This window comes from Treponema medium (assembly GCF_017161265.1).
In the GTDB taxonomy this organism is placed as follows: Bacteria; Spirochaetota; Spirochaetia; order Treponematales; family Treponemataceae; genus Treponema; species Treponema medium.
This window is the reverse complement of record NZ_CP031393.1, coordinates 1672470-1787812: the sequence shown is the minus strand read 5'-3', so window position 1 is coordinate 1787812 and position 115343 is coordinate 1672470. Positions and strand designations below refer to the sequence as shown.

Here is a 115343-nt window from a genome sequence, read left to right as displayed (position 1 = left end):
GCATATCAAAAGAAAAGAGAATATTATACTTTTATAAAAGCTCCTATACATTTCCCACCCCATGCGCTCTACGGCCGCAGTATGCAAAGCCGTACTCACATATCATGGGCACCTCTAAAAACTCGGTTAGATTTGCTTCGCATCCTTCGGAATAGAGGCGCCCGACGAGTTTTAATTTAAGTCTTTATATAATAATGACTTAAATTAAAACATCGCAAATTACATCTAAGGAAACCTCTATGTATCGCTAATTCGTTCAGCCGGTGACAAAATTTCGGTAACACGGACACCGAAATTTTCATCGATAACAACAACTTCCCCTTTTGCAATCGGTTTATGATTAACTAATATATCCACCGGTTCACCGGCAAGCTTATCCAATTCGATAATATGCCCTTCACCCATGCTTAAAATTTCTTTAATCATCTTGCGGGTACGTCCGAGTTCGACGGTCATTTCCATGAACACGTCCATAATCAACCCGATATTTCCCTGTTCCGATTCAGTTACTCCGTTTAACAGGGGAGAAAATTGTACGGACTGCACATTCGGATTCATACCGGGCATCACCATTCCGCCTTGAACCGGCGCTCCGCCCTGCATTTGCATTCCCATACCCATCGGTTGCTGCCCCATTTGCGGCATTCCATTCATTCCGTTCATCGGCATATTCATTGCCCCCATTGTGCTTCCTTGCTCAGGAGCAGGCTGTGCCGGAATAGGCTGCACAGGCACTACCTGCGAAGCGCTCTCCGTTTTATTTAATTTATCAGCGATTTGTTCCGCTGTCTTTTTTGCGATAATCTCCCATAAATTGAAAGCTGTATCGTCGATTGTAACCGAATATGTCAAAAGTGCAAAGTCCTGCGAAAGCCGTACCATCGCCTTGGGTACATGATGCGCTTCCGCAGGCATATTGGTAACACCTTTAATATCTTCACCGTCAAATGCGCTGATTTCTTTTCCGACATATTGCGCAATTGTTTCGCTGATAACGGAAAGCGCCATATCATCAATCGTAACACTTTCTTCATTATTTACGAGACTTACCAGCTTTTCCGCAAATTCGGGAGCCAATACAAACAGGTGATCGCCCGTCAGCGCACCGTCAAAATCAATGGTAACGGCAACCGCCATATCCGGCACTTTCTGCAAAAAGGCTTCACGACCACTCAGCTCGATCACGGGATTGGACACGGAGACGGTTTTGCCCGTCATCGAATCCAGATTTGCAGAGAGTGCAGGAACATTCCCATCAAAAAACTTCTGTAAGGCTTCTTGATGTGCCGGTGTAAGCGCTCCGTCTGTAGGCACGCCGGCAGAACCGCCCATACCTGACAACAACGCATCTATTTCGTTCTGAGAAATGGACCCATCACTCATATAATTCCTCCTGATCAGCACTTAGCTCTTCAAATTCATCCTGATTGATATCCTCAATCTTTTCCAATATCTGTACGGCAACCTTATTTCCCACAACGCCGGGCTGGCACCAGAACTTCTTTCTACTACCGACGCTCAGTGTAAACGGATGACCTACTCTCGTATCAGTCAGCCGTACCACATCCCCTGCACGAAGATTAAGCACATCTCGTACCGGCAGCTTTAACGAACCGACTTCGGCAACAACATCCATATCTACCGTAGAAAGTTTCTCTTTCAAAACGCCCATGTACTGAGTTGTCGAACTTCTGCGTACCGACGAGAACCAGAACTGGCTGGAAAGTTTTGAAATAATCGGTTCTATCGTGATGTAGGGAATACAGAAGTTCATCATGCCTTCTTCTTCACCGACCTTTGTTTCAAGCGTAACCAAAACGACCATTTCGGAAGGCGGTACAATCTGTGCGAACTGCGGGTTTGTTTCAATCTGACCCAAGCGGGGGCGTAAGTCGATAACCTGCGTCCATGCTTCGCGCATATTCGCCAAAATACGCACGATAACACCTTCCATAACGGAAGCTTCGATGTCGGTTAATTCCCGCTGTACCATCGTCCCTTGCCCCGTACCGCCGAAAAGACGGTCGATTATAGAGAAGGTAACGGAAGGGTCTATTTCCAAAACGGCATTACCCTTGAGCGGATCCATGTTAATTACAGCCAGCGTGGTCGGCGTAGGGATTGAACGGATAAACTCTTCATACGTCAGCTGATCGACAGAGGCAACGTGTACGTGCGCCATACTCCGCAGCTGAGCAGAAAGAGCGGTGGTAGTCAAACGCGCAAAAGTTTCGTGCATAATGGAAACGGTACGCATCTGCTCCTTAGAGAATTTATCCGGACGCTTAAAATCATAAATCTTGATTTTGCGCGTATCGTTAACCGGTCTAAACTCTTCCGCTTCGGTATCCCCTGAGCTGATTGCAGTGAGAAGCTGGTCTATTTCGTCCTGCGATAATACTTCAGTCATACCAATCCCTATTGTTCTATAATATCATACTGAGTAAAAGCAACCGCTTTTATCTTCGATTTTGATAGTATATTGTCATTGATTTGATTACGGATTTCGATTTTAATCTTCTCTTCCTGTTTCAGTTCCGCAATCGTCTTACTTTGGAAATAACCACGGAGAAAATCCTTCAGCTCAACCAATCGCGCCGTCAGTTCCTGCGAAGTTGTCTTATCGTTTTGCGGATATCCAAGCTCAACGTTAACGACAACGGTACCCGGCACGACATCTTTGGTAAATGTCTTGACAGCACCGATTGCAGAATAATACTGCAGCATTTCACGCGAGTCGCGGTATTCTTCCGCAATGGGGTATTCGGACTGAGATTGTCCCCGCTTTGACATCAGATTAACCGTAATAACGACAACCGTCACGATAAAAATCAAAGCAGCGAGCGCGATGGCAATGTATTTCAGAAGCGTCGGAATAAGCCCCGCTTTTTTAGCTTTTACCGGATTATCGACACCGATGTTTTCATCCATTCCGTGTTCATCAGTCAAATTTGTATGCTCGTCAGCCATTGTGGTTACTCCTCTCTCTTCAAGTAAATCTTTAGGGAAGCACTAAAAATGTGCATCATCCAAAATGATAATATCAACCCGTCTATTATATGCGCGTCCTTCTGCAGTCTCGTTGGAATAGACAGGACGAGTATCTGCATAGCCGGCAATGGAAAACTTATCTTCCTGTACACCGAAGTCAGTCAAATTATGCAATACGTTGATTGCGCGCGCAGCCGACAGCTCCCAGTTGCTTGTCCACTTTCCCGCAAGCGCATCGCTTGAATCGGTATGCCCTTCAATACGGAAACGGCGAGCCGCTAATTCTTTATCGGATAAAAACTGCGCAATTTTCAATAATGTTTCGCGACTTTCTTCGATATTCAGCTCCGCACTGTTTCGTGCAAAAAAGGCATCAGCTGCGAGCGAAATAACAATGCCGCGTTCATCGCTGGTAACGGCGATCTTAGTAGTCTTTATCTCAGGCGTAAAAATCGAGACAGCCTTTTTTAAGGCGGTTCCGAGCAGCTTCCCCTTCTCCATCGACGGCATTGAACTAATGGTATTGCCGAGGTCGGCAAGTTTACCAGCCGACAAAGAGATGGAACCGCCGGTAGGATCGCCGCTGATCGAGGCAGACAACGCTTGCAAGCGGGTTATATCTACTTCGCTCGGCTCATACAACATGACGAAGAAGCAAAGCATCAGCGTAACCATATCGCCGTACGTTGTAAGCCACCCGCTACCGGGAGCGTTCGCTCTTTTCTTTTTCCGTGCCATGAACTAATCCCTTACCAGCTCAGCTTCCAAAACTTTTCGGTCTTTAGGATCAAGATACGTCAGCAACCGCTGTGCAAGGATACGCGGGTGATCGCCCGATTGAATACCGAGTATCCCCTCAATAATCATTTCCTTTGACCGCACTTCCAGATTATTCTGATACGCAAGTTTGGAAGCGATAGGAATAAGCAGCCAGTTTGCCATCATAGAACCGTAAAATGTCGTAACCAGCGCAACTGCCATGTTCGGCCCTAACGAACTCTTATCTTCGATGTTCAACAACATACCGATAAGACCGATAACCGTTCCCAACATTCCGAAGCCGGGCGCCAGTGTTGCCCATGCGTTTACTAATGAAATCCATTTATTGTGCCGCTCTTCCATCTGTGTCAATTCATTTTCCATCGACACACGAATAGCGGCTCCGTCGATACCGTCGATAACATTGCGCAGTCCGGTGCGAAGAAAATCATCTTCAAAATCCTGAATTTCTTCTTCCAGAGCCAAAAGACCGGTACGGCGGCTTTTTTCGGACAAGGCGACGAGTTTTTGTACCATTTCTTTCTCTTTATAGTCGGCAACTTTGAACACCCTGCCCATAACCTTGAAAATACCGATAACGTAAGAAAGCGGATAGGTTAAGAACAAACACATATACGAACCGCCGATCGTGATGAACATCGAAGGAACGTCGATAAGTCCGCCGAGCGAGCTTCCCATAAAAGCGCCGAACATAACGACAGCGATACCGCCGAATATACCTATAAATGATGCTATATCCATAACTTAAGACAGCTCCCTTACATTTCGTTTTTAAAGATACCGATACATCTGCGGTACGCGACAATAGCGTCGATCAGCGCGTCGGGCGTTTCTTTTATCACAAAACTTTTGCCTGACAGCATGTGCAACGTTACATCGGGATTACAGTCTATCGTTTCAATCTGATGAGGATTTATCCAATACTGTGTACCGTTAAGCCGCGTAACCTTTACCATAATGTATCCTTCATATTACCTTATTACCGCTTCAAATTCAATACGGTTTCAAGCATTGTATCGGATGTTTGGATAGTTTTTGCTCCTGCTTGGAACCCGCGCTGCGTAATAATCATATCGGTAAACTGATCGGTTAAATCGACATTACTCATTTCGAGGGTACCGGCAATCAGTTTACCCTTTCCCATAACGCCCGAAGTGGTGATATTTGCAATACCGGAGTTATTCGACTGAATATAGGTATTTTCACCGGCCTTTTCCAAACCGCCTTGGTTTGCAAAGCCCGCCATTGCAAGCTGACCGATCTCATTGCTTACTCCGTTGGAGTACACACCGGTGATAATACCGCTCTGATCAATCTTGAAGTTTTCAAGATAGCCCATTGCGTATCCGTCCTGTTCATAAGCCTTAGTTGTGCTGCGTTCCGCAAACTGTGTAATCGTATTGCGGGAAGTGCCGATCTCGCCTAAATTAATGTCAAAAGTGTGGCGGACGGGAGCGCCGTCTTCTCCGGCTGTTGCACCGGGAACATTATAGGAAACCTGCACGAGCACTTGTCCTGCTTCAGCGGAGGCATTTCCTGCCGTATCGGTAACCGAAGCAAGGTGTCCATAGTTGTCAAAGGTAACGGTGAACGTGTTGCCGGTTCCTTCGGTGGTGCCGACACCCGTGCGCGTTGCCGTTGCTTCCGCATTTTCAGGATCAACATTGACCGTCGCGAGCCACTGGTTTTGAGTGCCCGGGACACGCGAAAAACTTAAATTCAGTTCGTGGGTTTCGCCGAAAGTGTCGTATACTTTGAACTCGGTTGTCCATGTCGATTCCAACACTTGTGCGCGGTTCGCGTTTTCGGGTAATTCCGGAAGCCGCTTGTCGAGGTTACAGGCATAGTTTACTGAGGTAGTTGCACGGGCATCGATCTTCTGTCCAATCGGAATGATGAGGTCTTCCGTCTGTGCGGAGGTGTTGATAAGGCGGGTGCCGTCTACTTCCTGAGCCATCCAGCCCTGTACGCGCATACCGTTTGCAGGGTTCACCATCGTGCCGTCTTTATCGACACCGAAAGCGCCGGCGCGGGTATAAAAGCTCTTTTCACCCGACTTGAGTACGAAGAAACCGTTTCCCTGTACCGCAATGTCAGTATTGATACCGGTTGACTGCAAGGCACCCTGCGTATGAACGGTGTCGATGCTGGCAACCATAACGCCAAGCCCGACTTCTTTCGGGTTCACGCCGCCGACTTCTTCGTTCGGACGGGAAGCGCCGCTCAACTGCTGAGAAATCAAATCCTGAAAATTAACCCGTCCGCGCTTAAAACCAGTCGTGTTTACGTTTGCAATATTGTTACCGATAACATCCATTCTCGTTTGGTGATTCTGCATTCCGGAAACGCCGGAAAATAATGACCGCATCATATCTGTATCTCCTCTCTTCTATTATATAGTTTAGTTATTTGCATAGACGGTTTGTACGTCCGACCATGCATACCATTTGCCGTTAACCTGTACCTGCGGGTTTTCTCCGCGGGTTGCAGCCGTAATGGTTCCCGAAACGGTACCGCTGCTTTGCTCGATATCTACCTGCTTACCGACCACATTGACCGCCGAAGAATCTCCGATCAGTCTATTCAGCATTCCGAAATTCTGGTTCATGTTCGTCAACTGCTCAAGCGACGTGAACTGCGCCATCTGAGCGACAAACTGAGTGTCTTCCAGCGGGCTGGTGGGATCTTGATGAGTCAGCTGCGCTACGAGTAGTTGCAGAAAATCGTCCTTTCCCAGCTCCTGCTTCGGCTTTCGCCCTTCCGGAAAATTCTGTTTATTAATTGTGTCAACTTCCATGTTGAGCCGAGCTTTTTCTTCCGGACTCATTTCAAAAGAAGGCATCGGAATTCCGTTTCCCTGCGCTACTGTACTGATATTCATATCTCTTTATCCCCCATTTTACGCAAATACATTCACCGCTTGATCTTGCCCGAAAGCGTAGACAGTTTCAGTATCGGCATAACGATTGCCCTGCATTACATCAAGCCGGTCATTTTGTGCAAATAATTCATTAAATTGACCGTTCTCGCCATCGAATTGCTGACTGCCGCCTTCGCCCGACCAGCTGACATCGAATTGCGCACTCGCGAATCCACCCTGTTCAAAGGCTTTTGCAAGCTGTTCGATGCTTTCTTTAAACGCTTCGTACGCTTCTTTTGATCCCGTGATAATCTTCCCAACGATTTTTTTACCGCCAGCCAATTCCAAATTGATCCTGACGTTGCCGAGATGCGCGGGCTGCATCTGCAAGCGGATGACGCCTGCGTTGTTATCCTGCAGCACAATCCGCCCTGCCTGCACAAAGTCGGGTGCCATATCCTGTACTTGCTGCGCAACCAACGAGGCAAAACTCGGTGCGCCGCTCTCCTGTGCTGTCTGTGTACCGTTTGCAGCGGTGCCCAAACCTGCTGTCATACTGCGGAAGTCTGCGGCCATATCAACCGACGGCGCATTGGTAACCCGCACGGCGGCGCCCGCTTCGTGTACGGAACCGTCCGCAGTAACCGGAGCGGCATTCACCGTGCGCTCATCTATAATAGTAAACACCGGTTTATGTTGCTTTACCTGCTGCGCTTTTGTGCTTTTTTCGAGAGCACTATCCGCGGCGAACTCATCAGCATTTTTCTTCTGCTTTCCGGACAGTTCTTCCATGCCGGAAGCCGATATACCTACAGCCAAACCGGATTCCGTTTTACCGTTTTTCTGTTTTTTCAACTGGTGCGCCTCTTCGGCAGACAGTAAAGCGGCTCCCTCAGGCACGGCATCCGTCTCCGCTTGAGCCAACATCGAAGTTTGAAGCTGCTTATCCGCGCCGTTTCCAAGCGCATTCTTTACATCGATCCCGTCTTCAAAGGCACGCAAAACGTCCGCGTCTGAAAGCGCTTCAGCGACTTCCCCTTCCCGTGCATCTGCTTCAGCAAGGTGTTGTGCGCGCGGATCACTTTGCTTTCTCGCTTTGCTCTTTAGCCGGGATAATTCGGTTTGCGCCGCAGCATTTTTTTTACGCTCAGTCTGTTCCGACGCTTCTTGAGCCAATGCTGCATTGCCGGATATTTTTTCTTCTCCCGCAGTACGGCCGTCAGCCTCCTCTGCCATCAGCTTTTTTATTATATCGATAAAGGATGAGCCTTTCACATCAGGTTCTTTTGCATTTTTTTTATCCTGATTACTTGACTGTACCGCATCCGTGTAATTGACCGGCTGCATATCGTTTTGGACATCAAGTGCTTGCATGTATTGAACCTCCAATTTGCCTCTATGTATAGATAAATTATAAATAAACTCTCGTCTTTATAATTTTCGGCTTTTTTTTCAGCCTTATTGAGAAAGAAAAGAGATAAAATGGGAAAGATTTTATAGAATAAGCAAAACCGCTACTGGAATTTTTTGCGCTTTTACGCAAAAATATTCAGTAGATGTGGAAAATATCATTTTTAATGAGCTGAAAATCCGCGGATTCAATGTTGATGTCGGGGTTATTACGCAATATGAATCGAACGAGAAAGAAAACGGACTGCGCAAACAGCTTGAAATCGATTTCGTCTGCAACAAGGGTTCAAAACGGTATTATATTCAGTCGGCGTACGCGCTCCCCGACCAAGCAAAAATAGAACAAGAACAGCGTCCGCTCATACGGACGGGCGATTCTTTTAAAAAGATCATCATTACAAAGGATGCACCGGCGCCGTATTACAATGACTCCGGCATTTTGATTATGAATCTCTATGACTTTCTACTGAATGACCGAAGTTTGGAATATTGAAAAGAGCTACACGGGCATTGGCACGGATGGGGCGATAGTAAGCAGCGGTAGAATGAGAGCCGTATATTTCCAAAATATTGATGCGTTTATCAGGAGAAGAAGATGACACAAAAGGAACGACGTATTTTTTTAATCGAATATCTTCTAAGGGAAAATCCCAACTATCACGGTGTACAAATACCGGATGATGAGGATGAACAGAAGATACTGCTTCGCTCTCTGATGAATGTCCGCCCGCCGCAGCATACAAGTAAAGAATTCTTGCGCATACAGGACAACTATTTACAGGAAGCAATCAGGCAGCACGGCATTACCGGCCTTGCCGATTTAAAACCGGTTACCGGACGGGGCAACGGAGATTGGTATGTGTGGCGGGGAGATATTACAACGCTTAAAGTCGATGCGATTGTAAACGCAGCAAACAGCGGTATGACCGGATGTTGGCAGCCCTGCCATGCATGCATCGACAACTGTATTCACACCTTTGCGGGGGTGCAGCTGCGCACCGTGTGTGCCGGCATCATGCAAGAACAAGGACATGAAGAGCCGACCGGAACCGCAAAGATTACGCCTGCGTTCAATTTACCGTGCAAGTATGTGCTGCATACCGTGGGGCCGATTATCAGCGGTCAACTTACCGACCGCGACTGTACGCTGCTTGCAAACAGCTACACCTCCTGCCTGAACCTCGCAGCCGAAAACGGCGTAAAATCTATTGCCTTTTGCTGTATTTCAACCGGTGTGTTCCGCTTCCCTGCTCAAAAAGCAGCGGAGATTGCCGTAGCAACGGTTGAAGATTGGAAAGCAAAAAACAACAGCGCAATGAAAATCGTGTTTAACGTATTCAGCGAAAAGGATGAAGCTCTTTATAACAAATTGATGTCTTGAGACATCCCCGGCTACTATAAATAGCGAAAATTTCTCGGATTGTAATGCATCATTTCTTTCATAATCGCAGCTGCAAGGTTATTATCCGTCTAACATTACGGATGCCGAAGAACATCCGTGAAGGAGATGAATTATGAACTTTTCGGAAAAATCAGAAACTGCTTGTTTCGGTTTTGGAAGAAGTCGGCTGGCGCGGTTACGGTGAAGACTCAATCGCTTAATATTGCAGTTGGTTCACAGAATCTATTATATTCGGCTTTGTATGGGCTTTATGGCACTTCCCGCTGTTTTTTATTCCGGGCACTTACCATTACGGAATACGCGAAATGAATGTTTTGTATATATTCAACTTTTTTATTTCCGTTATTCCGTTCGGTTTTATAACAACATGGGTTTACGTGAAAAATAACCGAAGCATGCTTGCAAGTATTATTTTTCACCTTTTTGTAAACTTCATGCAGGAAAAGATTGCGATGCCCCAAACGACAAAATGCGTCGAAACAATCTGCGTTACCATTGCCGCCGCGATTATCGTTTTTACAAACAAAGATCTCTTCTTTGAAAAACGCCACATAGGCAGAATATTGGAAAGCTGAGTTCAGGAAAAGGGTGGATCGTTGAATTTCTCAACTAAACTTTCAAGTTAATATGCGGCATCTCTAAAAACCCGGTTGGTTTTCAAAGGTTCCCTATAGAATATTTCCAAAGTTTATCATTATTTCCACGGACGGTTTTTATCCCGCCATCCCTTTTCCTGCCAATAATCCGTATCTGCCCGATTCCGGATTTTATTTTGTAAGAGGCGTATGATATTGAACATCAGTTTTGTTTTTATTCCGGGCTTCGCTTTACCATACTTATCGGTAATTTTTTTTGCAAGAGAGCTTAATGCTTTATCTATGGATTTTTTATTTTTTTCACTTACATCTTGCCATTTTACAGCCTGAACAGCTTTGCCGTATGTGTAAATTTCAGCAACTCCCCAAAAAAACAAACTGTCTGCCATATCTTTATTTGCAGATTTCATACCCCCACCCGCGGCAGTGGAAATACACACACCCTGCTTCGAAAACATTGTTTCCTCCGGCCGGTGTACCATCCAACGATATCCGTAATGATCTAAAAATGCTTTCATAGAACCCGTTGGGTGCATTACATATACGGGACTTGCAAGAATAATCAAATCGGCTTTGTCTATCGTCTCGGTAATAGGGTTAAGTCTGTCGAAATGCGGACATTGTTTTTCCGATTCTAAAAAACACTTTGTACAACCGGTACAAAACTCACCGAAATCTTTCGGCAAAAAAAACTCTTTTATGTTTCCCCCGACTTTCAATGCCAGATTGCTCGCAATATGATATGTTGATCCCTTATGATTTTGTCCGTGTATAATCACTGTTTCCATCGTCTAAAAATCATCTCCTCGGATTTCGATTTTGCCGTTTATTTCATTGACGATGATATGATGATTCTCATCTTCAATAATTGTGTTCCATGTATTTTCCATGCGGCTTGAATTTTCCGGAATATTTTTTTCGTGCAAAAACAGAGATAGATTCAATAATTCATATAAATCTTCTTTAACCGCTTCTCTTACCATAATCACAACTCCCCGGCGATTTTCAGCTGCCCTATTATACCACAAGTATTGAGCACTATCTATGTTTAAAAGATTGATTCGGTAGATCCTTGTTTGAAGAGCTTTGTTGCTGTAAGAGATGAGCAAAAAAAGATATTAAAAGGGTTAGCGATGGGTTATCCTACGGCAGTCATTACTTTACCGATAAAGTAAATTCCCCAGATTACTCCGCCTATAATCAACAGCCTTACCAGAGACAGAAAAGCGATGGACAATGACTTTCTTTTTATATTTGTATCTCTTTGAAAACTCAAAGCAATAACAGCAAACTTCAATAAAATGCTGATGATTGCTATGGCTAGCCCGTACCGGAAAACAAGACCTACCATAAAAAAGCCGATCTCCACACTTCCAAGTCCCAGTGAAAAACCGATAACAAAGCACGCACAAAGAATGATGTCTAAGGCTATGGAGCCCCACAGTGTATATTTAATGAGCTTTTCGCTTTTATCCATACAAAGTTCCATACGTTTGATGTTACCCTACTTAATCCAAATGAATTCCCTTGGTTTCTAAATTCTTGAGACACTCACGATAATAGCAGTCATCATGTTCAGTATATATAGGTTTGTGTACTTCAATGACCGCTAAATTGTTATATGCCGGACATCTCCTGCCGCGATAGACTTTGTCCAACCACTCAGGACTAACCCTGTAGCCACGCCGATTCCTCTCTGCCATAATGAGTTGGTGATAACAATAAAGGAGATAGGGTGAATAACGAAAAACATAATTGACAGTTGCATGCTGCCTGCCCCAGCCGTTTCAGCTCAAGGCACAACACTTTCTATGTTGTCCCAACAGCTGTTGACGCGGAAGTTTGCTAATCATATCTTGATGCCACAGTCTCATATAACTCTCTCAATATATAACTTAGAGCAAGGCGTTTATGTGCTGCCCAAAGTTTTTGATACTCTTGTAATCGATTGGATTCTCTCATAACGTGCAGCAAACTGTCAATCGTTAGATAATAACGTACACTTGTAATGATGCTGCGCAGTGTATACGCCGTATATTTTCAAAAGTCGCTAAATTGCCAGAGAGGAAAAATCCTGCTATACTTACCCCATGAGCTTTCCAAGAAAATTGCCGATCGGCGTACAGAGTTTTAAAGATTTACGGGAAAAAGGTTTTCTCTATGTGGATAAAACAGAATACCTTTTTCGCCTAGTAAATAGCAGTAAGGTCTATTTCCTCAGCCGTCCACGGCGGTTTGGCAAGAGTTTGTTTCTTTCGACTTTGGCGGCGTACTTCCTCGGACAAAAAGAGCTGTTCAAAGGTCTCTATCTTGAAAAGGCTGAAGAAGAACAAGCAGTATCGGAAAACAGAGCCGCATGGCAGGAATATCCGGTACTATATCTTGATTTTAATACAAAAAATTATACGGATGAGCAGGCGCTTGTAGATATTTTAAACCTCCATCTGGACGAATGGGAAGCCCATTATTCTATACCAAAAACAGCCGCAGCGCCGGAAGATCGGTTTAGATTGCTTACTGCAGCTCTTTTTAAGCAGACCGGTAAGCAAGTAGTCATTCTTGTTGACGAATACGATAAACCGCTCCTGCAAACGATGGTCGTAAATGAAGCCTTGAACGAGCAATACCGAAACGAACTCAAAGCTTTTTACTCCGTCATTAAAACCTGCGATGAATATATCCGCTTTGCCTTTTTAACCGGTGTTACCAAATTCAGCAAGATCAGCATTTTCAGCGATTTGAATAATCTCCGGGATATATCACTGGAAAAACACTATGCGGGCATTTGCGGAATGTCTCAAAAAGAACTGGAAACAAATTTTCAACCTGAAATACAAGTGCTTGCCGATAGTCAAGACTTAACCTATCAGGAAACATTGACCGCCTTACAGCAATGGTATGATGGATACTGTTTTGCACCTGCAGGGGAAGGCATGTATAATCCCTTTAGCTTATTAAATGCGTTTGCAAAGGAAAGATTTGGAAGTTACTGGTTTGAAACGGGAACCCCGACGTTTTTAGTCAATTACCTCAAAGAAGCCCACTACTTTATCCCTGACTTGGATGGACAGGTTGTACTCACTGAATCGGAGTTGCAAACATACCGAGCCATTGCACAAGAGCCGTTCCCCATTTTGTTCCAGTCGGGCTATTTAACCATTAAAGAATACATTAAAGAAGCACGGCTCTATCGATTGGGCTTTCCCAATGATGAAGTCCGGTACGGTTTCTTGGAGAATCTGCTGCCAGCTTATGCTGCGGTACCGTTTGGTGAGACGGGAAAATCAGTATGGCAGTTTGTGGAAGATGTCCGCAAGGGGAATGTAAACGGCTTTATGGAACGGATGCAGTCGCTTATTGCCGGTATCTCGTATGACAACTTTAGCAGTAAAGAGCTGAAATTGCGGGAGCAAAACTACCAGACAGCGGTATACCTTATTTTTAAACTGATGGGGCAGTTTGTACAAACGGAAGTACATTGTTCGACAGGACGCAGTGACTGTGTAGTATGCACTGCGGATACAGTATATCTATTTGAGTTTAAGCTAAGCGGTAACGGCAGTGCGGAAGATGCACTTGCACAAATACAAAAGCAAAACTACGCTGCAAAATATAAGATGGATGGGAAGAAGATTGTGCTCATCGGTGCAGGATTTGAGGAAGCAACGCGGACGATTAAGGATTGGAAAGTAGAACAGCTATGATAGATAAATCCTGCACCGATCCGCCATGGAGGGCGGGGGTTCTACGCAGTAATGAGTTTCAGTATTAGCTAAAACCCTGTTAAAGATGTACAAGGATGTACATCTTTAACAGGGTTTTAGCGAAGAAACAAGGACGATTAAGGATTGGAACACCGAAATGCTTGAAAAATAAATTACATCAATGCGCCGCTCTCCTACAGAAGTCTGAATGACAGTTGCAGAAGAATAGGGCATCTCTAAAAAGTCGGTTAGATTTGCTTCGCATCCTTCGGAATAGAGATGCCTGACGAGTTTTAATTTAAGTCTTTATAATAATAATGACTTTCTGAACCGCCACGGATGGCGGTAGTTCTATACAGTAGCGATGTTTAGGCTTTGCCGAAACTCGCCGATGAAAAATGTACACGGAAGTACATTTTTCATCACAACATCGCAAATAAATCTAAGGGAAAACCGGTGAGCAAAGCTCACCTCTAAAAACGGAAGTTTTTAGAGGTTCCCTGATGCGTTTATCAGGAGAGGAAAATGACACACAAGGAACTTGGTATGTGTGGAGAGGAGATATTACAACGCTTAAAGTCGATGCGATTGTAAACGCAGCAAACAGCGGTATGACCGGATGTTGGCAGCCCTGCCATGCATGCATCGACAACTGTATTCACACCTTTGCGGGGGTGCAGCTGCGCGCCGTGTGTGCCGGAATCATGCAAAAACAAGGACGCGAAGAGCCGACCGGAACCGCAAAGATTACGCCTGCGTTCAATTTACCGTGCAAGTATGTGCTGCATACCGTGGGGCCGATTATCAGCGGTCGACTTACCGACCGCGACTGCACGCTGCTTGCAAACTGCTACACGGCCTGCCTGAACCTCGCAGCGGAAAACGGCGTAGAATCTATTGCCTTTTGCTGTATTTCAACCGGAGTGTTCCGCTTTCCTGCTCAAAAAGCAGCGGAGCTTGCCGTCGCAACGGTTGAAGACTGGAAAGCAAAAAACAACAGCGCAATGAAAATCGTGTTTAATGTATTCAGCGAAAAAGATGAAGCGATTTATAACAAATTGATGTCTTGAGACATCTCCTGCTACTATAAGTAGCGAAAATTTCTCGGATTGTACAGTAAAAATGCTACATCAGCTATACATGAATTTTATCTGCAAAATTCTGCTTATTCATCAGAACAGTATTACGCATACTGTTTGTCGAATACTGTTGTCCGTAATGCGTACAATAACGATTAGTTCCAGCCTTTACTTTTTCAGTCGATTATAGTATGATAGCTCGATTTTCATAAAGAACGGGAACTTCTATCATTATCATCGTTTTATAGAATACCCCCTTAATTCATAGGATACCGCTAAAAATCACCCTTTTATCGGTTCCCTTCATTTTATTCTCTAAGGATAGTGCATGACAACGCCTTCATATTCAGCAGAAAATATTACAGTTTTAAAGGGGCTGGACGCCGTCCGCAAGCGCCCCGGAATGTATATCGGCTCTACCGGTCCCGACGGGCTACATCATTTGGTATACGAAGTTGTCGATAACTGTATCGACGAAGCGATGGCAGGCTATTGCGATACCATCTTGGTCGTATTGGAAAAAAACGATACCGTTCGAGTGGAAGATAACGGACGCGGTATCCCTGTAGACATTCACCCCGACGAGGGCGTGAGTGCGCTGGAGTTGGTTTTGACACGGCTCCATGCAGGCGGTAAATTCGACAAGGGTTCATATAAAGTGTCCGGTGGTTTGCACGGTGTCGGTGTTTCTGTTGTCAATGCGCTTTCCACCGGTATGGAAGCAATCGTTTGCAGGGACGGCTTTGAGTATGTGCAGAAATTTGCCGCCGGCGAGCCGCTCGGTCCGGTTACCAAACGGGGAGAAACGCAAAAGCGCGGCACTACCATCCGCTGGACTGCCGACCCGACTATTTTTACCGAAACGACCACTTATAACTTTGACGTACTGGCAGTCCGGTTACGCGAACTCGCCTTTTTGAACAACACCATTAGCATCATACTGCGCGACGAGCGGCTTTCCACCCCAAAAGAAGTTACTTTTGCCTTTGACGGCGGGCTTTCTCACTTTGTACGTTACCTGAACGAAAATAAACAAGTGCTGCCCAAGGAAGCGATCTATTTTGAAGGCGAAAAAAACGACGTCATTGTTGAACTTGCAATGCAGTACAACGACGGCTATAAAGAAAACATCCTTTCCTTTGTCAACGATATTAACACACGTGAGGGCGGTACCCACCTCGAAGGTTTTAAAACGGCGCTTACCCGCGTGATGAACGAATTCTTGAAAAAAAACGCCAAGCTTTCTAAAAAGATGGAAAAAGAAGAAAAGCTGATGGGAGAAGACGTACGCGCCGGTTTAACGGCGGTACTGTCGGTCAAAGTTCCCGAACCTCAGTTTGAAGGACAAACAAAGACTAAGCTCGGCAACAGCGAGGTACGCAGCATCGTTGACACCTTTATCAACGAAAAACTCACCCTCTTTTTTGAACAAAATCCGACTGTAATCGATAAAATCCTCGAAAAAGCAGTCGGTGAAGCAACGGCTCGTATCGCAGCGCGCAAGGCGAAAGAAGCGACCCGCCGGAAAAGCGGTCTTGACAGCTTCGGGCTGCCGGGAAAACTCGCAGACTGTTCTTCCAAAGACCCTGAAAAATGCGAGGTCTACATTGTAGAAGGTGATTCTGCAGGCGGTTCCGCAAAGAAGGGGCGCGATAGCAAAACGCAGGCAATTTTACCGCTGTGGGGAAAGATGCTGAACGTCGAAAAGACCCGGCTTGATAAGGTACTCAGCAATGAGAAACTCCAGCCGATTATTGCAACGCTCGGTACCGGCATCGGTGAAGACTTTAACCTTGATAAAATCCGCTACCACAAGATTATCATTATGGCGGATGCCGACGTGGACGGTTCCCATATCCGCACGCTCTTACTCACCTTCTTTTTCCGCTATATGCCGGAACTGATTGAGCACGGCTATGTGTATCTCGCAATGCCGCCGCTCTATAAAATTTCCTACAATAAGAAAGAATGGTATGTATACGATGATAGCGAACGGGACAGCATTTTGAATGAAATCGGACGCAACGTCAGCCCCGCGGTACAGCGGTACAAGGGTTTGGGTGAAATGGACGGCACGCAGCTCTGGGAGACCACGATGGATCCCGCCCGCCGTAAGATGATGCGGGTAACCTTGCCCGATGCGGTAGAGGCAGATCGGATTTTCAGCACGCTGATGGGCGAAGAAGTAGAACCGCGCCGCAAGTTTATCGAAGAAAATGCGGTGTACGCAAATCTCGATGTGTAATGGAGCATAAAACGTGGAAGAGATAAAAACGCCGGAAGGCGGGGTGTTAATCCCCATTCCGATTGAAACTGAAGTAAAACGTGCATATATAGACTATTCGATGTCGGTTATTGTGAGCCGTGCTCTGCCTGATGTGCGGGATGGCTTGAAGCCGGTACACCGCAGAATCCTCTATTCAATGGAAGAGAAGAGTTTGCGCTATTCGGGGCCGACGCGCAAATGCGCTAAGATTGTCGGTGATGTGCTGGGAAGCTACCATCCGCACGGCGATGCCTCCGTCTATGATGCGCTTGTTCGCTTGGGGCAGGATTTTTCCCTTCGGTACCCGGTAATCCATCCGCAAGGAAACTTCGGTACCATCGGAGGCGACCCGCCTGCAGCCTACCGTTATACGGAAGCAAAGATGGCGCGGCTTGCGGAGTCGATGGTAGAGGATATCAAAAAAGACACCGTTGATTTTATTCCGAACTTTGACGATTCTACGCAGGAGCCGACCGTTCTGCCGGGCAAATTTCCGTTCCTATTGGCGAATGGTTCAAGCGGTATCGCCGTCGGTATGGCAACCAATATGCCGCCGCACAACCTACGCGAAATTGCTCAAGCGGTGTCCGCCTATATCGACAATCCTGACATTACCATTGATGAGCTTGCCAAGTACATCAAAGGGCCGGATTTTCCGACCGGCGGTATTATCTTTGGTAAAAAGGGCATCCGGCAGGCGTTTAAAACCGGGCGCGGGAAGATTTTAGTCCGCGGCAGGTTCAATATTGAAGTTGACAAAAAAGGCAAGGAAACAATTATCTTTACCGAAGTGCCCTATCAAGTAAACACCACGGCGCTCGTTGCGAAGATCGGCGAACTTGCCCGTGAAAAAGTGATAGAAGGGATTGCGGCAGTCAACGATGAAACCTCAGACCGCGCCGGCTTACGGCTGGTTATCGAGTTGAAGCGGGGAGCAATCGCAAAGGTGGTGCTGAACCAGCTCTTTTCCAAGACAGCGCTGCAGTCATCATTCGGCGTTATCAACCTTGCGTTGGTGGATGGGCGTCCGCAAACGCTGACGCTCAAGCAGCTGGTCGGCTACTTTGTTGCACACCGGCAGGAGGTTGTTACCCGCCGCGTCCGCTTCGACCTGAAAAAAGCTGAAGAGCGTGCCCATATTTTACGCGCTCTTATCGTCGCCATCGACAACATCGATGAGGTGATTAAGATTATCCGCGGCTCCCGTGATACGGCAAGCGCCAAGAATGCGCTGATGGAGCGGTTCTCGTTTGACGACATACAGGCGCAGGCAATCGTTGATATGCAGCTCAAGCGCCTCACCAGCCTCGAAATTGAAGACCTCCGCAAGGAATTGCAGGAGCTTGAACTGCTGATTGAACACCTGAAAGACCTCTTGGCGCATCCTGAAAAGATACTTGCGCTGATTAAGCAGGAAACCGATGAGCTTGCAGAGAAATTCGGCGACGACCGCCGTACCGATATTGTCAGCGATGAGGTAGAAGAGATTAACATCGAAGACCTCATCAAAAAAGAGCAGATGGTAGTGCTGGTTTCCAACCTCGGCTACATCAAGCGGGTTCCCGTAACTGCTTACAAGCGGCAGAACCGCGGCGGCAAGGGTTCCAACTCGGCAGCGCTGGTAGAAGACGACTTTATCGACCAGATTTTCACTGCTTCTACACACGACTACATTATGTTTATCACCAATGAGGGGAAGGCGTACTGGGTTAAGGTACACGAAATCCCCGAAGCAAGCCGTACAAGCCGCGGTTCCCATATCAAGTCGCTGCTCGCCGTATCTTCCGACGAGGAAATTACCACGATTGTATCCTTAAAAGAGTTTAGTAGCGACACGTACCTGTTGATGGCGACTGCGGGCGGTATTGTGAAGAAGGTGCAGACCGATAGCTTCCAGAATGCCAAAACGCGCGGCATTATCGCCATTAAGCTGGATGAAGGGGACAAGCTCGTAAGCGCGATCCTTACCACCGGTAAAGATGAGCTGATGCTGGTAACCCGACACGGACAGGCGCTCCGCGTTTCCGAAACCGAAATACGCGACCAAGGACGCGCTTCGCATGGTGTTATTGGTATTCGGCTGTCCGGCGGGGATGAGCTGACCGGCGCGCTTCGGATTAACGGCGGAAAGCTCCTCGTGATGAGCGAGAACGGCTACGGCAAGCGGGTGGACTTTTCCGAGTTTTCTCCGCATGGGCGCGGTACCGGCGGGCAAAAGGTGTACACCATTACCGAAAAAACCGGAGAGGTGGTCGGATTGCTTGCCGTCGCTGACGATGACGAAATTGTCTGCATCACCGGACAGGGAAAGACCATCCGCGTGCAGGTTTCTTCTATTAATGTGATGGGACGCGCCGCGCAGGGTGTTAAAATCCTCGATATCGAAAGCCCCGACCAGCTCATTGGGTTGGATGTGGTTGCACGCGAGGACGAAGAAGACATTGCGCCGCCCGCTTCGGAAACAACCTTCAACGGGGAGCTTGACCTCGACGGCGGGGATGCGGAGTAGACAGAGCTTAGACGTAGTACAAACCACCCGTAAAACAGGTGATTTGTACTGAGTCTATAAAAACAGGGACTTAAGCCAAGACTTAAGTTCTACGCTTCCACTAACGTTCAAGCCTGTTGCAGTTTGGACACGCCGCTCCCCCTTGAAGGAGCTTTTGTATTACGTGCGCCTTGATAATAGCCCTTGACCTAACGTAATCTTGCGCATACACTCTTATAGAAATGAAAGCTTTTTAAATTCTCCGCGGCGATATGCAACAGCCGTGTCCGCACTTCGCGGGTTTGCCATGCGATATGCGGCGTTATAAAGCAGTTGGGACAGCTATACAGCGGATGGTTTGCAGAGGGCGGTTCAACGCTTAGAACATCGGCTGCATAGCCGCCGATGGCGCCTTTTTTCAACGCTGTGGCAACCGCCTCATCATCGATAAGCTGCCCCCGTCCGGTATTGATAATAAACACACCCGCTTTACTTTTGAAAGCGCGGCAGCATCCATCATTTTTTCGCTTGTACTGTTCAGCGGCGCATTCAAGCTGATAACATCGGATTTGGCAAGCAAGGTTTCAATGTCAACCTGCTTCGCCGCAGCGAGCTGCGGTATCGTTTTGGGCGAACGGTTGACATAAAGCACCCGCATCCCCATCACAAGCGCAATTTCCGCAACCTTTTGCCCGATGTGTCCAAACCCGATAATACCAAGCGTTTTCCCCGTCAGCTTAAAAATTTATCATTGCCCGTTCCAATCTATACTCGGTATTCTTAAAATATATTGTTAATTATTGAAGAAAAACGCTTTTTCTTCAATCTTACTTATGAGAGGGTTGTCTCTAAAAAAATTTACAATCTCAGATGTAAACCTTGACTTATCTTTTTGATTTATATATAGTGATGCCTCTAAAATTAAAATCGTAAACGGTAAACATTATGAAATACTGTAAAAAATGTATGATAGCAGCAATGTTCTGCTGCGGTGTAAGTCTGTACGCGCAAGAAACCAAAAAAGCGCCGGTTATCGTCATTACCGGAAACAAAATTGAACAGGTAGCCGAAGAATCGGTCGAAAAAGTAACGGTTGTTTCCGAAGAAAAAATAGCCGAAATGGGTGCAAAAAATGCAGCGGAAGTGCTGCAAAATATTCCCGGTGTTACCATAACGGAACATCCGATGGAAGGGGTATCCATGCAGGGTTTCAGCGGAGCCTACGTCAAAGTGCTGATCGACGGTGTGGCTGTCGGCGGAGATGTCGGCGGCGCCTCCCCCATCGCACTTATTCCGGCTTCGGACATCGATCATATCGAAATCGTAAAAGGCGCTTCGTCCGCACTCTACGGTTCTGATGCGATGGGCGGCGTTATCAATATCATCACAAAAAAGAATCGGACAAATTGGTCGGTTACTACTAAACAAGAAATAGATATCCACAAACACTATTACGGTATGGCGGGCTTCTCCTTCAAACATAAGGCGTTCGGTTTACAGGGAATAGGATCATTCGACAATATGCCCGGCATGATAACCCGCAATGCCGATCCGCTCGGACGGCAAATAGATACCTTTATTTTCCCGAAAACACGCATGGGATTCGGGAGACTTACAGCCGACATTTATACCACGTACGGACCGGTAAAGCTGTACGGAGTATATACAAATCATAACCGTTACATGAATCAGTCGGAAGATATTGCAAACCGATTTATCAGCGAAAAGGGAGAAGCCGGTATAAAAAGCTCGCTGACATTCGGAGAAACGGCACAGGTCAATATTTTTTCAAGCTACAAATACTTCAAACATATCTTTGATGAAATATATACGGCATCGGGAAGTCCAAACCGACGGAATTCAGTATTCCATGAACTTGAAAACGAGATTAACGCTAACTTTGATTTTTCCATCGCACATTCATTACTCGCAGGTATAAACGCAAAATGGGCGATGATGCAAGGCAGAGAGTTTCCGAAGCCCAAACATTCAGTGTTGTTAGGGCTGTTCACCCAATACACATGGAATATGCAGGGAGAAGACGTACTGCGGCTTATTAGCGGATTACGTTTTGATATTGCCCCACCTTTACAAAAAGGAGAAGGCACATTAGCCCAGTTTACCCCTAAATTCACCTTGCGATACGACCCGCTGGATTCCCTCACGATTCGCTTTTCTTATGGAATGGGCTTTAAAGTTCCGACCTTGCAGCAAAAATATTGGCTGTTTTTCCATTCCGCACCGGCGAACTTTGTGTTATTAGGCAATCCGGCGCTCAAACCGGAATACTCTCACGGTTTTAATGCATCCATCGAATATAAACCGGTGAAAGGCCTGACATTCGGTATAAGCGGTTACTTTAACTATGTAAATAACCTGATATTCGCAGTTGAAACCGATAAACGGACAGGCACATTTCCCGATGCGAACGGCGTTCTCCATAGGGTTACCGGTATCCGCCAATATCAGAATATCGACCGTGTAATGACAACCGGCGGCGATTTTTCCGTACAATATCAATGGAAATGGATAGAGACCACGCTGACATACACCATTGCCGGTATGTACAATTACGATCTCCAAAATAAGCGGTATTACCACGGCGCCTATTATGTACCTCATCAGATTAAACTCAACATCACCGGTATTATTCCGGTTTGGTTAACACGAATAACGCTGGGTATTAACTGGGATGCGCCGCAAAACATCCGTCGAGGATATGATATCAGAGCCGCCGATAAACTGAAATTGACGGACGAAAATTACATTGCAAGCCCGGACAAGCTGCTGCTCAATCTGCATATCAGCCAAAAGTTCTGGAACGATCGAATTGAAGTGTATGCCGGCATAAAAAACCTACTGAACAATATCAGCTTTATGAGAGGTACCGACGGACGTACAATGAAAGACTTCTACGGTTTGCAAGAAGGAATTGTAGGGTATTTCGGCGTCGGTATTAAATACGATGCGACTCCCGTTAAAAAAGAGCAAAAACCGCAGGAACCTGCACAGGATGCAGTATTTCCGACAATGCCGACCGAGAGGAACATACCGATGCCGACTGAAGGAACAATGATACCTGGAGTACAGCAATAAACAGCTCATTTTACACCTATTTTAATTTGAGAGGGATAATCATGAAACGATATAACGCAATAATACCGGCAGCGCTGCTGTTGTTCGGTTTAATAAACGGATGCACGCCGATACTGGTAAAAACGCAGAACACTATAAAGAAAGATTCCTATACCTTTACCTCGACACCGCTTCCCGTCGAACCGAAAACACCGTTTCCGACGGCAAATGTCGATTACGATAATCACGATAATCACAACCGGATGATTTTTTTCGATTTTAATACCGGCATACAGAAAACAGTAGACAGCGATGCATGGGATATCGCCATTGTTGTAGGAGATACACCCGATAACATCCCAACCGGTTCAACGGCTTCGGCACCCAAAGCAATATATGCGGTAACAAATTCCGGGGATTACGGTGAACATGCCCGTTTGCTTCCCTTTAAAGCAGGCAAAACATCTGCCGATTATGCGGGGCAGCTCTTGAATAAAATTCAGCAGGCATCGTTTAAGTACGGAGAGCAGGAACTTTCTCCCTTCCAAAACGACCCCGATACGGATGCACCGGTTGCAAACCCGTTTTATGAGGCATTAACAAACGACAAGCATTATTTGCTGAAAACCGGTAAAACCGACGATACGGCAAAAGTATATGAAATTTGGTTTGACGCAATAACACCGGCAGTCGGGGCAGCCTTTACGTTGCACGTCAAACCTGCAACCCTTTCGGCGGCGGCCCCGGGTGCAGCACAACCGAAAACCATAGCAGGATTCGGCGCCGAGTATACGCTAACCGGAAACATAAACGGCGATTACAGCTTTAACTACATTAAGCTTGGTACCGATTCGGCAAAAATACTTGATACGGAACATGACAATATTCCGAAAAAAAACGAATGGCAGCTCCTCTTTGTACGTACCAATGTATATGCCAAAGAGATGGGACAGATGCTCAATAATGACGGCATCGTCAGCACGTCATCCATTCTTACCAACTCGCCTGCCGGAGTAGAAACGGCGGCGCTATACGGATGGGATTTTCCCGAAGTAACGGCAGTTCCGAAACAGGTGCATTTTATAAGACAGGTCGATGGAGTCGGCAAGGGATTTGCCAATTCTCTAAACGATGATCCCGAAAAACGGAGAAAAGCGTGGTACTACGGGTTAAACATGCCGCCGACCTTTTATTTATCGCGCATAACCTACGTTTTTAAATGGGAAGTACCTTCCAATATGCATTATGTTAAATTCCGTCCGGGAACCTTCTACGGACCGAACGGTGAAAAATTTTATGTAACATTCCGTTATGCTTATACAACGGCCCCATAACGAGACCGCTGCAAGAAACCATCACATCTTCTCAGATACATATATATGGAGAAATTATGAAAAAATTGCATCATTATCCTTTTTTTAAGTGCGCGGCAACATTATGCTGTATCGGCGTACTTATCAGCTTGTTTACGGCTTGCCCAAACGGACAAACACCCAAAAAAGGTGTCGCCGTTACCGTCAACGTATTGGATTCGGTAAGCGGGGTTCCCATTACGGAATCGAGCGTACTGACGGTATATACGGTGGGCACAAGCCGTTCACTGTACGATCAAGTAAGGATTGTCAACGGCAGCGCACTGCTCTATCTCCCTAAAAACCAACGCTATGATTTTAACTTGAGCGGAACGGAAAATGGGCGTGCAGCTTCGGTTATTGAAAACTACTGGATTAGAACTGCCGATATGCAGACCGTTACGATGATTCAACGCATGATTCAAAAGGGAGCGCAAGCTGAGGCACCGTCAATTCAATCCGTTACATTAAACGGCCAACCTTTCGAAGACGGTAGTGTTTGGTCAAGTGCGGTCGGTCAAACAATGAAGCTTGAAATCGTATTTACATCTCGCTCACGCGCTATCCAAGCGATTCCGGATAACGGCAACTTCGGATGTGCGGTCGGGATTGGGACATCTCCTTCTTCTCACAATAACATCGCTACGGTTTCGCCTGTCTGTAAACGCGATATCGACGGGAGCTGGAAGTGCACGGCAAACTTCTCTTTCGATAAAATTTCTTTTCCGAATGAATTCAACAATTTTGTTATTACTGCCTACGATGTTGCCGGGAACCGTGTAGAACGGCATATCAATTCCATTGAATTTCAGGAACGCCGCCCGGGCTTAAAAACCATAGAAGGGGCTTCGATTAGAGGCTTTAGAGTTGAAATGCATCGCTATCCTCATTCGTTAAAGTTGTTCAATAATCCGGGACAATCAGGAACACGCCCGTTCGGTGTTACGGCCCACAATGGAGAGAGTACTACCTCCGAAGTACTGCTGTGGTTCCAAATCAAAGATCTCGCATCGCAGGATTTACCAATCCGCGGCTTTTACATATACCGGCGTATACAGGGGCAAGCCGAATGGACGCTTGTAGGCCGTCAACAATATGCAGCTGATTATACCGGAGAACAGGACTATCGGTATCCCTCATATATAGGTTTTCACCTCGGCTATGATACCGATCCCTCGCTTGAAGAAGGTGTAACGTATGAATATAAAGTCAGACCCTTTATCGACGGCAGTCATTATCTTGATTCACCTACCGCAACGGCACGCCTTTTACCGGCATCTACCATAGAGTTGATAAATCCTGCGGACAACGGTGTGGTAAAAAAATCGGAACTGGACAATCTCAGTTTCTCCTTTAAGATAACCAACCCCGCTCTCTGGGATAACCGACTGGCGGATGCTTTTTCATTTGGCTTGCTTATTACCGAAAAAGCATCGACTGAAAATGTTGTGTTTGCAGGAAAAGTAAGCGTAGCCCTAAAAGCGACAGCCGGAAATAGGTTAAAATTGCAATATGCCGTTTCGGGAAATCCGAAAGAATACTCCTTTAAAGAATTACAGGAACGGGGATTCATTTCCGGAAGCGCTGTGGAAGACGATTTTATTTCGTACCGCAACGGCATTGTAACGATTCATCCCCGCTACCTTAAAACGGCAGCATTCAATCATCCCCTGTTCAAAGATGCAAAGTTTACAACCGGCTGTACGTATGGCTGGGATATTCTCGATTGGGGCGAAGATGCCAAAAATATTTCGGATAATGAACCGGCAGCATTCACAGCAGTGTGGCTGAGTAAAGATGCGGATGGGAATGAAATTCCTTACCCCACTGAACCGCTCAGTTCCAGCGAAAGTTTTGTCAGCCATCTTCGGTATCCGGGAAGTTTGAACGGACAATGTTATTTTAAAGTAATAGAAGAATAAAGAGTGATGAGGTTTATAATGAAACACCAAAGATACCGTTTTGATATATTGTTTTTTTCAGCAGCAGTATTTGTCATATTGACTGCGGGATGTTCGATGGGCTTTGTCGGTACGGCACCCGAATCCGACAGAATCGGCGGTGCACAAAGCGGCACCATGAATGCCAATACCGCGTTTAATTCTGAATGGATTATCAACCAGCAGGAACGACATAACGCGGATGAGCGGGTTCATGAAGGATATTCGATTGTTAAAACCACGGCCTCGTTTAATCAGGACGGTTTTACCGCCTTAAACGGCAGCGTTGTCGGCGTCCAAGATTTACACGACGGATACTTATACTTTTTAATAAAAACCGAATCCGACGCTGCGCAGTTCCGTACCGCAGTGCGCGCCATGGATGGCGTACTCTATGCGCAACCCGACTATCACTACGATGCTCCCGCACTCGTCGCAGATGATACAGCGCGTCCTCCGTACCGGAATCTCGGCACAACCGGCAGAGGATATTTCGGCACACAGGACGGCAATCTTACGGAAGACCCAAAAGCGGATCTTGCTGACTGGGGTCTCACCGTAACCGGCGCCCTCGAAGCATTTAAACGCTATGATGCACACGATGCGGTTCATCCGGTACTTGCAGCCATTATCGACACCGGTGTAAACAGCTTACACGAAGATTTCTATGATAAGACAAATCACTCTATCATCCTTTATGCAAAATCTTCGTTACACAGGGGAAGTTCTGTACAATACTCGCCCCCCCAGCCGGTACCGCTCCACGAAAACTGGGATAATCACGGTCACGGTACCCATTGTTCGGGAACAATTGCAGCTGTCGGAAATAATGGCAAAGGAATTTGCGGCGTTGCCCATGCGCACACCAAACTTATCACATACCGCGGCCTGGATGCATCGGGTGGCGATAGCTATGCAACATATTCATGCCTCAGCGACCTGGCCCAAATCATCACCGAACTTCGCAAAGAGCCCGGTGCACGCGATTCCGCCGTTTTTGCCGGATTGCCGTCAAACGTTATCTCTTATCCTAAACTGACACAAAAAACAGTTCCCGTTAATCTATCACTCGGCGGCTATGCCGTACACCCCTACGAGGTGGAGATGATGAATAAAGCGTTGGCCGCCGGTATCTTACCGGTTATTGCAATGGGCAATGACGGGAAAACGCTCGCCGCATATCCCGCAGCGCTGCAGGGAATTTTAGCCGTAGGAGCAACCGCAATGGATGACACGCGGGCAGCTTTCAGTAACGGAGGAACATGGATGAGCGTGTGCGCTCCCGGTGAAAGTATTTACAGCTGCGGGAACGGCGGCTCAAACTGGTCCAATTATCATTCATCCGATGTAAAAACAAGCTATCGGTGGATGAGCGGAACGTCGATGGCAACACCGTTCGTAACGGGGGTAATCACCTATCTTTTATCGATTAATCCCGACCTTAGCCCGTACCAAATTAAGGCGCTGCTTGAAAATACCGCCGATAAAATAGATCGACGTTCACCCTATGGGCAATACGATTCACGCGGCTTTTCTAAATGGTACGGCTATGGACGGGTAAATGTCTTAAATGCAGCAAATGCCCTCAAAACAGGCGCCATCCCCGCTGAAGGAAGCGTATACAGCGAAAAGGCAGTAAAAATAACCGTAAAAAAAGCAGGCATATCCCAAACAAAAAAGCAAGTATGGCTATATGAAAAAGAGAGTGGTATTTGTGCGGCGGTCGGACTTACCGATGAGCATAACGGCGCCGTTAGTTTTTACGGCTTACGGACAGGGTTTGCGTATGAAATCGGTATCAACGATGCCGGCACATACAAAACCTACCCTGTTACCGCTACAAACGATACCGATATCGAATATATTTTTCCATTGTAAAAAATAGTGAGCCTCTAAAACTTCACTGTCGCCGACAGGACGCAAGCGGTTCCAACAGCTTTGAGATTTGCAAACAGCAAATCTCAAAGCTAAACAAAGAGATAGATAGTATCCGCACGAATAAAAGTAAAAAGTTACTGATGACGATTCAGAATGTTGCAAGAAGAAAACTTCGAATAATTGAAGCTGCAAAAGTTGTAGAAGATTTAAGGATCCCTCGGAGAAATTCTTAAAGAAGATTTTTTAGATGCGATGAATATTTCTGCACGTCGCATGGCAAAAGAAATCAATGTTCCTGAAACAAGAATCTCCGAAATAATTCACGGAAAGCGTTCAATTACTGCGGATACCGCTATCAGATTTTCAAAATTCTTTGGAACGACGGCAGAATTCTGGTTCAATCTTCAGAATCTGTATGATTTAGAAGAAGAAAACAATAATCACTCTCTAGAATTTGAAACAATAAAAATGTACGCATATACATAAATTATCTAACATCCGCTTAACCTGCCATTGTCGCATCATCAAAAGTGTACTTCAGTATGGAAGCTGCTGCCTGCACTTCGCCGAAAAAGAAAAACCCCAGCCGATGGAAGTCATCAGCTGGGGTTTCCCCGCTTTTACACAGGGTTGGTTGGAAGAGATAACAACTGATTAGTTAAATTCCCGCGCTATGATAGGCAGTATATCTCTGTCGTTAAAACCTACTACCTTTATGTTATTACCGTTAAAGAAGGTATCATCTCCAAAATCATCTTTCCCCTTATATATGCAATTCTGCTTATCAAAGTCCGCAGGAATACCGGTACCCTTTATTTTCTTTATAGAATCCTTAAATCCTTGTTTGTTACTGAAAATCGATTCTACTTCATCTTTTTTAAGGTAGCGATGGTTAGAATCCGGTTGATTTCGATATGTATTACTGATTGATGTACCTAACTCAACATCACCATAACCAGTATTATCAAAATACCGTACACCGATATATTTTGTATCTTCTACTTTAATAATTACATAATAATTTTCCCACTGGGTTGGAGCCGAAAATGCACTTGCTTTATATTTCTTACCATCCTTATCGACAATATCACCGAAGGCGTAGGTTTCGCTCGGCGGTGTCGGCGTTTTGACGGTAACAGTAAAGGTAGCGCTCTTTTTCTTGTAGGTAACGGTTATCGTTTTGATACCTTCCGCCGAAGAGTCAAAGCCGCTTATTGAGTACTCGTCTTTAGTAATCAACCTTTGGGGAGCTTCCGTATATTTTACATAAACACTCAGACCGGCCGCATCAAACTTTTCACCGACTGCATACTCTTTTTTACTCGGCCCATCTTTAATTTCCAACTCTTTTACGATCTTCCATGTTGCTTCATATCCCGCATTTTCTTCGGGGAATTTTTGAGGCAAAAGAGGTGTCCATGCATCAAAATCGGCATCATCTTTTTCCGGTTTGCCGACCTCAGCTTCTTGTATTTTCTCACCGTATTTTCCAGTTAAGATTTTTGTTGGCTCAGAGCCGATCTTACCGCCTTTCGCATCGAATGTAAGCGTAACAGTTTTTCTGACGTAATAAATCTTTACAACAGTTGAACCGTCCGCCTCTATCGTCTCCTGCGTAACCGTAGGGGTTTCATAGCCCTTGTACTTCGCATCCGTTCTTGCATTTGCCGCTGTCAGCTCACCGATTTTACCGGTTTTGTTTGTATCCTCATCTTGAAGAGCATAGTTGTCTGGTGTATGTGTATCTGCCGGGCGCACTTTTCCGGTGCCGGAATCGACTTTCTGTGTCCAGTGTTCAACTTTGTAGGTCGCCTGTTTCGGAGGCGGATCTTGCCAGATTGCTTTATGCACTGTGTCTTCCGTAAATGAGGTCGGCACCGGCGGCTCCCATTTTACGAACTCCTTTCCCTCTTTTGTCGGTTTAGCGGGGGGGAGCAGACCCGCTTCATACCTGCCGGAAATATCTGAAATGGAATTTCCGCCGTCCGTGTTAAACTTTGCGGTAAAGATATTTCTGTCATAATAAATATCTACAATGGTTAAACCGTCAGCCTTTATTTTTTGCTGAACAATCTTTCCATCCACGTGACGTACCTTGCTGAGGTGGAAATTCTGATAGGTTTTTGCTTGCGCTTGTGTGTCTTCATCCACGATGCCGGAAAGCGATTCTTCTACCTTATCTGTATAGGTATCGCCTATGATCGGCTGTTTCCAATGTCTGACGGTATAGTTTGCCGATTCCAAAGAATTCCACTGTGCGGTGTAGGTAACGTCCTCTTCAGGGAATGTTGCGGGCGGATCAACTCTTACTTCTGTGCGGGATTTCCAGCTGCTGAATTTCATACCGGCTTTTTCCGGTTTGGTGATAGTCTCTGTTACCGTTTCACCGTATTTACCCTGTACCTTTTTATTATCAGCGCTTGATCCGAACTTTCCACCGTTCGGATCAAAGGTAAGCGTAATCGTCTTCCGTGCATAATAAATATTGACCACGGTGGAACCGTCGGCTTTTATGTTCTCTTGCTTTATCTTTCCGGCAGGATGCTTTGCCGTATCCAACTCAAAACCTTTCTTTTCCTGTGCAACAGCCTTTGTTCCACTGCCAACCAAACCTTTCAGTCCAGTCTGAGGTGCGGTATCGTAACCGGTTCCGTCAACCTTTTCCCAATTATGGTTGACCGTATAGGTTTTCTCGATTGCACCGCCTGTACCACTACCGGGTCGCACATTCTGGTTACAAGAAAAAAAGAGCGACATTGCGAGTAATGCGCTTCCCGCTAAAAGGCATGTACGCCAAACATTTCTGCGCAGTCCTATCCGCTGCAGACTTCTTAGACATTTAGTCATCTCTAACCATCCTAAACATACATTTCGCTTGTTAAAAGCAATATGTAAATAAAAGCTAACAACTTATAACGCAAAATCGGCTGTTTTATAGCCGACTTTGCGTTATATTTTTACTTAACCGATTATTGAGCCTGCTTTAAGGTAAGCTCGCAAGAATTTTGTACTCCTGCTTGTACAAGAAGTTTTTCTACTCCATAATACAAGAGTACATCTCTACCGAGTATCTTCTCGTGTATGTATACCTCTACCCTGCATTCATGTCCGACCGGTATACCGCATAGCGGTATATTTGTCGGAAAACTCATGCCACGAACAGGAAGTTCATTGCTCGCAAATACCACATCCTCGCCTTTTCCATACAATGCTTGATCGAGCGCGACAATACTCATCGATGCATTTGCCGGTATGGTAAAACTCGATTTGATTGTTGCAATAACCGTAGCGGTAGGGGTTGAATTTCCGGTTATAGTAACCGGTACACGCGTCAGAGCAGCAGCAGTACCTTGAATAGTAAAAGCACCTGCCTTTATATCACGAAGACCGTTAGGAAGATCACTCAATGCAGCTTTAGGTAAGACGGCTTTAAACGTAGTAGAGCCGGTTATCACGGCCTTTACCCACTTACCGCCTTTCTCTTGTTGAATAGGCAATCCGGAAGAACCTACCCATATTTCAGAAACGACATCTGAAGGATTAGTAAATGAACCGGTTACGGTTAAACCTTCCGAGGGCAAAGCACTCAAATCGATTATTTGATCCTTTACAATGTTGTCAATTGTTATCGTTGTGACAGGGGTCGTTTTAATTGTAATGGTATACTCTTTTCTATCGCCGTTTTGTGCCACAACCGGGATTGTTACTTTATCGAACGGCGGATAAAAAGCGTTCGTATATTCTCCCTGCCAACCGTCGATAGAGGCTTTTTTACTTTCCGGTGTCGCCGTTACTCTGATTTCTGTAATACCGTGCGACAAAGTGAGCGTATAATCCGTCTTCGCAGGTGAAAATGCTTCGTTTAACGGAATTGCATAAAATTTATAACCGTTTCCGTAATACTGAACTTTAAGATCGGTAAGCGAATTTTTCGCTTCGGCGTTCGTATCTACTTTTTTTATCCACAACGTATAGACATTCGGAGAGTATTCGTCAACTACCAATACATCTGACAGAAGGATTATCTGCACGCGGACATACCCCGGTGACGTCGGCATCTCCTTTGTTAAATCGACCGTTGCCGAACCATTAAATACCTTTTCGGTATCTTTGTTAATTTTAATTTTCATCTTGGTTGTCAGAGGGAATTCCGGTACTGCAGTTATCGTTGTACTGGCAAGATTTTTTGACACCGTTGCATCAAGGTTTTTGGTTCCAAACACTCCGGATTTTTTATACTCGTTAAACGGAGCCGTATAAAAGTCACTTAAGCCGGTGCCCGTAAATGTTTTCAGTACAAAACTGCCTTCAGGCCGGATTGCTTTGATGGTATATTGCTTCGTGCTCACCGCATCCGCAGCGGTAACGGTAATAACAAAGAGGTTCTCCCCACCCTTGAGCGGCGTAAATTTCGTGTTTTCGCCGGACTTTAGGATAAGAGGAGCACTGTCGTTTGCAGTAACCGTCATAACAGCGTTTGCATCATCGGGTGTTGCCTGAATATAAAACTGGTCGCAGCTCGCATTCATTTTACACGTATAGGTATATGTTGCTTTAGCAAAGGTTGCGGGAGCTTCTATCCAAGGTTTACTAATTCCGGACAATCCGCTTTCCAGTACCAATGTTTTAAGCGCAGCATTTGAAGAAGCGCCTGTACCGGCTTTTTTTACAGTTATAGTATATTCATAAGCATTGGTAGGGCTCTCCGTTTGCTTTGTTTTTATCTTTATTATATTACTGCCTTCCTGCAACGCCTGTACTTCTCCGCCATCAACCGTTGCGGTAATACCGGTATCTACTGTAGGTACAACCTTTATTTTGCTGACGCTTGCCGGAACCCCAATCGTATATGCGGAATTATATGCCTGAAAGAGAGGGGAAAGTGCAAAACTTTGACTTTCATCGTCTGCGTTTGTTACGGTAAGCCCTTTCAGTACGGGAACTTGTGGTGTAAGGGAAGGATCGCTATAAGTAATAGTTACCGTCGTCTTTTCTTCTACACCGTTATGAATAACCGCCACCGTCAGCTTTTTTACTTTTTCACCCGATCCGAAATTCACTTCCTTCTTATTTGTTTTAACACCATCAATAGTTACGGGACCGGCGGATTCGGATGTTTCAACCTCGACTTTAGCTTTGGTTGTTCCAACGTTGGCAAGATAACCGGAAGTAGCCGAAAAAGTTACCGGTACGGATTTATTGGCATCATCGGTAACGATAACCTTTTTTATTGCACCCGCATTATACCGAATCTTTACCGTATGGGTTCGAGTCTTACCGTTATAGGCAATAACGATCGTGCTCGTTTTGCTATCCTCATTGGCGGCGAATGTGAAATCTTTTGTTCTTGTTTTGGCACCGTCTATCGAGACTTCCGCACCAAAAGGTTGAGCGTTTACCGTCAATCTGGCCTTATCGGTCTTTACCGTTGTGCTATGCACAGTATCATTTTGGATAAGCTCACATGGATTACCGTCACCATCCGTTACGGTAAACCGTGCAGTTATGATGGTTTCCGTATCGTTGCCGGAAGTTCCGACATTTGTCTTACAACCGGCTATAATAATACTGAGAAAAAGAAAAATTGTACAAAAATATTTTTGTAAATGTTTCATATACACTCCTTGCTCCGTCCCGTTATCCGGAACAAAACAATATAAAAGTTTGATTCCGCCGTACGGCGAAACTATCGTCAAAAACCGTCAAAAGTCGGTTATTGCTTTAGCCCGTTTTTCATCGAAGAAGACATTGTCTTATGTTGATCGGCCGGCATAGTTGGAAAGCGTTCATGCATTGCCGCTGTATCATACACGACACTGAAACTGATATACACCGTACCGCCTTTTTTATAGATAAAGCCATTAATAGAAGTGTTTGAACGAACTTCCCATTCCTCAGTATCATTTTTAGCATAAAACATCATTATTCCTTTTTTACCCGTAAACGAAAACGACTTTCCGTCAGCCGCAGGCGTAAGAATAAGCCCCGTATCGGGCAAGTTCTTATCTTTTTCAAATTTGTAACCGATATCCACCGGCATACCTTCGTATACCATCTTGGGAGATCTAAAGAACAAATTGCCCGAAACTTTTTTATTAATTGTAATATTTTCGAGATACGGTCCGTATTGTTTTCCGTCCATTGTTACCAAAGTAGAACCTTGGTAGTTACCAAGAACATCAGCTTCTGAAATAAGCTCCCGTTCCGCTGCAGGCGGCAGCTTTCCTTCATCGGGTACAAACAGATCAGCACCATTCAGATTGGTTCCATTCGGATTGTTTCCCGTTCCACATGCCGAAAGGCACACCACAAGCGCCAAAAGACCGGCCAAAGCAAGAACTGCTCCTGTACCTGCCTTACTTTGAAAGCGCCCAAAAAACCGGAATTTTTGTTTCATAATTCCACTCCTTCATTTTTAAAAGACAAGCGTTACGCTTGATAATTTCGTTAAATATAAGCGGCGTAACATTTTACGCGGCTTACAAGTAAGTATTAGGTAACTTTTTATGCAAGTGTATTCCATAATACTTAAAAGTCCACTCCCCTATCCTTCCAGCCGGTACTCTAACGTAACCGTCAGCTCAATTTGTTCCGGCGCGGAATCTCCCAAAGGAAAGGGAGCCGCAGCACGGACACTTGCCAACGCGGCCTCATTTAAAAATTTATACGGGCACGGGCTGATAATATCCGCCTTAACAAGCTGCCCCGACCCTAACACGAGAACGCTCAATGTAACGCTCCCTTCCTGATTATGTTTCCGGGCAGCTTTAGGGTATATCTTTTTTGCCGCTATCCGCTGCAAGATAATAGTCTTGGCATCCGTGACAGAACTACCATTCCCACCGGCTATACCGGCAGAAGTTTCGTCCTCTTGTGCCCCCTGTATTTCCGCACCCGAATCGACAACAGCCGAGTCGGGCGTCACAACCTGTTCAGACTGGTCAGCTTGGATATTTTGCGGCTCCGGTATTGTTTCGGATACCGGAGTTTCTTTCCGTTTCACCGTCTTTTGCACACGCTGTTTTTGAGATACGGGTGCTGCGGGAGCAGGCAGCGGAGGACTTTGCATCACAAATTGGGTTTGTCCCGGTGCCGGTACGTCAAACGAAATATGCAAAAATACTGCGGCTATGATAACAAAATGCAAGACAGCGGCTGCCATAAAAACCGCAACGGAGACGATACCGTTAGTTTTGCGGATAATCATGTTTTACCGCCGCATTCCGTATGCCGCTCTTATTCAGCACATCCATTACCGCAACAAATTGTTTAAAAGTTAAGTCTTTATCGCAAGATAAAAACGCTGCGGCATTAGGATTTTCAGCCGTCCGCCTTTTTAAAAACACTTCCAATTCAGCCAGATCATAACGCTGCATCCCGATATACACATCGCCGTCTTTATTCACAATAATTTCAATATTTTTTTCGCGTACCGGCGCACCCGATTCAGCTTCCGGCAGTGCAACTTTCATTACCGGTTTTTCAAAAGTAGAACCGATCATAAAAAAGATAAGCAGAATAAAGACGACATCTATTAATGATGTAATATTAATTTCAGCCTTTCGCCGCTCCGGTTTAAACCGTTTCATTGCAGTGCTCCGTATCTCCGGCCGGCACATCGGAAGATTGCTGCGCCGTATGAAGTCCGTTCAATACGGAGATCAGTTGTTCCATATCGCGGACTCTCCGCATACTTACCCAATCAAATAATTCATACACAGCAAATGAAAAGATTGCAGTTACCAGTCCGGTTGCAGTCGTAATCATCGCTTCCCAAATACCGCCTGATAAAACCGTAATATCTACGCTGCCTCCTAAAGCGGCAATCTTCTGAAACGCTGCCATCAAACCGGTAACGGTTCCCAACAATCCGAGCAGCGGCGCAACGGCAGCGATACGGGAAAGCAAAATAAACCCGCGCTCTTGTACAGCTATAATGCCCTGTACGGTTCGTTCAAAAGCTTCTGCAAGCGCTCCGGATTGGGTGGAACGATATTCAAAAAAGACCTGCCCCACACTTTCAATACATGAGTTATGCAATCCTTTCTTTTGAAATGCAGCTTGAGTAATTACCTGCTTATGCAAAAAAGCCGCTTCGCATTCTTTTAATATGCTATAAAAAAGTTTACGCTTATATTGTGTGCTTATATAATAGACCAGCCGCTCAGCTGCTGTTGCGAGTACAACAAGATATAACAGCAAAATCACATAATTTACGGCTTTGCCCTTCTGCATTAAATCGATAAAATAGTATAGTCCGTCCATAATTGCCCCATCCCGAATGTAACCTAGGGATTACTTATTTAACGGACGCAATACTACTGAAAAACATTCATAGTGTCAATAATTTTTTCTGGAATTTTTCCCAACAGAAGGGCAGACACATCAGAACAGCCACAGACGATAGCGGTTCCATGCAGTAAACAAAGAGACTATGAGTTTTAGAATAGACTTTCCGTAAGCTTTTTGAAAATAATGTTACTGGATACAAGGCGCTATTTTCAAAAGGACTTTGATACCCTGTCTGACTGATAGCAAGCCCTTGACCTAACGTAATCTAGCGCATACACTCTATTAGATGAACAAGAAAACGGTTGCTGCCTATTGTGCCGCTTTTGTGTACGAAATAATAAAAGTTTTTTATATCGCTGTCTTTTCTGTCGGCTATCCCCAAGGGATGACTTTCTTTAAGTATAGCGCACTTGCGGCGCTCTGTATGCCGGTACTTTTGTGGCTGATGCTCGCGTTAAATGAAAAAGACTTTCACTGGGCGCTTTATGCGGCTGCATTGTTCAAATTAACCGCTGTTTGCGCGGAATTCCTCTATATTTTTCAACAGGGATTTGCTATAATAGGGATTGTCTTTAACTCGGCACAGAGCAGCGGCAGTCTCAATTTTTCAAAGGAAGTACTTTTTTTCTTCCCAGCTGATACGGTGCTGTTGTTTTATTCATTTATAAAAGGGAGTGTGTATTATGCAAATAATACCGATTGCTAGCGGAAAGGGAGGGGTCGGAAAAAGTCTTCTTTCCGCGAATCTTGCAATTGCACTCGGACAAGCAGGAAAAAACGTTCTGGTTGCCGATCTGGATTTAGGCGCATCAAATCTTCACTTAGTCCTTGGACAGCAATCGAATGCGCACGGAATCGGTACTTTTCTGTCGGGAAATTCGTCATTTGAAAATATTATTGTAAATACGGGGTATCCGAATGTTCGTTTTGTTCCGGGCGACTCCGAAATTCCCGGCTTCGCAGCCTTAAAAGCCTCCGATAAAAACAGCCTAATCAAAAATATGCTTAAAATGGATGCAGACTACCTGATTCTTGATCTCGGTGCAGGAACGCACCTCGGTATTCTGGATTTCTTTTTACTTTCCCCTCAGGGCATTGTCGTTACTGCGCCGTCGGTTACCGCAATACTGAACGCATATCTTTTCCTAAAAAATGTCGTATTCCGTATGCTCTACGGAGCCTTTAAGCGAAACAGCCCCGGTTTTAAATACCTTGAGAAGCTCAAGTCGGATTCCGCATCTATGCAGCGAATGTATATTCCCCGCATCATCACCGAGCTGGAAAAAGTCGATCCTAAAAACACCGAACTTTTTTTATCCAATCTGCGGAAATTTAAGCCCCGGCTTATTATGAATATGCTCGATGACCCGAAAGATGCCGACAAAGCCTTAAAGATCCGCCGTTCATGTCAGGAATACCTCAATATCAATCTTGAACACCTCGGCGTTATTTACCGAGATACAATACAGGATACGGCGCTTGCATCGCGTTTACCCGTCATCCTATACAAACCACATGCGATGATTTCTCAGGCAATCTACCGCATTGCCGACAAAATTCTACAGTCCGAAACCGAAACCTTTCAAAATGCGGCAGATTACGCCGAATATACCGATGAAACGTTTCAGTCTGCCGAATTAGAGGCTGAAACCGACTTCCGCTCAAAAATGGGTTATATCGAAGATCTTATCGGCAGTGATGCATTATCAATGAGTGATATTGCCGAAATGCTCAAGAGTCAGCAATATGAGATTTCCGTTTTAAAGAAAGAAAATGCTTTGTTAAAGCGGAAAATAAAAACAGCCCTTGAACAAGGGTATCGTATATAAGCGGTATGATATGAAGTGGACGATAAAACAAAACGAAAGAAATAAAAAGTGGTATTTTTCCGTCAGCGACGTAGACAATAAAGAGGATTGCGTGTTCCCTAGCTATGAAGAAATAGTAGAACAGGCTAAAAAAGTAGGGGTATCTACCGAAAACCTCATCAACGCGCAACAGTTTGAACGTTACTTCGATAAAATATTGTATGGAACGACATTACCGCTTCCTCTCGAAATCGAACTTGATTCATCCTTTGATACACGGCTTATTATCGATCCGAATAAAACCAAGGCGACACTCTATATACGGAAAGCAAAAAACGAACCGCACAGTATCGATAAAAAACTGATTACGACAATGCTGAATAACAGCCAAATTGCAAACATCGATTTTAAAACGCTAGACGAAAAAATAAATGCTTTTGTCGAAGCATCCGACCGTGAAATTGAACTTGTCATCGCAGAAGGCACACTCCCCGGACGAGGAAAAGATCGATCTCTTATTTCGCATATTACAAAGTTGGACGAGGCAGAAGATCTCCTGTTCCGTAAAAAACTGCTCCATGCGGTAGGAACAGCCCGTGAGCAACCGCAGATGATATACGACAAAGACTTTCCGCTATCCGAAGCGCAAGCTCTTTCCATCGTCGCAAAACACGATCTGCTGTACGAATTTTCAAAATCGGAACTCGGAACAAGCGGAGCGGATATTTATGGAAATACTATTCCGGGCTTACCGGGCAATGACCCCTTTGTACTTGATTTACGAAATATCACGCAAACCAACGACGAACTAAAAGCCGGTTGTAACGGTATTCTTTTATCGGCGGAAAGTTCCGACGGGCTCAAGCTGCGTATTATCCCGTATAAAGATGCCACGGTCAAAGCTGTTATCAGTGCCGACAACATGGAAGCATCGCTCATCCTCGAATCGGGAAGAGGAGCCGGTGCACGCCTTTCACTTTCCCGCTTAAAAAAAGCCTTGGACGAGGTAAACCTACCGCCTGATCGATATACCGACAAAATACTGAGGGACGCTATTTACGAAGCACGGCTTTCCTCTGCGCCGGTTGAATTTACCGTCAGCAGAGGCATACAGCCGGTCGCCCCGCATTCGTACCAATTTGACTGGAAGGTACATTTCGGGCATTCCAACAGTGTTTCGGTAAAACGGGGAGAAACCCTGTTGGAAACATTCTTTCAGGAAACCGGCGAGAAAGGATCCGACGTATTCGGTACTACTATAGAAATCGATAAGGCCGTACCATTAAATCTGCCTCAAACCGATAACACGATCCGTGTTATCAAGCAAGGAAAAAAAGTTTCATTCGTAGCGGCTGTACACGGAGAATTGATACGCACCGGTGAAAGGCTCAAGATACTGAATTCAAAAATTATCGACACTGATGTGAATAAAGAAACCGGCGACATTATCTTTGCGGGTGATGTGATTATCAATGGGGACATAGATGCAGACCGCAGCGTAAAGGCAGGCGGCAGCTTAACCGTCAACGGAGATGCAGGTGTATCGCTGGTGTATACCAAAGAATCGCTTTTAATGAACGGCGGCATACGCGGAGAAAGCCGCGGTACGGTGTGGGCAAAGAACACGATGGCACTCCATTTTGCCGAAACCGCACGGTTGTTCGCAGGCGGTAATATCTATATCAATGAATACAGTTTCCGCTGCGTTGTTAAAACAAACGGTCAACTCATTATGAACGGAGAACCGGGTAGTTTTATCGGGGGAAACGCCCATGCTGCACACGGTATCAATGTGCGCAATTTAGGTGATTACAAAACCGTCCGCACGATTATTTCTTTCGGGCAAGACTACCTCATAAAAGATAAAATCGAGGTATACGAAAAACAGACGCAGGAAAACCTGCTGGAGCTTGCTCGCATAGAAGCGGAGTTAAGCGATACGGAAACCCCTGCTGACCGTATCCAAGAACTGCGAGAACAAAAAGTCATATTGCTTAAATCAAATACGTCTCTGGGTATAAAGATTTTTAAGTTGAAAGAGAATTTTGAATCGCACATTCCCTCGGAGGTGAAGGTAACCGGCACCGTGTACCCCGGCGTTATTTTAGAAAGTCATGGTAGATATTACGAAGTACGAGAACCGGCTTCTCATGTCATATTCACCTTCGATTCAAAACAGGGCAGAATAGTCTGTAATCAAATTGAAGATAAAATCGACTTTACGGCGGAATAAGAGGTGTTTTTATGATTTGTGCTATTCAATATCCGTCGTGGATAAAACCGGAGATTATTCCGGGCTTCCCCCTTTTACGCTGGTACGGGTTTATGTACCTCGTTGCCTTTGCGATAGCTTTCGTGCTGTTTAAGGTACAGGTTAAAAAAGGTGAGTTACAACGATATACAAAAAGCGAAAAGCCTATCACGAATGAAGATATCATCGACTTTTTTACATGGTCTCTGTTCGGGCTGATGCTCGGCGCCCGCATTTTTGCAACGCTGGTATATGAACCGACATGGCTTTATTGGCAAAAACCGTGGTTGATCTTTTGGCCGTTTTCCGAAGCGCGGCAATGGACGGGCTTACAGGGAATGTCGTATCACGGGGGGTTTATCGGATGCTTCTTGGGCGCCTTTCTGTGGACAAAACGGCATAAACAGGACTTCTTCGCTTGGGCGGATACCGCAGCAGCAGGCATACCGCTCGGCTACACATTCGGAAGGCTCGGAAACTTTTTCAACGGCGAACTCTATGGGCGCATCACAACAAGTCCCATCGGCATGATCTTTCCGTCGGTTCCCCTGCACGATTGCTTTCCGGTCAAAGAAGCGTGGGTACAAGAGTTTGCAGCAAAAGCAGGAGTCGCCATACAGGAAGGAGCGCAGTATATCAACCTTCCCCGCCATCCGAGCCAGCTGTACGAGGCGCTTTTTGAAGGAGTGCTCCTCTGGATTGCGGTATGGCTGGTGCGCAATAAAAAACCGTTTAACGGCTTTTTATTTTGCTTCTATACCATTGGTTACGGGGTTGTCCGTTTTTTTATCGAATACTTTCGGCAGCCCGATTATGAACTGGGCTTCCGGATTGCAGCGGACGAGGCAAATATCTATCTTTTTAGCTCGTTCAAAAATATTTCTACCGGACAAATCTTTTGCTTTATGATGATTGCAGGCGGTCTTATCGGTATCGGTCTTTTAGCTCGATATAATCGGAAGAAAAATCATGGATAAGCCTTTGTTGCCTACAAAAAAACAAAATGAGAATTTCACCTTTTCGCTCCTTTCTCCCGGAACACGGGTAGGATATGCGGTGATGCTGCTGTGTATCAGTGCAGCCTCTGTTCTGATGTATAATGAACGGCATCAGCTGCCGATTTTGGGAATTATACTGGGATGTTTTTCGCTGTTTGTGCTATGCTATATAGATCGGTGGAGTTTTAACTGTACGGAACAGACGGTAGAGTATCGGGTCGGTCTTATTTTTTTTATTTTGCGTACGCAACACCTTTTTTCCGATATCGAAAAGGCCGAAACGGAGCGCTTTACCAAAGGGATTTTTAAAACACCGTTCATAAAATGCGTGCTGTGTTTACGTACCGGAGAAAAGAAAACAGTCGCCATTTTTCCGGCACGTAATACAGCGCTTGAACGGCAGTGGGAAACTCTCACAGCATTTTTTGCCGGTTAAAGTATACCGATTCATAATTCACAATTTATAATTAAAAATTAATTATAAATTGATTTAAGGGAGAAGATATGCGCTGTCCGTATTGCGGAAGTGTTGACGACAAAGTGGTAGAGTCCCGAACGCTCGGGCAAGGCGATTGTATCAGGCGGAGACGAGAGTGCCTCAGTTGCGGATACCGCTTTACCAGCTATGAGCGGATAGAAGAAAAACCGCTGATGGTGGTTAAACGAAACGGCCGGAGAGAGCCATTCGACCGCGCAAAATTGGAACGCGGCATCGAACGTTCACTGGAAAAGCGCCCCGTTTCGATGAACGAAATTGAAAACATCGTCAGCGATATTGAAGATGCGGCGGTTATGAATAGTAAGAGCGCTAAAGAAATCAAGAGTACGGAACTGGGCGAAATGGTACTTGCTCGTTTATACACTGTAGATAAAGTAGCGTATATTCGGTTTGCATCGGTATATAAGAAATTCAATGACCTTGATGAGTTTATCAACGAAGTGAAAAAAATACATGTCAAATACGGGGAGGAAGAAGATGGATCAAGCGGTATTTCCTGAATGGACAGCCTTTTTAGGAGACACAACGATAGAAACAAAACCGGTATTGCGGTCGGTAGTAAAACGGTCGGGCGATATTGAAGTTTTTAATCGGAATAAAATAAAGATAGCGATTCAAAAAGCAATCGAGGCTGTTACCGGTTCTGCGGATGAAGAAAAAGCCGATTCGCTGACGGCTGCGGTGGAAGAGAAACTGACAGAGTTGATGGCTTCGCGCCATGCACATTCTATTCCTGCAATCGAGGAAATTCAGGATATTATCGAAAATGTCTTAATCGAACGAAATGAGGCAGGTATTGCAAAAGCTTTCATCCTCTACCGTGCAAAACGGGAGGCTGTCCGCGATGCGGAACGGTTGATGATCGATATCGACAAAACGATGAACGGCTACTTGAGTAAAAGCGATTGGCGAGTGAACGAGAATGCCAATGTCAATTTTTCGCTCGGCGGTCTCATTTTGCATAACTCCGGCACGATAACGGCGAACTACTGGCTTAAAAATATCTACACACCGGCAATCGCCGAAGCGCATCAGACAGCCGCTTTCCATATCCATGATCTTTCGATGTTTTCGGGCTATTGTGCAGGCTGGTCGCTTCGGCAGCTCATCCAAGAGGGCTTAGGCGGCGTTCCCGACAAGATTACCTCGAAGCCTGCGCGCCATCTTTCCACCTTGATTCAGCAAATCGTGAACTTTCTCGGCATTATGCAAAATGAATGGGCGGGGGCGCAAGCATTCAGCTCTTTCGACACCTACCTCGCGCCCTTTGTTAAAGCCGATAATATGGACGAAAAGAGTGTAAAGCAATGTCTGCAAAGCTTTATCTACGGGGTTAACACACCGAGCCGTTGGGGAAGCCAAGCGCCGTTTACCAATATCACACTCGACTGGACATGCCCCAAAGACCTTGCCGATAAAAAGGCGGTGGTCGGCGGAAAGGAAACCGATTTTACCTACGGCGATTGCCAAGCGGAAATGGATATGATCAATAAGCTCTTTATCGAGCTGATGCTTGAAGGCGATGCGGCAGGCCGCGGCTTTCAGTATCCCATTCCGACCTACAACATTACCGAAGATTTTAAATGGGACAGCCCGAACGCCGCCCTCCTTTTCGAGATGACGGCAAAGTACGGAACGCCGTATTTTCAGAATTTTATCAATTCGGATCTTAACCCGAGCGATGTCCGCTCCATGTGCTGCCGCCTACAGTTGGATAAGCGCGAACTGCGGAAACGGGGCGGCGGTCTTTTCGGCTCCGACGAATTTACCGGCTCCATCGGCGTGGTTACCATCAATATGCCGCAAATCGGCTACCTTGCGCGCACGGAAAAAGAATACTTTGACCGCCTCGACTATCTGATGGAGCTTGCCAAAACAAGCTTGCAGATTAAGCGCAAGGTGATTCAGCGGCTTTTAGAGGGAGGGCTTTTCCCGTATACGCGCCGGTATCTCAAGCACTTAAACAACCATTTTTCTACTATCGGGATTTGCGGCATGAACGAATCGTGCCTTAACTTCCTCGGGGAAACTATCGTGGGCGAAACCGGCAAGGCCTTTGCCGAAAAGGTACTAACGCACATGCGCAAGCGGCTTGCGGATTTTCAGGAACAGACGGGCGATCTCTTTAACCTTGAAGCCACCCCCGCCGAAAGCACTTCATACCGGCTTGCGCGGCATGACAAACAGCAGTTCCCCGACATTATCACCTCCGGAGAGCGCGATCCCTACTATACCAATTCAAGCCAGCTGCCGGTTTCGTATACTGCCGATGTGTTTGAGGCGCTGGATCATCAGGAAGCCCTGCAGCGTAAATACACCGGCGGTACGGTATTCCATATCTTCTTAGGCGAATCGATTAAGGAGTGGCAAGCATGCCGTGATTTGGTTAAAGCAGTCGCATCTCATTACCGCATACCGTATTTTTCCATATCACCGACTTTCTCCATCTGCCCGAAGCACGGGTACATCGACGGAGAGCATTTTGAATGCCCCTTGTGTAAGCGCGAAAAAGAAGCTGAATTGGAAGCCCGCCTACGTGAACTGGAAGCGGAGAGGGAAGCCTTGGGCTACTAACCATCAGGGCAATCGCATCAGACTATTTTTAACAGCCCCGCAGGATAAGCGAGGTCGTTCAAGCAGAATTTCGCCGCGTTGCGTCTCAAATGCTTGCCCAACCTCACTTATTCTGCGATTTTTATTTATCTATCTGATGCGATTGCCCTTCTCTTGAAATGTTTATATTTTTAGAAATCGATTTCTTTGCCGTAATAGGCTGCAAGATAAATCTTCTTAATATCGGCGGGAGAGGTTTTGCGCGGATTGGTTAGCGTACACGCATCGTTAAAGGCTCTTTCGCTCATCAAATCCAATACCTTGAGGAATTTATCTTCCGCAATAACGGTGTTCTTACCTTCCTGAATGGTGCGGGTAATACCCACTTTCCGGTTCAAAGCAGAAACAGCCTTTGCAATATCGTCGATACCCAAAGCACCTTCCAGCTTGCTGTACCGATCGGTTTCTTTTCTATTGTAGTTGATAATATACGGCAGCATAATTGCGTTTGCTTCACCATGTGTCAGATGGAACTCACCGCCGATCTTATGCGCCATCGAATGTACGATACCGAGAGAGCAGTTGCTGAATGCAATACCGGCAACAGTAGATGCCGTGTGCATTTTTCCGCGCGCTTCCATATCGTTTCCGTTTGCAACTGCCCGCTCCAGATACTCGAATACCAGCCGGATTGCTTCAAGCGCATAAGGATCAGTGTAATCGTCATGGGCGGTAGACACGTAAGCTTCGATCGCATGGGTCATAACGTCCATACCGGTTTGAGCCGTTACCAGCGGCGGCATCTTTGCAGGGATTCTATCATCAACAATCGCAATATCAGGGATAATATCAGGGCTTACGAGCGGATACTTGATATTTTTTTCCGTGTCAGTAATAACGGAGAAGGCGGTAATTTCGGAGGCGGTTCCCGATGTAGAAGGAACACCGACCAGCTTTGCTTTTGTCCGCAGCTTGGGAAATTTGAAGGCGGCTAAATCATCAAAGTTATAACCGGGGTATTCGTAGTACACCCACATGATTTTTGCAGCATCCATTGCAGAACCGCCGCCTAATGCGATAATCCAGTCGGGATTAAAAGCTGCCATCTTTGCGCCGCCTTCTTTACAGGTTTTAACGGAAGGATCGGGTTCTACGCCGTCGATAACCAGCACTTGCATACCGGCTTTTTCCAGATAGCCCTTTGCTTCATCGATAAACCCGAACCTTTTCATCGAGCTTCCGCCGGTAACAATAGCAGCTTTCTTTCCTTCTAAAGTAGAAAGGAATTCCAAGGCACCCACACCGTGTATAATCTTCGGGGGGATACTGAATGTTGCATACTTCATACTTATACTCCTTCATAATACAAAGAACTATTCACTACCTGTTGTATGACAGCTAACAGGATACTTAATCGTCCTTTTATTATTAGTATAAATATAACGATATTTTATTATTTAGTAAAGAGGGAAAACGATAAAAAAACACCGATCAGCCCCAACAGAGAGACTAACCGGTGTTAGCTGAACGGTGTACTAAACTGCTTCTTTTAGAGGGTTTTCTGCTATATATTACAGCTCTATAGAAGGATTCGATTGCGTCAAAATTTCGGTTGTAGCAGCAGCACCGAGGTACTTTTGAGCATACTCTCCGATAAGCGCCAATGCAGCTTTTAAGTCTTCCAAGCGAGCCGGATCAAGATTTTCCATAATAATAAACGCATTTTTTGTGTTTTCCGTAATCATTGTACGCTGTCCATCGCGCCAATTAAAACAGCGGCAGATGGCGCCTTTGTTATCGCGGTAGCACAACTCCCCTTCCAGTGTTTGGCTATGTTCTTCATCGCCGAGCGCAAAAAAATCATCGCCGCCCTTTGTAACACCGAGAATCAAATCGCCGTCAAAGGCATCGCTGTCTTCCGCACCGCACGGTAAGCCGAATTGCAATGATGCGGCATTGTAAATATCTACCAGCGGATTGATATACGAAACGGGATTCTGTTTTTCCACCCGTTTCAGCAACGCTTCGATACTGCATCGGACGCCCTTCTTTGTCTTAAACTTACGATACGCATCCCGCCAAATAGCGATAACAGGGTTTTCGCTGAACACATTTTTTACCAAAAATTTTTCCGCATCGGCGTTACTCCGCGAAAGTAATACCTTTATATCACGAACACTTTCGCCGCTATTATCTATCCCTTTTAACAACACCACACCGAGCTGCGCTTGAGGAAAAAGCTCCCAAAAAGAGGCATCCGCCAAAAATTTACTCATAATATATCTTTACTCCTTCATAATATAATCAATGATTATGACAATGTAAAATAGTATCGCTACTATAAAAGTATACTATTCTTTTGTAAAGAGGCGGAAAATTTTGTCGAAAAATTTAACTATGGAAACAATTATATTAGGACTTGGCTCCAATCGCGGAGATTCAAAAGCAATCCTTGCAGATGCAATTAAACGGCTTGCGTTATTCTTGAGCGAAATCCGTATCTCATCTGTCTATATCACAAAACCGCAGGATTACCTCAATCAGGATGATTTTTACAACATGGTTGTATCGGGAAACTATGCTGGCAGCCCCGCATCACTGCTTAAAACGCTCCAGCACATTGAAGCGGATTACGGCAGAAACCGTGAAGCCGAGATTCCCAAAGGCCCCCGCACACTCGATATCGATATCCTCTTTTTCGGAAACGAAATTGTTACGCTCAACAATCCTCCGCTTATCATCCCGCATCCGGCAGTATACCGGCGAGCCTTCGCACTCATCCCCTTGTTGGAACTGTATCCCGACTATCTCGACCCTGTTACTCAACAACCACTCGCCGCCGCACTCGCTGCCCTACCCGATCAAGGCGTACAAAAAAGCCGCTGATGTGTGGCAGCGGCTCAGCATATTCAGCATATAATATATATTGACGTGCTTACAACTTTTATGCTAACTTTCGCCCATCCTGTTGCAAAGTGCTTACATTACACACTATGTCGCAGTTCTTCACACCTATTCTGGGCAGCAGAGAATACTGTTGAAAGATATCTTTGCCGGCTTTTATGAATAATTATTTAATAGGGAACCACCCTCAGTAAGGAGTCACCATGGATCAAAATCACATTTTCGCTCATTCAGCAGCCAAACGTACATACCGGTTGCCGCAAATGAAGCATATTTTCTTCTCTGTGCTTATGCTGACAGTAAGCGCAGTGATGTTTTTGAGCTGTAGAGGTCACGGTGGTAGCAACGTCATTACCATCAAAGTAGAAGGGGATCAATATATCACCATCAAAAAACCGGAAACAAAATCATTAACAGTTGCAAGAGGCAGCAAATGGGCTGCAATAAAGGGCAAAATTGAAATAAGCTGTTATGATGATTATGACCTAAGCGGCTGGAAGCTCAACAATGCGAGCGGAACTGCCGTAACGGACGAAACGGTATTTAACAATGATAGTGTTGTTTTTGCAGTGTCGGCAAAAAAACCGGGAAAAAAATATTACGTGCATCATTTACTGCAAAATGTCAACGATGATAACTACACGCACAACACACAAGATGATCAAACACTGCGCGGAGATGTCGGCACAGATACAAAAGCTGCTGCAAATTCCTATCCGGGTTTTACTGCACAGTCCTTTGATCAGAAGAAAATTGCGGCTGACAATACAACCGTTGTAGAGATTAAGTATGACCGGAATAATATCACACTTACCTTCGAGTTGGATGAAGGCAGTTTTGTACCGCCCCTTCCATCGGGAAATACCGTGACGGGACGCTTTGGGAAAGATATTCCTATAACTGCCCCGGTGAAAACAGACTATATATTTGCAGGATGGCAACCTACGCTGGGGACAACCTTTCCTCCAGAAGATGGAACCTACACTGCACAATGGACAAAACCGAAGCTTACCATACAAGGAGACGAGCGCATAAAGGCAGATACCTTGGGCACTATCGAAGTAAATGGGAATGCAACATGGGCAGACGTGGAAGCACAAGCAACAACAAAGGCTATCTTAAAAGATGACTGGCCGGCAGCAGACTATGAAATCTACGAATGGCGGCTCAACGATAGAAATGGTGAAAAACTGGATGTAACATATACCTTTACCAAAGATACAACAGTCTATGCCGTTACCAATTATAAGAGCTTTAACATTGCAGCTGACGGTAAAACACTTGATGCATATCCGCATGGAAAAGCCCCAAAAGGCTCAATTATTATTCCTGAAAATATTACTGTAATCGATTCGAATGCTTTTGCAGGAGCTGCAGAGCTCTCAAATGTCATTTTACCGGAGAAGCTGGAAGAGATCCGTGAAAATGCTTTTAGCGGCTGTACAGAACTCAAAGCCATAGACATTCCTGCAAAAGTTACTAAGATTGATAAAACGGCGTTTACAGAGTGCCCTAAACTGGCTACATTCACGGTACATGCTGACAATACCATCTATCATGCCGAAGGAAATATCATCTACAGCAAGGATAAGAAAAAACTGGTGTGGGCAGCCCCCGCGCTAAAAGAGGCGAATATTCTTGATTCCGTTATCGAAATAGAGGATTACGCCTTTCGAGGATATTCAAACTTGGAAGCAGTAAAGCTTCCTCGTGGTCTCAAAACAATTGGTGAGGAAGCTTTTCTAGGCTGTACTGCAAGTGTGATCACAATTGTAGGTAATGAGCTTACTACAATAGGCAACAATGCTTTTGGTCATAAAGATCATAGCGAAACTTGTTGCAAAAAGATAAGGATACCGCAAGGAGCTGAGTTCGATAATATCGTAACAAAGGTCAAAGCTGTCAATTACCCCGAAGGGCGGATTGAACGGTATTAATTTATTCGTGCGGAGGGTTTAATACCCGCCGTCCTCTACCGCCACGGATGGCATCGTTCAGGAATGAACGTCCGTGTTCATTCCTGAACATTGAGTTTTTCATTAGAAAAACTCAATACTGTTTAGAACCACTGACATCCTGTCAGAGTAGCAATGGTGTGATAGAGCCACACCATTGCAGTCAAAACTATACACGGATGTATAGTTTTGGCGTAGATGCGCCGTATATTTTGTTTCCGTAAGCCTTTTGAAAATAGGGGTACCGGATACAAGGCACGAACAAAAATAAAGCGGAGACGTACTTGTTGTACGTTGAGCATTTATTTTTGTGCAGCAACGCCGTAGACGGTATGCATATTTTCAAAAGTCCCGTTCTTCGATATAATAAACCCCATGATAACTGGCGAAGATGAAAAGCACGAAGAACAGAACAACGAGGCGCTAACTGCGTTTAAAGTCAATGATTTTGAAGGGCCGCTCGACCTTTTGCTCTTTTTAATTAAGAAAAATGAGATCAATATCTACGATATCCCCATCGGGGACATAACCGAACAGTACCTTGAATATCTCGATTACGCGGTAAGCCTCAATCTGGACAGCTTAACCGAGTTTTATGAACTCGCGGCGCACCTTGTCTACATTAAAAGCAAGATGCTCCTTCCCGTCGAGGTTGATCTGGACGATGAGGATATCGAAGACCCGCGTATGGAATTGGTCAATAAGCTGATTGAGTATCAAAAATTTAAAAAACTGTCGGTTTTAATGGAAGAAAAAGAAAGCGAAGCCGAATGGTTTTTTGAACGCAAGAAAATACAGCACGCGCTTCCCTTTACCGAAGAGAACCTGTGGGAGCGGGTTGATACGTGGGAGCTTTTACGGACGTTTTCCAAACTGATGTCCAATTATAACTCGGAACAAATTCTTGACCTGTACGAAGAGGTGTCCGTAAATGAAAAGCTGACGCTGATGAACGAATTTTTGGAAGAAAAGGGTGAATGCCTTTTTACCGATTTGATTGTACGGAAGGGAAATCTGCTGGATGTTATTTGCGCTTTCATGGCGCTGCTTGAGGCGGTCAAATTCAGAATGGCAAGTATCTGGCAAAACAGGATGTTCGGCGATATAAAAATACGCCCGTGGGAAGCTGCCCGCAATGATGATGGAGTATAAAATGGAAAAAGAAACAGCCCTCGTAGAGGCAATCCTCTATTTGGAAGGAGAGCCGCTTGACGACGCTGCAATCAGTAAAATTGCCGGCTTATCGGTCGATGTCGTAAAAGAATGCATTAAGAATTTGAAAGATTCATATTCGGAAGGTTCGAGCGGCATCGAAATTACGCAGATGATGGGCGGCTGGATTATCACGCCCAAAAAAGAGTTTTGGGATGCGCTGAAAGACCGCTACGGTAAAAAGAACGAGAACCGGCTTTCGCGCGCTGCAATGGAAACATTATCGATTATCGCCTATTCTCAGCCGATAACCCGTGCCGAAATCGAGGCAATCCGCGGAGTTTCCGCCGACACGATGATTAGGCTTTTGGTAGAAAAAGAGCTGATTAAAGAAGTAGGGAAAAAAGACATTCCCGGAAAGCCGGTGCAATTCGGCACGACCAAGGAATTTTTAAAAATATTCGGTTTAAACAGCATTGCGGACTTACCAAAGATGGATGAGACGGAACAGGAGCGGTTCGAACTTGCGCGGTAACAATCATTTTTCCAGATCGCCCCGAGCTTTCGACAGCAAACGGATAAAATCTTTCGATAATGGCACCCATAATGAAGGTAACGAAAACAACGGCAAGCGAACCGAATATTTCAACAACGGTACAGCTCCCGAAGATAACGGAAAAAGTGACAAGCAGGAGATGCGGCTGCAAGTGTACCTTGCCCATGCGGGGGTTGCGTCGCGACGTGCCTGCGAAAAGATTATCGCGGAGGGGCGCGTTTCTGTAAACGAAACGCTTGTTACCGACATGGGCAGCAAGGTACGCGCCGGAGATACGGTACTCCTTGACGGAAAGCCGGTGCATCCCGAAGCGCGCAAATGCTACGTACTTTTGAACAAACCGGCGGGCTTTGTCTGCACGCTCTCCGACGAGAAAGGACGCCCCACTGCCGCAGATCTTTTAAAAGAGACCTACAGCGAGCGGCTCTACAACATCGGCAGGCTCGATATGTTTTCAAGCGGGGCAATCCTCTTTACCAACGACGGGGATTTTGCCGCAAAGATAGAACACCCGTCGGCGCAAATCGAAAAGGAATATGTCATCGAAACCACGCAGGACTTTCCGCCGGAGCTGCTCACCCGCTTTAAACGCGGTATCCGCGTTGACGGCATTTTTTACAAATGCCGTTCAGCCGCTGCCGTAAACCGCCGTAAGCTGCGGATTGTACTTGTCGAAGGGAAAAATAGAGAAATCCGCCGTGTGCTGGATTCCTTTAACTGCACGATAAAGCGGCTGGTGCGGGTTCGCATCGGGAACCTCGAGCTGGGCACCCTGAAAGCAGGAGAATTTCGCGACCTTACCGCAAAAGAGCGGCAGGCGATGCTAGACCTCGCAGCGGAGAGCAAAAACGAGAAGCGGAAGTACACAGAATAATAGACAGCGCTGAGTTTTTTATTCAATCGTATACTCGATAAAGCCTTCTGCTTTCCGTTTGATGATTTCTCCGATTCCGGCACGTACGGTTCTGATATTTTTATACTGTATGTCTTCCATCCCCTGCCCCGCTAAGGCATTATGGCACAGGGCTATATCGCAACCGCAGTCCGTAAAATCATTTTCAAGATGCTTAAAATATTGCACAACGTCTCCGGCAAACACGATTTCAATTTCCGCCGTATCGCCTGTTTCTTTACAATAATTTCGATAATTGAATAGTTTATTTTGCAATTTAGCGATCAACTGAATCTTTTCTATTCTGAATAAAACTTTATAGTGCATAGTGCCAAAACTATACCCTGCGCTTATGCACCTGTCAAGAAAGGTCTACACTACGACATGGAAATCAATTTTTGCATCTGAGCATTAAAATGCTAAAAACCGTGTCATTTTTCAAAAACTGATTTCCGTAATTTTCGTGTAAAAATTGTCAGCGGTTATCAGGGCACCTCTAAAAACTCGGTTAGATTTTTAGAGGTGCCCGTCGAGTTTTTAATAAGTCTATAAATATAAATGACTTATTAAAAACATCGCAAATTAAATCTAAGGAAAACCTCTAAAAACCGAAGTTTTTAGAGGTTCCCATCAAATATATTGGAGTTTAAAAAATCTAAAATCATCGCCCTCTTGACACTTGCAAAAAAATAACTGACAATGGGTTGGTATTCTAGTAAAATACCAACTTTGAACAAAGGAAGGGGGTCGTTACCATGCGGCACAAATTATTGATACTATCACTGGCTTTAGGACTGCTTACCGCTCCGTTTATCTGCGCGCAAAATAAAGACGCTGCAAAGAAAAACGATAAGAACAGTGAATCCGACAGTATGATTACCGTTGAGCAGGCATACCTCAATTCAATTGAAGGCGTTATGATTAAGGAAATGGTTGCCGCTGAAGGGCGCGATTCGAAACGTGTTGCCTTACAGTACATTGAAGATGCCTTAAATCAAGGACGTCAATCGGAAGAAATTCAGGTGGCTTTAAGTACGTTAGCAACCGAAGGTCTTTCAACCGTTGTGAGAGAAGATGGCAGGGTAGTAAATAATTATCCGGATATAAGACGCCGCGCATGCGAGTTGCTCGGGCAAATGGGAACTGATAAAGCCAAGGATTCATTGGTTACCGTCATGTACACCGACAACGAACCCTCCGTTATCACAGCCGCAGTAAAATCGCTCGGCGAAATCGGAAAAAATGATAATGATGAAGTATTCAATATGATTAACTGGATTGCCCGCAAATTCGATACGGTTAATCCGACCAGTTCTCTCGCGCTTGAAATCCTGAATACCTTCGAAAAGATGTCCGGATCAATTATAAACAAAAAGGATATGTTTGAAACGGTAATGCGCATTGCAAATAACTATAACTACGTAACGCCGGTACGAACCAGAGCCTACGAAGTAATGCGCAGCATTTCAAGTTCTAGCTCCAATACGGATCAAAAGAACAAGTAACTCCTATTGGGCTGTTTATTTGTGTGGAGGTTTTAATACCCGCCGTCCTCGGCAACACTCTGCGTCGTAACAAAGGGTATTAAAACCGGCTGCAACCTATAGTAACTTGCTATAAAAAAAGCGTTGTAAAATATTTACAACGCTTTTTTTATGAGAACCTCAGAACCTCAGGAAAACCTCTAAAACTTGCAAGCCTATCGGCTTGTTTCTGTAAGGAAATGATTTATCATATCCGCTAACGCGGATCGTGAATCAGTTTTTAGAGGTTTACCTACTATATTATTTAGCTTCAATAAAATCTATTTCTATTCCATTGGGATCGACCGCTGTTAATATCTTTTTACCATCCTTTACCGTTCGCGGCTGCATAATAATACGGACATCTTTAGAACGAAGATATTTTTCTGTCTCTCCAATCTGGTTCACACTGAAAGTCAACGAAATAGAGTTTTCCTTTTTTACCTTTGAACGATCGTTATGGATTAACTCCAACCGACCGTTCGACTTAGGATCGTACAAAAAGGCGATCTGCTTACCCGGGGCAGCAGACATCATAGACTCAAAGGTGAGTCCGAGAACCTTCTCATAAAACTGCAATGATTTTTCCATGTTGTCGGTTCTAATAACCACGCTATTCATCTGCATCTTTTACTCCTTGGCAAATAGCGGTATTCCCGCATCTGCAATACTTACAGTATACCCGACAATAGACAATTTTGCAAAAGGGAAGATCTTTATTCTTGGAAAAGATTAGAGGCGGCCTCATTTGTTTTCATACCCCGTTCTCTCTGCATTATTAAGGATTCAACGTAACACGCAGCTTTACCGGGTTATGGTCGGCATACCGGAAAGATTCATCGAGCGTCTCTACCGATATAACAGAAATATTCGGAGAAACGATAAAGCCGTCAATAACATAGTACGGCCATTTTTTGCGGATATTTTCGTCGGTAAGCGCAGACGTATACGGCGCTTTGTTAAGGCGGCAGGAAGGAACCCTGTCATCGACGGCAAAGTGCCAACCTTCAGGAAGTAAGCCTGCATCCATTATACCGGGCGCCCAAAAATTATCATAGAGGGGATAATGAGACCGTGAGCCCGGGAAAGTTTGGTTAAAATCACCACCTGCTATAACATAATTGCCCGCTTCATATTCAGCACGAATAAAATCGGCTACAGCCTTTGTCTGAGCAATCTTGCCTTCTCCTTCATCATAAGCTTCCAGATGCAGCACGGCAGTTACCAACTCTCTACCCGATACGAGCGGGAAGCGGGTTATCAGCATACAGCGCTTTAAATTAACCGTCCTGACCGGCCACTTGAACGGTACCGGCAACGCAAAACGATAGGCATCCGTAAAAGGATACCGCGTAAAAAGACCAACTCCGCTCGCTACTTTCCCAATTGTGGGAATCGGATACGGTACATACGACGCCTTAAAATTATAGGTATAGGTAAGCGCGGTTCCAAGCGCCTCGGCAAGCGCTGCCGTTTGATCGATGTAATAGGAACGCTTTGACGACTTATCCATTTCTTGAATAAAGTAAAAATCGGAAGGATACCGTTTCAGCGTCTCGATAACTCCTGCAAGGTTTTCTTCCACCTCTTTTTTGTCTGAAGGGCGTACCATAGTGCCGCCATCCATAAAGAAATCCTGCCCAGCTCCAAGTCCGCAATATCCGATATTCCAACTGATAATATCGATCGGCTTTCCAAGCGCAACAGTTTCTTCTGTAAGAGCAGTTTCTCCTATAACCTCGGCAGATTCTTGAGCTTCAGGACGATACTCTGTTATTGTAATAACTATTAAAAGAATTCCAAACGATAGAGCGGCAACAACGGCAATTCCACCGATCACCTTTAATGCCAAAAGAATATTTCGTACCAAAAACGTCTTCATCCAGACCATCCTTTACATGAAGCTGCCGGTTTTTATAAATATCGATTAGCCGGCTAACTTCCATTATTTTTTTTCTTAACAGTGATTATCAACTTTGATATCCATTCTGTCAACATTGTTTTATCGGGGTAAACGCATCAGGCCGTTTTTTTAGTAACCCCGCGGAAAATATTTTTAATGCGGTTACCCTGATACAAGATGAGATTCCGTGCCGGCTATACGATGAATCTTTTTGATCACCCTATCCCATCAGCATAATCGAAAGTGGCGAACCTTGATTTGGAAGTACCGAAACGGCAGCATCACGCCGAACCATGATACAGTCCTCAGCCTTTACCTGCAAGGATGGCTCTCCGGCAGTTTTAAGTATGTCGTTTCCCGCAATTTCAAGTGTACCGCTTCCGGCGATGATAAAGAGGCTGCACCATCCCGTTTTTGCAGCAGGGGTATCAAATGCCGAAAACGAAATAGTCCCCGCAACGGAAAAATCTTTTTTTTCAAGCCTGAAATACGGACACACTGATTTTCCGCTAAAAGGATGTTCCGGCGTCAGTGTAGACTTAGGCAGATACCGCAATACATCAAGTCCCTTTTGTATATGCACCTCACGGGGTCGCCCCCAGTCATAGAGCCGGTAGGTTATATCGCTTGACTGCTGCACCTCTAAAAGCCGCAAGCCGCCCTGTATCGCATGGACGGTTCCGGCAGGGATAAAGATAAAGTCCCCCTTCGAGACGGGAACGGAGCGGAGACAGCATTCGAGCGTATTATTTCGAATAGCCGTTTCCAGCTCGTTGCGGGAGTAATCCTTCTGCAATCCGTAAATAATCTTTGCGTTGGGTACCGCATCGAGTACATACCAGCATTCGGTTTTACCGGCGCTGTGTTCATGAAGGCGCGCATAGTCATCGTCGGGATGCACCTGCACCGAAAGCGTTTCGTTCGCCTGAATGATTTTAATCAAAAGCGGATATGAAGCGCCGGCGATAGCGTCAAGCGGTGTTCCGCCAATCTGCGGCGTTGTATCATCTACGAGAGACTGCCCCGCCGGATGAACGGAAACAATCCACCGCTCATATCCCCAGACCTTTTCGGAAACAAAAGGCTGTGTTTTAAACATCGTTATACGCTGCTGCATATCATACCTCTCAACTGCATATCGTACATGGGAATTTCTAAAAACTATGCCTGAGGTTTTAGAGGTTCCCACCTCACAATAAACTGACCGGATCGACATCCGTTTCGATATATACACCCACAGCCGCTTTGTATTCGGTGATAAACCGGTACACGGCTTTTTGCATCGGTGCGAGCGTTTCGGCGCGCAACAGCAACTGCATCCGGTGATTCCCCCCCACGAGCGAAAGCATACAGTCGGACGGGCCGAGTATTTCTATGCCTTCCGCACCATCCGGCGGAAACAGCTGGGGTAAAAGCTCCCGTGCGCCGAAAGCGGCTTCTTCCGCTTTGTGTTGATCTTTACTGCGGAACACCAGCCGGATAAGGCGGGCAAAGGGCGGAAATTCCAATGCCTGACGCTGCTTTAGTTCCTGTGTATAAAAACCTTCCACATCATTGTGCTGCGCACAGACAATTGCAGGATGATAGGGATTATAGGTTTGAATGATAACTTCCCCGTCCGGAACATACCGCCCCGCCCTGCCCGCTACCTGCATGATGAGCGAAAAGGTGCGCTCGGCGGCTCTAAAATCGGGCATCTGCAAGCCGGTGTCGGCAAGCGCAATTCCGACCAGCCGCACACCGGGAAAGTTTAAGCCTTTGGCAATCATCTGCGTGCCGAGCAAAATATCGACGGCGCCGTCCCGAAAGTTATTTAAGATGTGAACTGCCTGCTTGTTTTTTTGCAGCACATCGGTATCGATACGCTGAACGGTGCAATCGGGAAAGGTTTTCCGCACCTGTTCTTCAATATATTCCGTGCCGATGCTCGTATAGCCCGCCTCGATGGAACCGCATTCGGGGCAGGCACTCGGCGGCTTTGCCGTCCATCCGCAGTAGTGGCACTTCATCAACCCCTCGCTTTTATGAAAGGTGAGCGGCACCGAACAGTTTTTACACAAGAGCTCGTGTCCGCAGTTTTTACACTTAAAGAAATGAGAGAAGCCGCGGCGGTTCAAAAAGAGAATGGTCTGTTTCCCTTGGGTTTTAGTACGGCGCATTTCATCGATCAGCGCAGTGCTTAACGCTCCGGCCGTATGCAACAGCGATTCGATACGGATATGCGGTAGCGCCCCGCCTGAAAGCCGCTCGCTCAACCGCAGAGTACGGATTGCGCCGGTTTTCATCAAATGCCAAGCCTCTACCGACGGCGTTGCCGAACCCATCACCAGCGGACAGCCGTGTTTTTTGCAGAGGTACATCGCAACCTGCCGCGCGTGGTAGCGGGGCGCAAAGCCCGACTTATACGAACCGTCGTGTTCCTCGTCGATGATGATGAGTCCTAAATCGCGGACGGGAGCGAATATAGCACTGCGTACTCCGACGACAATCCGCGCCTCGCCCCGCGCAATACGCCGCCATTCCGCAAGCCGCTTGCTGCCGGTCAGCCCTGAATGGAGCACCGCGCAGCGGTCGCCGAAACGCTTTTTGACGGTTTCCGCAACCTGATGGCTCAGCGTGATTTCGGGAACCAGATAGATAACCGATTTTCCGGCAACAAGCGCACGCGAGGCGGCCTGCAAAAAGACCTCGGTTTTACCGGAACCGGTGATGCCGTACACATAGAAGAACTCGCCGCCGGTGCAGCCGGAAATCGCTTCTACGGCAGAACGTTGTTCTTCCGAAAGCGTAAGCGCCGAAGCGGAAAAATCGGTTCCGGCGAATTCGATTCCGTCGGTATTCAGCTCTCCCGCTTCTCGTTTGCCGGAGGGCAGCATTGCGGAAAGCGCAATCCCCTCGGCGCAGATATAAAAGCGGGACATCCAACGGGCGAGCGCCGCCTGTTCATCGGTGAAAAGCGGTTCCGCATCGATGATGCGGTCGATCGGCTTTATGTCGGCTTCCGCAAAAGGACAGCTCTTAGGCAGCGTTTCATATTCCGCAACGATAAAGCCGATGAGCTTGCGCGAGCCGAATCGAACCGCCGCCCGTCTGCCGGCTAAGGATTCTTCCCCGTCTGCAGCACCAGCGGCACAATCCATCGGAATGGAAGTACCCGTACTCTCTACCGCCGCTGCTTTAGCCGAACGTTTCGGTACTGCGACGGCATTCCGGTAAAAAAACGATTGATATAAAGGAAGTTTAAAGACAAGCTCAAGCCACTGCGCCATAGATTAGCCCTGCGCCTGAAGTTCGTGCAGACGGGCGCGGAACCGCTTGAGGTCTTCCCATGCGGGGCGTTTGAGGCTTTCGTCCCGAAGCAGCGCACTCGGATGATAGGTCGGCATCAGCGGTATCCCCTGATAGTCGAAAAAACGCCCCCGCAGTTTTCCGATACCGTCGGAGGTTTGCAGCAAATGTTGCGCAGCAATGCGTCCCATCACCAGAATCATCTTAGGGCGGAGCAGCCGTATTTGCGCGTCCAAAAATGCGGCGCAGCAGCTCCGTTCCTCCGGCGCGGGGTCGCGGTTCTGAGGCGGGCGGCATTTAACCACATTGGTGATATAGCAGTTGGTCTTGCGCGAAAGCTGAATAGCCTCCAGCATCTTGTCGAGGAGCTGCCCCGCCCTGCCGACAAAGGGTCTGCCCTGCCGGTCTTCGTCCGCGCCCGGCCCCTCGCCGATTACCATCACCTCAACGGAGTTGGTCAAGCGGGAAAGCTCTTCGGGGCCTTCTCCCGCCACCGGATGAGTACGGGTTTGTCCCAACACACAGGCGGAACACTGCGCAACCGCAGCGTAAATCTCCTGCATTGACCGAAACAGCGCTCCGCCGCTACCGCCTACCGCCTCCGTATACATTCCGCCGGAAGCAGAGCCGGCAATCGGAGCCGCAAGGCTACCATCAGCTGCAAAACCGCTGTTTCCGACAAGACCGGTAAATGCCGCTTTGCCGATACCGCTTTGTTCATTGCCGGTACCTGCCGGATACGCCGCAGCAGAAGCGGTACTTGCGGCAAAGTCATCATTTACCGCAGAGCCGGTCGCCGCAGCGCTCGTTGTCACAGCTGCAGCTGTTGAATCTCCAACAAATGCAAACGATTCGGGATACGGCGCATCGCTGCGGTACCCTTCAATATATTCAGATGCGGTTCTAAAAAACCGATATAATATTTCACACGCTTCCGTTTCCATACTCACCATGGCAACCGCATTATCAATATTTTAAGCGGTTGCCTTCCTTTTGTTGTGCGAAATTTCGTAGGTATAAGGTGAGCGTCTAAAATGACGTCGCTCACCTTAACCGTCAAGTTTTCTTTCGAAAACTTGCATATTGACTTGTGCGCTTACCGCGCACCAATGCAACAGTTTCTAAAATTCATATTTCGTTCAACTGTTGCATTTTCGAGAAACAAAATTTCGCACAGTTTATTTTAGAAGAAGAGCAAGCGTATCAGCAGAATACATCAAATGCCGCAAAATAAGAGAGGTTGGGCGACCATTTGAGCCGTGCAGCGGCGAAATTCTGGTTGAACAACCTTTTTTATTTTGCGGGGGACACAAGAATAGTCTGATACGCTTGCTCGGATACTATACACGGAATTGCAAGAAAATGCAAAGAAAAACCGTACAGAAGCGGAGAGAAAATTTAGTTCTGCTTAAGCTTTAACGCCTTACTTTGATAAATAAGTTTCCATTTTTTCGGAGCACTTATTTTATCCGTTATCGTAAATTTATTTTTATAGTCTGATAGACTATCGGTAAACCCGTCTCCGCCTTTGACTACTACTCGATTCTCCTGATAACCTCCCGAACTGTTTAACGTAATACGTGCAATCTTTTCCGCAGCGGTTAGTGCACCGGTCAGCGTGATAAAGGCAGTATTCGTCAAATATATGTCATTCTTGCTTGGTTTACCGGGTCCGCCGCTTGGTTCAACCGTAATAACCGTAGAACCCGACATATTGAAGACCGAATCGGCGGTTGCGATCTGTATAGCCCCTCCGCTCATTGTTGCCTCATTGCCGGTAACGGTAGTATCTTTAAGCGTAAGCACTTTAGAGCTATAAATACCGCCGCCTTCACTTCCGGCTTTATTATTCTCTAGCTTAACACTATCCATCGTACAAGTCCCCGCATTAACCATTCCCCCACCGTGGTGCGGTACTTCGTTTTTTTCAATCTTTGCATTTTTAATGGTTACCTTGCCAAAATTGTAGAGCCCCCCGCCGTAGTCAGCCGTATTCCCGGAGATGATAACATGTTTCGTTTCAGTCCCTTCAATCGTTAATATACCAGCCGCAGTGCCGGATGAAGCTCTATTCACAAAAATACCGCCGCCGTTACCGTCGTCTGCTCCCATCTGCATAGCAGTGTTACCGCTGATTTTTGTACCTGCTTTTAAGATACATTTAGCCTCCGAATTGACGAATATACCACCACCCTGTACCGCATAGTTCCCTTTGCTTGTATCGTCGTCGCCGATGGTACATTCTGTTATAGTAATTTCAGTGCCTTCGCTATAGATAGCTCCACCCCCGCCGTTCGCAATTACACCGCTCGCTGAATTCTTTGTAAAAGAACCTCCCGTTATGGTAAGCATTCCCGCTTTAACGTGTAGACCTCCTCCTCTCAGTGCACTACAGTTATTAACAGTTACATTTTCCAACTTACATTGGACGCTATTATTGTTATAGAGATTGATACCTCCCCCGTTAGCTTCTGCTTCACAGTTTTCAATAGGCGTATCTTTTATGCTCACCGTTTCTTTCGGCGCTTGAATATCAATACCGCCGGACGACTGGCTGCCCTTTCCTTTGCACTTTTCTATTCTACAGTTTTCGAGTATTAAATCTTTGCCTTTATTAAAGTAAATACCTGCTGCATTATCTTCAGTCTTACAGTCCTTAATCGTTACATTCTTCATTTTAAGGGAACCATTCTCCGCAACATAGACGGCATATTTTTCGGTCTTGGTTAAGATTACGTTTTCAAGCGTTAGGGTCTTACCATCATTCACCTCAAAAATACCGGTACTCTTAACATTGGATTGACTATTATCAGCTCCCTTACCATTTGCATTCAAAGTATACTTATTGCCCTCGGTTGATTTTATAGTGATATCTTTTGTTACCTTTATTATAGATTCCTTGCCAACTGCATCAGATATGTCATACATAAGCTCATTTGCTATTTCGATAACGGCGCCGTCGGAAGCGTCTTGAACTGCGGTTCGTAAGGCTTCCCACGTGTTTACTACCTGACTCTGACCGCCAACTGCCTCAAGCGCGCCGGAAGCATTTATCTTCCATTGTTCGGCATAAAATCCCACAAGCGTAAATTTGCCTATATTGTCGGGAGTGAGAGTGCCGGCAAGTACTTTTCTTCCTGCAGAAAAAGACGGCATCGATACCCCGGCTGCCGTTGGAGAGGCTGCGAGATTTTCATCGACGGTTATATAAGCCGTTTCTACCGATAAGTGAATATTATTTACGGCTTTTACTTGTGCAGAATCTTTAAGAGTTATACCTCCCGTTATCACTACAGCCATAGCATCGGGATTACCGTCCGCTGTTTTATTGTCCTTGATAACGGTATTTCCTTCTAAAACGAGCGTCCCGGCAGCCATAACGTTTGCAGCAGCAGCGCTTCCGCCTACAAGAAAACTATTATTTTCGACAATGGAATCCGTAAGGGTACACATTCCCGCTACTATCAAAGCGCCGCCGTTTACAGCCTTGCACTCTGTGATAATGCAGTTCGTTAGTTGACACGTACCGCCGCTTAATACCTGTATTCCTCCGCCTATTCCGGTCGTGATACTTCCGCTCATCTTACCGTTTTTTAGCGTAAGATCCTTCAGCGTTAACTGTCCTTCTGAGGCAACCTTGAAGAATCTCCCTTTTTCGTTTGCATCTATGATGTATCGAGGCGGAGCGCTGATTATAGCTTTGCGTTGTACGGTAAGAGTTTTATTTATTTCAATTTCGCTCGATTCTTCGGTACAGTTAAGCTCATTTCCAATATTAATAACAGCGCCGTCATCGGCATGCTTTACAACATTTTTCAGTTCCTTATATGTTGTAAGTGCATCTTTAACTTGGACATGCAGTACCGTTTTAATACTGTCATCGGCGCCTTTTTTTGCCCAAACGGTGAGCTTATGAGCACTTCCATCGGCAGGAAGACTTATTTCAGTTTTCTCAGTCTCACTTTCCGCATCAATCCGATAGTATGCTGTTGTACCGCTGGAACCGGTAATCGAAAGCTTTGCCTGACCGCTCTCTTTATAGATAATCAGCGGGGTTGCATTCGTATACTGCCCCGCATCAGGTACAAGGTCGTCCGTACCGCTGTCTCCGTAAGATTTTTCTTCTGCGGAGATACCTTCCTTTATATGCATACCCGGCTTGGGAATCTCTTGCCACTGCGCAGTGTATGTCGCATTTGCTGCAGGGAATACGAGCGGTGAAGGCAATGGAGGATTCCAGCCGTTAAAGGTATAACCATCTTTGGTAGGATTAGTAGGCACGGTAAACGTTGCGCCGAATTTACCTTCTCTCGGAACATCATCCGTAGTACTGCCGATATTTCCGCCCGCGAGCTTAAAGGTTACGGTAATGCGCTTCCTCTTATATTTGACTTCAACGACCGTACTGCCGTCCCCGGTAATCGTTTTCTGTTCAATGGGGAGCGGCTCAAAACCGGCATAGGCATTCGCCGTAGCCGTTGTGAGTGTCCCTGCAGTACCGTTCAATGTTTGAGTAGCACTGGAAGCGGTAGGATAATTATCATCATCAATATTTTGCTGATAGTGCTGTACCGTATACGATACGCCCCCCACCGGATCCCATTTTGCATAGAGGGTAATGTCGGATGTTACCGTACCGGAAGCGAAATCCCATGCAGTTGTACACGCTTCGTCTATGCACCAATTTCGGAAAGTATACCCTGACGGTGCAGTCGGTGCGGCAGGTTCAGGCGAAATTTTAGAACCATAGAGTATCTTTTGGGAAGGTACCTCGCTTCCGCCTTTAGAATCGAAGGTTACCGTGTGTTCCTTTAAGACTTTATAGTACACTGTTGTAGAAGCGCTCGGTTTAAATCCTACTCCGGCTGTATGATAGGTTAATACATAGTGTTTTTCGCCTACTCCGTCTAATGGCATATCTACGATAACGGGAGATGTTCCCGTCTGCTCAGGTGTAGGCACGTGTCCTACCTCTGTCAATGTATAATGGATAGTTATGTCTTCATCCGGAACGCTAAGCTTAATTTGAGCTTCCGGCGCTAAAGCGGCAGCTTTTACGACAATCGCCTGATTCTGCGCAGTTCCGTCCCCCGAAAGAGAATCTATCTTTGTTCCCGTAATGACAGCAGCCTGCGCCTGTTGTGGGGCATTTAACTGAGTCCTTGCCGTAACCGATTTTGAATACAGTCCTTTTGCGTCCTTTAATCTAATCGTATAGTCTTTTTTTGCACTGCCGGGCATTACTTTAACATCGGTTTTAAAATACAGCGTCCAATCGGAAGGAATATTTTCCGCATCAGGGGGTGCTAATTTTTTTACTTTACCTTTATCGATAAAATAGCTGCCATTTTGTGCTTTCAGCTGTTTCTGTACGTTATCAACCGAAAGGCTATACGGTATCCCAGCTATTTCAATGCCGACAATATCCTCATGCAAAAGTCCATTGCTGCACCGTTCTTTCATATCGCCATCCGACAGTTGCAAGCACAGAACATAATAAGAAGTTTCGGAAGATGAAGCGGTTTTTGTCTGTGCAATAACACATTTATCAATAGCCGGAGGCGGGGTATTTACCGTAAGTCCAAACGGGACGGTTTGTTTAAATGCTCTACCGTCTGTGGTATACAGAGTAATAGCCGGAGTTATCGCTTCGCTTCCCCATTCATACTTTTGTAAAAAGGCAGGGTTATAGGTAAGCGTCAGCTTGGTATTTGAAATTTTTTTGAACTCATAATCATTGCCGGATTGCGGTGCGGCAGCTCTTTTATCGGATGTATTTTGAGTTTGCGGAAAGGTAATAATATCGGCAGGAGCATCGGAATCTCCCGGCATTCTAAAATGAAAGTTTTTAGGATTGCGCAGGGTAAACGTAACCGTTACGGCTGCCTTAGAGGGAACGCATTGCATACCTTCAGCATCGGTTTGAGTTACCGTATCAAACGCATAACCTGCGATAGATGCCTCGGTTGACCAATAGCTTAAATCATCATCGATATCTGCTGTATAGTTCTTACAGGCAATGAAAAAACAAAAAGCTAAAACTGAGAGAATAACCGTCTGTACAATTTTTTTCATTTAAAACTCCGGCAGAATCGAAAGCTTCTGCAAAAGCAGTATTTTTCTATTTTAACTCATATTACTCAAAAAAGAAAGCACAAAATTGTCAGTGTCAAAAGCCTCATCCTTCGTTATTCTGAGATTTTTACCTACTCTACCTGATGTATTTGTTTCTCAAAATTTACTGCCTGCCAAGCCGAGCAAGAATACACGCACCGACGACCGGTTCAAAACGGCGGCGGATAATCCGCACCTGCGGCAAAGCATCGCAGATATATGCGGCGGTCAGTTTTGCAAAAAAGGCTTGATGTTCCAAAATGCCGCCGGAGAATACCAATTCCGCCTCTGCTCCGTCGAAGAGGGCGCCGTATACGCTGCGGGCAAGAAGCGACAGGTCTTGAGCGGCAGTTTCCAGAATACGTGCTGCAACTGCATCCGATTGCTGTGCTGCCTGAAATACGCAGGGCGAAAAAGAGGCTACCCGCGATTTATTAAAATTTGTGTATAAAAAGGGAAACAATTCCCGTATGGTGTTAACGCCGTAATGTTCAAACAGCATTGGCGCCAATATGGTGCTCACTCCGCGCCGTTCCAAAGCAGCAGCAGCCGCTTTAATCCCGTCTAATCCTATCTTAAAACCGGAACCTTCATCTCCAATCAAATGGCCAAGCCCACCGGCGCGGGCGGTTTTACCGTTCTTATCCAATCCGGCGGCAATGGAGCCGGTACCGCTCACCACGATAATGCCTTCCGCCATTCCGGTACCGCCTGCGAGCGCTGCCAATGCATCGTTGCAGAGGTATAAAGGACAGCGGATTCCCTCGCCGGTAAAAAAACGGCGGAAATCTTCGGTCTCTTGTTCCGTGCTCATACCGGCGGAGGCAAAGCAGCCTGCAGCGCAGTTTTGCACATCGATGCCGCTTTCAGTTTTCAATTTTTGAATCAACTCGCGAAGATTATCGCAGGCTGCGTCAAACCCTACCGCATACCGGTTGGTAGAACCGCCCTTTACCTGTGCAATCAGCCGATCGGTTTCATCACAGATACCGAGCCGAGACTGTGTTCCCCCTCCGTCGATCCCAAAAAATAATTGCTTCATCATTTACCGCCGTTTATACACATCGAGCGCATTGTTGATATTGCCGTTCCCCTGCTTAAGAAGCGCTTCCGCTTCCTCTTTCGATATCTCAAGCGAGGCCATAATCACCGCTATCCGTATCTTCCGTCCGGAATCCTCAAATATCCGTGCGGCACGCGCTTCCCCGCATCCGGTAATCTCGTTAATCAGCCGCTTCGACCGTTCTACCAGCTTCGCGTTCACCGGCATCAAATCGATCATAAAGTTATTATATACCTTTCCCAACCTAATCATCGCGGTGGTGGTAATCATATTCAGTGCGAGCTTTTGCGCAGTGCCCGACTTCATCCGAGTTGAGCCGGTAACGATTTCCGGCCCGACCGGCAGATAAATGGGATAATCGGCAAGCTCGAAGGTGCGTGAATCTTTATTGCAGCTTATTGCACCGGTCGGGCTGCCGAGCGAACGGGCATACCGGAGCGCCCCCAGCACATAAGGGGCGGAACCGGAGGCGGTAATACCGACCAACATATCGGATGCCGAAAACCCCGCGCCGCGCAGCTGATCGATACCGTGGTTTTCATCATCCTCGGCGCCTTCGATGGAACGGCGGAGCGCGGCATCGCCGCCTGCGATAAAGCCCTGCACCATATCGGGGGACACGCCGTAGGTGGGCGGACATTCTGAGGCGTCCAACACCCCCAAACGGCCGGAAGTTCCCGCACCAAGGTAAAACAGCCGTCCGCCTTTTTGAAACACCTCAACCGCGCAATCGACCAGCCGCGTCAACTGAGGAATCGCCTGCGAAACCGCCTCGGGAACTTTTTTATCTTCGTTATTGATAATCGTCAAAATTTCTGCCGTACTTTTCGTATCGATTTGATATGAAGCAGGATTGCGCTGCTCCGTTACGGGAATTTCTTTCATTATAATCTACTCCTCTTTCCATTAATTATTGGAACATTCTGATAAATTCTTAAAATGGGTCGCGAGCTAATGCAACATCAAGGATAACATCGATATCGATAAAAACTTTTTTTATCATACATATTTGTCCTGTAATGCTTCGCTGAGCATATCGCTGTATGATTTTCCATTGTCATGAAACATCCCTGAAATACTATCGGTTATCGATGATTTTAGTGTAGAAAAAGAAGTGCCTATGTCATGATAGCTTACGATATTTTTAAGATACTTTTCTACAATTCGAGAAACGCTCCGATTCTTTTTTTGCGCATATTCCTTTGCTTGTTCTATTACAGATTGCTCTATAGTTAATGTAAGTTTTGCCAACATATACCGCCTCACACGTGTAATCATAACGCCTAAACACGTGTAAGTCCATATAAAAACTTCGTATATCTATAGAGCATCTCTAAAAATTCGATAAGATTTGCTTCGCATCCTTCGGAATAGAGGTATCCCTTTGTACTAAAATATCACATTGGATTTTTCACTTGGATTTTTTACGTTGACATTTCCCGTATCTACAGAATATAATACGCGCAGAGTATCTAAATGACTTTTGATATGAAAACTATGACATTAGATGATTTGATTATGAATCCTCTTACAGAAGAAGATAAAAAAATAATACATTCAGCAAAGCCTGTAATTACAGAAGACTGTCCTGAACTGTCAGAAGCACAGTTGAAGAACTTCAAGCCATGGTATGAAGTTCTTCGAAAAGCAGTTTTAGGATAAGAAAAAGTAAGATGGCTCTTGTTTATACCGAAGTTTTTGCACAATCATTTATGCGTCCGGTTTCACTGTGCGCAATTATTCCGGCGGAAGAAAGCGTGCCCGATGCTTCAGGGCAAAGACCGCAGGTGCAGGAAACCAAGCCGCTCAAAACGCTCTATCTGCTGCACGGACTATACGGCTGCCATACGGACTGGCTCACGCTTACAAACATACGTCGCTACGCAACGGAAAAACATATTGCCGTCATCATGCCGGCGGCGGAAAATGCTTTTTATATCGATGGTAAACTTCCCGGGCAGCAGTACGGCGCCTTTGTCGGGGACGAGCTGATACGGCTGACACGGAGGTTGTTTCACCTTTCAGCAGATCGGGACGATACCGTTATCGCGGGGCTTTCGATGGGAGGCGCCGGAGCAATACGGGCAGCGTGTTTATATCCGCAAAACTTTGGAGCCGCAGCGGGCATTTCCTCCGCCTTTTTGACGAGGGAGCAGCTTTCGCCTGAACATCCCGTCTTTACCCCTGAATGGGCGGAGGGCATATTTGGCAGCATAGAGAATATGGAAAGCGAATATAAAAATGCGGTACTCACAATGAAAAAGTCCGCGCAGGAAAAGGCATATCCGCAGCTCTCCCTCGAATGCGGTACCTCGGACAGCTTAATCGGTGTCAACCGCGGCTTTCACCGTTTTTTACAGGAACACGGCATTGAGCATTACTATGAAGAAAGTACCGGAGGGCATGAATGGCCGCTGTGGGACAGCGGAATTAAAAAGGTTATTAACCGTTTTTTTTAAATCGGTTAACATAGGAAACCCTCTAAAAAGCCAATCGAGTTTTTAGAGATACCTAAAGAAAGGAGGCAAATGATGAAAAACAAAGTCATTGCAGCATTGGTAGCATGTTTTCTCTTGATGTCGTTTGCATGTTCAAATGAAAACAGCAACAAATCCGGCGAAAAAGTTACGCTGGAATTTTGGACATGGCGTACCGAGGATGTCGAATTCTACGAAAAGGTAATTCAAGCCTTTGAAAAAAAGCACCCGAACATCACGGTAAAGCAAACCGCCATTAAAAACACCGAGTATAACACGATCGTAAGTGCATCGCTGCAAGGCGGCGGCGGGCCGGATGTCTTTATGGGCAGGGCTTACGGTGGCTTGCAGACACTTGCAGACAGTGAGTATCTCCTTGAACTCGACAGCCTTATCCCCAATTTAAAGGATTATTCCGAACCGGCAAAGCAGGGGGCACGGAGCATTAAAGACGGTAAAATATACGGCTTGCCCGCGTTAAGCCAAGCGATCTTCTGTTACTACAACAAAGATATATACAAAAAGCTCGGTTTAAAAGTTCCCGAAACATGGGACGAATTCATTTCCAATCTTGAAGTATGTAAGAAGAACGGAATTACCCCGCTTGCAAACGGTTCTAAGGACGGATGGACGGTAGAAACGCTTTTAGGTGGAGTCGGCCCCAACTTTTACGGAGCCAACGACTTTTTCAATGCAGTCGTCGCCGGTAACACTACCTTCGAAGACCCGCGCTTTGTGGATGCGGTCAAAAAAATCGGCGCATTACGCCCTTATATGCCGGAACTGTTCACCGGTGTCGGCTATACTGACATTCAAGGCGCTTTTATGAACGAAATGGCCGCACACATGATCGGCGGTTCGTATGAAGCAGGAACTTTTAAGGCAAACAATCCCTCCCTCCAATTCGACGCATTCCCCGTACCGGGCACAACGGCAGGCGAACAGTACGTTACTTTCTATGCCGATATGAACTGGGCAGTCAATGCAAAAACAGCGCATAAAGAAGCGGCGCTCGCCTTCTTGCAGTTCCTCGGTTCCCCGGAAGTAGGTAATATGCTGATTTCAGAACTCAAGATGATCAGCTCCACCCCCGGTGTGGATACCTCGTTAGATCCGTTCGTCGGAAAGGTCATCACAATGATGAAGAATAGCACCAGCTATATTTTCCTCGTTCCGTTCCGCTATGAACAACCGACCGGTTCAGCGCTGTGGCAGGCTGCAGGACAGGGATACTTGGCAGGTACGTTAACTGCAGAACAAGCATGTAAGCAAGTACAAACAGGTATCGCTACCTATTATAAGCCCTTCCAAAAATAAAAAGGGATAAAGGGATAGCCGCTCAGAGCAATCGCATCAGACACAATAGATAAGAATCGCAGAATAATTGGAGGTTGGGCATACCATTTGAATCGCAAAGCGATTCAACTCTGGTTGAACAGCCTCCAATTATTCTGCGGGGCTATTGAAGAGTAGTCTGATGTGATTGCTCCGGATAGAAAGTATGATAACATCAAAAACAAGTAAATTTTTATGGATTGCGTTTTTCGTAACGCCGGCGCTGCTGATTGTCAGCGTTTTTATTTTGCTGCCGCTTTTTATGAGCCTATTTAACAGTTTTTTTGACTGGAATCAGCTGCTCCGTGGCGCATTTACCGGATTGGGTAATTTTAAAAAGTTGTTTTTTACCTTTCCGTATAATGAACGCTTTTGGAATGCATTAAAGCACAACGGCATCTGGTTTTGCTGCACGATGCTCATTCAAAACAGCCTCGGACTGCTGTTCGGATATGCATTAAGCAGAAAGATTGCAGGGCATGGCTTTTTTAAACGGGTATTCTTTATACCGGTGCTTTTTTCCATTGTAGCGGTCGGTTTCTTGTGGGGTATGTATTTAAAGAGTGATGGGTTGGTCAATAGTTTTTTGAATCTCCTCGACCTCTCGTCCCTCCGACGGGCATGGCTCGGTGACGAAAGCACCGCAACATTCGCCATCATCGCGACCAATATTTGGCGCTGGGTAGGCTTCCCTTCGCTCGTATTCCTTGCAGCCATCGACTCAATCGATCAAAGCTGTATTGAAGCCGCATACATAGACGGCGTAAGCGAGACGGGCTTATTTTGGAAAATCATATTCCCGCTCATCATTCCATCCATAACGGTTATCACGGTACTAACCGTCATCGGTAGTTTAAATGTTTTTGAACAGATATACACCATGACCGACCTCGGCGGCGGGCCGAACTACAGCACCGACACCATCGGCACGCTTTTTTACCGCACAGCCTTCGGTTCGGTAGATACGGGTAACCCCGAAATCGGCATCGGCAGTACCATCGCCGTTATCATCTATATTATGACTTTTTGTATTTCACTCGTATCCGTCGCAATCGGAAAAGCAAAGGAGACACAGGTATGAACATAAATTTGCGCATTAAAACTGCCTCTCCGGTAAAGAGCCTTGCAATCGGCGCTATTTTAATACTGATGATTGGCTATGTTATTTTGATTGCGTATCCGCTTTTTAATATGGTCATATCCTCGCTAAAACCCACACGGGAAATTCTCCAACACCCATTCGCCTTACCAGCCAATCCCGATTTTTCTTCGTACAAACGGGTTTGGATTGATATGGGGTTCAGCACCTTCTTTCTCAACAGTATCATCGTAACGGTATCCTCTATGGCATTAGTACTGCTATTCGGATCGATGGCATCTTATGCTATCAGCCGCTATGTGTTCAAAGGGAATACCTTGCTGTATATGATCTTTTTAAGCGGTATTATGTTGCCGCTGAAAGCCGCTATTATCCCGCTTTTTATGATTATCAGAAAACTTGGGCTTATGGATAACTTCTTGTCGGTTATCTTAATTTTTACTGCAATGGGTATTCCTTCAACAATATTTATCCTGTCAGGTTTTTTTAAGGCTATTCCGGCAGACCTCGAATATGCCGCACGGATCGACGGATGCAATGATTTTAGTATTTACAGCAAAATTATGATGCCGGTGATTGCGCCCGGAATTGCGTTGGTAACCATCTACAATGCAGTTCCTATTTGGAACGACTTCTTTTTTCCACTCGTCTTTTTACATAATAGAAGTCTGAAAACCCTGCCGGTCGGTCTCAGTACCTTTTTCGGGCAGCACAGTACCAACTGGACGCTCCTCTTTACCGGATTAACCGTAGCCATCCTCCCGATGCTGATTCTCTATTTATTTATGAGTAAGTATTTTATCAAGGGAATGACCGCCGGTGCAATAAAGTAGTAGGTGTAGGAGGTTGATATGAAAGTCGGAATTAAAGGAGATACTTGCTTTACCGTTACAAAAGAAATGTTGGCAAGTCAAGACGGTGACGATACCCTTGAGGTGTTTTCGACGCCGAACATGGTTTTAAAAATTGAACGGACTGCAGCACTCAGTGTACTTCCGTTCTTAGAAGAAGGATATACGATGGTCGGCGTAAAAGTTGACATTCAACATACCGCGGCAACCCTTGAAGGGATGAAAGTGTATGTCCATACCGAACTGATAGACATCAGTGAGAATGGAAAATTCTTAACTTTTAAAGCGGAAGTATCAAACGATAGGGGAATTATCGGCAGCGGTACCCATGTGCGGGCAATCGTCAATAAAAAACGTTTTATGGAAAAACTCCGAGCTTGCTGCACATAATGATATTCACTCTTTTTACAATATCTCCGCTGCGGTTGACATCGATCAGGGTAAACGCATCAGGTCGTTTTTTAACACCCCCGTGGAAAAATTGAGACTATTCGACCAGAACTGCCAAGGATGGCAGTAGTTCCATACAGCAGCGATGTTTTGTGCACGCACAAAACTCGCCTTCAACTGTTGTACACGGATGTACAACAGTTGAAGATGGTTCAAATGGTCTCACAGTCTCAATTTTTCCACGGTTTTTACCTACTCACCTGATGCGTTTACCCGTCTGCTGGACAAATGTGCGAAATTTTATTTCCTTAAAATGCAACAGTTGAACAAAATATGAATTTTGGAAACTGTTGCATTCGTGCGCGAAAAGCGCACACATCAATACGCAAGTTTTCGAAAGAAAACTTGACGGTTAAGGTGAGCGGCGCCATTGTAGACGCTCACCTTATACCTATGAAATTTCGCACAGAAGGAAGGCAACCTCTGAAAATATTTTATAATGCGGTTGCCCTGTGACATCGATGCAAAGACCTTGCATTAAGAGGATGTTTTCCGTACAATGCGGGATAAAAAGATATGCTAAAAAGTACTGTCAAACATAATCGTCGGCGTAGTTTTTAGCTCAAGTTTTTATAGGAGTTATTATGAAACGTCTTATACCCCTGTGTTTATTGATTGCAACGCTCGGTATTGTCCTTTTGAGCGGTGCCTGTGCCTCTACGTCAAAAAAGCAAGATCCCGACTTCCTCGGCAATTATCCGGTGCAGTCGTTAGGTGTACTGCATCTTAACATAGTAAAACGTTATTCCAACGATTTACTGCCGCGCGATATCAGCTTTGTTTTTGAACCGTCAACCAACACTGTTAAGTTTCATCATAAGATGATGGGCGATAACATTTGGATTTCCTTAAAAAAGAAAGAGCGCGCACTTCTACGGGATGCTATTGAACAATACCTCACGGCCTTTGCCAATAAAACACTGACTCCAGAAGGCGCGAAGAAAAAAGGAGCATTTGGAAAGACTGATGTTTTAATGACATGGGGATTGTTCGGCGGAGCACATGAAACGCACCCTACTTTGCGGTTCGATTATCAGTTTATTACTCCGCAACGACCGTATTTCATTCTTGCCAATGCGACAACGCAAGCGAGCGACGGTGCTAACTGCCCTGCGGTGCGAATTGCAATTTCACCCGCACAATGTCAGGATGTCTTAAAAGCATTGGACGAAAAAGCGCTTTTACAACTTGTAGAAGAATTAAAAGCCGCCTATGACAAATACGATGAATTTGATTCAAATACATCGGCCGTTAAAAACATAGAAAACGCCCCCGAAGGAAGCGATACACCTGTAAAACAGGAAGATGTTTCTTTTGATGAGTTTTAAAAGCCCTCATTAACTGATGGACATCCTTATCCACCAGTTAATGAGACCAAGTTTGCAAAAGCAAAGTTGGTTTTATAGGAGGAATTATGTGCAATAAAAGGTTATTCGGTTTGGCTGCAGCGGGTATGCTGATAATCGCAATCGGTATTTCCGGCTGCGCGGGAATGCCCCGAAATTCTCGGCCGTTGGTATTTCAGACGGACTTCGGATTAAAGGACGGCGCAGTTTCCGCAATGAAGGGTGTCGCTTTTACGCAATCATCTGCGATTCCGCTGTATGATCTTACCCACGAAATACCGGCTTACAGTATCTGGGATGCAGCGTATCGGCTCTTTCAGACAGTAGAATACTGGCCGGCAGGTACGGTTTTTGTATCGGTAGTTGATCCCGGTGTCGGTACCGACCGCGATTCGGTTGTCTTAAAGACTAAGACAGGTCACTATATTGTTACCCCTGACAATGGAACACTTACACTGGTTGCAGATCGGTTGGGAATTGCTGAAGTTCGTTTAATCGATGAAGCGGTAAACCGCCGAAAAAACTCAGAAAAGAGCTACACCTTCCACGGTCGCGATGTATATGCCTTTACCGGCGCACGGCTCGCAGGAGGAATTATCAGTTTTGAACAGGTAGGAGCCACAAAAAAAGAGATTGTCCGTATTTCTTACGAAAAGCCTCGTTTTGATAACGGTTCACTGTTAGGCACTATCCCTGCCCTCGATGTGCAGTATGGAAATGTGTGGACAAATATCAGCCGTGAAACAGCGGATGCATTAAAATTAGCCGTCAATGATGTCGTACAGGTAACGGTATTCAATAACGGAAAACAAGTATACACCGGCTCTATGCCGTATGTGAACAGTTTCGGTGATGTTCCCGATGGAAAGCCGCTGCTGTATTACAATAGCCTCGATTGCTTATCGATGGCATTAAATATGGATAATTTCGCAGCCGTGCATAAAATCGAATACGGCGGCGAATGGACAGTGAAGATCACCAAAATTACAAAATAACATCCTTTTGAAAATATAGGGGCTGTCCAAAAACTTGAAAGCCTACCGGCTTTTTCTGTAAAGAAATAATTTATCGTATCCGCTTACGCGGATCGCGAATCAGTTTTTGGACAGTTTCCTTAGATTTAGATGCCAAACCCCTGTCATCAGATAAGACCTGACCGGCCGCCGTAAACAGCGGTACTGCCACACGTATACTATTTATGCTCTTATTTTACTCTAATCCATACAAAGCCAACGCATCGGTAAATCCCTGATCCCATCGGGACGCTAAATTGCAGAAAAATGATAACCGTATTATAATAGCCGAAAAGGTATACGTATATGCATCAAAAAAACAAAACCGACACACGGTATCTTGCTGTTTTTAAGTCTCTATTCCGAATCTATGCGATGATGGTATTCGGTATCAGTCGGTGGCAAGATTTTATCCGGGGAAAAAACAACCGTACTCACCGCGGAAGCCGAAACAAACAAGAGCAAGCGGTAAAAAATATTCCGGAAGCAGCCGCCGAAAATAACTCAAGCAAAGAAACTTCCGGCAGCGCTTCCGAAAATGTGGAAGAAACTATGTCTATCGTTAAAACCGGACTTTTTATTCTTTTTTTGATATACATCGTCGGCTGCTTTATCGCATTATTCAGGATGATCACGATAAATCTCTACAAGAGCTTACAGCCCTTAGGGATGCAACACCTCCTCTTTGAAATCGAAATCACGGCGCTGTTTGCCTTTCTTTTTATTTCTAATTTTTTACTGACGCTTTCTACATACTATATCGGAAGTATCGAACAAACGCTACGCGCAATGCCTATTCCGCCCCGTATTTTTTTCGGCGCAAAATTTTTTGCGCATTGTTTACCGGCTCTGATTATTTCGGTGAGTTTTTTCGGAGTTACCGCCTCTGTATACGGACATTATGAGCACTCACCTGCTTCATTCTATATAATAGCATTAACCGGCGCCGTTTTCTTTCCGCTGCCGATTATCGGACTGTGCTATCTAATCAATATCAGTGTTATGAGGATAACGAAGATTTTTAAACAGCGCCGATTTGTAATGCTAATTACCGGAATACTCGGCATCGTGATGGCGCTTGGAATCAATTATTTTGTACAATCGGTCAATATGCTGCACGAAAGTTCTGACTTAGCCGGAACTCTTACAGGTTACCGGCCGGGAATTGCCGCCGTTACGCGCTGTCTCTTACCGATGCGTTTTTTTGCGGCGGCTCTTTCAGCGAATTCTTTTTCTACAGCGATAGGTTCTTTTCTATTGTTTATCACAATCTGCATTGCCGTAGCCGCAGCAATAATCGGTCTGCTTTCAGCGGTGTATGAAAAAACACAGGATGGATTTGACGAACAGACCTTCAAGCGGCTTACGGCATCAGAAACGAAAACCTTAATCCACAGCGGGTTTAAGCGACGTTCAGCCTTTAGTACATTGCTGCTACGAGAAATCCATATAATGAACCGCGAGCCGGCGTATCTTTTAAACGGTCCATTCGCTATGATACTGCTGCCGCTCATCTACGGCATTATGTACCTCACCGGCTCACTTCACCTACCGGCAGGAACGGAAGACTTTATGCAAAGCAGTGCGGGACTTGTAATTGCAGGAGTATGCGGCACTTTTCTCGGCTCGACAACCGGCATCGCGGCAACAGCCGTTTCCCGTGATGCAAAAAACCTCAACCTGATAAAAAGCCTTCCCCTTTCGATAAAGCAATATATGCAGGCTAAGCTCGCACATGCAATGCTCTTTGCCGGTATCGGCTCCCTTATCGGTGTAGGCGGCATTGCGCTTCTTTTTTCGCTAACGCCATTGACCGCTATCGCTGCGTTTATAATCGCGCTCTCGCTCGCTCTTTTCTGCAACCTGCTTGCACTGATGCTGGATACCGCCCATCCCAAGCTCCACTGGGATACGCCCGCAGCGGCAGTCAAACATAATCTGAACAATATCATCATACTGTTTTCAGACCTACTGCTTTTAGGTATCATCGTAACAGTGGCATCGCTGATGTCTATACCACAAGAATATTATCTGTTGTGTTTTGCCGGTATCCCGCTACTTGCAAGCGGCATTACCGCACATTTCTTTTGGCCGTATGCAGAGCGGAAAATTAACAGGCTCGAAATCTAGATTAAGAAAAATCTAAAAATGAAAGCGTGGAAAAAGCATACGGAAAAGGCTTGCATGTTCTTTTTTATGTAAATCTTCTTTATGATGAGAAAAGACAAAAATATGCTCTTCCGAACCTGCTAAGAGGAGAATATCATCTGCGGCAAAACGATAGTCCGGTTCAATAAATTCAAAACTTTCACAATCTTGCTTTCGTACCGCAACAACATTAAGACCGAGTTCTTTTCGTAAATTTGCTTCAAGGAGCGTCATGCCGATATATTTTTCATTAATGCTTACTTCCGCCAATGCGAGATCCGCTGAAATTGGCATAAAATTCAACAGCAAAGTTGAGGCGAGCATCGGCATAACCCGCTTTGCCGCTTCACGATCGGGAAAAATCACCTTGGTTGCCCCAACCATAGACAGCAGATTCTCATGTTGGTCGGTTTCGGCCTTTACGACAATTTCTTTAATACCGAGCTGCTTTAAATATTTGGTTACCATCAGCGAAAGCTCAATCCTTCCGCCTAAATCAACAATAGCAGTACCGATTCTTTGGGGGATATTTTTACGGAGACTCTCTTCATCGGTAATATTTACGATATAGCCTTTAACAGCCTTGCCTTCATACTTTTTAATAAGATTAGGATCCCTATCAATAATAATAACTTCATCGGTAAAATGGAGCAGTTCTTCCAACATACGGACACCGAACGCACCTAAACCAATAATTGCGAATTTATTCATACTGCCTCCTCTCTACCGATAAATATTCAATTCCTATAGGTACATCATTCAACGCGGTGTTCCTTTTGTGAAGCTTAAAAGAGTTTTTCCGATCGCATAACATAAATACTAAAGCCGATAAAAAGCAGTAAAAGGATGATCCCAATAATCTTCATAAAATGACTGCCTCTTTGCCCAAGGAAGTAGACAAGCCAGAATAAAGCCGAAATATTACAAACCGCTGCAATAGCATCAAAAAGAGCGAACTTATAAAACGGAAAATTGACAAAGCCGGATGTCATTGCAATAACATTGCGTACACCGAAAGGGATAAAACGTCCGAATAAAAAAGTTAAAAAACCGTGCCGTTGAAGGGCACGGGAAATACGGGTGACACTGTTTTCGCTTATCAATTTCGAAAAGAATTTGCTGGAAATCCTGCCTCGTCCCAAAAGCCATCCCCAAAAATAAACAAGGTAATCGCTGATTATCGCTCCAAAATAAAGAGAAGCATAAAAGGCTGGAATGGATGCCTTCTCTTGTTTACAGAGTAAAGCCGCAGTAATAACAATGATATCTTCCGAAATCGGAAGGTTAAATCCTCCGAGGAACAAGCTGATAAAAATAACCAACGGAAAATAAGAAATATACTGTCCTATCCACGCAGCAATTGCTTGAAACATTGAAACAATGTATCATACCTCCGACAATTTTTCAAGTTCGGCAAGCCAGACGGCAGCATTCATGTCACTTGGCATTTGCCACATCCCTCGCGGAGAAAAACTGCCGAACCCTACCTGCACACCGTCGGGAGCACAGGAACGTTTAAACTGCTGCGAGAAAAGCCGCCGGTAGAAAATACGCATACAGCCGAGTATCTGTTGACGGTTATACCGCTGTTCCGTAGAAAAACAATGTTCAGCAAGCAGAAGAATTTTTGCAGGGCTAAAATCCGTGTGTAAAATATAATATAAAAAGAAGTCATGCAGTTCATAAGGACCGAGTATGTCCTCGGTTTTTTGCGTAATGATCTGTTTTTGTGCAGGCAGCAATTCAGGGCTAATCGGTGTATCGAGGATATCCTGTACGACAGCGCGGAATTCAGTATGCATATTCATATCCGGTAAAAAGGCAGAGGGATACGCTGCAACATAGCGAATGCAATGACGCAGCATTGTTTTGGGAATACCGGCATTGACGTTATACATCGACATGTGATCACCGTTATACGTTTCCCAACCGAGCGCCGATTCGGAAAGATCTCCCGTACCGACAAGCAACGCGCCAAGCTGATTTGCTTTATCCATCAAAATTTGAGTACGTTCACGCGCCTGCGCGTTTTCGTAGACGGTATTACAGAGATCCGCAGGATGACCAATATCTGCAAAATGCTGCAGCATTGCCTTTTCTATAGGAATGGTAAGAACGGTACAGCCAAGCAATTCCGCAAGTTTAAGTGCATTGGACTTTGTTCTATCCGTTGTTCCGAAGCCGGGCATCGTAATTGCCGTAACCGAATCGGCTTTCTGACGGAGCATTCGCGAAGCGAGAACCGCAATAAAAAGCGCCAATGTGGAATCCAAGCCACCCGAAATTCCGAGTATGGTTTTTGTACATCCCGTATGGTACATGCGCTTAGCAAGCCCACGCGCCTGAAGTTCCGTTACCTGCGAGAAAAAACTCTCCCATGCCGGCTCGTTATTTTGCACTGCAAGCGGGATGAAGGGATTGGGATTGCGCGGCCGGACAAGCAGCACCCCTCGGGAAGGAATGGTAGGAATGACAATACGGCGGCAAGCCGATGGACTACGCCCGAAGCTGGAAGGTGCCTCGCAATCCATATCTGCAAGGGTAATAGCGGCTTCATCTTCATAGCCGGAAAAATTGAAATCGCCTGTTTTATTAAAAGCAGATAATTCAAAGCCATTTGCTGCTGCCAACAGCTCGCCGTTTTCATAAATGCCCCGCTCGCCTGCACAGGCAGTGTCGGTCGTAGACTCTCCCCAACCGGCGTTGACAAACAAAACCGTATTTCTTTCCTGTTTTGACCGAGCAGCAGCGCTGCGGCAGAGTTCCGTAAATGACCCCGCAAACGAAGCCTGTGCAAGCGGCTCAATGCATAGCGCCGATCCGGTTACCGTGAGGGGGATGCCCACTGTCAGAGAATCGTTTTTATTTCCAGTCTGACTTTGATTTTGTACATTTTTCGAGCTGCCGATTACAAACGAAAACCTGCTTTTTTCCACTTCAAACAGCAAATCGGAACCGAACGGAACAGCGGTATTTTGCAAGCCGGTAAGAATTACCGAGGATTCTTTTCCGTCATATACGGAAAAAACGCGGGAATGTGCGGTTTCAGCCAGCGGTACAATACCGTAAATAGTTCCCCTGCTGAAGACGGCAACAGCACTGTAGATGCTACCTGAAAAAAAGAACGGGAAACCAACCACACCGATAATAGGCTCCATGGAAGTTTGCCGGACGATATACTCAAGTCGATCTTCTGCAGCATTCAATAATGACCGCTGCCCAAAAAGAGTACCGCAGCTGGCGGATGTTAAAGCTAATGCAGGGAATACGGCAATATCGGCTCCCATTTCGGCGCTTTTCCGCAATGCTCCAATAATCCGTTCAGCATTGCCGGCACAATCCCCAACTACACAAGGAGGAACTACCGCAGCAACTCGATAAAATCCGTAGTCGTGTATATTCATCTTTCACCTCCCCGTTTTTTCAGTGCCGATACGGCAGTTCTTTTCGTTTAAAAGGTTTGGGAAAGCCTGTAAGTTGCTTCCTTTGCATACGTAAAAGAAGGGCAGCTCTCCGCCAATTTGTGATAGAGATCATTTGCTTGTACGACAAATCCCTGTCGGTACAACAAATCCGCAAACTGCAAAAAGACATTCCAAATTTGCTTGGTTTCCGTCCATTGCAGAATTTCATTATTTGTGCCGATTCTCTGCAATAGATCGGAAAAATTACTGTATGTATACATAAAATCAGCTTTTTTCAAAGTATTGCTTAAATACGTAACGGCGATATCGGCGCCGAGCAGCGCAGTTCTAAATGCACGGTCGTATTTTTCGGCACGAAGATAAATATCGGTCAATTCAATATAGGCACGAAGCGCTATATCATTATGATGCCGATATAATGAAAAAAACTTTTCAACCGTCTGTTCGTTTTTAATCGTATGGATCATCGCCCTCAATGTTGCACTTTCAACATTGGTAGTTCCATATACCGGATCTTCCGTTAAAATGAGGAGAAGGTATTTTTCCTGATCGTCATACTGCTTTAATAAGCCGGAAATTTGTGCAAGCGAATAAATAATTTCAAACCGCATATCAGGAATGTATAAAAATTCTCTCGCTTCCCATGCAGATTGATAAAACCTGCGGGATTGTGTAAGTTCTCCTTCCAGCTCATAAACCTTCCCGATTAGATAATCGCATTCGGGATAAACATCGCTCTTTTTTAACCACGCAAGTACTGCAGAAATCGACCTATCAAAATAAGCAGGAGGATGCGTAAGAAAAATTCTATCAAGGATTGCACATGCTTCATAATCTTGCCGCTTTTCCAACACGCGGTATACATCCGAGATAAGATCACCGGCAGCTCGTACCTGATGCGGTTTAAGCGCGGCAAAAAGATAATCATATTGAGCCGTTACCTGTGTTTTGTGCATTTCTCGCGCTTGTCTGAATAAAAGGAGCGCTTTGCCGAACTCCCGCCCTTCATACGCAACCTTTCCTTGCTCAAGCAGATGCCAAGGGTATTCCAATGATTCGGGCGATACTTTTTGTGCATACAAAAATACACTGATAAGAATTGTAAAACATGCTATTGCTAACTTTTTCATAAACTCCTCAGCTCCTTTTCAAAGGCCGCATCGACAACCGTATTTTTTTCCGTTTCAGTCAAGCCTTGTATATCAATACGCTGAACGATAACGCCCCGCTTAAACAACAGAATAACATTTTCAGCACCGGTAATACCGATATCGGCAAACTTTCCCTCACCCGGGCCGTTGACAACACATCCCATCACGGCAACGGTCAAATCTTTCTTTTCGGCAAAAAGCCGATGCTGCCACCGTGCGACAAAGCCGTGAACATCAAAACCGTTACGACCGCAACGGGGACACGACACGAGCCTAATACCGCCTTTCCGTTTGCCACATTCCGTCAAAATTTCCCGTGCTGCAATAACCTCGTTTTCCATAGTATCGGAAAGGCTCACCCGCACGGTAGCGCCGATATTCCGCTCAAGCAGCTTCGAAAATGCGAGGGCGCTTTTGACAATGCCGGAAACCAAAGGACCTGCCTCCGTAACGCCTAAATGAAGCGGCGCGGCGGACTTGGCAGCAAACAGTTCATTGGCAATGACCGTTTCTTTTACCGAAGACGCTTTCATCGACACAAGATACTGCGTAAAGCCATATCTATCGAAAAGCGCCGCTTCCCGCTGTGCCCCGGAAACCAATGCGGCTGCTCTCGCCTCCTCCGCGTTGCGCCCCTCACGGATTTCCTGCTCCATACGGTTCCGTATATCGGCAGGGAGAGAGCCGCTGTTGACACCGATGCGGAGCGCTGTCCCGGTATCCTGAGCTTTTTTAATAACCGCATTTACCCGCTCTTCCGTTCCGATATTTCCCGGATTGATGCGTATCTTTGCAGCGCAACCATCCATACAGCGCAATGCAAGCCGATAGTCAAAGTGAATATCGGCAACAAGCGGCATCGGCGTCATTCCGGTAAGCTTCACAAACACCTCGGCGCTTTCGGAATCCGGTACGGCAAACCGGAGAATATCACAACCGAGCTGCTCCAGTGCGGCTATCTGCCGTACCGTCTCCTGTAATGTATCCTCACGCAACGGCTGTTTCCACATAGTCTGGATAGCGATGGGGCTATCACCGCCGAGCACAATACTCCGAACGCCGCCCTTTCCGCCTATCCGTACTTTTTCCGCCGTATACATATCTTCTCCAATCAGCGTTTGTTTTCCGGCACTTGACTTTGATGAATACCGGAAGCTTTTAAAAAAAGGATACCGCCCCGTTGCTGAATTTTTCCTAATACTTCTATCGGGCGCTCCGAATCTATCCTGACCGAAAAATTACAAAAGACAGGAACAACACCTTCCAACTGAATGCGCTCGCTATACCCCACCAAAAGATCAAAGCTTGTATTGTCCCCATCGGATTGTATATTTGTTGCACGCCCCGACCAAATTGTCCAGCAATCAAGATAGAGTGGAATATCGGCTCGCACATCGCTGTAGGCGGGGATATCCCGAACGGTATCGAAGCCCGGTGTTGCAAAATAGTCCATCAACAATCGCGCCTTTTGTTTAATCGAATGAGCGGCATTTGAAGACAAAATCCGATTCACTTCAATTTGCGCAAGGTTATCCCGTGAAGCTTGAAAATATTTCTGCGCATTCCGATATGCCGCAAGTACCTCTTTTTCTGAAAGCGTATACCGATAGGTTCCGCTTGTATCAATCGGTCGCGCTTTTTCGTCCGACAACAATGTGAATGCCGAAAGGTCTGCCCTATTATTATTCCGTGTCCGTATCGATAGAGGGACTTTCGCCAATACCGTTAGTGCAATCACCACGACACACACAGCGCCTACAAGACAGGTAAACAAAGTGATTCTTTTTTTAATATAGGACTGCACTCCCGGACGGGGATAAAACTTTTTTATTTCGCCCGATTGAACGGCGTCCCCTATTGCTTCCGGTGTGTTATGTGTCCGGATAAACTCCAATCCGCTGCGTGCCAATACATGATTAGGATTATACTCAATCGCTTCCAGATAATAGTCGATCGCACGTGCAGTATCACCACGCCGTAAAAAGAGTACAGCCTGCGCACACAGTAAATCGGGATCGGTCATTTTAATACGCCGTGCACAGGTCAAATAATCAACGGCGCCGCCGATATCTCCGGCATGTAAACAAGCAAGTCCTAAATACAGATAAAAAGGAAACGATTTGTTAAATGAAGCATTATACACGACATCTTTCGCATCACCCGACACGACGTATTGCGTAACATGGGGTTCCAATAAATTGATAACCTGTTGATAATTCCCCTTTGCAAATTGTTTTTTTGCTTGTTCAAGAATCGATGACGGCATTATTGTTCCTGCATGGCCTCTATTGCGTTATCTACTTCTATACGTAATTTTGCAATTTCTTCCATAGATAAGGAGTCGGAAGATTTTTCAAGTTCTGCAATCCTATCCAACAACTCCTGTACATACCGGTAATCTTTTTTGGATTCTTCCGATTTTACCGGTGTATCCCGTTCGGTAGCTTGAACGGCAGCAGGCGAATTTGCCGGAGCCGTACGGTAGATCGTTGTAACGGTTGGTTTGCTCACAGGAGCTGCCACCGGTTGAGCAATCTCCCCCGATGTCTGTTGGGTATACGCCGAATATGCCGTTACAGTATCGGCCGCATTCCGGTAATCATAAAAACCGATACAATTGGTAACACTGAACGTTTCTTTATTGAGCATCTTTTTTTCAGACCATACGTATAAAAGCCCCGGATCGGAGAATGCATACTTACGGAATGATCTGCCGCTTACGTAAGAAGGGAGCCACTTCTTTGTTACCAGCCGCTCCCAATTTGCAATATACACAGACGTCGGTACCGTCATATATTCATTCCGTAAGAAGAAAAGACAGGCATATCCTCTATCCGCAGAAAAGATAACGGAATCTTTTTCCAATACCGGTTGCAGCAGCAGTTCCGCTCCGATTTCGCTCCGTAAGTCCGTATATAGCGGAACAAGATTTTTTTCACCAAGCGAAGTATCAAATAGAGCCTTTAAACCGATATCAGCAATGTCTCCCGAAATATTTTGAATTTCAGTTACAACCTTTAAGAGTTTCCCCGTTGACCGCTGTTTTGAAGGTACAAATGAAAACGTTTGCGTCGCCAAAAAATCCATACTGATCTGGAACATAACCGTTATCTCGTTTTTTGACTGGCTAATGATAATTTTCTTTCCGCTTTTATTATTGAGATGGAATATTTCCCCATTAAAGAGCACTGAATAAATATTCACGGAAGATTGAGCGCGATCATCATACAGCGGCTCATACGCACGTGCATCTTCAGCCTTTGAGTGATATAAACAGAAATTACCCGTGTTAGGGTAAATAACCAGCTTTAACGGATCACTGATCATTTCAACTGTATTTTCCGCTGCAAATAATCCGCTCAGCAACCATGCCGAAAGGCATAATAGAATCATCTTTTTATTGGGTATCCACATTATTTTACTCCTTTTATGCGCTGTTCATAGAGTTTTTCCAAGGTTTTGGTACGAGCTTTCAATTCCGCCAGTTCCTGACGGCGTTTTTCAAGCTGTTGCCGCTCGACCTCTCTTTGTTCTTGCTGTCGCTGCTGTTCCCGCATACGTTGATTTTCTTGTTCTTCGACAATTAGGGAAAGCGTTGCAGAAATTTCATTGATTTTTTCCTCCAACGCCGTCAGACGACCGGCAAAGTATTCGGTCTGCTTTTCTTCTTCCTCTAACGGAGCAGTTTCCTCAACAGCTGCAGCTTCGGTGTTGTCGGTTGATGCAACCGCTGTCTCGGTTGTATCGGGTTTGCCGGCATCCGCGGTAGTATCGGTAGTATCTTCAGCAACCGTTATAACAGCTTCATCCGCAACAGGGGTATCTTCGATACTACCGTCCGTGCTGTCTGATACAATCGTAGCCCCTGCTTCATCGGATTTCGGCTCCGGTTCGATAGATTCGGGTATTTCTTCGACCTGCGCCGATGCGGCATGCGCTTCGTTCGCCATACGCAACAGCTCCTCCCGTACCGACTGCTGATCGATAAGTACAATCTTATACCGTGCCTCGTTTACCTTTCCCGACTGCGGATAATTTACAATGACTTTGTTAAAAATTTTGCGAGCTGCGGTGTGGTCACCTGTTGCGTAAAGATTTTCACCTATCCAATAATAAGCGGACGGAATTTTGGGATGATCAGGATACTTTTCAATAAACCGGTAGAGGATATCCGATGATGCTTCATAGTCACCGGATAAATGTAAAAGCCGTCCTTTTTGATAACTCACCTCGGCTGCTCGTTCATCTTCGGAAGATCTTTCCAAAAACACATCGGCATACTCCAATGCACGTTCATAATTTTGTGCAGAAGCTTCGGACATCACCAACCAGTAGAGCGCCTCTGTACGGTCATTCGGTTCTGCCGTAGTAAGAACCCATTCAAACGATTCCACTGCAGCAGTCCAATCGCCGCGGCTGTATGCATCAAGCCCGACCAGCAAATCATCGTTGTCGGCAAAGATGCTGCATAGAGCAAAGCACACAAGATAAGCAAATACTAATTTTTTTTTCATTTCTTTATATCTCCGGAAAAAAAAGATGATCCCGAAACAACAACATCGGCACCTGCATTGCATACAGCCGGAAGCGTTTCCGCACAAACGCCGCCGTCAACCGAAATCAAATAATGATAACCGTATTTTTCACGGTATTCACATAGTTTCTCAATCTTTCCGAGGCAATGAGGAATCATCGTTTGTCCGCCAAAGCCCGGATTAACCGTCATCACCAACACAAGATCGACAAAGGGTAACACCTCATCCAAAAGATGTACAGGGGTTGACGGTACGATACTGATGCCGGGTTTCATACCCGCGGCACGGATTTCCGTAATAAGCCGATGTGCATGCACTGCCGCTTCAATATGAAACGTAAAATAATCAGCCCCAGCCGCTGCAAAATCTTTTACGAAATCTTGAGGACGAGCAACCATTAAATGCACATCAAAAGGAAGGGCGCTCTTACTTCGCAAGCTGCGTACAACGGGAGCGCCGAATGTTAAATTCGGTACAAAGGCTCCGTCCATCACATCAAGATGCACCCATTGCCCTCCGTTTGCTTCAATAAATTGTAATTCTTCAGCAAGCCGTGAAAAGTCTGCACTCAATAAAGACGGCGCTAATATAAACGATGCCCCCATCGTCTTAAAACCTCCCATAAAAAGTCAAGAAGAAAGTATCAACTTTCGATTGACTTTTTACGCACGTTCGTAACAACATAAGAACGTGCATATAATATACAAGTTTGCGCTTAAGCAAACTTGAGTAAATAACAGCCTGAGCTATTTGTACGGCTGTTATTTACTCTCCTCATTCCACAAAAAAATCCAATATACCGATTACAATATCGGATTTTTTTTTCAAAAGTTTGAACCGACCCTCAGTATTAAGAAAAAAGCGAACCGCGGAATGCTCTCATCTTTATGATACCGGCAATCGAAATTTTTTCTTTGTCTTGCATATCATCTTCCTGAATCACCAATACCGCATCGTGTTCCGTTTTTTCAATTGCAATAGGAATACCCATAATTATCCGCCGTCCGGAAACTCCATCGATTGACACCTCCAAACGGCTATTGTCGGCAATCGCAGTTTCTGCAAGGTGGATCTTGCCTAAAAAATCAAGCCCCGAAACCTCTCGAACATCGTTATCTGCCGGCGCTCCATATAACTGCTCTTTAGTGATGATAAGCTTTTTTGCAATTTTTTCTTTCAGGCTTTGTTTATTATACTGATCGATCGGCATCGTATCTACAACAGCTTGCAGTTCCCGAATATGTTCATAATAGCCTTTTTCCTGTTTACATTGAGTTGTATGCCGTTTTTTTACTTTTGCATCAAAGCCGTCAAACGCAGAAGCTTGGCGTTCAATAGAGGCAAATCCGGCAGCAGTATACCGTCCTGCATTGCCTGTAGCGTAAAAAGTTACATCCAAACCGGCAGACTTGATCATCGTACGCACTGAATCCAAATCCATCTGTTTTATCAGATAAACACCGTCGGCTAATTCCTTATAGATGATATCTTGCAGCCCTGCATTTTGCTTAAAAAGCTTCCGTTTATCCTCAGCAACAGCTATGACAAATCCGTAGTATAAACCGACAGCGGTACACTGCAAATACCATTCGGAAATACTTACCTTTATATTTTGAGGAAGTGTTCCTCCGGAGGCTTCATCAAGCAAGGAGATCAACGCTTTATCGGTGCTACACCGCTCAAAACAGCGTAAACAAGCTGTTCGTGTGATGGTAAACCTGCCGGTTGTCAAAATAGATACCGGCTCCATGCAGCTCAGTACCGGAAATATCCGCCCAAGAGCGGTAAAGGGCAGCATAGTTATCTCAAATGAAGGAGCGGCAATCAACGGCTGCTCTAACGATTCTTGATTAAAGGAAGCTGTATTCAACTGCCAATAGTCTCCAACCGGCAGTAAAAACTTGAGCGCTTTGAGCGTATCGATCATACGCAGTTCATCCTCACTCATCATATCAGGGAAAATCGAGGCCTCTCCGTTTGTTTCGACATATAAACGCATGTATAAAAAATCGAAAAAACGCTTCAACGCAATATCGTCATACAGCCCACGAGGATCAAGCGAGGTTAAAAAATCCGAAAAAAACTGTGCCCGTTTTTGCATACTATCACGGCGTGCATGACCGTACACTGCGGCGACAATATACATTTTTCGGTCAAACGGCTTTTGCTTAAAAAACTCCTCCCATCGTCCTTGCTGCGGAATAAGGCTTGCCGATTCCCCTATCAGCAAACCGAGATTTTGCAAACTGGTACAGAGCGTTTTAAAAGCGCCGATATCCGTTGCGGTATCCTGAAAAACCGCTTTAAGCTGCTTTTCGGCTCTTACTTTAAAAGCGCCGTTCATTTTCAGCACATCGGTTTCTTTGAGGAAAAAGGTGTAAAGTCCTGCCAATACGATATCATCGCAAAGCGTTACCTCACTCTGAGGTTCCTTTTCCTGCTGCGGTAAAAAAAGCGAGTGCGAATCTAATAAAGGTTCAACGGCTTTATACAAAAACGGATTAATGCTGTAGTTGTTGATTACTCTATCATAATCATCGGTATAACTGTCCCGATAGAGAATAAGCCGCTCTTCCAGATTGGTCAGCCGAGTTTGTAATGCGGTTTCCGAAGATAAAAATATTAGCAATGCACCTCGGTTGGTCACCGGCAGCGTATGAACGGCTGTTAAAATCAACAGATCGAGGCGATCCAAGCTTTCTAGCATCGTCCGCTGTGTCTCGGCCTTTGACAAAAATCCGCCAAGGCTCTCTACAAGACGTTGCTTATTAAAAGGCGTTTTAATTTCTCCGAGATACAGACGCATTAAGAGAAAAAACGTCCGTTCAGGAAGCTGCAGCATCGCCTCTTTCCAATCTTGATAGCCGTTTATCTTCATTATACTAACAATACTACGTACCGCATTATCGGGCGATGATTGAGCTTTTCAGCTCAATAAGTTTTTTTTCGCCGTACAAGGCATCCACCAAGGCAAAAGCAAATTCTTCAGCGGCTCCGGCTCCACAGGCAGTAATAAATTGACCGTCTCGGATGACACGCGCTCCTTTTATGGGCTGTGTCGGTAAATCTTCTCCCATACCCGGATAGCAGGTAAATTGTTTCCCGTCAAGCAAGCCCCATCCGCCAAGCGCCAACGCCGGAGCCGCGCAAATCGCCGCAACTAATCCGCCGTGTTTTGTCGTCTCGGTTATAAAAGAGCGAAGCACGGCATTTTCACTGAGTGTCCGGCTGTTTGGAAGTCCTCCCGGCAGGATTGCCAGTGCTGTATCTGCCGCCAACTGCTCTACAGCTTTTTTCGCATCGCCCCCCTCTCCGATAAGCTCGGACAAGGTAATGTCGCTGGTAACGGACAGTCCACGCGACGATCGAATGACCTTAGCACCGACTCCGACTAATGTCAAATCGGCTCCGCAGCGGCGTAAATAATCGAGCGGCGTAACCGCTTCAACTTCTTCAAATCCGTCCGCGATGAATAAAAAGATTTTTTTCATTGTACCTCCGAAATTCCGTGCAGAAAGAAAAGAACCGCTCGAAATATTTCCGGTGCGGTTGACCTACTGTATCTCCTCTCGTGCTAGCGTTTTTTTCGTTCGGTTTCGGATTGACATTCGATGCACATCAATGCGTAAGGGATAGCCCGCAGCCGGTCTTCCGGTATTTTTTTTGCGCACTTTATGCACTTGCCATACTTTCCCTGCTCGATACGAGCAAGAGCGGATTCAATTAACTGCATCCGTTTGGCGTCTTTTTCATTCATGCTCTCCAGCATCTTCCGGTCGGTATCTTCCGAAGCAATGTCGCCAAAATCCTTAGGATCAACCGATTCAATAATCTGTTTAAAACTTTCATGGTTTGCTACAAATGTTTTAATAATTTCGGCACGGCGCTCATGCAAAGATTGCTTCATCTCTTGATAAAACTCTTTTTCCATCTATTTTTAAAACTCCTCTCTTTTTTATACCTATTCCCATTAGCGTATTTACTCACGTAAAAATCTAACCGAAAGGATTGCGGTTACTCAAGTAAAAATCTAACCGTAGCACTCTATGTCCAAGGTTGAGCCATAGAGATAAGTTTACTTTGCAAGCTTTGCGTTGTTTCAAGCAGCTGTTGTAAATCCAAGTTGTTCTTCCTGCGGCACAGCTCAGCTTTTACCGCCTCGCTTACATCAGAGCTTTCCATCAGCCTGCAAATACGGAGTCTTTGCCGTATCATATTTTTTTATGACCTTTGCGTCTATCCGTTTTTTTGAAATAATTTTCATCGAAGGAAAAAAGAAATTGACGAGCTTATTATACTGCTGATAAAGGTCAGCCATAACCGCTCGCGCAGCTTCTCCCTCAAAGCGATAGTAACCGACAATGTGCCTTACGACACTATCATTTTTCTGTTCAACAAAACAATTATCATTCTTTTTATACGATCGGCTCCGAGTGAAGATAATCTCATTACTTTTACACCATTGCAACAGCTGTGTATTTTTGAACTCACTTCCGTTGTCGCTATCAATACCTTTCATCTGAAACGGGAGCTTCTCTTTCACATCTTCTATTGCTTCTTTTACCCAACGATGAGCTTTGTTTAAAAGGGCTCTATTTTCCGTCCAGCCTGAATGAACATCGGTAAGGGTAAGCGTGCAAATATACTGTCCTTGGGTACTTATGCCGCAGTTGGCAACGGTGTCAACCTCAAAAAAACCCGGCTTCCGTTCATCCCAATCGAAAAAGGTACGGATGGGGATGAGCTTATTAAGATTCTTTACAGGTCGTGTTGTTGAAATACCGCGGATGGAATGTTTTGGGATTTCCGGTTTAAGAATCCTGCCGACTGTCGCGCTTGATATGCGGGCGAGTTTTGCTTTCAGTTTTTCATCATAGCTGAACTTTTGAGCAAAGTAATCGATATTATCCCGAATGAACGGCACGAGCCGTTTTGCACACAGATACATCGAAAAAATCCACAGCCGGATGACTTCTTGTTGTACGTCTTGACCGTAGTATTTTTCATAGTTCCGCTTTTTACGTGTCTTTGTAATAACCTGTACGCTCTGTCTTGCGACATTGTTAAAGTGCGTGAGTTTTACGTATGCACTGTTTTTCAGAACGTGAATGGCATACTTTCGATTGTAACCGGTTGTTGCGATGAACTCATCGAGGATTTTCGTCTTTTGTTTCTTTGCTGCCGTACAATACCGTTTTGCCGTTTCTTCGCTCAATTTCTTTTTTGTTTTCATGTCTAACCCCATTGTGCCCTTCCTTTGGGCTTCTATTTTGGGTTAGATTTTTACGTGATGCACCGCTTCTTTTTCGGTTAGATTTAACGTGATTCAATGCGATTAGTTGACAAACTAATGAATAGATTCTACAATTATAAGCGTTATTTCAGTAAAAAAGCAACAGGAAATCTCTAAAAACTTTAGTTTTTAGAGAGAGCTGTCCAAAAATTAAAATTTTTGGACAGCTCTCTTGATTTTAGATGCTTAGGGAAGTGCTGATTGAAGCGAGGAGCGCATTTAATCAGCACCTCCCCTTGTTTCTCATAAGTCTTTAATTGCCTATAATATATAGGCTTATTACGAAACAAGAAATTTTAATGTTAACACTGATTAATTCGCATTCGAATTAATCAGTGTTTCCTTAGACTCTTTTTGGAGGAATTGTGGCTAAAGAAGAAGCAATTGAAGTTGAAGGAATTGTCAAAGAATCCCTTCCCAACACGATGTTTCGTGTTGAATTAAAAAACGGTCATGTCATTTTGGCGCATTTATCGGGAAAAATGCGCAAACATTTTATCCGCATTGTCCCCGGCGATAGCGTAAAGGTTGCGCTCTCTCCCTACGACCTAAACAGAGGAAGAATTATTTTCCGCGAACGCTAACGGCTGCTTTTAAAAAACGACACGAATGCTATTTTCAGGTTTTTAACGCCTTTCACAAGCAACGGCACACCGACAAAAAGACTTAAAAAACCAAAAGCATATATAACACGGAAACTGAGCAATCCGAGCCACAGATATAAGATACCGGCGAGTAAAGCTCCCAATCCTCTACGATGTGAAACAGGCTCGTTTTCCTGCTCCGGCGAATGGTAGAACGTCCAGTGATACGAGTGGCCGAACATCGGATCATCATCGTCTTCTGCAAACGGGTTATAGGTAAAAGGATTCTGCCGTGCATACTGTTGTGTATAGGCTCCGTATTGCTGCGATGCGGTACCGCCGAGGTCATAATCGGCGCGTTTCTTGGAATCCGACAATACGGAATACGCTTCGTTTATCTTTTTGAACATTTCTTCAGCAGCTGCATTTCCCTGATTTTTATCGGGATGATATTGCAGCGCCTTTGCACGATATGCTTTCTTTATTTCTTCATCGGAAGCAGTTTTAGAAACTCCCAGAACCTCATAATAATCCATACGCCTAGCCTATCGTCGTGCCTTTAAAGGGGCAGTCATTTAAAATATTATCAAGATTATTCAAATCGGTACCGCCGGCACAGATTACCTGTATTCCCGCTTTTTGAGCACGCAGACTTGCAACCGGATCGAAAGGCACGTTTTTGCCGGGAACCCATTCCGTACCGACCAACCGAATAAATTGCTCCCATGAAATCGTATCAATCGGTTTTGCATCAGGATTTTTCTTAGGATCGTCAGTGTATACTTTTTCGATATTTGAAAGATTGATTACCTGCTTTGCGGAAAAACGCTCTGCCAGCAAAACCGCATCGTTATCGGTAGAAAAGCCCGGCTTCCAACCGGCAGCTATCAATATCTGCCCTGAAAAAAGCTCCACTGCCGTAGGGTCGTACACAACGGGATTAGGACACATATCCGAAAAAATAGCTTTTAAAAGCTGTGCATTAAGCCGCGTCGCCATAATACCGATCCAATCGGCCTCATCATTGGACGGCGTATTATCCGTAATATTTTTATATGCTTGTTGATACATTCGAGCAGGACCGCCGCCGCCGACAACTAAAATCAGCTTTCTATCTGCCGATACACTAAGCCATCTGCGTATATGGGAGGAAAAATCCCGTAAAAAAACTTCATTAGGCTGTTGAGGCACTACGATTGAGCCGCCCACCGATAAAACACGTACCATAAAGCTCCTCCCATAAAAAGTCAGGAAGAAAGTATCAACTTTCGATTGACTTTTTACGCACGTTCGTAACAACATAAGAACGTGCATATAATATACAAGTTTGCGCTTAAGCAAACTCAGGTTAAATAACAGCCTGAGCTATTTGTACGGCTGTTATTTTACGCTCCTCATCCGTATTAGAAGTTTTACTTTATTATTGTAAAACAATTAAATAGCGATGTCAGTTACTGTCAATTTACAGACTACTTTCATTTTATAATGTAATAATTAATTTAAAAAAATGCAATTCTTTTTAGTAAACACCTGTGATCTTTGGAATACGCCAGAGTGCGCTGTAGCCGCTGATATTCGGCGTTGCTTCTTCCCAAATAGACCGAAAGGCATAACTTCGAACCTTTTCCGTCGTTTTACCGTTCGGCAGCATAGGCGCTTGAGTTTGATACCCTCGCGAAAACGCAATATGATAGGCATCCAAATTACCGAAATACCATCTTCCCTTATCGGCAACGCCGGTATCAAAGGGAATGCCGGAAGCAAGTGCCGGATCAACAGGAACCCAGCCGAAACCGTTTATATAGAACTCCGCCCACCAATGCAGTACCGCTTTTTGTTCCGTGTCAACCAATAGTCCGGCAGCCGGTACAGCCGGTACACCGGCAGCGCGAGCAAGCGTACAAAACAGCAGCGCAAGATCATACGCACTGCCGTTTTTCTCTTCCAAAGCGGTAAGAATAGATCGGCCTGCATCTGCGATACTGCTTTCCCGTGCTTTTATCTCAGAAGTTAAAAAGGTGTAGATACGCCGTGCTTTATTATAGGGGTTCGTTTCAGACCCAACAATCTGCCGACACATCTTTTTAATGACGGCATGATCGGCAGGGAGAAATTCATCGGCTTCGGTATATGCGGCATATAAAAGCGGATTATTTTGTCCCGTTTTCCTGAGAGAAGCGACGTTGACATTCGTTTCAACTCTACTGCGGGATACGCTGTATTCTTGCCGGATCTGTATTTTACTGCCGGATTCAACATTATGAAAACGGTAAATACTCGCACCCTGATATGACGGTACAAACGGCTCCGGTTGAACGGAATTAATGGTAACGGTGCGCTGTGTTTCCGTTTTTTGCGGCAACGGTATCTGCAAAAAGAACGTATTCGGTATCTCTGCAAGAAAATCGGAAATTTCCACTTCGGAAACAAGACGATATGTCCTTGTATCCGTATAGGTTTTAGTACCGTATTTGTTTTTTAACCGGAACGGCACAGGATTACTTATTCCCGCTTCGGTAATAATCACGACATTTCCCGTATCTGCGGCATCAGGTACCCGTATCCGCAATTCACGATCGCTCCAAAATTCGTAATCGAAGTCCGATTCGCTGCATTCAGCGCCAGTCAACACCGCTTCTTTTGCAGTATTTTGCGCATAAACGGCATTCTGCGTTCCTGTAAATAGGACAACCGAATCATTCCGCGCGTGACCAAAGTTTTTACCGTGAATGGAAATCAGATCTCCCACATTGCCGGAATCGGCTTCCAAAGAATCGATAAACGGAAGATTTTCGTCTGCGGTACGTTTTGAGCTAACCGGAAAAACTGTCTGATTTACCAGCATAACAGCATTTCCTTGCTTATTCTTAGTCACCACGTACAGCATATCTTCATAAAGCGTATCGGGCGCTTCAAAAACGATCTTCGTATCCGTCCATTCAATACACCGGTCGGATTTAATTTTGTTATTGCCGATCATCAGCCACGAATGGATTGAAGGCTGTCCAAAATTCTTACCAGCTACGGTAACTCGTTCACCCGGTACGGTAACTTGAGGAGACACAGCGATAATAACATTGGAACGAATGGTAGATCGAGAAAAGAAAATAATACCGGCTATTATACCACCGATAACAAATGAAAAAACAAGAAAGCGAAAAAAGGGATACTTTCTTATGAGATAAAAAAGTTTCATCGATTGCTGATTCTTATATTGGGATCGGCAATGATATAGAGCGGTTGATGCTCCAATGAAAGCGGAAACGACGAAGAAGAAATTTTAAGATCGACTGTAGATTCAACCGGCTGAAATAAATTTTCATCTTTTGAATATAAGCGAGTAAATTCACCGACCGTAAAGAACTTAGCATTGGTATTCACCGATTTGGTCGATACGGCATAATTTTGAGTGCCGTTTGTTTGCGTAATACCGTAATCTATTTCGGTAATAGGCTTTTGTTTTTCAAGTGAAACAGGAATAATCGGGGTGAAAGAAGATTGCGCAGCGGCAACCGAATTAATAGTATATTCTACCCTAAAGAACAGTACTAGCGGCAGCAAGACAAAAATTAAAACAGCAGCTGCTGCTGCAGGAACAGGAATACGAATAGAAGAAGAAAACCAACGCTCACCTGAGTTTAATCCCCATCGTCGCTCTTGGGCTTGCAGTTTATTCTGTAATACGGCATTTCGCTTTTCAAGCAATTTAGCAAAAGAAGCACCCGCATCAAACTCCGCTCCGGCCGTAGGTTTTTGCATATAATGGTGTACCAGCTCATATTGACCGTATATTTTTTTACAAGCAACGCATTGCTGTAAATGCTGTTCTATTGTTCCCTTCCAAGGAAAAGGAATTTCACCGTCGATATAAGCAGACAAAAGATCTTTATTAGGGCATGTAGACATTATCTTCTCCTATAACTTTTGCTAAATATTCCCGTGCACGGAAAATACGGACTTTCACATTTCCTTCGCTAATACCAAGGATACGTCCAATCTCCTTATAATTCAACTCGGTATATTCGCGAAGCTGTAATACAATCCGCAGCTTTTCAGGCAACTGCTCCAATGCATGCTGTACATCTTGAATTGTTTCATCTTTCAAGAGCGCAGTTTCACCGGAGTCCATTTTGCGCTGATCTTCTTTAAAGGCACGCGTATATACTTTCCGCTCCAACACTCTCCGCTTTGCATAGTTAAGCGCTGCATTTTTTACCACTCTAATGAGCCAATACTTTGCATCGTTTAACGACGGAAACTTCATTTCTTTTTCTGTCATCTTAATCAATGCATCATGGCACAGATCCTCGGCAGCATCCTCTTCTCGTACAATATTATAAGCAACCTTGTACAGTGCAGGAACCGCCGCATCATAAATGGTTTTAAAATCCTTATCGGAAAGCGCATCTAACGGCGCTAATTCATCAAACAACTTAGTCTCCCCAAAGGTTACATCTTGCGCCACAGCGTTCCGTTTGCCGTATCTTCCAAAGCAATTCCGCGGTCTTTCAGCACGTTACGGATTTCATCCGCCCGTTTAAAGTCCTTATTCTTTTTCGCTTCCGTCCGTTCAGCGACCAAGCGTTCGATTTCTTCTGCATTATCGACTGATTCGGCGCCGGTATGAAGCGCTTCTGCTTCTTCTATCAAATGTAATGCAAGTACCGTATCGAAAATACGAATTAACATAATGGCTTCACTTGCTTCAAGCTCTTTATCTTTAACAGCCAGCTGCAGCACGGAAAGTGCGCGAGGGGTTGAAATATCTTCTTCAAGCGCATGCACAAAATCAGTAAAATAGCCGCGTGCTTTTTCGGTATGGAGCAACGAAATCGATTGTTCGGCTGTCAGACCGTCGGCAGGAAAATCGGGAAGCGTTTTTGCTTCAGTCAGCAGATTGGCAATCCGCTGTTCAAGGTTTTTACGCGCATTCTTTGCCGTTTCCATCGCTTCCCACGAAAAGGTAAGCTGACTGCGGTAATGCCCTCCCAGCAACAGGAAGCGGTAATCGAGCGGCGCATAGCCTGCCTCAATCACCTTATCTAAGGTGATAAAATCGCCGGTAGACTTGGACATCTTCCCCTTGTTCATCACCAAAAATTCATTATGGAGCCAATATTTTACCCATTTTTTGCCGGTTGCCCCCTCCGACTGGGCTATCTCGTTCGTATGGTGAATACGAATGTGGTCGATGCCACCCGTATGGATATCAAACTGCTCGCCTAGATACTTCATACTCATTGCGGAACACTCGATATGCCAGCCCGGATATCCCCTGCCCCACGGTGAATCCCATACTAAGGCTTGATTTTCAAACTTGCTCTTGGTAAACCAGAGTACGAAATCATGCGGATTCCGCTTATTTTCATCCACTTCGATGCGCGCACCTGCTTTGAGATCTTCGAGATTAATCGAAGCAAGCTCTCCATATTTGGGAAAGGTCATAATATCGTAATAGAGGTTGCCCCCTGCCGAGTACGTGTGACCATTCGCTTCGATCCGTTTGATCAGCTCTATCATATCGGACACGTGGTCGGTTGCCTTACATACGACATCGGGACGACGGATGTTCAGCCGTTCGGTATCCTTAAAGAACGCTTGGGTATAGAAATCGGCAATTTCCAACACGCTCTGCCCGCGTTCCTTCGCCGTCTTAACCATCTTATCTTCGCCGTCATCGGCATCGCCCGAAAGGTGCCCGATATCGGTTATGTTCATCACATGGGTTACCGGATACCCTAAAAAACGCAGCAGACGCGACAGCGTATCTTGGAATACATAGGCTCGTAAGTTACCGATGTGCGCATAGTTATATACGGTTGGCCCGCAGCCGTAGAAGCCTACTTTTTTCGGATCGACGGGTACAAAATCTTCCACTTTATGTCCTAATGTGTTATATATGCGTAAACTCATAAAAATCTCCCTATAATAAACGATTGCCGCTTTTATAAATGCCGCTGATAGTATATAGTGTTTTAGTATGTTTAATCTAGGAGAAAAAGAGAAAAAAAACAGCTTCTCTGTTAAATTTCGTGATATAATACAAAAAAATGTAAAAATAAGCTCATTTACGAGTTTCAAAATCGGTGGAAATGCCGATATATATATTGCGCCTTCATCGTTAGAAGAATTGAAGGCGGCGCTGGCGTTCATTCAAGAGGAACACATACCGGCAATACTGTTGGGCGGAGGCAGCAACCTGTTAATTCCGGATAAAGGAATACGGGGAGCCGTTATCCATACCAACAGATTAAATAAAATCCTGCTGGTAGAATCTACGGGAAAACTGTTTGTTCAAGCGGAAGCTGGAGCGCTGATGCAGGATTTAACGGAATTCTGCGCGGAGCATGGTCTTACGGGACTGGAAGATTTCGCGGGACTTCCCGGAACGGTGGGAGGCGCAGTTTTTATGAATGCCCGCTGTTACGAAAAATCGATTTCCGATGTGTTGGTTTCCGTATCGGCGTTGTATTTTTCTGAAAAAGGCTGCACAGTGCAGGAATATAACTGCCGTAAAGGAGATTGGAGCTATAAACAATCGCCGTTCCAACCATCGAATAAACGATATGCAGCGATTGATGGTAACCGGTCGGTAATTGTTTCCGCAACGTTTGGAGTTGAACAAGGAGATGCAATCCTTATCCGTAAAATAATGGAGAGCCATATTGCGGATAGGACAGCGAAGGGGCATTTTAAACTCCCTTCGGCGGGCAGCGTCTTTAAAAATAATCATGCATTCGGAAAACCATCCGGCCAGCTGATAGATGAAGCCGGCTTACGTGGTCTGCGAATAGGAGACGCTCAAGTGGCACCATGGCATGGAAATTTTATTGTGAATACCGGTTCTGCAACCGCACGGGAGGTTACGGAATTGATTGCGGTAATTCAAAAACGGGTGAAAGATAAAACCGGTTTTGAACTTGAACCGGAAATCATTTTTGTCGAATAAAGGGGCTTACGCATATTGCGACAGCCTGATATTATAATAAACCTGTTCGGAAACTTCCGTTTCGGAACAGGTTACCTTGAAATGCGATGTTCTAAATCGTGCTATTTGTACGATTTAGAACTCGTCGGTCTGTTCGACAACGAAGTTATCGAACAGGCCTAATGACAAGCAGAAAAATAAGAGGGTAATAAAGTGCTTCAACTATCTTTTGTAAATTTTAAACGTGGGTCTTATATCCTCATTGAAGGGAAAGCCGATACCGATCGTTTTTATATTATCCAAAGCGGTCAAGTACAAATTGCAAAACAAAAAGAAGTTGTAGCGGAAGAAGAGGGAAATCTCCTTGGTCCGGGCGACTTTTTAGGGGTTATTGCCTGTATGGCTCATCACAGTCAGATCGAAACGGCTGTTGCGGTTTCCGATGTAGTACTCATTGCCGTACACTATGCGCAATTTCCCGAACTGATCGAAAAAAACACCCCTATTGCAATGAAGATTATCTATGCTTTCAGTAAAAAGATGCGGTATTTGGACGAGGCTCTTACCCGAATTACATTGAAGAAAAACATTGAGACCGATATTTCACATCTTTTTACCATCGGCGAATATTACCTGCGTATGTCGAAGTTTGAGCTTGCATTGTATGCCTATTACCATTACCTGAAAGAAAAGCCGAATGGACAATATGCCGAAACGGCACGCAAGCGCTTTATGGCGATAAAATCCACCGGTGTAAAAGCACCGATTGAGATGCTCGAACCGGACACTAAGCAGATGGTTCGGGTATATAACCGCGAATCAATGGTCTTCTGCGAATGCCAATCGGGAACCGAATTATATATCATCCAAAAAGGCCGTGTAAAAATTTCCAAAATTGTAGATAATAGTGAAGTATTGCTTGCTGTCCTCAGAGAAGGAGATATGTTCGGAGAAATGGCGCTGCTTGAGAATAAGCCGCGTTCAGCGACAGCCATTACTGCTGCCGAAGAGTGTCAGCTTTTAGCGGTAAACCGGCAAAACTTTAACCAAATGGTTGCAACTCAACCCCAACTGATAGCCCGCTTGACCACTACCCTCGCCGACCGTATTTGGGCAATGTACAAGCAGCTTGCAAACACGCTTATCCCTGTTCCGCTTGAAAAGATGTACGATATGCTGAGCATTCAACTTGAAAAAATGCGGATACAGCCCGGCGCAGGCAAGCAGCACACTTTCTTGTTCGGTCCTGCGGAGCTTGCAAAGATGTGCAGTATTCCTAAGGAACAGGTTGCACAAGCGATTGCGGAGTTTTTAATGACGCCGATTGTACGCAGTACCGACGACAGCATCATCATCACCGACACACTTGAGCTGTCGAAGCAAACTGCATACTTTAAAAAGATGCAAGAAATTGAACAAGCCCGCCAGCAGGCTCGGGCTAACGAACCCACCTACCGTGGAAAACCTGTCCGCTAATATGCAAGGACACCATGAGGGGATAAGATGAAATATCTTTTATATACGGCTTTTCTGTTTTTTGCGGCCGCTGTACTACCTTTAGCAGCAGAATCTTCTACATCGCCGACAGCGACACAATCCGACCAGACAGCTCAAACGCTCGCCAGAAATCAGGTAAAGCAGCCTATGGGAAAAAGCGAAAAACAAGAGAAAACCGCGTTACCGGCCGAATACCGCAGTATCCGGCTTGGCATGGACATCGATGCGGTAAAAGAGGCACTTAAACAAGATGCCGTGTTCGGGTACCGTGGCGAACGGGATGTTTCATTGCTGCCGACAGAAAATAGAAGCCTTATCGAATCGGCAGGTTCTTATTTTATCAGTAGGTCATGGTTTCAGTTTTACAAGGATAATCTCTATACGATGATCTTTAAACTGAATACCGATACAGTCGATTACTATTCGGTCTATTCCAAGTTCTGTGAAAAATACGGTGAACCGGCCTCCATCAATCCGCAGCGAGCTGTGTGGGAAGATGAACATACCCGAGTTGTCATTGAGCGGCCGCTTATCGTAAAATATATCGATCTGACGGTATTTAATGAATTGATTTCTCAAAGCACTACAGAGAAAGCCGCTGCCGAAACAAACCGACAAAACTTTATCGACGGATTTTAACCACAGGAAAACTTACCATGCGTTTTTCTTCCATACGAAACGGATTTAAATACCCGACAACAGTCTTATGTTTTCTCATCTTTACAGCGGCTGCCGTATCTTGCAGCAATACGGAAAGGTCGAAAGCCCCCCCTATAACCATCTTTATCGAATCGAAAAACACAAAAACTGCGATTCCCATTGACGTGGAAACTGCAGTAACCGCCCAAGAGCAGCAGCGCGGCTTTATGCACCGAAAAGAGATACCGGACGGTACCGGTATGATTTTTGTTTTTAAACGAGATGAAAAATTGCGATTTTGGATGAAGGATACTCCGCACCCGCTTTCCATTGCCTTTATCGATTCTACAGGTCGTATCCGAGAAATCTATGATATGCAGCCGTTCAGCTTGGACATTACCGCCAGCACCTATTCAGTGCGCTATGCCCTCGAAGTGGCGCAAGGTTACTTTGAACGAGCAGGTATTAGGGCCGGAGATATGCTTAGTACGGAAAGTCTCGAACGCCTAAAAGCGGCAGTACAGTAATAACGACTTATCATTCAGGCTAAAAACAAACCCGCCCCCAATGCACACATCATCCGTCAGAATTTTTTCATAAAAACAAGAAGGTACACGTTGAACAGCTAAACTATCGCTTCGTCCCTAACTACCATTCGTCGCGGCGGACGTATTAACGAGCAAGTTTGCCTCTCGGCAAAGCATCGCTCATTGCTTAAAATTCTTAAGCGTCCTAAAAATACTATTTAGAACGCTTCATCTATGTATCATTATTAGGCAAACTCCCTTCCATAACGATTGATAGCGGAAGCCATATTGCTTAAAGAAACTTGTTCCATTACCCCGCCCATTTCATACGCAACACGGGGCATACCGTATACAATAGCAGAAGCTTCATCTTGCCCGATAGTACGAGACCCTTCCTGATACAACCGTGTAAGACTTGCTGCCCCGTCTTTGCCCATACCTGTCATAATAATTCCCAGCGCACGATTTTGGAACTGTTCTGCTACAGAAGCAAATAATACATCCGCACTCGGACGATGACCACTCTGAGGAGGCGCATCGGAAATATGGGCAATAACTCCAAGCGGTTTTTTCTCAACTAAAAGGTGTTTCCCTCCCTGTGCAATAAGAATACGTCCCGGCTTTACAAGATCTCCTTCCTGAGCTTCTTTCACTTCCAATGGGCATATCTTATTGAGACTATTCGCAAATTCATAAGTAAATCCCGGGGGCATGTGCTGTACAACGACAATCGGCTGCGGAAGATTCGGATCTAATTCTGCAAACACTTCGCGCAAGGCATTCGGGCCACCAGTAGAAATCCCGATTGCAATAATTTCAAGTTTTCCCGGCTGACGAACTTGCATCGGTTTTTCAGCTTTTTCCGGAGGTGTTGCAAAGGCTGAGGTACCACTTGCAACCGTATGAGCTTGAGGAGCTGTCTGCGGATGGGACGTATGAATATAATGCGGTGCAGGAGCGACTGGAGGTGTTTTAATACCAATAGAGGCTTGCTTCTTCAGTTGATACTGTCTACCGTAGGCTTGTAAAAATTCCACAAGCTGACTGGCGACCGTAGCTAAGTTTGCCGATTCGGATCCGGAAGGCTTAGTAACAAAATCACTAGCGCCGAGTTCCAGACAATCCATTGTAATACGAGCACCCTCTTTTGCAATACTGGACAGAATGATTACCGGAATATCAATCTTAAGTCTTTTTCGCTCATGCAAAAATTCTATTCCATTCATTTCCGGCATTTCGAGATCAAGCACAATAATATCAGGCTGAACGCGCTCTAACTTTTGTAAGGCGAATCGTCCATTCATCGCTTTATCAGCAACAGTCAATCCGGGTGTTCCATCGATTATTTTTCCAATCAAACTTCGCATCAAGGCCGAGTCATCTACTATTAAAACTTTTATATCTTCCATATTAAAACAACCTCCTGCATTTTTCGCAGATATATTAAAAATTCATATATTCTTTTCTGTACATAACTATAAAAAAACGCTACTTAACATTTTTTTGGTACAAACACGCCCATTCAGTTTTAAGAAACTCAAACTTCGTATCCATACCGAATAAAGATTCTGAATGTCCAATAAAAAGAAATGAGTGAGGAGCCATCGCATCCCAGAAACGATTAATAACAGCCTGTTGAGCCGGTTCATCAAAATAGATAATTACATTACGACAAAAAAGGATATCGACGTTATTCCTATTGGCATCATGTTTTAAATTATGATAATCAAACCTAACCATTTTCATAATCTCAGGATTTATTTGATAGCCATTTCCTTGTTTAGTTAAATACTGAGCCAGATAATCATCAGGAATCCCGACTACACGGTTTTCCGGATAAAAGCCTTGTTTTCCAACAACCAACGACTTAAAAGACAGATCTGAAGCAAGGATATCAGCTGTAAAACCCGGCGGCAAATGTCGCTTCATAACCATCGCAATCGTATACGGTTCTTCACCCGTAGAGCACCCCGCACTCCAAATATGAATTTGCTTTTGCCCTGCGGCTTGTTTTATCTTGACCATTTCAGGAATAACATAATGAACTAAAGCATCGAAATGAGGTTGATTTCTGAAAAAACGGGTTAGATTGGTGGTAACCGAATCTAACATAATTTTCAGTTCTTCTTTATTTGAAGTCAGAATTTTATAGTACGCATCAAGATCGTCCATTTTGTTCTCGCGTAAACGATCTTTCAAACGGCTTTCCAAAATGGATCGGTTTGTTACAGAAAAAGTGATACCGCTTTCATTGTATATTAAGTCCTTAAAGAGTTCAAAGTTGCGGTCACTTAGAAATTCTGCCATATATTTTCCTCCTTATAGAGTATAAGTCGCTCTGTTTTTTTGTCAAGCAAACTGTTTTCTATTCTGTACTATCAATCTGCTTCAATCTTATCCGCTTCCGACAGAATACTTGCTACTTCTTGCAATAATTTCTTTACACCTTCTACTCGCTTTCTAAACTCTGCATTATCATTTCCTTGGATAAGCAGCCAATTTAAAAGCGGTGCATATACGCTATTTTTATTACCATCAATAAAACCGTTCAGTAAAGCAATCAATATTTTGAATGCATTCTGAGAAGAAGTAATAATTTGCTTAGCTTCGGTTTCGATATTTTTCATTAATGCTTCAAGACTATTCTTACTCTTTAAACTTGCTACAGTTTTCTCTTTTAATTGGATAAAGGCTGCTCCGATTTCCCCCTCAGGAGATAATCGTGTTTCAAAAGTGCTAATACAACTTTGCTGCTTTTCCAATGCAGTAAAGGCATTCGTATATTCTGCAAGATTCTCACGACGATAAAAATTTCCCTCCATCAACAACGTTTTTAACACCGGTTGCACAAAAGATGGATATAATCTTGAAAAAAAAGACGAAAGGAAGCTAAATGAAAATTCACGCTTAAATCGAAGCACAAGCCATGAATCTTCCCATGGACGGTACATCAAAGGTTCAAGCCGATCAGTTTTCAACAAATCCAGCATCTGACGGCTTAATTGAGCGCGTCTTTGCTCTGAAGCCCACAACTGCCACCGTTCACTAAATCGTTTTTTCCATGCTACTTTAAAGAGTTGAAACCAATCTTCACCGCCTTCAAGACGTTGCGGTTCCCAATGTATCGATTTTAACGTATAACGGGCTAAGTCCAAAATTGGAATTTTCACAGAAAATTCTTTAATTGCTTCCAAAGCATGAGAAGCCTGTGAGATAAAGTCAACCGATTCTTCATCCATATTAACCGTTTTATCATTCAACTTATCTTGTTTTGATAACAAAAACAAAGCTTGAAGTACAACATCAGGGATTGGTTTTGTTGTACTGAGTACCGATGCAAGCATACTAATCTCTGCAGAAAGCAGATAAACGGAACAGGAGGGGTCAGCTGCCGGATTTACGGTAAAACGTAAAACAGCTTTATCAATCGGCAATTCACAAAAATATCGCATCCATTCAATTGCATTAGCCGCCTGGTACATTCCAGCCTTATAATCCGTCGTCATCAGAGAAAATGATTCATCAATTTTCTTCAAAAGTTCAGCTCGGAGATTGGCGTTTGCCTGAGAACTTGGAACACAACTAAAAGGATCCGTGTTATACATTAATTTTAAATACACATCCGGAGCAACGAAAGAACTTACCAATAAGTAAAAATTTCCTTTGTCAGTATCATAAGCCGATAAAAGAGACGTAAAAAACAATTGCGTTTTTCGTAATTCTCGCAACAATTCATAAAAATCTTTTGTAAAGACATTTCCTTTTATATTGATGTATTGCTTATACTCATAATGCAAATCCTTTCCAAGACGCCGAATCAATTCCTCTTCATATACCGTTTCAATGGGTAATGATTTAAAAAAAGATTTGAGACGCAGCCATAAACGAATAAAAAAAGGTTCATCATTTATCCGAATACTTTTCTGTAATTCAGTATTACTCAGCAACGGCTCTTTTTTAGAATCCGTCTGTATATCTTCAGACATCTTCATATTCTCAGCAATACGCGCGAGCATTGTCTGCGCTTCTTCCGTGGAAAGAGAATCAACTAACTTATCAAATGTAGAAACTTGAGGATTCATAAGGAAAATTATATACAAAACAGATAAAAAAAACTATAGGCTAATTCTAAAATTTTTTAGGGTTAAGCAAAACAACGACAGCTACCGTAAGGATGTCCGAAAAGCAGGTTACTTTTTAAACATCCCTACGAGTTTAAAATTAAACTTTAATACAATAGCTTTGAAATAAACTTTAGGGCAAACTGATACGAAGGTATAACTTCGGCAACCAAATAAGGCTGCCTCGTTAACCGCGAGTTTGCCCTACGGCAAACGTCGAGATTGACATGTGCGCGTTCCGCGCACGAATGCACCACCTTCCAAAGTTGACACTTTGTTCAGATGCTGCATTTTAAGGAACCTTTGGACGATTTTTATATAACCGGCGATGCAGGATAAATAAAAAGCCCGGCAGCTACCTACTTTCCCACTCTAGATGAGCAGTATCATCGGCGTAATGAGAGCTTGACTTCCGTGTTCGGGATGGGAACGGGTATGACCTCTCCACTATGGCAACCGGGCAATAAAAGACGAAACAAAAAAGAAACGAAATTTATTAAATAAAGGGAAGCGCTTAATTGTTGTAAGCGACAGGAAAGAAAGAGCAAGGGGAAAAAGTAAAGAAGAGAAGATAATATGGTCAAGCCTCACGACTTATTAGTATTGCTCGGCTATAACACATTACTGTGCTTAGACCTGCAACCTATCAACCTTGTAGTGTGCAAGGAGTCTTTAGCGGGGTTAAACCCCGAGGGATATGTAATCTTGAGGCGGGCTTCCCGCTTAGATGCCTTCAGCGGTTATCCCTTCCGAACGATAGCTACCCAGCACTTACCCTTGGCAGGATAACTGGTACACCAGAGGTTCGTCCACTTCGGTCCTCTCGTACTAAAAGCAGCTCCTCTCACATATCCAACGCCCATAGCAGATAGGGACCGAACTGTCTCGCGACGTTCTGAACCCAGCTCACGTACCGCTTTAATTGGCGAACAGCCAAACCCTTGGGACCTACTTCAGCCCCAGGATGCGATGAGCCGACATCGAGGTGCCAAACTTTCCCGTCGATGTGAACTCTTGGGGAAAATCAGCCTGTTATCCCCGGAGTACCTTTTATCCGTTAAGTGACGGCGCTTCCACTCGCGACCGCCAGATCACTAAGACCTACTTTCGTATCTGCTTGAGCTGTCACTCTTGCAGTTAAGCCTCCTTGTGCCTTTACACTCACTGCGTCGATTTCCAACCGACGTGAGGAGACCTTCGCGCACCTCCGTTACATTTTAGGAGGCGACCGCCCCAGTCAAACCGCCTGCCTACCACTGTTCCCATTCCGGCTTCACGGAACAGGTTAGAAACCTAATTCATCAAGGGTGGTATTTCACCTTTCAACTCCACTCACCCTAACGAGCAAGCTTCATAGTTTCCCACCTATTCTACACATGATAAACCAAGTCCCAATAGTAAGTTACGGTGAAGGTTCACGGGGTCTTTCCGTCTAACTATGGGTAACCGGCTTCTTTACCGGTATATAAATTTCACCGAGCCTCGCGTTGAGACAGTGCCCAGATACGTTACACCATTCGTGCGGGTCGGAACTTACCCGACAAGGAATTTCGCTACCTTAGGACCGTTATAGTTACGGCCGCCGTTTACCGGGGCTTCAATTGACAGCTTCGCATTACTGCTCACCGCTCCTCTTAACCTTCCGGCACCGGGCAGGTGTCACCACCTATACGTCTCATTACTGATTCGCAGATGGCTGTGTTTTTGATAAACAGTCGCCTGGGCCTGCTTTATGCTACCTCCACTCATTACTAAACAGAGGTCACACTTCTCCCTAAGTTACGTGTGCTTTTTGCCGAGTTCCTTAACGCGAGTTCTCTCGAGCGCCTTAGATTTCTCATCCTACCTACCTGTGTCGGTTTACGGTACGGTCTTTTATAACCTTAACCTTAGACAGTATTTCCCGGCACCATGACTACTCCCGCTTCGCTTCTCTCATCGATCCACTCGCTGTCGCTTCTCACCTTGGATAGCGGATTTGCCTACTATCCTTCATAACGGCTTGAATACTTCGACCGGAACAACCGTTCTCCGGCCGGGGTTCGCCTCATGCGTCCTGCCATCGAAATTATAAAAGGTATCGGAATATGAACCGATTTCCCATCGACTACGGCTTTCGCCCTCGCCTTAGGGGCCGACTAACCCTGGGCAGATGACCTTTACCCAGGAAACCTGAGGTTTTCGGCGGAAAGGAATCTCACCTTTCTTTTCGTGTACTTATACCTGCATTCTCTCTTCCATCCCCTCCAGTGCCCCTGACAGGTACACCTTCATCAGTCCATGGAATGCTCCCCTACCGCCTTACACTTAAATCGTGTAAGACCCGTAGCTTCGGTATACTGCTTAGCCCCGTTACATTATCTGCGCATGTATACTCGACCAGTGAGCTATTACGCACTCTTTTAAGGAATGGCTGCTTCTAAGCCAACCTCCTGGCTGTCTTTGTATCCACACTTCATTTCACACTCAAGCAGTATTTCGGGACCTTAGCTGACGGTCTGGGCTGTTTCCCTTTTGACTACGAACCTTGTCGCACGCAGTCTCACTCCTATACGTTGATTACCGGCATTCAGAGTTTGATTGGGTTTGGTAGGCGGTGAAGCCCCCTAGTCCATCCAGTGCTTTACCTCCGGTAATTTTGTATAAGGCTGTCCCTAAAGGCATTTCGGGGAGAACCAGCTATTTCCAGGTTTGTTTAGCCTTTCACTCCTAGTCACAAGTCATCCAAACCTTTTTTAACAGATTGTAGTTCGGTCCTCCACAGCGTTTTACCGCTGCTTCAACCTGCTCATGACTAGATCACTCTGGCTTCGGGTCTACGACATGCAACTTTACTTTCGCCCATTTCAGACTCGGTTTCCCTCCGGCTCCGGAACTCCTATTCCTTAACCTCGCTGCATACCGTAACTCGCAGGCTCATTCTACAAAAGGCACGCTACCACCCATAAAAGGGCTGTAACATCTTGTCGGTTTATGGTTTCAGGTTCTATTTCACTCCCCTCACCGGGGTTCTTTTCATCTTTCCCTCACGGTACTTGTCCGCTATCGGTAGCCAACTCGTATTTAGCCTTGGATCGTGGTCGACCCGGATTCCGACAGGATTTCTCGTGTCCCGCCGTACTCAGGTACTGCACCGGCAAGATGACTGTATTTCGTATACGGGGATTTCACCCTCTCTGTCAGGCTTTCCCAAAACCTTTCTACTATACATTCATTTTATCACTTGCTGTACGTAAGCCCGTGCAGCCCTACAACCCCCGTTTAACGGGTTTGGGCTCTTCCAATTTCGCTCGCCACTACTTTCGGAATCTCTTTTGATGTCTTTTCCTTGAGTTACTTAGATGGTTCAGTTCACTCAGTATCGCTTTACCTCTCTATTTTATTCAAGAGCGTAATGATAGAATCACTTCTACCGGGTTACCCCATTCGGCTATCTCCGGATCACAGGATATGTGCTCCTCCCCGAAGCTTTTCGCAGCTTATCACGGCCTTCTTCGCCGGTTGGCTCCAAGACATCCACCATAAACCTATTCTTCGCTTGACCATATTATGTTCTCTTCTTAAAACAATTACCTATTCGGCAACCGTTAAGAATTCTTCTTTTCACCTTATTTTTCTACTCTCCAGTTAATTACTTCTCCAATAAAGTAATCTACCTTCAAGCATTCTTTCTTTCCCTTCCCTAGCTTTTCAAAGATCTCTTCGTAAAATCATTTTTAATGATATTACTATCAGCTGTTTGCTCAGCTGTAAAATGGGCCTGATTAGAGTTGAACTAATGACCCCTTCCTTATCAGAGAAGTGCTCTAACCAACTGAGCTACAGGCCCGTATAAAAAAGAGAGGGAAAGAAGAGGAGATAAGCGGAAGCTTTGTGTACAACAAACAAAGCATTTAGTATTTACCTTTCTCTGAGAAAGGAGGTGATCCAGCCGCACCTTCCGGTACGGCTACCTTGTTACGACTTCACCCTCCTTACCAAGCGTACCTTCGGCACCGTCCTCCTTTGCAGGTTAGACAAGCGACTTCGGGTACCCCCAACTCGGATGGTGTGACGGGCGGTGTGTACAAGGCCCGGGAACGTATTCACCGCGCCGTGCTGATGCGCGATTACTAGCGATTCCAACTTCATGAAGTCGAGTTTCAGACTTCAATCCGAACTACGATTGCTTTTTTGCGGTTTGCTCCACCTTACGGTCTCGCTTCGCTTTGTAGCAACCATTGTAGCACGTGTGTAGCCCTGGACATAAGGGCCATGATGACTTGACGTCATCCCCACCTTCCTCCGATTTGTCATCGGCAGTTCCGCCAGAGTCCTCAAGCTTTACCTGTTAGTAACTGGCAGTAGGGGTTGCGCTCGTTGCGGGACTTAACCCAACACCTCACGGCACGAGCTGACGACAGCCATGCAGCACCTGTCTAGCAGGGTATTGCTACCCGGCCTTATCTCTAAGACCTTCTACTAGATGTCAAACCCAGGTAAGGTTCCTCGCGTACCATCGAATTAAACCACATGCTCCACCGCTTGTGCGGGCCCCCGTCAATTCCTTTGAGTTTCACCCTTGCGGGCATACTCCCCAGGCGGTACACTTATCGCGTTTGCTTTGGCACTGAAGCTCTTGCCCCAACACCTAGTGTACATCGTTTACGGTGTGGACTACCAGGGTATCTAATCCTGTTCGATCCCCACACTTTCGCATCTCAGCGTCAATTATCGGCCAGAAACCCGCCTTCGCCACCGGTGTTCTTCCAAATATCTACAGATTCCACCCCTACACTTGGAATTCCAGTTTCCCTTCCGTAATTCAAGTTACACAGTACCCAATGCTATTCTAGGGTTAAGCCCCAGGATTTCACATCAGGCTTACATAACCGCCTACATGCCCTTTACGCCCAATAATTCCGAACAACGCTCGCCCCTTACGTGTTACCGCGGCTGCTGGCACGTAATTAGCCGGGGCTTATTCGTCGATTACCGTCATCAGATGAGCATTCCCTCTCACCCTTATTCTTCATCAACAAAAGGATTTTACAACTTTTCAGCCTTCTTCATCCACGCGGCGTCGCTCCGTCAGACTTCCGTCCATTGCGGAATATTCTTAGCTGCTGCCTCCCGTAGGAGTTTGGGCCGTATCTCAGTCCCAATGTGTCCGATCACCCTCTCAGGCCGGATACCCATCGTCGCCTTGGTGGGCCTTTACCTCACCAACTAGCTAATGGGACGCAAGCTCATCCTCAAGCGAAGCCGTAGCTTCCTTTCCTCAATACCCCTTATGAAGCACTGAGTGTATTCGGTATTACCTGCTATTTCTAGCAGCTATCCCCATCTTAAGGGTAGATTACCCACGTGTTCCTCACCAGTCCGCCACTCTAGGAGAGAAGCAAGCTCCTCTCTTGCCGTTCGACTTGCATGCTTAAGACGCGCCGCCAGCGTTCGTTCTGAGCCAGGATCAAACTCTCCATTATTTTATTTCAAACACCCCGAAGGGTGTCTGATATCAATAATTTTGAAAGCAAGTCCCGTTTCTTATTTTTAGGAACGTTGACCTTCGAGAAAAAAACAACAATGCAAAGCAATTATTCATCACTCTACACCCTCTTTCTCTCAATTCTTTGTTCTACGCTTATTTTCCTTACCAAAGATTTTTTGCTCTTTGGCTTTTCTTCTTTCCCTTCCCTTTAATTTCAAAGACCAGTTTGCTCAACACCCTGCTTCAGGGCGTCGCAGCGAAAAAGAATGTATCACAAAACCGTTCGTTTTGTCAAGCACCTTTTTCTTTTTTTTGTTTATTTTTTTTCGCTCACTGTAATAAGCGTTATAAACACATAAAAGTATTGTTTTAGCCTCACTGCTCCGAAAGTCCATCTGCATCAAAAAAAAGAAACCTGACAGACTTCACTGATGTGAGAAGTTTATACAACTGTACACTATCTAATAAATAATAGAAGAAAGTGGTAAAACCAAACACTTTTACGCTTGTCGCTCGCTATTACTGCATAGCAGGTAATAAATGCAACGGAAAGGATATTACTACATATTGCCCTTTTCTGTCAATACCCTTATATGTTTTTTTGTTTAATCCCAATACTCTCTCAAAATAATCAAATGAGAATTTATCCACTATTCACATCATTGTATCTTGTTATATTGTGTATCCGATTTTAGAAGGAGTCTCTTATGATTAAAGCATTGATTTTGGATTACGGCAATGTGATTTCTTTAACTGACACGAAAGCTATCGATGAAACAATGGCTACCGAAACCGGTATTCCGGTGGAAGCTTTTGGAAATCTCTACAGTACACAACGAAGCGATTTTGATCGAGGCATCATCAATGGTGAGGAAATGTACAAACGCTTACTGCAAAATAACGGCTATGAAGAAGCTGCTAAAGACGCCGGATTATTGAAAAAGATGGTAGATATTGATCTAGCCGCTTGGAGAACTTTAAATAAAGATGTCTGCGATTGGGCTTTAAATATTCAAAAACAAGGCTTCAAGCTGGGTATTCTTTCCAATATGCCGTATCAATTTTTAGATCGATATGAAAAAGAAATTCCACCCTTTGTGGCTGCCGATTATGCATGCTTTTCATGCCGATTGCATCTGATAAAACCCGAACCTGAAATTTACCTCAATTGTCTTGAAGGTTTAGGTATCAGTGCAGATGAAGCTGTTTTTTTTGATGACCTTGAACGGAATATCGAAGCAGCTCAAAAACTTGGATTTCACGCTTTTGTATGGACGGGATTGGCGCAAGCGCAAAAAGATTGGCTTTCTTGTCTGTAAACGACGAAAGATATGGCTCTTATCCCGAAGAAAAACGAAACAAAACACTTGAACTGAAACAGTATTTTGAAAAAAAGTCCGGACTCGACATTGATCACCTCAATATACTACTGCCCTAGAGGATTCTGCGGGGCTGTTAAAAAGAACATCTGATGCATACGCTTCTCTTTTGCACTAAATTTTGAACAAAATTTAGTGCATTATTTTGTAGAAGAAGAGGGGACGCATCAGATAAGTAAATTACATTCCGTAAAATAAATAGGCTGTGAGACCATTTGAGACGCAAAGCGACGAAATTCTGGTTGAACAGCCTATTTATTTTACGGGCAATATTCAAAAGGAATCTGATGCATACCCTCTGCGCAGATACTCATTGTTGCATTTTTTTATATAACAGAGTATATTTTTATCGGATATAAAACTCTTGGTAGGTGTTGTCATTTTGGAAGATGCGGGGTCGGCTGAACCGAGATACAAGCACCGCCCTAATATAACGGAGGAATACAATGGTTAAAACGGTAAGAGATGTAGATCTTCACGGCAAGCGTGTTATCATGCGGGTTGATTTTAATGTTCCGATGAAGGACGGGGTTGTGCAGGACGATACGCGAATCGTTGCAGCATTACCGACTATCAAATATATTTTAGAGCAAAAGCCGCGTTCGTTGGTGTTGATGAGCCACCTCGGCGATCCTGCCAAAGATTCAAAGAAAGCTGAGGAAAAAGCGGCTAAGGACGGCAAGCCGTTTGATAAAGAGGCCTACATCGCCGGTAAGCATAAGATGAAGCCGGTAGCGGCATATTTGGGAAAACTGTTAGGTATGCCCGTTCGGCTTGCCGATTCCTGCAAGGGGCAAAAGGCGGTAGTCGATGCACTTCCCGAAGGCGGTATCTTGATGCTGGAGAATACGCGCTTCCATCCCGAAGAAACCTCGAAGGACACTGCAGAACAGGAAGCGCTTGCGAAAGAGCTTGCCTCTTACGGCGACGTATACGTCAATGATGCGTTCGGCACCGCTCACCGTGCTCATGCTTCCACAGCGACCATCGCGAAATTTATGAAGGTAAAAGTTGCCGGTTTTTTAATGGAGAAAGAAGTTAAATATATTGAACCGATGGTAAAAAATCCGCCCAAACCGATGGTCGCCATCATCGGCGGCGCAAAAGTTTCTTCAAAAATTGCCGTACTGGACAGCCTTTTGAAAAATGCCGCTGCGCTGATTATCGGCGGCGGTATGGCGTATACCTTCCTTAAAGCGCAAGGCCATTCAATCGGGAAGTCCTTAGTCGAAGATGATTTTATCGACACGGCAAAGAAACTTTTGACCGATGCAAAGGCAAAGGGCGTTAAAATAATCCTGCCGGTGGATCATATTTGTGCCGCCTCTTTCGCCGCCGATGCAAAACCGGAAAGCATAGACGGCTGCGACATCCCCGATTCGCTTATGGGAATGGATGTCGGGCCTAAAACCATCGAATTATACAAGGCGGAAATCTTAAACGCAAAGTCCATCGTATGGAACGGGCCGGTCGGCGTGTTTGAATTTGAAGCTTTCTCCCACGGAACGGAAGCGGTTGCCCACCTTGTGGCCGAAGCGACCGGAAAAGGCGCAGTAACGGTAGTCGGCGGCGGGGATTCCGTTGCGGCTGTCAACAAGTTCCATCTTGCCGATAAGATGAGCCATGTATCTACCGGCGGCGGCGCCTCACTCGAATTCTTGGAAGGGAAAACATTGCCGGGCATCGCCTGTCTCGATGCATAAACGAAGGTATCATGAAAGAATTTACCTGTGTTTCCTGTCCTATGGGCTGTAGGCTCCGGGCAATCGAAAAAGACGGCGCCTGCACAATAGAAGGATATAGCTGTAAACGAGGACTTGAGTACGGCTTGCAGGAAATGAAAGATCCTCGAAGGAACATCAGCTCGACGGTGCGCATTGAAAACGGCTTTTTATCGGCACTTCCCGTTAAAACAGCGGCACCTATTCCGAAAGGTATGATTTTTCAGGTGATGAAAGAGATCAACAAAATCAGGGTAACGGCGCCGGTGAAGACAGGAGCAGTCATTATTCCCGATGTGCTTCATACGGGCATCGACATTGTCGCAACCCGCGATATGCCATGCCGCGCTGAGTAGTTTATGATGCGGCGCCGGTTTTAACGTGCCGCTCAATCACGAACCTATAACAAAACGGCCGGTAATTCTTGCTGAACTACCGACCGTTGCCATTTATACATACTAGACCTGTTCAGAAACGGAAGTTTCCGAACAGGTTTACTTTCGGTCGAACATCTCTAAGGCATCTGAAAAAAAATCAGGTATAGCTTTTAGAGATGCTTCATCACGATATCTTTCCGTTAAAATTCCGCGCTTGTTGCAACGGTGTCGGTCTTGAGTTTTAAGAAAGCTGTAAATTCATCGACGGACATCGTTTTTTGCGCTCCTTTCAAAAGCCGGACGGTAACACTGTTGTTCTGCTTTTCTTTTTCGCCGACAACAAGCTGATACGGAATTTTTTGTTCCTGATACTTCCGTATCTTTGCATTCATACGGTCGGTATCAATATCAGCCTTTACGCGAAAGCCGGCTTTTGAAAGAGAGGCGGCAATACTCTCGGCATATTCGTTGAATACGGGAGCGACGGGAATAACCATTGCCTGCACCGGAGAGAGCCACGGGGGCAGCGCACCGCCGAATTGTTCAATCAAAATACCGATAAACCGTTCCAGCGAACCGAGCGCCGCGCGGTGCAGCATAACGGGCTGATGCTTTTGGTTATCCTCTCCGATATACTCGGCATTCAACCGTTCCTTAGAAGGCAACTGATAGTCCGCCTGTATGGTACCGCATTGCCATTCTCGGCCAAGCGCATCGACAAGCGTAAACTCCAGCTTCGGCCCGTAAAAAGCTCCTTCTCCGGGGGCAATCTCGTACTCAAGACCGGCGGCTTTACACGCTTCCGCAAGCGCATTCTCTGCCCTATCCCACGTTGCATCATCGCCGACCCGTTTTTCAGGCCGCGTAGAAAACTTGACGAGTATGGCTTTATCGTCAAAGCCGAAATCCCGATAGAGCGATTTAAGCAAGTTACAGAACTTGCACACTTCGGAGGAAATTTGTTCTTCCGTACAGAAAATATGCGCATCGTCTTGCACAAAACCACGCACCCGCATAATACCGTGCAAGGAGCCGGAAGGCTCATTCCGCGTACAGGAGCCGAACTCCGCAATACGCAGCGGCAAATCGCGGTAGCTCTTTATTCCCTGTTTAAAAATTTCAACGTGTCCGGGACAGTTCATCGGTTTAAGCGCAAACACCCGTTTTTCACTTTCGGTGATAAACATATTTTCCTTGTATTTTTCCCAGTGCCCCGACCGAAGCCAGAGACTCTGCGGCATAACAAAGGGGGTATTTACCTCAACATAGCCGTCTTCTTTAATCTTCTGGCGTACATGCTGCTGCACGGTTAAATAGAGTGTCCAGCCGTTCGGGTGCCAGAATACTTCGCCGGGATTGTCTTCTTCGATATGGAATAAGTCGAGTTCCCGTCCTATTTTGCGGT

96 protein-coding genes, 1 tRNA gene, 3 rRNA genes and 3 pseudogenes (2 of these 103 cut by a window edge) are annotated in these 115343 nt (G+C 45.3%); 42 read left to right on the top strand and 61 right to left on the bottom strand.

What is annotated here, in order from left to right; all coding sequences use genetic code 11:
* From DWB79_RS07880 to DWB79_RS07835, 10 genes are all read right to left on the bottom strand, one after another.
* Positions 1-9, bottom strand: partial view of a FliO/MopB family protein gene (locus DWB79_RS07880; RefSeq protein ID WP_252722473.1) — the 5' portion only. The gene continues 708 nt to the left of window position 1, outside the view; 9 of the gene's 717 nt are visible here — the first part of the coding sequence; it begins with the start codon at positions 7-9; its stop codon lies beyond the left edge, outside the window.
* Between the two features lie 228 nt (positions 10-237).
* Positions 238-1383 carry a flagellar motor switch protein FliN gene (gene fliN / locus DWB79_RS07875; protein ID WP_016523506.1) on the bottom strand — a complete coding sequence of 382 codons (1146 nt, stop codon included), beginning with the start codon at positions 1381-1383 and terminating at the stop codon, positions 238-240.
* Positions 1376-2410 carry a flagellar motor switch protein FliM gene (gene fliM, locus DWB79_RS07870; protein ID WP_016523505.1) on the bottom strand — a complete coding sequence of 345 codons (1035 nt, stop codon included), beginning with the start codon at positions 2408-2410 and terminating at the stop codon, positions 1376-1378. The genes fliN and fliM overlap by 8 nt, the downstream gene beginning before the upstream one ends.
* Positions 2411-2418: 8 nt before the next feature.
* Complete coding sequence (locus DWB79_RS07865; RefSeq protein ID WP_016523504.1) at positions 2419-2970, bottom strand: flagellar basal body-associated FliL family protein; 552 nt, start codon at positions 2968-2970, stop codon at positions 2419-2421.
* Between the two features lie 42 nt (positions 2971-3012).
* A complete protein-coding gene (motB, locus tag DWB79_RS07860; protein WP_016523503.1) occupies positions 3013-3729 on the bottom strand; it encodes a flagellar motor protein MotB in 717 nt (238 codons plus the stop codon).
* A 3-nt stretch (positions 3730-3732) separates the two neighbouring features.
* A complete protein-coding gene (locus DWB79_RS07855) occupies positions 3733-4512 on the bottom strand; it encodes a motility protein A (RefSeq protein ID WP_016523502.1) in 780 nt (259 codons plus the stop codon).
* 17 nt (positions 4513-4529) lie between these two features.
* Positions 4530-4727, bottom strand: a complete 198-nt coding sequence (locus DWB79_RS07850) for a flagellar FlbD family protein (RefSeq protein WP_016523501.1) — start codon at positions 4725-4727, stop codon at positions 4530-4532.
* 23 nt (positions 4728-4750) lie between these two features.
* Complete coding sequence (gene flgE, locus DWB79_RS07845) at positions 4751-6142, bottom strand: flagellar hook protein FlgE (RefSeq protein ID WP_016523500.1); 1392 nt, start codon at positions 6140-6142, stop codon at positions 4751-4753.
* 30 nt (positions 6143-6172) lie between these two features.
* Positions 6173-6652 (bottom strand): flagellar hook assembly protein FlgD, encoded by a 480-nt coding sequence (gene flgD, locus DWB79_RS07840; protein WP_016523499.1) that lies wholly within the window; start codon positions 6650-6652, stop codon positions 6173-6175.
* An 18-nt stretch (positions 6653-6670) separates the two neighbouring features.
* The gene (locus DWB79_RS07835) at positions 6671-8005 is read right to left on the bottom strand and encodes a flagellar hook-length control protein FliK (RefSeq protein ID WP_016523498.1); all 1335 of its coding nucleotides are present in this window, start codon (positions 8003-8005) and stop codon (positions 6671-6673) included.
* Positions 8006-8189: 184 nt separating this feature from the next.
* Here DWB79_RS07835 and DWB79_RS07830 point away from each other — a divergent pair, with 184 nt between their 5' ends.
* The 3 genes from DWB79_RS07830 to DWB79_RS07820 all read left to right on the top strand — a co-directional run bounded on the left by DWB79_RS07830 (position 8190) and on the right by DWB79_RS07820 (position 10018).
* On the top strand, positions 8190-8534 hold the full coding sequence (locus DWB79_RS07830) for an ATP-binding protein (RefSeq protein WP_016523497.1): 345 nt from the start codon (positions 8190-8192) through the stop codon (positions 8532-8534).
* Between the two features lie 102 nt (positions 8535-8636).
* Entirely contained in the window at positions 8637-9422 is a 786-nt protein-coding gene (locus DWB79_RS07825) for a protein-ADP-ribose hydrolase (RefSeq protein WP_016523496.1), read from the top strand.
* A 245-nt stretch (positions 9423-9667) separates the two neighbouring features.
* Complete coding sequence (locus DWB79_RS07820; protein WP_338065606.1) at positions 9668-10018, top strand: CPBP family glutamic-type intramembrane protease; 351 nt, start codon at positions 9668-9670, stop codon at positions 10016-10018.
* Positions 10019-10137: 119 nt separating this feature from the next.
* Here DWB79_RS07820 and DWB79_RS07815 read toward each other — a convergent pair whose 3' ends face one another.
* From DWB79_RS07815 to DWB79_RS07800, 4 genes and pseudogenes are all read right to left on the bottom strand, one after another.
* Entirely contained in the window at positions 10138-10827 is a 690-nt protein-coding gene (locus DWB79_RS07815) for a flavodoxin family protein (RefSeq protein ID WP_016523494.1), read from the bottom strand.
* A 3-nt stretch (positions 10828-10830) separates the two neighbouring features.
* Positions 10831-11022 (bottom strand): hypothetical protein, encoded by a 192-nt coding sequence (locus DWB79_RS07810; protein WP_016523493.1) that lies wholly within the window; start codon positions 11020-11022, stop codon positions 10831-10833.
* A gap of 155 nt (positions 11023-11177) precedes the next feature.
* Positions 11178-11528: a hypothetical protein gene (locus DWB79_RS07805; RefSeq protein ID WP_245541310.1), complete on the bottom strand. Its 351-nt coding sequence runs from the start codon at positions 11526-11528 to the stop codon at positions 11178-11180.
* 19 nt (positions 11529-11547) lie between these two features.
* A pseudogene (locus DWB79_RS07800) lies at positions 11548-11892 on the bottom strand (TIGR02328 family protein).
* Positions 11893-12129: 237 nt separating this feature from the next.
* Here DWB79_RS07800 and DWB79_RS07795 point away from each other — a divergent pair.
* The 4 genes and pseudogenes from DWB79_RS07795 to gyrA all read left to right on the top strand — a co-directional run bounded on the left by DWB79_RS07795 (position 12130) and on the right by gyrA (position 19597).
* Positions 12130-13743: an ATP-binding protein gene (locus tag DWB79_RS07795; RefSeq protein ID WP_016523491.1), complete on the top strand. Its 1614-nt coding sequence runs from the start codon at positions 12130-12132 to the stop codon at positions 13741-13743.
* Positions 13744-14279: 536 nt separating this feature from the next.
* A pseudogene (locus DWB79_RS07790) lies at positions 14280-14813 on the top strand (protein-ADP-ribose hydrolase); the annotation flags it as partial.
* Between the two features lie 337 nt (positions 14814-15150).
* Positions 15151-17067 carry a DNA topoisomerase (ATP-hydrolyzing) subunit B gene (gyrB, locus tag DWB79_RS07785; RefSeq protein ID WP_016523489.1) on the top strand — a complete coding sequence of 639 codons (1917 nt, stop codon included), beginning with the start codon at positions 15151-15153 and terminating at the stop codon, positions 17065-17067.
* 13 nt (positions 17068-17080) lie between these two features.
* Positions 17081-19597 (top strand): DNA topoisomerase (ATP-hydrolyzing) subunit A, encoded by a 2517-nt coding sequence (gyrA, locus tag DWB79_RS07780; RefSeq protein ID WP_016523488.1) that lies wholly within the window; start codon positions 17081-17083, stop codon positions 19595-19597.
* Between the two features lie 188 nt (positions 19598-19785).
* Here the strand turns inward: gyrA and DWB79_RS07775 are convergent.
* Positions 19786-20273 (bottom strand): annotated as a pseudogene (locus DWB79_RS07775) (NAD(P)-dependent oxidoreductase).
* 269 nt (positions 20274-20542) lie between these two features.
* Here DWB79_RS07775 and DWB79_RS07770 point away from each other — a divergent pair.
* The 5 genes from DWB79_RS07770 (at position 20543) to DWB79_RS07750 (ending at position 28307) form a co-directional block, all read left to right on the top strand.
* Positions 20543-22672, top strand: a complete 2130-nt coding sequence (locus DWB79_RS07770) for a TonB-dependent receptor plug domain-containing protein (RefSeq protein ID WP_016523487.1) — start codon at positions 20543-20545, stop codon at positions 22670-22672.
* Positions 22673-22713: 41 nt separating this feature from the next.
* Complete coding sequence (locus DWB79_RS07765; protein ID WP_016523486.1) at positions 22714-23985, top strand: hypothetical protein; 1272 nt, start codon at positions 22714-22716, stop codon at positions 23983-23985.
* 56 nt (positions 23986-24041) lie between these two features.
* The gene (prcA, locus tag DWB79_RS07760) at positions 24042-25925 is read left to right on the top strand and encodes a dentilisin complex subunit PrcA (protein ID WP_016523485.1); all 1884 of its coding nucleotides are present in this window, start codon (positions 24042-24044) and stop codon (positions 25923-25925) included.
* 18 nt (positions 25926-25943) lie between these two features.
* Positions 25944-27821, top strand: coding sequence for a dentilisin complex serine proteinase subunit PrtP (gene prtP / locus DWB79_RS07755; protein WP_016523484.1), 1878 nt, complete (start codon positions 25944-25946; stop codon positions 27819-27821).
* 225 nt (positions 27822-28046) lie between these two features.
* Positions 28047-28307, top strand: a complete 261-nt coding sequence (locus DWB79_RS07750; RefSeq protein ID WP_051125825.1) for a HigA family addiction module antitoxin — start codon at positions 28047-28049, stop codon at positions 28305-28307.
* Between the two features lie 168 nt (positions 28308-28475).
* Here DWB79_RS07750 and DWB79_RS07745 read toward each other — a convergent pair whose 3' ends face one another.
* The 6 genes from DWB79_RS07745 to DWB79_RS07720 form a co-directional block, all read right to left on the bottom strand.
* Positions 28476-30668, bottom strand: a complete 2193-nt coding sequence (locus DWB79_RS07745; RefSeq protein ID WP_016523482.1) for a bacterial Ig-like domain-containing protein — start codon at positions 30666-30668, stop codon at positions 28476-28478.
* A 122-nt stretch (positions 30669-30790) separates the two neighbouring features.
* On the bottom strand, positions 30791-33436 hold the full coding sequence (locus tag DWB79_RS07740; RefSeq protein ID WP_016523481.1) for a cadherin-like beta sandwich domain-containing protein: 2646 nt from the start codon (positions 33434-33436) through the stop codon (positions 30791-30793).
* A 98-nt stretch (positions 33437-33534) separates the two neighbouring features.
* Complete coding sequence (locus DWB79_RS07735) at positions 33535-34218, bottom strand: hypothetical protein (RefSeq protein ID WP_016523480.1); 684 nt, start codon at positions 34216-34218, stop codon at positions 33535-33537.
* 147 nt (positions 34219-34365) lie between these two features.
* Positions 34366-35028, bottom strand: a complete 663-nt coding sequence (locus DWB79_RS07730; protein WP_016523479.1) for a TonB family protein — start codon at positions 35026-35028, stop codon at positions 34366-34368.
* A complete protein-coding gene (locus DWB79_RS07725; protein WP_016523478.1) occupies positions 35009-35410 on the bottom strand; it encodes an ExbD/TolR family protein in 402 nt (133 codons plus the stop codon). Before DWB79_RS07725 ends, DWB79_RS07730 begins: the two co-directional genes overlap by 20 nt.
* Entirely contained in the window at positions 35397-36086 is a 690-nt protein-coding gene (locus DWB79_RS07720) for a MotA/TolQ/ExbB proton channel family protein (protein ID WP_016523477.1), read from the bottom strand. Before DWB79_RS07720 ends, DWB79_RS07725 begins: the two co-directional genes overlap by 14 nt.
* A gap of 313 nt (positions 36087-36399) precedes the next feature.
* Here DWB79_RS07720 and DWB79_RS07715 point away from each other — a divergent pair, with 313 nt between their 5' ends.
* The 7 genes from DWB79_RS07715 to DWB79_RS07685 all read left to right on the top strand — a co-directional run bounded on the left by DWB79_RS07715 (position 36400) and on the right by DWB79_RS07685 (position 44243).
* Positions 36400-36819, top strand: a complete 420-nt coding sequence (locus DWB79_RS07715) for a hypothetical protein (RefSeq protein ID WP_016523476.1) — start codon at positions 36400-36402, stop codon at positions 36817-36819.
* On the top strand, positions 36797-37942 hold the full coding sequence (locus DWB79_RS07710; RefSeq protein WP_016523475.1) for a nucleotide-binding protein: 1146 nt from the start codon (positions 36797-36799) through the stop codon (positions 37940-37942). The genes DWB79_RS07715 and DWB79_RS07710 overlap by 23 nt, the downstream gene beginning before the upstream one ends.
* 10 nt (positions 37943-37952) lie before the next feature.
* On the top strand, positions 37953-40154 hold the full coding sequence (locus DWB79_RS07705; RefSeq protein ID WP_016523474.1) for a FapA family protein: 2202 nt from the start codon (positions 37953-37955) through the stop codon (positions 40152-40154).
* Positions 40155-40165: 11 nt separating this feature from the next.
* A complete protein-coding gene (lgt, locus tag DWB79_RS07700) occupies positions 40166-41149 on the top strand; it encodes a prolipoprotein diacylglyceryl transferase (RefSeq protein WP_016523473.1) in 984 nt (327 codons plus the stop codon).
* Complete coding sequence (locus tag DWB79_RS07695) at positions 41142-41606, top strand: hypothetical protein (protein ID WP_016523472.1); 465 nt, start codon at positions 41142-41144, stop codon at positions 41604-41606. Before lgt ends, DWB79_RS07695 begins: the two co-directional genes overlap by 8 nt.
* A 68-nt stretch (positions 41607-41674) precedes the next feature.
* Positions 41675-42169: a transcriptional regulator NrdR gene (gene nrdR, locus DWB79_RS07690; protein WP_016523471.1), complete on the top strand. Its 495-nt coding sequence runs from the start codon at positions 41675-41677 to the stop codon at positions 42167-42169.
* Complete coding sequence (locus DWB79_RS07685; protein ID WP_016523470.1) at positions 42147-44243, top strand: ribonucleoside triphosphate reductase; 2097 nt, start codon at positions 42147-42149, stop codon at positions 44241-44243. Before nrdR ends, DWB79_RS07685 begins: the two co-directional genes overlap by 23 nt.
* 170 nt (positions 44244-44413) lie before the next feature.
* On the opposite strand, the gene DWB79_RS07680 is transcribed toward DWB79_RS07685, so the two are convergent.
* Both DWB79_RS07680 and DWB79_RS07675 read right to left on the bottom strand, forming a co-directional pair.
* Positions 44414-45568: an iron-containing alcohol dehydrogenase gene (locus DWB79_RS07680; protein ID WP_016523469.1), complete on the bottom strand. Its 1155-nt coding sequence runs from the start codon at positions 45566-45568 to the stop codon at positions 44414-44416.
* Positions 45569-45793: 225 nt separating this feature from the next.
* Positions 45794-46498, bottom strand: a complete 705-nt coding sequence (locus DWB79_RS07675) for a B3/B4 domain-containing protein (RefSeq protein WP_016523468.1) — start codon at positions 46496-46498, stop codon at positions 45794-45796.
* A gap of 121 nt (positions 46499-46619) precedes the next feature.
* Between DWB79_RS07675 and folK the strand changes: the two genes are divergently transcribed.
* The 5 genes from folK to DWB79_RS07650 all read left to right on the top strand — a co-directional run bounded on the left by folK (position 46620) and on the right by DWB79_RS07650 (position 51663).
* Positions 46620-47108 (top strand): 2-amino-4-hydroxy-6-hydroxymethyldihydropteridine diphosphokinase, encoded by a 489-nt coding sequence (folK, locus tag DWB79_RS07670; RefSeq protein ID WP_040859140.1) that lies wholly within the window; start codon positions 46620-46622, stop codon positions 47106-47108.
* A gap of 221 nt (positions 47109-47329) precedes the next feature.
* On the top strand, positions 47330-49063 hold the full coding sequence (locus DWB79_RS07665; protein ID WP_016523466.1) for a leucine-rich repeat domain-containing protein: 1734 nt from the start codon (positions 47330-47332) through the stop codon (positions 49061-49063).
* 393 nt (positions 49064-49456) lie between these two features.
* Complete coding sequence (locus DWB79_RS07660) at positions 49457-50233, top strand: segregation and condensation protein A (RefSeq protein ID WP_016523465.1); 777 nt, start codon at positions 49457-49459, stop codon at positions 50231-50233.
* 1 nt (position 50234) lies between these two features.
* Positions 50235-50768 (top strand): SMC-Scp complex subunit ScpB, encoded by a 534-nt coding sequence (scpB, locus tag DWB79_RS07655; RefSeq protein ID WP_016523464.1) that lies wholly within the window; start codon positions 50235-50237, stop codon positions 50766-50768.
* Between the two features lie 160 nt (positions 50769-50928).
* Positions 50929-51663 (top strand): pseudouridine synthase, encoded by a 735-nt coding sequence (locus tag DWB79_RS07650; protein WP_051125845.1) that lies wholly within the window; start codon positions 50929-50931, stop codon positions 51661-51663.
* Positions 51664-51681: 18 nt separating this feature from the next.
* Here the strand turns inward: DWB79_RS07650 and DWB79_RS07645 are convergent, their stop codons facing one another.
* Positions 51682-52008: a DsrE family protein gene (locus DWB79_RS07645; RefSeq protein WP_016523462.1), complete on the bottom strand. Its 327-nt coding sequence runs from the start codon at positions 52006-52008 to the stop codon at positions 51682-51684.
* A 428-nt stretch (positions 52009-52436) separates the two neighbouring features.
* On the opposite strand from DWB79_RS07645, the gene DWB79_RS07640 reads away from it, so the two are divergent.
* Positions 52437-53186: a HEAT repeat domain-containing protein gene (locus DWB79_RS07640; protein ID WP_016523461.1), complete on the top strand. Its 750-nt coding sequence runs from the start codon at positions 52437-52439 to the stop codon at positions 53184-53186.
* 279 nt (positions 53187-53465) lie between these two features.
* Here DWB79_RS07640 and DWB79_RS07635 read toward each other — a convergent pair whose 3' ends face one another.
* The 9 genes from DWB79_RS07635 to DWB79_RS07595 form a co-directional block, all read right to left on the bottom strand.
* Positions 53466-53831, bottom strand: coding sequence for a VOC family protein (locus DWB79_RS07635; protein ID WP_016523460.1), 366 nt, complete (start codon positions 53829-53831; stop codon positions 53466-53468).
* A 151-nt stretch (positions 53832-53982) separates the two neighbouring features.
* The gene (locus DWB79_RS07630) at positions 53983-55086 is read right to left on the bottom strand and encodes an endonuclease/exonuclease/phosphatase family protein (RefSeq protein WP_016523459.1); all 1104 of its coding nucleotides are present in this window, start codon (positions 55084-55086) and stop codon (positions 53983-53985) included.
* Between the two features lie 241 nt (positions 55087-55327).
* Positions 55328-56224, bottom strand: a complete 897-nt coding sequence (locus tag DWB79_RS07625) for a type I phosphomannose isomerase catalytic subunit (RefSeq protein WP_016523458.1) — start codon at positions 56222-56224, stop codon at positions 55328-55330.
* A 73-nt stretch (positions 56225-56297) separates the two neighbouring features.
* The gene (gene priA, locus DWB79_RS07620) at positions 56298-58376 is read right to left on the bottom strand and encodes a replication restart helicase PriA (protein WP_016523457.1); all 2079 of its coding nucleotides are present in this window, start codon (positions 58374-58376) and stop codon (positions 56298-56300) included.
* A 3-nt stretch (positions 58377-58379) separates the two neighbouring features.
* Positions 58380-59339, bottom strand: coding sequence for a uracil-DNA glycosylase (locus DWB79_RS07615; protein WP_040859560.1), 960 nt, complete (start codon positions 59337-59339; stop codon positions 58380-58382).
* A gap of 454 nt (positions 59340-59793) precedes the next feature.
* Positions 59794-64470, bottom strand: a complete 4677-nt coding sequence (locus DWB79_RS07610; protein WP_016523455.1) for an InlB B-repeat-containing protein — start codon at positions 64468-64470, stop codon at positions 59794-59796.
* Positions 64471-64633: 163 nt separating this feature from the next.
* Positions 64634-65554, bottom strand: a complete 921-nt coding sequence (locus tag DWB79_RS07605; protein ID WP_252722472.1) for an N-acetylglucosamine kinase — start codon at positions 65552-65554, stop codon at positions 64634-64636.
* The gene (gene murQ, locus DWB79_RS07600; RefSeq protein WP_016523453.1) at positions 65555-66457 is read right to left on the bottom strand and encodes an N-acetylmuramic acid 6-phosphate etherase; all 903 of its coding nucleotides are present in this window, start codon (positions 66455-66457) and stop codon (positions 65555-65557) included. It abuts the gene before it with no gap.
* 114 nt (positions 66458-66571) lie between these two features.
* Positions 66572-66826: a DUF6364 family protein gene (locus tag DWB79_RS07595; protein ID WP_016523452.1), complete on the bottom strand. Its 255-nt coding sequence runs from the start codon at positions 66824-66826 to the stop codon at positions 66572-66574.
* A 234-nt stretch (positions 66827-67060) separates the two neighbouring features.
* Between DWB79_RS07595 and DWB79_RS07590 the strand changes: the two genes are divergently transcribed.
* From DWB79_RS07590 to DWB79_RS07550, 9 genes are all read left to right on the top strand, one after another.
* Positions 67061-67234, top strand: a complete 174-nt coding sequence (locus DWB79_RS07590; protein WP_169558577.1) for a hypothetical protein — start codon at positions 67061-67063, stop codon at positions 67232-67234.
* A gap of 11 nt (positions 67235-67245) precedes the next feature.
* Positions 67246-68031, top strand: coding sequence for an alpha/beta hydrolase (locus DWB79_RS07585; protein WP_016523450.1), 786 nt, complete (start codon positions 67246-67248; stop codon positions 68029-68031).
* A 69-nt stretch (positions 68032-68100) separates the two neighbouring features.
* The gene (locus tag DWB79_RS07580) at positions 68101-69366 is read left to right on the top strand and encodes an ABC transporter substrate-binding protein (protein WP_051125824.1); all 1266 of its coding nucleotides are present in this window, start codon (positions 68101-68103) and stop codon (positions 69364-69366) included.
* Positions 69367-69550: 184 nt separating this feature from the next.
* Positions 69551-70465: a carbohydrate ABC transporter permease gene (locus DWB79_RS07575; RefSeq protein WP_016523448.1), complete on the top strand. Its 915-nt coding sequence runs from the start codon at positions 69551-69553 to the stop codon at positions 70463-70465.
* Positions 70462-71316 carry a carbohydrate ABC transporter permease gene (locus tag DWB79_RS07570; RefSeq protein WP_016523447.1) on the top strand — a complete coding sequence of 285 codons (855 nt, stop codon included), beginning with the start codon at positions 70462-70464 and terminating at the stop codon, positions 71314-71316. The genes DWB79_RS07575 and DWB79_RS07570 overlap by 4 nt, the downstream gene beginning before the upstream one ends.
* Positions 71317-71334: 18 nt before the next feature.
* On the top strand, positions 71335-71724 hold the full coding sequence (locus DWB79_RS07565) for a thioesterase family protein (protein WP_016523446.1): 390 nt from the start codon (positions 71335-71337) through the stop codon (positions 71722-71724).
* 644 nt (positions 71725-72368) lie between these two features.
* Positions 72369-73112, top strand: coding sequence for a hypothetical protein (locus DWB79_RS07560; protein ID WP_016523445.1), 744 nt, complete (start codon positions 72369-72371; stop codon positions 73110-73112).
* Positions 73113-73198: 86 nt separating this feature from the next.
* Complete coding sequence (locus DWB79_RS07555) at positions 73199-74125, top strand: SAM hydrolase/SAM-dependent halogenase family protein (protein ID WP_016523444.1); 927 nt, start codon at positions 73199-73201, stop codon at positions 74123-74125.
* 324 nt (positions 74126-74449) lie between these two features.
* Positions 74450-76273 (top strand): putative ABC transporter permease subunit, encoded by a 1824-nt coding sequence (locus DWB79_RS07550; protein ID WP_016523443.1) that lies wholly within the window; start codon positions 74450-74452, stop codon positions 76271-76273.
* A gap of 12 nt (positions 76274-76285) precedes the next feature.
* Here the strand turns inward: DWB79_RS07550 and DWB79_RS07545 are convergent, their stop codons facing one another.
* From DWB79_RS07545 to DWB79_RS07485, 14 genes are all read right to left on the bottom strand, one after another.
* Positions 76286-77002, bottom strand: a complete 717-nt coding sequence (locus tag DWB79_RS07545) for a potassium channel family protein (RefSeq protein ID WP_016523442.1) — start codon at positions 77000-77002, stop codon at positions 76286-76288.
* A 74-nt stretch (positions 77003-77076) separates the two neighbouring features.
* Positions 77077-77664, bottom strand: coding sequence for a DedA family protein (locus DWB79_RS07540; protein ID WP_016523441.1), 588 nt, complete (start codon positions 77662-77664; stop codon positions 77077-77079).
* 12 nt (positions 77665-77676) lie between these two features.
* A complete protein-coding gene (locus DWB79_RS07535; protein WP_016523440.1) occupies positions 77677-79695 on the bottom strand; it encodes an NAD(+) synthase in 2019 nt (672 codons plus the stop codon).
* 47 nt (positions 79696-79742) lie between these two features.
* Complete coding sequence (locus DWB79_RS07530) at positions 79743-80846, bottom strand: hypothetical protein (protein WP_016523439.1); 1104 nt, start codon at positions 80844-80846, stop codon at positions 79743-79745.
* Complete coding sequence (gene ispG, locus DWB79_RS07525) at positions 80843-81967, bottom strand: (E)-4-hydroxy-3-methylbut-2-enyl-diphosphate synthase (protein ID WP_016523438.1); 1125 nt, start codon at positions 81965-81967, stop codon at positions 80843-80845. The genes DWB79_RS07530 and ispG overlap by 4 nt, the downstream gene beginning before the upstream one ends.
* An 11-nt stretch (positions 81968-81978) precedes the next feature.
* Positions 81979-83133: a tetratricopeptide repeat protein gene (locus DWB79_RS07520; RefSeq protein ID WP_016523437.1), complete on the bottom strand. Its 1155-nt coding sequence runs from the start codon at positions 83131-83133 to the stop codon at positions 81979-81981.
* Positions 83133-84281, bottom strand: a complete 1149-nt coding sequence (locus tag DWB79_RS07515) for a hypothetical protein (RefSeq protein WP_016523436.1) — start codon at positions 84279-84281, stop codon at positions 83133-83135. The genes DWB79_RS07520 and DWB79_RS07515 overlap by 1 nt, the downstream gene beginning before the upstream one ends.
* Positions 84281-85381 (bottom strand): tetratricopeptide repeat protein, encoded by a 1101-nt coding sequence (locus DWB79_RS12095; RefSeq protein WP_016523435.1) that lies wholly within the window; start codon positions 85379-85381, stop codon positions 84281-84283. Before DWB79_RS12095 ends, DWB79_RS07515 begins: the two co-directional genes overlap by 1 nt.
* A complete protein-coding gene (gene rpe, locus DWB79_RS07505) occupies positions 85378-86007 on the bottom strand; it encodes a ribulose-phosphate 3-epimerase (protein ID WP_016523434.1) in 630 nt (209 codons plus the stop codon). The genes DWB79_RS12095 and rpe overlap by 4 nt, the downstream gene beginning before the upstream one ends.
* Before the next feature lie 245 nt (positions 86008-86252).
* The gene (locus tag DWB79_RS07500) at positions 86253-88280 is read right to left on the bottom strand and encodes a hypothetical protein (protein WP_016523433.1); all 2028 of its coding nucleotides are present in this window, start codon (positions 88278-88280) and stop codon (positions 86253-86255) included.
* A 25-nt stretch (positions 88281-88305) separates the two neighbouring features.
* Positions 88306-88893, bottom strand: a complete 588-nt coding sequence (locus DWB79_RS07495; protein WP_016523432.1) for a DJ-1 family glyoxalase III — start codon at positions 88891-88893, stop codon at positions 88306-88308.
* Between the two features lie 83 nt (positions 88894-88976).
* Complete coding sequence (locus DWB79_RS07490; protein ID WP_016523431.1) at positions 88977-89333, bottom strand: TraR/DksA family transcriptional regulator; 357 nt, start codon at positions 89331-89333, stop codon at positions 88977-88979.
* 113 nt (positions 89334-89446) lie between these two features.
* Positions 89447-89584 (bottom strand): hypothetical protein, encoded by a 138-nt coding sequence (locus DWB79_RS12090; RefSeq protein WP_252722471.1) that lies wholly within the window; start codon positions 89582-89584, stop codon positions 89447-89449.
* Complete coding sequence (locus tag DWB79_RS07485; protein WP_252722470.1) at positions 89571-90647, bottom strand: integrase catalytic domain-containing protein; 1077 nt, start codon at positions 90645-90647, stop codon at positions 89571-89573. Before DWB79_RS07485 ends, DWB79_RS12090 begins: the two co-directional genes overlap by 14 nt.
* A gap of 410 nt (positions 90648-91057) precedes the next feature.
* On the opposite strand from DWB79_RS07485, the gene infA reads away from it, so the two are divergent.
* The gene (gene infA, locus DWB79_RS07480; protein ID WP_462218612.1) at positions 91058-91279 is read left to right on the top strand and encodes a translation initiation factor IF-1; all 222 of its coding nucleotides are present in this window, start codon (positions 91058-91060) and stop codon (positions 91277-91279) included.
* Here infA and DWB79_RS12185 read toward each other — a convergent pair.
* The 6 genes from DWB79_RS12185 to DWB79_RS07450 form a co-directional block, all read right to left on the bottom strand.
* Entirely contained in the window at positions 91276-91815 is a 540-nt protein-coding gene (locus DWB79_RS12185; RefSeq protein WP_016523427.1) for a DnaJ domain-containing protein, read from the bottom strand. The two genes, infA and DWB79_RS12185, sit on opposite strands and share 4 nt — an antisense overlap.
* 4 nt (positions 91816-91819) lie before the next feature.
* Positions 91820-92506 (bottom strand): UMP kinase, encoded by a 687-nt coding sequence (pyrH, locus tag DWB79_RS07470; RefSeq protein WP_016523426.1) that lies wholly within the window; start codon positions 92504-92506, stop codon positions 91820-91822.
* Between the two features lie 292 nt (positions 92507-92798).
* A complete protein-coding gene (locus DWB79_RS07465) occupies positions 92799-94475 on the bottom strand; it encodes a transglutaminase domain-containing protein (protein ID WP_016523425.1) in 1677 nt (558 codons plus the stop codon).
* Positions 94472-95185 (bottom strand): anti-sigma factor family protein, encoded by a 714-nt coding sequence (locus DWB79_RS07460; protein WP_016523424.1) that lies wholly within the window; start codon positions 95183-95185, stop codon positions 94472-94474. The genes DWB79_RS07465 and DWB79_RS07460 overlap by 4 nt, the downstream gene beginning before the upstream one ends.
* Positions 95169-95711: an RNA polymerase sigma factor gene (locus DWB79_RS07455; RefSeq protein ID WP_040859137.1), complete on the bottom strand. Its 543-nt coding sequence runs from the start codon at positions 95709-95711 to the stop codon at positions 95169-95171. The genes DWB79_RS07460 and DWB79_RS07455 overlap by 17 nt, the downstream gene beginning before the upstream one ends.
* A 17-nt stretch (positions 95712-95728) precedes the next feature.
* A complete protein-coding gene (locus DWB79_RS07450; protein WP_016523422.1) occupies positions 95729-97192 on the bottom strand; it encodes a cysteine--tRNA ligase in 1464 nt (487 codons plus the stop codon).
* A gap of 67 nt (positions 97193-97259) precedes the next feature.
* Between DWB79_RS07450 and murB the strand changes: the two genes are divergently transcribed.
* From murB to DWB79_RS07430, 4 genes are all read left to right on the top strand, one after another.
* The gene (gene murB, locus DWB79_RS07445) at positions 97260-98228 is read left to right on the top strand and encodes a UDP-N-acetylmuramate dehydrogenase (protein ID WP_016523421.1); all 969 of its coding nucleotides are present in this window, start codon (positions 97260-97262) and stop codon (positions 98226-98228) included.
* Between the two features lie 192 nt (positions 98229-98420).
* Positions 98421-99683, top strand: coding sequence for a cyclic nucleotide-binding domain-containing protein (locus DWB79_RS07440; RefSeq protein WP_016523420.1), 1263 nt, complete (start codon positions 98421-98423; stop codon positions 99681-99683).
* Between the two features lie 27 nt (positions 99684-99710).
* Positions 99711-100343, top strand: a complete 633-nt coding sequence (locus tag DWB79_RS07435; RefSeq protein ID WP_016523419.1) for a hypothetical protein — start codon at positions 99711-99713, stop codon at positions 100341-100343.
* 17 nt (positions 100344-100360) lie between these two features.
* Positions 100361-100870 (top strand): DUF192 domain-containing protein, encoded by a 510-nt coding sequence (locus DWB79_RS07430; protein ID WP_016523418.1) that lies wholly within the window; start codon positions 100361-100363, stop codon positions 100868-100870.
* A 245-nt stretch (positions 100871-101115) separates the two neighbouring features.
* On the opposite strand, the gene DWB79_RS07425 is transcribed toward DWB79_RS07430, so the two are convergent.
* From DWB79_RS07425 to DWB79_RS07395, 7 genes are all read right to left on the bottom strand, one after another.
* Entirely contained in the window at positions 101116-102279 is a 1164-nt protein-coding gene (locus DWB79_RS07425; RefSeq protein WP_016523417.1) for a protein-glutamate methylesterase/protein-glutamine glutaminase, read from the bottom strand.
* 79 nt (positions 102280-102358) lie between these two features.
* Positions 102359-103177 carry a CheR family methyltransferase gene (locus DWB79_RS07420; protein ID WP_016523416.1) on the bottom strand — a complete coding sequence of 273 codons (819 nt, stop codon included), beginning with the start codon at positions 103175-103177 and terminating at the stop codon, positions 102359-102361.
* A gap of 71 nt (positions 103178-103248) precedes the next feature.
* Positions 103249-104952: a DUF5312 domain-containing protein gene (locus DWB79_RS07415; protein WP_016523415.1), complete on the bottom strand. Its 1704-nt coding sequence runs from the start codon at positions 104950-104952 to the stop codon at positions 103249-103251.
* A gap of 385 nt (positions 104953-105337) precedes the next feature.
* Positions 105338-105452 (bottom strand): 5S ribosomal RNA (gene rrf, locus DWB79_RS07410).
* Positions 105453-105567: 115 nt separating this feature from the next.
* A 23S ribosomal RNA gene (locus DWB79_RS07405) occupies positions 105568-108535 on the bottom strand.
* Positions 108536-108746: 211 nt separating this feature from the next.
* Positions 108747-108820 (bottom strand) — tRNA-Ile (locus DWB79_RS07400).
* 86 nt (positions 108821-108906) lie between these two features.
* A 16S ribosomal RNA gene (locus DWB79_RS07395) occupies positions 108907-110456 on the bottom strand.
* Together the 16S, 23S and 5S rRNA genes with 1 tRNA gene alongside form the textbook arrangement of a ribosomal RNA operon.
* A 712-nt stretch (positions 110457-111168) precedes the next feature.
* Here DWB79_RS07395 and DWB79_RS07390 point away from each other — a divergent pair.
* The 3 genes from DWB79_RS07390 to DWB79_RS07380 all read left to right on the top strand — a co-directional run bounded on the left by DWB79_RS07390 (position 111169) and on the right by DWB79_RS07380 (position 113917).
* The gene (locus DWB79_RS07390; RefSeq protein ID WP_016523414.1) at positions 111169-111780 is read left to right on the top strand and encodes an HAD family hydrolase; all 612 of its coding nucleotides are present in this window, start codon (positions 111169-111171) and stop codon (positions 111778-111780) included.
* A gap of 506 nt (positions 111781-112286) precedes the next feature.
* On the top strand, positions 112287-113543 hold the full coding sequence (locus tag DWB79_RS07385) for a phosphoglycerate kinase (protein ID WP_016523412.1): 1257 nt from the start codon (positions 112287-112289) through the stop codon (positions 113541-113543).
* An 11-nt stretch (positions 113544-113554) separates the two neighbouring features.
* Entirely contained in the window at positions 113555-113917 is a 363-nt protein-coding gene (locus tag DWB79_RS07380) for a DUF1667 domain-containing protein (protein ID WP_040859135.1), read from the top strand.
* A gap of 221 nt (positions 113918-114138) precedes the next feature.
* Here DWB79_RS07380 and thrS read toward each other — a convergent pair whose 3' ends face one another.
* Positions 114139-115343, bottom strand: partial view of a threonine--tRNA ligase gene (thrS, locus tag DWB79_RS07375; RefSeq protein WP_016523410.1) — the 3' portion only. 556 nt of this gene lie beyond the right edge of the window; the window shows 1205 of its 1761 coding nt (coding positions 557-1761); its start codon lies beyond the right edge, outside the window; it ends in the stop codon at positions 114139-114141.

Coding starts and splice junctions, on each gene's coding strand:
- DWB79_RS07695 (WP_016523472.1), top strand. CDS start 41,142: ATGGATAAGCCTTTGTTGCCTACAAAAAAACAAAATGAGAATTTCACC.
- DWB79_RS07610 (WP_016523455.1), bottom strand. CDS start 64,470: ATGAAAAAAATTGTACAGACGGTTATTCTCTCAGTTTTAGCTTTTTGT.
- DWB79_RS07835 (WP_016523498.1), bottom strand. CDS start 8,005: ATGCAAGCACTTGATGTCCAAAACGATATGCAGCCGGTCAATTACACG.
- DWB79_RS07420 (WP_016523416.1), bottom strand. CDS start 103,177: ATGGCAGAATTTCTAAGTGACCGCAACTTTGAACTCTTTAAGGACTTA.
- DWB79_RS07425 (WP_016523417.1), bottom strand. CDS start 102,279: ATGGAAGATATAAAAGTTTTAATAGTAGATGACTCGGCCTTGATGCGA.
- DWB79_RS07555 (WP_016523444.1), top strand. CDS start 73,199: ATGTGCAATAAAAGGTTATTCGGTTTGGCTGCAGCGGGTATGCTGATA.
- DWB79_RS07715 (WP_016523476.1), top strand. CDS start 36,400: ATGAACAAGAAAACGGTTGCTGCCTATTGTGCCGCTTTTGTGTACGAA.
- DWB79_RS07665 (WP_016523466.1), top strand. CDS start 47,330: ATGGATCAAAATCACATTTTCGCTCATTCAGCAGCCAAACGTACATAC.
- DWB79_RS07585 (WP_016523450.1), top strand. CDS start 67,246: ATGGCTCTTGTTTATACCGAAGTTTTTGCACAATCATTTATGCGTCCG.
- lgt (WP_016523473.1), top strand. CDS start 40,166: ATGATTTGTGCTATTCAATATCCGTCGTGGATAAAACCGGAGATTATT.
- DWB79_RS07855 (WP_016523502.1), bottom strand. CDS start 4,512: ATGGATATAGCATCATTTATAGGTATATTCGGCGGTATCGCTGTCGTT.
- DWB79_RS07570 (WP_016523447.1), top strand. CDS start 70,462: ATGAACATAAATTTGCGCATTAAAACTGCCTCTCCGGTAAAGAGCCTT.
- DWB79_RS07565 (WP_016523446.1), top strand. CDS start 71,335: ATGAAAGTCGGAATTAAAGGAGATACTTGCTTTACCGTTACAAAAGAA.
- DWB79_RS07645 (WP_016523462.1), bottom strand. CDS start 52,008: ATGCACTATAAAGTTTTATTCAGAATAGAAAAGATTCAGTTGATCGCT.
- DWB79_RS07515 (WP_016523436.1), bottom strand. CDS start 84,281: ATGTGGATACCCAATAAAAAGATGATTCTATTATGCCTTTCGGCATGG.
- DWB79_RS07485 (WP_252722470.1), bottom strand. CDS start 90,647: ATGGGGTTAGACATGAAAACAAAAAAGAAATTGAGCGAAGAAACGGCA.
- DWB79_RS07415 (WP_016523415.1), bottom strand. CDS start 104,952: ATGAATCCTCAAGTTTCTACATTTGATAAGTTAGTTGATTCTCTTTCC.
- DWB79_RS07770 (WP_016523487.1), top strand. CDS start 20,543: ATGATAGCAGCAATGTTCTGCTGCGGTGTAAGTCTGTACGCGCAAGAA.
- DWB79_RS07730 (WP_016523479.1), bottom strand. CDS start 35,028: ATGATTATCCGCAAAACTAACGGTATCGTCTCCGTTGCGGTTTTTATG.
- priA (WP_016523457.1), bottom strand. CDS start 58,376: ATGGCGCAGTGGCTTGAGCTTGTCTTTAAACTTCCTTTATATCAATCG.
- flgD (WP_016523499.1), bottom strand. CDS start 6,652: ATGAATATCAGTACAGTAGCGCAGGGAAACGGAATTCCGATGCCTTCT.
- DWB79_RS07765 (WP_016523486.1), top strand. CDS start 22,714: ATGAAACGATATAACGCAATAATACCGGCAGCGCTGCTGTTGTTCGGT.
- DWB79_RS07705 (WP_016523474.1), top strand. CDS start 37,953: ATGAAGTGGACGATAAAACAAAACGAAAGAAATAAAAAGTGGTATTTT.
- pyrH (WP_016523426.1), bottom strand. CDS start 92,506: ATGGTACGTGTTTTATCGGTGGGCGGCTCAATCGTAGTGCCTCAACAG.
- DWB79_RS07740 (WP_016523481.1), bottom strand. CDS start 33,436: ATGAAACATTTACAAAAATATTTTTGTACAATTTTTCTTTTTCTCAGT.
- DWB79_RS07815 (WP_016523494.1), bottom strand. CDS start 10,827: ATGGAAACAGTGATTATACACGGACAAAATCATAAGGGATCAACATAT.
- DWB79_RS07615 (WP_040859560.1), bottom strand. CDS start 59,339: ATGGAAACGGAAGCGTGTGAAATATTATATCGGTTTTTTAGAACCGCA.
- DWB79_RS07630 (WP_016523459.1), bottom strand. CDS start 55,086: ATGAAGACGTTTTTGGTACGAAATATTCTTTTGGCATTAAAGGTGATC.
- DWB79_RS07825 (WP_016523496.1), top strand. CDS start 8,637: ATGACACAAAAGGAACGACGTATTTTTTTAATCGAATATCTTCTAAGG.
- DWB79_RS07850 (WP_016523501.1), bottom strand. CDS start 4,727: ATGGTAAAGGTTACGCGGCTTAACGGTACACAGTATTGGATAAATCCT.
- fliN (WP_016523506.1), bottom strand. CDS start 1,383: ATGAGTGATGGGTCCATTTCTCAGAACGAAATAGATGCGTTGTTGTCA.
- DWB79_RS07545 (WP_016523442.1), bottom strand. CDS start 77,002: ATGAATAAATTCGCAATTATTGGTTTAGGTGCGTTCGGTGTCCGTATG.
- DWB79_RS07575 (WP_016523448.1), top strand. CDS start 69,551: ATGATAACATCAAAAACAAGTAAATTTTTATGGATTGCGTTTTTCGTA.
- murB (WP_016523421.1), top strand. CDS start 97,260: ATGTTTAATCTAGGAGAAAAAGAGAAAAAAAACAGCTTCTCTGTTAAA.
- DWB79_RS07605 (WP_252722472.1), bottom strand. CDS start 65,554: ATGATGAAGCAATTATTTTTTGGGATCGACGGAGGGGGAACACAGTCT.
- DWB79_RS07465 (WP_016523425.1), bottom strand. CDS start 94,475: ATGAAACTTTTTTATCTCATAAGAAAGTATCCCTTTTTTCGCTTTCTT.
- DWB79_RS07710 (WP_016523475.1), top strand. CDS start 36,797: ATGCAAATAATACCGATTGCTAGCGGAAAGGGAGGGGTCGGAAAAAGT.
- prcA (WP_016523485.1), top strand. CDS start 24,042: ATGAAAAAATTGCATCATTATCCTTTTTTTAAGTGCGCGGCAACATTA.
- DWB79_RS07625 (WP_016523458.1), bottom strand. CDS start 56,224: ATGCAGCAGCGTATAACGATGTTTAAAACACAGCCTTTTGTTTCCGAA.
- DWB79_RS07745 (WP_016523482.1), bottom strand. CDS start 30,668: ATGACTAAATGTCTAAGAAGTCTGCAGCGGATAGGACTGCGCAGAAAT.
- prtP (WP_016523484.1), top strand. CDS start 25,944: ATGAAACACCAAAGATACCGTTTTGATATATTGTTTTTTTCAGCAGCA.
- DWB79_RS07595 (WP_016523452.1), bottom strand. CDS start 66,826: ATGTTGGCAAAACTTACATTAACTATAGAGCAATCTGTAATAGAACAA.
- DWB79_RS07865 (WP_016523504.1), bottom strand. CDS start 2,970: ATGGCTGACGAGCATACAAATTTGACTGATGAACACGGAATGGATGAA.
- DWB79_RS07720 (WP_016523477.1), bottom strand. CDS start 36,086: ATGGACGGACTATACTATTTTATCGATTTAATGCAGAAGGGCAAAGCC.
- DWB79_RS07430 (WP_016523418.1), top strand. CDS start 100,361: ATGCGTTTTTCTTCCATACGAAACGGATTTAAATACCCGACAACAGTC.
- murQ (WP_016523453.1), bottom strand. CDS start 66,457: ATGAAAGAAATTCCCGTAACGGAGCAGCGCAATCCTGCTTCATATCAA.
- DWB79_RS07635 (WP_016523460.1), bottom strand. CDS start 53,831: ATGCAGATGAATAGCGTGGTTATTAGAACCGACAACATGGAAAAATCA.
- DWB79_RS07805 (WP_245541310.1), bottom strand. CDS start 11,528: ATGGAACTTTGTATGGATAAAAGCGAAAAGCTCATTAAATATACACTG.
- gyrB (WP_016523489.1), top strand. CDS start 15,151: ATGACAACGCCTTCATATTCAGCAGAAAATATTACAGTTTTAAAGGGG.
- DWB79_RS12090 (WP_252722471.1), bottom strand. CDS start 89,584: ATGGAAAGCTCTGATGTAAGCGAGGCGGTAAAAGCTGAGCTGTGCCGC.
- DWB79_RS07680 (WP_016523469.1), bottom strand. CDS start 45,568: ATGAAGTATGCAACATTCAGTATCCCCCCGAAGATTATACACGGTGTG.
- DWB79_RS07435 (WP_016523419.1), top strand. CDS start 99,711: ATGAAATATCTTTTATATACGGCTTTTCTGTTTTTTGCGGCCGCTGTA.
- motB (WP_016523503.1), bottom strand. CDS start 3,729: ATGGCACGGAAAAAGAAAAGAGCGAACGCTCCCGGTAGCGGGTGGCTT.
- DWB79_RS07520 (WP_016523437.1), bottom strand. CDS start 83,133: ATGCCGTCATCGATTCTTGAACAAGCAAAAAAACAATTTGCAAAGGGG.
- DWB79_RS07735 (WP_016523480.1), bottom strand. CDS start 34,218: ATGAAACAAAAATTCCGGTTTTTTGGGCGCTTTCAAAGTAAGGCAGGT.
- DWB79_RS07380 (WP_040859135.1), top strand. CDS start 113,555: ATGAAAGAATTTACCTGTGTTTCCTGTCCTATGGGCTGTAGGCTCCGG.
- DWB79_RS07550 (WP_016523443.1), top strand. CDS start 74,450: ATGCATCAAAAAAACAAAACCGACACACGGTATCTTGCTGTTTTTAAG.
- DWB79_RS07675 (WP_016523468.1), bottom strand. CDS start 46,498: ATGAGTAAATTTTTGGCGGATGCCTCTTTTTGGGAGCTTTTTCCTCAA.
- DWB79_RS07500 (WP_016523433.1), bottom strand. CDS start 88,280: ATGAAGATAAACGGCTATCAAGATTGGAAAGAGGCGATGCTGCAGCTT.
- DWB79_RS12095 (WP_016523435.1), bottom strand. CDS start 85,381: ATGAAAAAAAAATTAGTATTTGCTTATCTTGTGTGCTTTGCTCTATGC.
- DWB79_RS12185 (WP_016523427.1), bottom strand. CDS start 91,815: ATGGATTATTATGAGGTTCTGGGAGTTTCTAAAACTGCTTCCGATGAA.
- DWB79_RS07795 (WP_016523491.1), top strand. CDS start 12,130: ATGAGCTTTCCAAGAAAATTGCCGATCGGCGTACAGAGTTTTAAAGAT.
- DWB79_RS07530 (WP_016523439.1), bottom strand. CDS start 80,846: ATGAAAAAGTTAGCAATAGCATGTTTTACAATTCTTATCAGTGTATTT.
- DWB79_RS07460 (WP_016523424.1), bottom strand. CDS start 95,185: ATGTCTACATGCCCTAATAAAGATCTTTTGTCTGCTTATATCGACGGT.
- DWB79_RS07560 (WP_016523445.1), top strand. CDS start 72,369: ATGAAACGTCTTATACCCCTGTGTTTATTGATTGCAACGCTCGGTATT.
- DWB79_RS07590 (WP_169558577.1), top strand. CDS start 67,061: ATGAAAACTATGACATTAGATGATTTGATTATGAATCCTCTTACAGAA.
- scpB (WP_016523464.1), top strand. CDS start 50,235: ATGGAAAAAGAAACAGCCCTCGTAGAGGCAATCCTCTATTTGGAAGGA.
- DWB79_RS07810 (WP_016523493.1), bottom strand. CDS start 11,022: ATGGTAAGAGAAGCGGTTAAAGAAGATTTATATGAATTATTGAATCTA.
- DWB79_RS07685 (WP_016523470.1), top strand. CDS start 42,147: ATGGATCAAGCGGTATTTCCTGAATGGACAGCCTTTTTAGGAGACACA.
- DWB79_RS07535 (WP_016523440.1), bottom strand. CDS start 79,695: ATGAATATACACGACTACGGATTTTATCGAGTTGCTGCGGTAGTTCCT.
- DWB79_RS07580 (WP_051125824.1), top strand. CDS start 68,101: ATGATGAAAAACAAAGTCATTGCAGCATTGGTAGCATGTTTTCTCTTG.
- DWB79_RS07650 (WP_051125845.1), top strand. CDS start 50,929: ATGCGGCTGCAAGTGTACCTTGCCCATGCGGGGGTTGCGTCGCGACGT.
- DWB79_RS07660 (WP_016523465.1), top strand. CDS start 49,457: ATGATAACTGGCGAAGATGAAAAGCACGAAGAACAGAACAACGAGGCG.
- flgE (WP_016523500.1), bottom strand. CDS start 6,142: ATGATGCGGTCATTATTTTCCGGCGTTTCCGGAATGCAGAATCACCAA.
- DWB79_RS07640 (WP_016523461.1), top strand. CDS start 52,437: ATGCGGCACAAATTATTGATACTATCACTGGCTTTAGGACTGCTTACC.
- DWB79_RS07495 (WP_016523432.1), bottom strand. CDS start 88,893: ATGAAAAAAATCTTTTTATTCATCGCGGACGGATTTGAAGAAGTTGAA.
- DWB79_RS07385 (WP_016523412.1), top strand. CDS start 112,287: ATGGTTAAAACGGTAAGAGATGTAGATCTTCACGGCAAGCGTGTTATC.
- DWB79_RS07540 (WP_016523441.1), bottom strand. CDS start 77,664: ATGTTTCAAGCAATTGCTGCGTGGATAGGACAGTATATTTCTTATTTT.
- folK (WP_040859140.1), top strand. CDS start 46,620: ATGGAAACAATTATATTAGGACTTGGCTCCAATCGCGGAGATTCAAAA.
- DWB79_RS07450 (WP_016523422.1), bottom strand. CDS start 97,192: ATGAGTTTACGCATATATAACACATTAGGACATAAAGTGGAAGATTTT.
- fliM (WP_016523505.1), bottom strand. CDS start 2,410: ATGACTGAAGTATTATCGCAGGACGAAATAGACCAGCTTCTCACTGCA.
- DWB79_RS07490 (WP_016523431.1), bottom strand. CDS start 89,333: ATGGAAAAAGAGTTTTATCAAGAGATGAAGCAATCTTTGCATGAGCGC.
- DWB79_RS07725 (WP_016523478.1), bottom strand. CDS start 35,410: ATGAAACGGTTTAAACCGGAGCGGCGAAAGGCTGAAATTAATATTACA.
- DWB79_RS07390 (WP_016523414.1), top strand. CDS start 111,169: ATGATTAAAGCATTGATTTTGGATTACGGCAATGTGATTTCTTTAACT.
- ispG (WP_016523438.1), bottom strand. CDS start 81,967: ATGTATACGGCGGAAAAAGTACGGATAGGCGGAAAGGGCGGCGTTCGG.
- nrdR (WP_016523471.1), top strand. CDS start 41,675: ATGCGCTGTCCGTATTGCGGAAGTGTTGACGACAAAGTGGTAGAGTCC.
- rpe (WP_016523434.1), bottom strand. CDS start 86,007: ATGGGGGCATCGTTTATATTAGCGCCGTCTTTATTGAGTGCAGACTTT.